Origin of the sequence: Mycolicibacter acidiphilus, assembly GCF_018455725.1 — a bacterium.
Classification (GTDB): Bacteria; Actinomycetota; Actinomycetes; order Mycobacteriales; family Mycobacteriaceae; genus Mycobacterium; species Mycobacterium acidiphilum.
On record NZ_JAHCLR010000004.1, the window covers coordinates 56,689 to 172,031 of the forward strand.

Sequence of the window (115,343 nt, forward strand, 5' to 3'; positions counted from 1 at the left end):
CGGAGTCGCGTCGAGCGGATTGCTCGCCGTCGCACCGGCGCACGCCGACCCGCTCAACCCGCGCGACCCCGACTACTGCGGCAACAGCGCGGACATCCTCTTCTGTACCGAGCGCCGGTCCACTTACCCCAATGCCGGGGAGTCCGCGTTCCTCACCGACATCCGCGGGTTCTTCCCGCCCAGCAGCGAAGCGCCGCGGCTGGCCGCCGGCCGGGCGATCTGTCTGGAGTTGCCGTCACACCCGACCAGCCTGATCGTCCAGCAGACCGCCGTCTATCTGCAGATCCCGAATCCGACGGCGGACCGGGTGGTGGATGCCGCACGATCCAACATCTGCCCGCGGGTCCAGCCGCAGAGCTGAACGAAGAAGCCAGCGGCGGCCGATGACGACGCGCGAATTGGTGTACGAGGCTTGGCGATCCGGCCCGGCCGCGGAGGTGCCGAGGGGGCAACCGCTGCGATACCCGACGGGCGACGGCGTCGCGCATGCGGTGGCCGGAGGCTGCTGGCTGCGGCTGAGTCTGGTCCAGACCGACGGGTCGGCCGGCGGGGTCACCGAACTCGGGGTGGCGACCCCGATCGAACGGCACCCCGACGCCGCCGATGACGCCGTCGACGCTGTCCGGGTCTGGCCGCGCGGAACCACGCCCGACGATGACGCCCGGACCGTGCTGGCCTGGCTGCGCGGCAACACGCTCGCGGAGCGACTGGGTGTTGACACCGACCTGTTGATGCACCTCTTCATCGAGGCCGCAGTGAACTGTGGCGCGGATGAGTGCAGTTGCCACGGCGAGTATCTGGCGACGCTGGCCCCGACGGCCCAGGGAGCCGGCACCGCGGCGACGTCCCGCTGGAGTCTGTCGATGCGACTGCCCGCGGCATCGGTGGCGGCCGTGCTGGACGGGATCGCCGACGGCGGCCCGCGGTGGCGCTATGCGATCGTTGCCGCCAGCGACCCGGAGTCACCGGCCGGGCGGGTGCGCCGCAGACTGCTCGACGACCTCTATTCCTAGTGCTGGTGCCGGTGCGGTGCGAGCAGCACCGCTTGGCCGGTGGCCGGCGGCTGGGTCAGCCATCGCTGCGTCTCCGCCTGCGCCTGCTCGATGAGTTCGGCGCCGTGCGAGAAGTCGATCGGCGAGATGTGCACGGGGCACAGCGGCGGGACGACGCGCAGATCGACCGTTCCCTCGAACCGGACGATGTCGGCCGCGATCCGCTGATTGATCGCAAGTGTCAACGCGTGCAACGCCATTGCCATGGCCCCCTTGGGGCTGGTCGACAGGTCACAGGCATACCCGGTCGGCAGCACGTAGATGGTGTCGGCGCCGAGACGGACCGCGTGTGACAACGGGGTGTTGTTGACGACGCCGCCGTCCATCAGGTCGCGGCCGTTGATCCGGACCGGTGGCAGCACCGCGGGAATGGCGGCGCTGGCGGCGATCGCATCCACCGCAACGCCGGAGGACAGCAGCACGTCGTGCCCGGACAGCACGTCGGTCGCGACCACGTGCAGGGGGATCGGGGCGTCCTCGAGGCGGGTGAACTCCAGGTGCTTTGCGAGCAGGTGCCGCAGGTTGGTGTTGGGGACCAGGCTCGGCAGTTGCCCCAGAAATCCGAGCAGACCCGCGATCGGCCGGGTGGGGAACACGTCGTGGCGGGACAGCGAACGCCACACGTCGGCTAGCCCGGCGACCCCGGCCGGGTCCGGCCGGGAGGCGAGCCACCCGCCGTTGACCGCACCCACCGACGTGCCGACGATGAGATCGGGTGCGATGCCGGCGTCGGCCAGCGCCAGCAGCATCCCGGTCTGGATGGATCCGAGGCTGGCGCCGCCGGAGAGTACGAATGCGGTCGTCATGGCAACCCCCAAAACGTCACTGCCACCCTACGCGAATCACCCTGGTGTTCCGGGCGGATCCGCCGTAGCGTCGGTCGGGTGAGTGTGACCAGAGCCCGCATGGAGATCGACCGCGCGGCACAGGCCGCCTACATCGACTTCGGGGTGGACGCCAGGGGAGTCGGTGCAGCGGTGGAGGTTTCGCCGACGGTCACTGTGGACCTCGATCCGGCCGGGGTAGCGGTGGGTGTCGAGCTGCTGTCGCTGGCGCCGGATGCCGCAGCGTTGTCGGGGCTGCTGGCCACCGGACGGTTCCGCGACGAGGACGCGCGGCTCATCGAGGCCAACCTGCCGGCGATCCTGGCGTTCCTGTCGGACGGCGCCGCCCACCCGGCCGCCGCCGGCGTGGACTGCTTCTATTTGGCCGCCTGACCCGGACGCCGCGGGTGACCGACGACGACCGCGCTCACTGGGACGAGAGATACGTCGGCCGCGGCGCACCCGAACCGGACGCGGTGGCCCCGGCCACGGTGTTCTTGCCGCACGTGCGGGCGTTCCCGACTGCCGGGTCGGCGGTCGACATCGCCTGCGGGCCCGGGACCGCCGCCGTGTGGCTCGCCCGCCGCGGTATGCAGGTCACCGGTTTCGACGTCTCCCCGGTCGCCGTCGCCCAGGCGCGGGAACTCGCCGAACGCAGCGGGGTGGGCGACCGCTGCCGGTTCACGGTCGTCGACCTCGACGACGGCCTGCCCGACGGCCCGCCCGTCGACGTCGTCTACTGCGCCCGGTTCCGGGACACCCGGCTCTACCGGCCCATGGCCGATCGGCTGGCGGCGGGCGGCCTGTTGGCGGTCACCGTGCTCAGCCGGGTCGGCGGGCCGAACGGCTCGTTTCGTGCGGCGCCCGGCGAACTGCGTAGCGCGTTCGCCGACCTGGAGCTGATCGCCGAGGGGGAAGGTGAGGGTGAGGCGTGGCTACTGGGAGTTCGAAAACCAGGCTGAACGCCACCGTGAGCGACGAACGGGTCGAAGTCGACCATTCGATGTGGAAACCAACCTGAGTCGACTCAGGACGGTTCGGGTGGCGATCGGTTGGTTCAGTCCCGCGGTTCGCAAGGCTGCGGACCGGGCTCGGCCGGCGGCTCGTCCGGCAGCGGACCGTCCAGCGGCGGGGCTTCGAACGGCGGCTCGAACGGGGCCTCGAACGGTGCAGGGGCCTCGAACGGCGCCGGCGCTTCGAACGGCGGCTCGAACGGCGCGGCCATCGGCTCGGGCGCGGGCGGCGGGAAGGCGTCGAACGGCGCCTCCTCGGCGGGCGGCCCGGCCTCCATCGGCAGGTACATGTGGTGGGTGAACTGCGGCTGGTAGGCGCCGCCGCCGCCGATCCGCACCCCGCCGGGTTCGCCGCTGGACACCGGAGTGCCGTCGGGCAGCGTGACCGCGGTGTGGCGGCTGTTCCAGCCGACGACGAGCGCACCCGGGGCGGTGCCGTACTGGAAGCCGCGAGCCAGCAGCGCCGACTCCTCGTTGGCGGTGTGGAACCGGTTGCCGAAGGCCGGTCGGCCGGTGGCCACGTTCGACACCCACGAGGCCAGACCCGAGCAATCCGTGCCGGCCGGGGAGTCCCCGCCGGTGATGTACGGCGTGCCCGAAACCTGGTGGATGAGGGCCATCAGAGCTTCAAGACCAAACATGACCCGGCACAGTAACAATGGCGATCTGAGGTCGCCAAAATCTGTGGCGGGCGTCACGCGGCGATATTTTTCCGGCCTATGTTACGAATTGGGGAGAAATCGCAGGTAGGGCTGCTGATTTTCATTCCGATAAACGCGCTCAGCCCCTGATGTGGCCTTGAAGTGCACGTATCGTCCGCCGGCTGCCATTTCTGTCGATTCGGCCATGACGAATTCAGGTGAAATTCACGCCCGCATCGACGGTGTCGAAGGCAGTTCACCGGACCGCTACCGGTGCGGTGAATCCCGGAATGTCACCGGGTGCGGGCCGGTGCTGACCGTCGGCGCTACGCCGATGTGGCCGGGTCGCCACCGCCGCCGTCGACGTCGAACACCCGACCCGATGACGGGGGTATCCGGTGCGGGAAGATTGCGACGCGCAGGTGGAACAACGCCTGTCGCCGACCGGGACGTGAGACGGTAGGAGCCGATGCAGAACCACAGCTACCTGACCTACGAGGAGTTCGGCCGTAGGTTCTTCGAGATCGCGGTCACCGAGGAGCGGGTCGCGGGCGCCCTCGCCGCGATCGCCGGTGACGAGTTCACGATGCCGCCCATGCGACAGGGGCCCGCGAAGATCGCGCTGGTCACTGCGAAGGTCAAGGTGCTCCAGCCGGTCGTCACGCGGCACGCCGGAGACATGCTGACGTTCGCGATCCACATTCCGCTCACCATCGACCTGCTCATCGATCTGCGGCTGGACAAGCAGCGGTTCACGGTGAACGGCGACATCGCCCTGCGCGCCACTGCCCGCGCCGCCGAGCCGCTGCTGCTGGTCATCGACGTGCCGAAGCCACGGCCGTCGGACATCACCGTCGAGGTGTCCTCGAGTTCGCTCCGCGGTGAGCTGCTGCGGATCTTCGCCGGGGTGGACGGCGAGATCCGGCGCTTCATCGCCGCCTATGTCGCCGACGAGATCGACAATCCGCAGTCGCAGCAGGCCCAGGTCATCGACGTCGCGGAACGCCTCGACGCCGCCTGGCAGGGCGTCTAGGCGACGCGGCGGCCGGTCCGGTCGCCGGCTACCAGCCGGGAATCCCCGGAATGGCGGGGATCGCCGGGATCGCCGGGATCGCGGGAACGCCAGGCGGCACCGAAACCCGGGGCACCGCCGGGTGTGCGGGGGCCTGCGACCACTGACTCTGCGGCGGGCTCTCCGGCTGGCCTGTCGCCGGCGCCGGTGTCTCGGGCACCGGGGGAGTCTCAACCGACGTGGGGGCCGGCTCGATGGGTGGGACCGTGAGGGCGGGCGGCGGGACGACCGGCACCATGGTCTGGGTGACCTGGTCTGCGGGCTCCTCGTAAGGCTCTTCGCACTCGTTGCATGCGGTCGCCGTCGCCGCGACGACGACGCCGATCGCCGCCACCGCTCGCACGGACCTTCGGATGCCGCGGTCCCCCATGGGTTTTCTCCCGTCGCTTGAGTCTGCTCGTCACAGGGTACGCGGCCCGTGGACGCCAACGGCGGCTCGCACTACAGGGTCTGGCGGTAACCGAAGTACTCGTGGTCCTCGTTGTACCCGCCGTATCCGCTGCCGACTTCGCTGAAGTGCCGCACGAACTCGATGCCGCCGAGCCACTTCACCATCTTGAAGCCGTGCTGCAGTTCGTTGCGCAGCCGCAGCGGTGCCCCGTGGCCGTAACTCAGCGGTTCGTCGTTCATCTTGTAGGCCAGCATCGTCAGGTGGTGGTCCATCTGCTGCATGTCATGGCAGTCGTAGTACAGCCCGCCGTCCGAGCCGGGGGCCATCGAGTAGAACACCGCCCATTTCGCCTCGGGCAGTGGTTTGACGATGTCGAGGATCGTCTTCATCGAGACCCCGCCCCACTTGGCCACCCCGGACCAGCCCTGGATGCAGAAGTGCTGGGTGATCTGCTCGTGGTACGGCAGTGCCTTCAGCTCATCGAGGGAGAAGTCCACCGGATTCTCGACCAGCCCGTAGACGTGCAGCCGCCAGTCGACGAAGTCGCCGGAGAACAGCTCCTTGTACTCGACGGTCTCCGGGTAGGTGCCGTTGTGCCAGAAGTACGGGGAGATGTGCTTCTCGGTGAAGGCACCCGGCTCGGGGTTGACGAACTCGAACGCGTGCTGCAGCGGCCCGATCAGCGCGTACCCCACCTTCTGGACGACACGCGGATGACGGTAGGTGAACGGCGTGGCCCACACCCACGCCACGGTGGTCACCACCAGCGCCACGCTGAACACCCCGAAGCCGATCAGGCTGCTGTCGTCGCGGGCGGCGAACATGTGGTTGAGGTTGCGCACCGCGTCGGTGGCGAACACCAGCGTGACGTGCACCAGGATGAAGAACAGGAAGTAGACCATCACCAGGAAGTGCAGGGAGCGGGCCAGCTGGATGTTCAGCCGCTTGCTGATGTGGGTGAGTCGCATCGACACCGCCGGGCCCATGCCGAGTCCGGTCAGCAGGGCGGCCGGCGCGGCGATGAACACCGTGAAGAAGTACGCGAGCAGCTGCAGGCTGTTGTAGGCGACCCAGCCGTTGTCGACGGGCCAGTTCAGCGAGAGATACTGCAGCCCCACCGAAACCGCGTTGGGGAAGACGTCCCAACTGGTCGGCACCAGATGGCGCCAGTGCCCGGTGGCGAACAGCAACACGTAGAACACCGCGCCGTTGACCAGCCACAGCACGTCGGTGCCCAGGTGCCACCAGCGGGCCAGCCCGATCGCGTGCCGGACCCCGGGCAGGCCCAGCTGGTCGGGCAGCCCCACCGAATCGGCCTTGGCGGTGTACAACTCGTCATCGGGGGCCGGCGTGGTGATCCGCAGCCAGTCGTGCTCGTTCGGGGTGGCGTTGCGGGTGAAGTACAGCCGCGGATGGTCGGCGAGGATCTGGATGCCGGACCGGATCATGAACGTCATCAGGAACAGGTTGAAGAAGTGCTGCCAGCCGGCCCAGGCCGGAATCCCCGGCCGGCGCTGCGGGTCGGGAACGACGCCGGGGTTGCGGTGGATGAACTCCTGCACCTCGGGGAAGCCCACCAGATATTTGGCGACCGCCACCGCGGCGACGAGACCGACGAACCCGATCGGGATCAGCCACAGCAGGTTGAACCACTTGTCCCGGCCCACCCGGACACGGGGGGCGATGGCCATCTTGGCACGGTCCAGGCCGCCCGCCCAGGTCTCGAAATTGACGACGTCCCCGGCGGTTTTGAGCTCGTCACGGTGGTTCAGCACCGCGACCCGTCCCGACTCGGGGACCGTCGTGTCGAGCTGCTCGCGCTCGTGATCTGCTCTGGCCTCTGCCATGACCCGGTTGCCTCCTGTGGCTGGTGAACGTGCGACCGCCGGGCAACCTTACAACAATAATCGTGTCACGATACGAATTATGAGCATGTGAATCCGTTTATTGTTTCCCGGGTGAATGCTGGGAACACCGCCGTGCTGCCGGCGGGGTTCAGCGCGTAGGGCAGATCAGTTGCGGCGCATCAGGATTCGAGGATGCGCAGGGTGAAGTCGTGGGCGCCGCTCTCCGGGGTGAACGCCGGTGCGTGCAGATCATCGACCACATCCGCCGCCGAGTAGTGCCGCATGTTTGCCAGCGCCGACTCGATCTGGTCTGCGGGCACGCCCTGGCGGCGCAGTTCTTCGCGGGCGATCTCCTCGGCGCCGGCCCGGTCGTCGGCGATCCGGGAAAGGACATACCCGTTGCCGGCGTGTGCCGCATCGGAACAGTTGGCTTGAAGTTCGACCGTGAACATGAAAAACCCTCCGGTACGCAGCCTTGATGGTGTCGAGCGTAACGCCAATCAGGCTGTGCCGGAGGGTTCTTCGTGAGATTGTCAGATGGTCTGGTGGCGCCCGAAGAACTTGTGGTCCTCGCTGTAACCGCCGCGACCGCTGCCGATCTCCTTGTAGGTGGCGATGAACTCGATGCCCTTGATCCACTTCACCAGCTTGTAGCCGTGCTGCAGTTCGTTGCGCAGCCGCAGCGGGCGACCGTGCATGTAGGGGAGCGGCTCATCGTTCATGTTGTAAGCCAGCATCGACATGTGGTGCCACATCTGGTCGACCGGGTGGCAGTTGTAGTAGATGCCGCCGGTGGCGCCCAGACCCATCGAGTAGAACGCGGCCCACTTCGCCTCGGGCAGCGGCTTGACGATCTCCATGATCGTCGACATCGACACCCCGCCCCACTTGGCGACACCCGACCAGGCCTGCACGCAGAAGTGCTGGGTGATCTGGTCGTGGTAGGGCAGCGCCTTGAGGTCTTCCAGCGAGAACTCCATCGGGTTCTCGACCAGGCCGTACACCTTCAGACGCCAGTCCTTGAAGTCGTTGGCCTCGAACTCCTTGTACTCCACGGTCTCCGGCAGCCGGCCGTTGCGCCAGTGGAACGGCGAGATGTCGGCCTCGGTGAACGTGCCCGGCTCCGGGTTGAGCTTCTCCAGCGAACGCTGGAACGGGCCGATCAGGAAGTAGCCGATCTTGGCCACGACTTCCGGGTACTTGATCGTCAGCGGCGTGGCTGCGATCCAGGCGGCGATGCAGACCACGGCCGCCGCGGAGAACACCCAGAACCCGGTGGCGCTGTGGCAGCTCGCCGGTGCGCCGACATCACAGCCGCGAGCGGCGAACATGTGGTTGAGGTTGTCGAACGCGTCCGTGGCGAACACCATCGTGACGTGGACGAGGATGAACACCAGGAAGTAGCAGAGCACCAGGAAGTGCAGTGAACGCGCGATCTGGATGTTCAGCCGCATGTGCTTGCTGATCATGCCGAGTCGCTGCGACAGCGCCGGGGACATGCCCATCGCGGTGATCAGCGCGGCCGGTGCGGCGATGAAGACGGTGACGAAGTAGGAGATCAACTGCAGTGCGTTGTAGTTCGTCCAGGTGTGGTCGTCCGGCCAGTTCAGCGATGCGTACTGGATGGCGACCGACGCGGCCTGCGGGAGGATGTCCCAGCTGGTCGGCACGATCCGGCGCCACTGCCCGGTGGTGAACAGCAGCACGTAGAACACTGCGCCGTTGAGCAGCCACAGCACACCCAGGCCCATGTGCCACCAGCGGGCGAGACCGATCGAGTGGCGGAAGCCGGGCAGACCGAACTGCGGGGGCAACGCCACGGTGTCGGCGTTCGCGGTCCAGTACGGGTCGTCGGGAACCGGCGGCCCGACCCGCAGCCACTCGTCCTTGCCGGGGGTGGAGTTGCGGCTGAAGTACAACCGCGGGTGGTCGCAGAGGATCTGGATGCCCGCTCGGATGATGAAGATCATCATGAACAGGTTGAAGAAGTGGGTCCAGCCGGCCCAGGCGGGCATACCGCCCTCGACCTCGGACGACGGGCTGCTGCCCGGGTACTGCGTGATGAAGTCCTCGACACCCGGCATGTTCCGGATGCCCTTGCCGGCCGCGACCATTGCCAGCAGGCCGACGAAGCCGATCGGGATCAGCCACAGCAGGTTGAACCACTTGTCCTTGCCGACCCGCAGGTGCGGTGCGACCGCCCGCCGGGTCAGATCGAAACCGCCGCCGTAGGTCTCGACGTCGATGGAGTCGTCGTGGTTCTTGTGAATCTCGGTGCGGTACCCCTGCTCCAACGCCATCTCGACGTCTACGAGATTCGCGGAGTAATTGACCCGATGGGTAGTCTCGTCTGCTGCCGGCGAGGTGCTGGGTCCCTTCGGGTCGAGGTGTCCGTCCGCGCCGTGTCCGTCGATCGTCGTCACTCCGTGACCCTACATGAGAAAAGGGGAAGACCAGCGGGTTGTCGCGCGATGCACAGCGTTCTGACAGGAAGCTCGGTGGTTGCCGGTGAGGCTCCTGAGGTGGGCCGCCGGAGGCCCGCCCCGGTGGCGTTCAAACGCCGGAGAGCGACTTCCAGGGCCTCCCGGCGTGGGCTTTCGATCGGCCGGATTTTTTCGCCGGCCGGGGGAGGTTTTCCGGCTCCCGCCACGCCCGGACGCTCATGGGAATCTTCAAATTCACCGACCGTTCACCTAAACGAACATAATCCATGGTTGAAACGGTGCGACGGAATTCGCGACCGCCACCGGATTGCAATCTCCAGGACAAGCGTACGTAGCTGGACACGGCTAGCATGCGCAGTGACGAACACGCGATCAGACGGGGATAGATGACGACGAAAAGCGCACCGGAGCTGCGCGGCAGCCGGATTGTGCGAGCGGTAGGGGCGGAGGGCGGCCGTGGCTGACGAACACCGCGGGCCCGGTTACGGCCTGGGACTGTCGACGCGCACCCAGATGACCGGCTACCAGTTCCTGGCACGGCGCACCGCAATGGCGTTGACGCGCTGGCAGGTTCGGATGGAGGTCGAACCCGGCCGGCGCCAGGCGCTGGCGCTGGTCGCATCCGTGTCGGCGGCGCTGGTGGTCTGTCTCGGCGCGCTGCTGTGGTCGTTTCTGAGCCCGTCCGGGCAGCTGAATGAATCGCCGATTATCGCCGATCGCGACTCCGGCTCGCTCTACGTGCGGGTGGGCGACACCATATATCCGGCGCTGAATTTGGCGTCCGCCAGGCTGATCGCCGGGCGGCCCGATAATCCGCACAAAGTCCGGGCCAGCCAGATCGCCGAGCAACCGCACGGCCCGCTGGTCGGCATCCCCGGAGCGCCGTCGGAGATTCTGCCCTCCACCCCGGGCACGTCGTCGTGGTTGATCTGCGACACCGTCGCCAACGTCCAGGGGGTGGGGGCGCCGTCGCCGGTGACGGTGACCGTGATCGACGGAACCCCGGACCTGAACTCCCGCCGCCGCGTGCTCGACGGCGCGGACGCCGTGGTGCTGCGCTACGACGACTCGTCCTGGGTGGTCCGCCAGGGTCGGCGGTCGCGGATCGATGCGACCGACCGCGCGGTGCTGCTGCCGCTCGGGCTCAGCCCGGAGCAGGTCGACCACGCCCGGCCGATGAGCCGCGCGCTGTTCGACGCCCTGCCGGTCGGCCCGGAACTGGCGGTGCCGTTCGTGCCGGACGCCGGTGCCCCGCCCGCCTTCCCGAACGCCCCCGGGCCGGTCGGGACCGTGTTCACCACCCCGCAGCTGGCCGGACCGCAGCAGTACTCGGTGGTGCTGATGAACGGCGTGCAGACCGTGTCGCCGGTGGTGGCCCGGATCCTGCAGAACGCCGGTGCCACCGCGGGCGGTTCCCCGGCGGTGGTCGCGCCGGCGGACCTGGCGAAGATGCCGGTGGTGACCGGGCTCGACCTGTCGGCGTACCCGGACGGTCCGCTGAAAGTCGTTGACATCAAGGAGAACCCGTCGACGTGCTGGTGGTGGGAGCGCTCCGCGGGCGACAGCCGGGCGCGGGTCCAGGTGGTGTCCGGTCCCACCATCCCGGTCTCCCAGAAGCAGATGAGCCGGGTGGTGACGCTGGTCAAGGCCGACAAGACCAGCCTGCAGGCCGATCGCGTGTACTTCGGCGCCAACGCCGGCAACTTCGTCGCGATGACCGGCAACGACCCGGACGCCACGACGCGGGAATCGCTGTGGTGGCTGTCCGCGTCCGGTGTGCGCTTCGGCGTGCCCGGCGATGACGAGCGAAAGGCGCTGGGCCTCACCGTCGAACCGGCACTCGCACCGGCAGTGGCGTTGCAGCTGCTGGCGCCGGGTCCGACCCTGTCGCGACAGGACGCGCTGGTCCGTCACGACACCCTGCCTACCGATATGAACCCTGCGGAACTGGTGGTGCCGAAGTGAAGCGTGGATTTGCCCGGCCGACGCCGGAACGTCCGCCGGTGGTCAAGCCGGAGAACATCGTGTTGCCGACGCCGCTGAGCGTCCCGCCCCCGGAGGGCAAGCCCTGGTGGCTGGTGGTGGTCGGCGTCCTGGTGGTCGGCCTGCTGGTCGGCATGGTCGCGATGACGGTCGCCAACGGCTCCCGGATGTTCCTGGGCGCCGGCTCGATCTTCCCGATCTTCATGATCGGCGGCGTCGCGATGATGATGTTCGGCGGCCGGTTCGGCGGTGGCGCCCAACAACTCAGCCGGCCGAAGCTGGACGCGATGCGCGCGCAGTTCATGCTGATGCTGGACCGGCTGCGCGAGTCCGCGGCCGAGTCGGCCGACAGCATGGACGCGAACTACCGGTGGTTCCACCCGGCGCCGATGACGCTGAGCGCGGCGATCGGCTCGCCGCGGATGTGGGAGCGCCAGCCCAACGGCAAGGACCTCAACTTCGGTCTGGCCCGGATCGGCGTCGGCATGACCCGGCCCGAGGTGACCTGGGGCGAACCGCAGAACATGCCCACCGACATCGAACTGGAACCGGTGACCGGCAAGGCACTGCAGGAGTTCGGCCGCTACCAGAGCGTGGTCTACAACCTGCCGAAGATGATCTCGCTGCTGGTCGAGCCGTGGTACTCGCTGGTCGGCGACCGCGAGCGGGTGCTCGGCCTGATGCGCGCGATCATCTGTCAGTTGGCGTTCTCGCACGGACCCGACCACCTGCGGATGATCGTCGTCACCTCCGACGTGGACAAGTGGGACTGGGTGAAGTGGTTGCCGCACGTCGGCGACCCGCGCCGCCAGGACGCGGCCGGCAACGCCCGCATGGTGTACGGCTCGGTCCGTGACTTCGCCACCGAGCACGCTGAATTGTTCTCCGGGCGTGGATCTTTCATGCCGCGGCACGCCAGTTCGTCGGCGGAGACGCCGACGCCGCACCACCTCATCGTCGTCGACGCCATCGACCCGCAGTGGGAGTACGTCAACACCACCGAGGGCGTCGACGGGGTGACCTTCTTCGACCTGACCGGTGCCACCGAGTGGACGAGCGTCGCGCAGCGGGTGCTGCGCTTCGACGACAAGGGCATCATCAACGCGCTGCCGCGTGACCGCGACACCTGGATGGTGATCGACGACAACGAGTGGTTCTTCGCGCTGGCCGATCAGGTGAGCGCCGACGACGCCGAACGGTTCGCGCAGCGGATGGCGCACTGGCGGCTGGCCGAGGCCTACGAGGAGATCGGTCAGCGGGTCACCCACCAGATCGGTGCGCGAGACATCCTGTCCTACTACGGGATCGACGACGCCGGGCGGATCGACTTCAACCAGCTGTGGGCGGGCCGGCGGGCCGAGGGCAGCCGAGCCCGGCTGCGGATCCCGTTCGGGAACCGCTCTGACAACGGCGAGTTGCTGTTCCTGGACATGAAGTCCCTCGACGAGGGCGGTGACGGTCCGCACGGCGTCATGTCCGGAACCACCGGTTCGGGCAAGTCGACGCTGGTGCGCACCGTGATCGAGTCACTGCTGCTGGGGCATGCGCCCGAAGACCTGCAGTTCGTGCTCGCAGACCTCAAGGGTGGCTCGGCCGTCAAGCCGTTCGTCGGCGTGCCGCACGTCTCCCGTATCATCACCGACCTGGAAGACGACCAGGCTCTGATGGAGCGCTTCCTCGAGGCGATGTGGGGCGAGATCGCCCGGCGCAAGACCATGTGCGACAGCGCCGGCGTCGACGGCGCCAAGGAGTACAACGAGATCCGGTCGCGCATGATGGCGCGCGGCGACGACAGCCTGCCGCCGCTGCCGATGCTCGTCGTGGTGATCGACGAGTTCTACGAGTGGTTCCGGATCATGCCGACCGCCGTGGAGGTGCTCGACTCGATCGGCCGGCAGGGCCGCGCCTACTGGGTGCACCTGATGATGGCGTCGCAGACCATCGAGAGCCGGGCCGAGAAGCTCATGGAGAACATGGGTTACCGGCTGGTGCTGAAGGCGCAGACCGCCGGCGCCGCGCAGGCCGCCGGTGTGCCGAACGCGGTGAACCTGCCCGCCAAGGCCGGGTTGGGCTACTTCCGCAAGAGCGGCGAGGACGTCATCCGGTTCCAGGCCGAGTTCCTGTGGCGCGACTACCACCGCGGCGGATCGTTCGACGACGACCACCTGCCGCTGGCGCACTCCATCGACTACATCCGGCCGCAGCTGTTCACCACCGCGTTCACGCCGCTGGAGGTGACCGTCGCCGGCACCGAGATCGAGGCGGCCGAGGAGACCCCGGCGATCAGCGTCAAGCCCGCCGAACCGGTCGAGGAGGTCGAGGAGGACGTGATCCGGGTGCCGAAGGTCGGCACCGTGATCATCGATCAGCTGCGGCAGATCGACTTCGAGCCGTACCGGCTGTGGCAGCCGCCGCTGGACGTCCCGACGCCCATCGACGCGCTCGTGGACCGTTTCCTGGGCCATCCGTGGCAGCAGGACTACGGCACCCGGCGCGACCTGGTGTTCCCGATCGGCGTCATCGACCGGCCGTTCAAGCACGACCAGCCGCCGTGGACGGTGGACACCTCCGGCCCCGGCGCCAACGTGCTGATCCTGGGCGCCGGCGGTTCCGGGAAGACGACGGCGCTGCAGACGCTGATCTGCTCCGCGGCACTGACCCACACCCCGGAGCAGGTGCAGTTCTACTGCCTGGCCTACAGCGGCACCGCGCTGACCACGGTGGCCGGGCTGCCGCATGTCGGCAGCGTCTGCGGGCCGACCGACCCCGACGGGGTGCGCCGGACGGTGGCCGAGCTGCTGGCGCTGGTGCGAACCCGCAAGCGCAGCTTCCTCGAACACGATGTGGCGTCGATGGACGTGTTCCGCCGGCGCAAGTTCGAGGGTGCGCCCGGGCAGGTGCCCAACGACGGCTTCGGCGACGTCTACCTGGTGATCGACAACTACCGGGCGCTGTCGGAGGACAACGAGGTGCTGGTTGAGCAGGTCAACCAGATCATCAACCAGGGCCCCTCGTTCGGCGTGCACGTCGTCGTCACCGCTGACCGGGAGTCCGAGCTGCGGCCGCCGGTGCGCAGCGGTTTCGGCTCCCGGGTCGAACTGCGGCTGGCCGCGGTGGAGGACGCCAAGCTGGTGCGGTCCCGGTTCGCCAAGGACGTCCCGGTCAAGCCGGGCCGCGGCATGGTCGCGGTCAACTACGTCCGATTGGACAGCGACCCGCAGTCCGGTCTGCACACGCTGATCGCGCGTCCTGCGCTGGCCGACACCGCGGTTCGGGTGTTCGAGTCCGACAGTGTGGCCGCCGCGGTCAGTCAGATCGCGGTGGGCCGGGTGCGGCCGGTGCGCCGGCTGCCCGCCCGGTTCGGCCTCGACGAGGTCCGGGCCGTCGCGGCGCAGGACCACCGCGAGGGGGTGGGCGCGGGCGGTATCGCCTGGGCCATCTCGGAGCTGGATCTGCAGCCGGTCTACCTCAACTTCGCCGAGAACGGGCACCTGATGGTGACCGGGCGGCGCGAGTGCGGGCGGACCACGACCCTGGCCACCATCATGAGCGAGATCGAGCGGCTCTACGCACCCGGCGTCGGCAGTTCGGAGGCCGTCGGTCCGGACGGCCGCCGCACCGCCCAGGTCTGGCTGATCGACCCGCGTCGGCAGTTGCTGACCACCCTGGGGTCGGATTACGTGGAGAAGTTCGCCTACAACTTGGACGGCGCCGTTGCGCTGGTCAACGAGTTGGCGACCACGCTGACCAACCGGGAACCACCGCCGGGCCTGTCGGCGGAGGAGTTGCTGTCGCGGACGTGGTGGACCGGGCCGGAGATCTTCTTGATCATCGACGACATCCAGCAGTTCCCGCCCGGCTTCGACTCGCCGTTCCAGCGGGCCGCGCCCTGGGTGACCCGCTCGGCGGACGTCGGGCTGCACGTCATCGCCACCCGCACCTTCGGTGGCTGGTCGTCGGCCGGCAGCGATCCGCTGCTGCGGGCGCTGCACCAGGCCAACGCCCCGCTGCTGGTGATGGACGCCGACCCGGACGAGGGCTTCATCCGCGGCAAGATGAAGGGCGGCCCGCTGCCGCGTGGCCGCGGTCTGCTGATGGCCGAGGACACCGGGGTGTTCGTGCAGGTCGCCGCGACCGAACTGCGCCGGGCGAACACGCACGAGCGCGCGGCCACCCCCGCAGGCTGATCCGACGGGCCGGCAACCGCTGTGGCGCTGACGACAGTGCCGCAGCGGTTGCCGGCCCGCTCACGTCCGCGGCGCCGACGGCGTTCGCCGCGACCGGATTATTAGTCGGAAGCGGGGCTGTGGCCGCCGCGCGCGGACCGTTTCCACGCCGTTCGCGCCGAGAACGACAGCGCTGTGTTTCACCAGTTCGGCCCGGGTTTTGTGGCCTGCGCCACGCTCTCGGGGTTACTCGACCGTTACCCCAGATGAACACTTGCTGACCCAAGGTGAACAGTAGGCATCGAAGGCCGATTCGGCCGGTTTCAGCCTCTACGCTCGGTCACGAAGCGATTGCTGACTGCGATCCGAGGAGGAAACCCAGATGTCGTTCGTCAACGCGCAGCCGGAGGCACTGTCCGCCGCTGCCGGCAACCTGGCCGGTATCGGCTCGGCGCTGAACGCGCAGAACGCATCCGCGGCCGCCCCCACGACGGGTGTGGTCCCGGCTGCAGCCGACGAGGTCTCGGCGCTGACCGCCGCCCAGTTCGCGGCCCACGCCGCGATGTACCAGCAGGTCAGCGCGCAGGCCGCGGCGATCCACGAGATGTTCGTGGCGACGCTGAACAGCAGCGCCACCTCCTACGCCGCCACCGAGGCCGCCAACGCGGCCTCGGCCGGCTGAGCGGGTCGAGCAGGCGGCGATGACGGCAATGGCGGCCATGGGGTTCGGGGCGCTGCCCCCGGAGATCAACTCCACGCTGATGTACACCGGCGCGGGCTCGGGCCCGCTGCTGGCCGCGGCATCGGCCTGGGACGGGCTGGGCTCCGAGCTGCACGCGGTCGCGTCCGGCTACCACTCGGTGATCGCCGGCCTGACCAGCGAGGGCTGGCTGGGCCCGGCGTCGGCGGCGATGGCCGCGGCCGCCACCCCCTACGCCGCCTGGATGAACAGCACCGCCCTGCAGGTCGAGCAGACCGCCAATCAGATGCGCGCCGCGGTCGCCGCCTACGAGGCGGCTCACGCCGCCACCGTGCCGCCGCCGGTGGTGGCCGCCAACCGCGCTGAGCTGGTCACCCTGGTCGCCACCAACGTGCTCGGCCAGAACACACCGAAGATCGCCGCGAACTGGGCCGAGTACTACGAGATGTGGGCGCAGGACGCCACCGCGATGCACGGCTACGCCGGGTCGGCCTCCGCCGCTACCCCGCTGAGCCCGTTCAGCCGGCCGCCGCAGACCACCAACCCGGCCGGTGCGTTCGGCCAGGCCGCGGCGACCGGCGAGTCGGGTCTCGGCTCGGCCGCCACCCACGCACAGTCGCTCGCAGCCTCCGCGCAGTCGCTCGCCGCGCCGGCGTCCAACAGCTCGAACGTGCTGACCGACCTGGGTTCGCTGGCCGGTGTCGCCAGCCCCAAGGACGCGCTGAGCTACGCCACGATGCTGCCGCAGAACGGCAGCTACATCTTCTCGCTGGTGAACGCCTTCGCCGGCCTGGCGCGGGCGTTCAGCGGCGGTGCCAGCGCGGCCGCCGGCTCGGCCGGTGCGCTGGGCAGCGCGGCCAGTGCGGGCGCCGCCGGCCTGGGCGGCTTCGGCAGCCTGGCCTCCTCGGTCACCGCCGGGCTGGGCCAGTCCGGCCTGGTCGGTGCGCTGTCGGTGCCGCAGGCCTGGGCGGCCGCCAGCCCCGCCACCGCCACCCTGGCCTCCTCGTTCAGCAGCGGCCTGAGCTCCGCGCTGGGCACCTCCGGGGTCGGCGCCAACGCCGGCGGCCTGCTGAACGGCATGCCGATGCTGGCCAACGCCGCCGCTCGCAGCGCCGCCGACAACAGCCCGATGGTGCTGCCCCGCTTCGACGTGCGGCCCAGCGTCATCCCGATCTCACCGGCCGCAGGCTGACCCACCACGACGACAACACCGACTTCGAACCGAGGAGAGTTTCATGGCACGTTTTATGACTGATCCGGACGCGATGCGTTCGATGGCGGGGCGTTTCGACGTGCACGCGCAGACCGTTGAGGACGAGGCGCGTCGGATGTGGGCGTCGTCGACGAACATCTCCGGTTCGGGCTGGGGTGGTCTGGCGGAGAAGACGTCCTACGACACGATGGGTCAGATGCAGACGGCGTTTCGCAACATCGTCAACATGCTGCACGGCGTGCGGGACGGCCTGATCCGCGACGCGAACCACTACGAGCAGCAGGAAGCTGCCTCGCAGCAGATCCTGTCGAGCTAAGGGAGAACACTCGAATGAGCATCAATTACCAGTTCGGTGATGTTGACGCCCACGGTGCGCTGATTCGTGCCCAGGCCGCTTCGCTGGAGGCGGAGCACCAGGCGATCGTGCATGACGTGCTCGCCGCCGGGGATTTCTGGGGCGGCGCCGGTTCGGTGGCGTGCCAGGAGTGCGTGACCCAGTTGGGTCGCAACTTCGCGGTGATCTACGAGCAGGCGAACTCGCACGGTCAGAAGGTGCAGTCGGCCGGCAACAACATGGCCAACACCGACTCGGCCGTCGGCTCCAGCTGGGCCTGACCGACAAAATTGCAGCGCGGCAGCACACCGTTTCGTCGGTGTGCTGCCGCGTGTTGCACTTCGGAGGGTATTGACGAGCGTTCCGGCGTCGGTGCGTGTTCCAATAGCGGGGTACATCGACAGACCGGTAGAGGCAGAGGAGGGGAGTGATGGACCCGAGCACCCGCACCGACATCACCGTCAACGTCGAGGGTTTCTGGATGTTGCAGGCACTACTGGACATTCGCCACGTCGCACCCGAGTTGCGTTGCAGGCCTTACGTTTCCACTGATTCCAACGACTGGTTGTCCGAACATCCCGGCATGGCCGTGATGCGCGAGCAGGGCATCGTCGTCGAGGACGAGGTCAACGAGGTCGTGGCGGCCCGGATGCGGGTGCTGGCCGCACCCGACCTCGAGGTGGTCGCACTGCTGTCGCTGGGCAAACTGCGGTACGGCGTCGTCGACGACGAGAACCAGGAACCCGGCACCCGCGACATCCCGGACAACGAGTTCCGGGTGCTGCTGGCCCGCCGCGGCGAGCACTGGGTGTCGGCCGTCCGGGTCGGCACCGACATCACCGTCGACGACGTCTCGGTGACCGACGCCGCCTCGATCGCCGCGCTGGTGATCGACGGACTGGAGTCCATCCACCACGCGGACCCCGCGCAGATCACCGCGGTCAACGTGCCGATGGAGGAGATGCTCGAGGCGACCCAGAGCTGGCAGGACTCCGGCTTCAACATCTTCACCGGGGGAGACCTGCGGCGGATGGGCATCAGCGCCGCCACCGTGGCGGCACTGGGGCAGGCGCTGTCCGAACCGGCCGCCGAGGCCGCGGTGTATGCGCGTCAGTACCGCGACGACGCCAAGGGGCCGAGCGCATCGGTGCTGTCGATCAAAGACGGCTCCGGCGGCCGGATCGCGCTGTATCAGCAGGCGCGCACCGCCGGCTCCGGTGAAGCGTGGCTTGCGATCTGCCCGGCGACGCCGCAACTGGTTCAGGTGGGTGTGAAGACCGTTCTGGACACCCTGCCCTACGGTGCCTGGAAAACGCATCGTCGTGTTTGACCGGCGGTGAAAGCCGTGCGGCACACCGAAATATATGCGCAGAAAGCGCAGGTCGTGCGCGTGGTCGCCAATGCCTTTAGAATCGGAAAGACGTTGAAATGACAAATTGCAAGGCGGCACATATGGGTTCGGTATTCATCGACCGGTTGGGGCGACGGTGACCGCGGCGATCGAGTCGGCGCAGGCGGGCGGTGAGGTCGCACTGTCGGCGCCGCGCGCGGTGGTGGTCGGGATCATGGCCGGTGACGGCGTGCAGATCGGCACCCTGCTGGACGCCGACGCCCCGGTGTCGGTGATGCTCGACCCGCTGCTGAAGGTGATCAACGGACGGCTGGCCGAACTGGACGAGCCGACCCTGCAGGCCGAGGGTCGCGGGCGCTGGGTGCTCTGCCTGGTGGACGGCACCGCACTGCGGGCGGGCCAGTCGCTGACCGAGCAGGACGTCTTCGACGGCGACCGGTTGTGGCTGCGTTTCATCGAGGACCGGGAGCGCCGGTCGCCGGTCATCGAACACATCTCGACCGCCGTCTCGGTGAACCTGGCCAAGCGGTTCGCCCCGGTCGATGCGCAGACCGCGGTGCGGGTCGGCGTGACCACCCTGTCCACCGGCGTGGTGCTCTCGGCCGGCCTGCTGGCGGCCTGGCGCTACCGCAACGACACCTGGCTGGCCGCCGGGGCCGCTGCGCTGCTGGCCGTGCTGGTGCTGATCGCGGCGGCGCTGATCCTGCTGCAGGCGCGCGGGGCGGCGGACCGTCGGGTCGGCGACATCCTGCTGTCCAGCGGGCTGGTGCCGCTGGTGGTGGCGGCCGCGGCCGCGGTGCCGGGCCCGGTGGGGGCGGCGCACGCCGCCCTGGGCTTCGGCGTGGCCGGCATCGCCGCGCTGGCGATCATCCGGCTGACCGGACGGCAACTGGCCGCCTACACCGCGCTGGCCACGGTGAGCCTGGCCGTCACGTTCGCCGGGGTGCTGCGGATGCTGTTCATGACCGGCGCGGTGACGCTGATGACGTGCGTCTATCTGGCCTGCGTGCTCGCCTACCAGGGCGCCCCGTCGCTGTCCCGGTGGCTGGCAGGTCTGCGCCTGCCGGTGTTCCCGTCGGCGACGAGTCGCTGGGTGTTCGAGGCGCGCCCGGACCTGCCGACGACGGTGGTCAGTGCCCCGGGTGCGGCACCGGTGCTCGAAGGTCCCGAATCGGTGCGCGAGGTGGTGCTGCGCGCCGAGCGGGCCCGGTCGTTCCTGACCGGGTTGCTGGCCGGCCTGGGTGTGCTGGTGGTGGTCTGCATGACCGGCTTGTGCGACCCGCACTCGGATCGCTGGTGGCTGCCGGTGCTGCTGGCCGGGCTGACCGCGGGCTTCCTGGTGCTGCGTGGCCGTTCGTTCCGGGACCGCTGGCAGGCGATCACCGTCACCCTGAGCGGCCTGGTGATCGTCGCGACGGTATCGGTGCGCTACGTCGTGCAACTGTGGACCCCGGGCGTGCTGATGACGAGCGTCGCCGTCCTGGTGCTGGTCCCGATGTTCGGCCTGCTGTCCGCAGTGATCGTGCCGAACACCATTTACAGCCCGCTGTTCCGAAAGTTCATCGAGTGGATCGAGTACCTCTGCCTGATGCCGTTGTTCCCGCTGGCACTGTGGCTGATGAACACCTATGAAGCGATTCGGTATCGCTAGCGGGTCGCGCGGGCTGCAGCGCACCGCCGCGGTCGGCGCCGTGGCGGTGATGGTGGCCTGCGGTTCGCTGGCCGGCATGCCGGCGGCGGGCGCCGTCGAACGTCCGACGATCGATCCCGCCGCGGTTCCGCCGGACGGCACCCCGGGGCCCCCGCAGACGATGCGGCAGACGTCGTACTGCACCGAGGTGGGGGTGTTCCCGGGCACCGACTGGCGGGTGCAGCCCAAGTACATGGACATGCTGAACCTGCCGGAGGCCTGGAAGTTCGGCCGCGGCGGCGGGGTGACCGTCGCGGTCATCGACACCGGCGTGACACCGCACCCGCGGCTGCTGAACCTGGTCGGCGGCGGTGACTACGTGATGGCCGGCGGCGACGGCCTGTCGGACTGCGACGCGCACGGAACGCTCGTCGCCTCGATGATCGCGGCCGCGCCCGACAACGGCGTGCCGCTGCCGCCGCCGCGCCAGACCCGCCGGCCGCCGTCGGTTCCGACCAACGAGCCGCCGCCGCCGATGCCGACGCCGCAGACCACGATCATCGTGCAACCGCCGACGATCGTCATGCCGCCGCCGGGCGCGGAGAACGAACCTGCGCCCGGGGGTGCTCCGCCGCAGGGGCCGGCCCCGGGACCGGCGCCTGGGCCTGCACCCGGCCCTGCGCCCGGCCCCGCCGGCCCGGCGTCCAACCACGACCGCGGTGCGGTGCGGACGCCGAACCACCGCGGTGGCGCCCGGGTGCTGCCGGTCGACCACCGCCCGCCCACCACGCCGCCGCGGCAGGAGGGCGGACCGGACGCGTTCAGCGGGATCGCCCCCGACGTCCAGCTGATCTCGATCCGGGCGAGCAGCCAGGCGTTCGGCCCCAAGGAGCCGTTCAACCAGGGCGACGACCCGCAGCTGCGGGAGAAGGTCGACGCCGTGCACACGCTGGCGCGGGCGATCGTGCACGCCGCGGACATGGGCGCACAGGTCATCAACATCTCCCAGGCCGTGTGCATCAACGCGCGGACCCCGATCGACCAGGCCGACCTCGGCGCGGCCGTCCGCTACGCCGCCGTCGACAAGAACGTGATCATCGTCACCGCCGCCGGTGACACCATGGCCCGCGACTGCAAGCAGAACCCGGTGTACAACGCGATGCGCCCGGACGACCCGCGCGACTGGAACGGCGTCAACACGATCGTGACACCGGGCTGGTACGACGACTACGTGCTGACGGTCGGAGCGGTCGACTCGGCGGGCGCCCCGCTGTCCAAGCTCAGCGTGACCGGCCCCTGGGTGTCGATCGCCGCGCCCGGCACGGACATCGAGGGACTGTCGCCGCGCGACGACGGGTTGATGAACGCCGTTGACGGGCCGGAGAACTCGCTGCTGCCCCCGCTGGGCACCAGCTTCTCCACGGCGATCGTCTCCGGGGTGGCGGCCCTGGTCCGGGCCAAGTACCCCGAGCTGACGTCGCATCAGATCATCAACCGGCTGATCCGGACGGCCCGCGCCCCGGCCCGGGGGGTGGACAACGCGGTCGGGTACGGGATCGTCGACCCGGTCGCCGCGCTGACCTGGGACGTCCCCGATGTGGCGCCGGAACCGCCGGAACGGCTGTCGGCGCCGCTGCAGGTGCCGCCGATACCGCCGGACCGTGACATGACACCGGCCTGGGTGGCCGGTGCCGGACTGCTCGCCGCGCTCGCCGCGGCCGGAGTGGCACTGGGAGTGGCCGCATTGCGACGATCGTTGAGGAACCGATGAAAGCGCAGCATGCCCTGGGGCTCAGCCTGTCCTGGACCCGGATCACCGTGGTCTTCCTGATCGACATCGCGATCCTGGTGCTGGCCGGACGCTGGCCGGGCGATGCCCCCGCCGCGCAGTACGCCTGGTGGTCCGGTGTCGGGGTGGCGGCGCTGATCACGATCATCGCGCTGGTCACCTACCGGCGGGTGCCGCTGAGCACGATGTGCGCCGCCTGGGTGGCCGATCAGTTCGCCGATCCGGAGACCGCGCTGGACCAGGGCCGGACACTGGCACTCGACCATCACCGGCGCTATGGGCATGAGCCGGTCGGCATCCGGGAGTACCGGGGCCGACTGGTGACGATGATCGCCGTCGGCGGGCGACAGCTGGCCGGGGGCGGCCGGCATTCCCGCGGATCCGTCGAGCCGGTGACCTTCCCGGTCGAACTGGTCGCCGCCGGGCTGCGGCAGTTCGACGTGCGGCTGGAAAGCATCGACATCGTCACGGTCGGCACCCGCGAGAACCCAGTCGAGGACGAGGTGGTCCCGGACTCCGACGACGAGATGTCGTTCCCGGACCATCGCACGACCTGGCTGATACTGCGGATGAATCCGCTGGACAACGTCAACGCGGTGGCGACCCGCGACTCACTGGCCGCCACCCTGGTGGCCGCCACCGAGCGACTGGCCGAGGAACTGGACGGCCGCACCGTCAGCGCGCGGGTCGTCGGCGCCGACCACTTCGCCGACGTCGATGAGGCCGTGCTCGCCGGCCTGGAGCCGGGGCAGTTGCGGCACCGGCTGTTCCAGCGGCGGCTGCGCTACGTCAGCAGCTTCTGGGTGACCCCGCGTGACATCAACGAGGAGAACCTGGAACACCTGTGGTACCCGCAGACCGATGCGACCGTGGTGACGGTACGGCTGACCCCCAAGGGCGGCCGGACCACCGAGGTCGCGGTGGTGGTGCGCTATCACAGTGCCGCCCGGCTCAGCAAGAACGTGCGGTCCGCGCTGAACAGGTTCGTCGGCCGACGGCAGCTTGACGCGGTCTGCGCGAGCCTCCCCGCGCCCAGCGTGCGACCGGGGCTGACGACGCTGCCGGGGCGGGAACTGCGCGGTGACGAACACCTGCCGGTCTCGCTCGATCCGGTCGACGAGTACGCCGCCGCTCGCACGGGGACGCGGAGTTGACCGGCGCCGCCACCGACGCACGCAATGCGATGGTCGCCGGCATGCTGGCGTCGGGAATCTCGGTCAACGGGCTGCAGCCCAGCCACAACCCGCAGGTCGCACTGCAGATGTTCACCACCGCGACCACCATCGATCCGGGAATGTGCGACGCCTGGCTGGCCCGGATCCTGGCGGGGGACCAGGGGATCGAGGTGCTGGCGAACGCCTGGGCCACGGTTCGGACGTTCGGCTGGGAGACCCGGCGGATGGGGCTCACCGACGCCGAATTCCACCCGGAGGTCTCCGACGGGCTGTTCCTACGGCTGCTGGTGACCAGCGTCGAATCGCTGGCCGCGGCCTACGCCGCCGTGCTCGCCGAGGCCAAGCGCTACGAGGAGGCCGCGAAACTGCTCGACGGCGTCGACCCGCGCAACCCGTTCGAGGTGGAGCTGATCAACTACGTCCGGGGTCTGCTGTACTTCCGGACCGGGCGCTGGCCGGACGTGCTGAAGCAGTTCCCGGCGGCCGCCCCGTGGCGCCAGCCGGAACTGAAGGCGGCCGCGTCGGCGATGGCCACCACCGCACTGGCCTCGCTCGGGGTGTTCGAGGAAGCGGTGCGGCGCGCCCAGGAGGCCATCGAAGGCGACCGGGTGCCGGGTGCGACGAACGTTGCGCTCTACACGCAGGGCATGTGCCTGCGCCACCTCGGCCGCGAAGACGAGGCCACCGAGTTGCTCCGCCGGGTGTATTCGCGGGACGCGAAGTTCGCGCCCGCCCGGCAGGCGCTGGACAACCCCGACTACCGGCTGATCCTCACCGATCCCGAGACGATCGAGGCGCGCACCGACCCCTGGGACCCTGACAGCGCACCCACCCGTGAACAGGCCGAGGCCGACCGGCACGCCGAGGAGGCGGCGCGGTATCTGGCCGAAGGCGATGCCGAGTTGGCCGCGATGCTCGGCATGGAGCAGGCTAAACGCGAGATCAAGCTGATCAAGGCCACCACCAAGGTGAACCTGGCCCGGGCCAAGATGGGGCTGCCGGTGCCGGTGACATCGCGGCACACGCTGCTGCTCGGCCCGCCCGGCACCGGCAAGACCTCGGTGGCGCGGGCGTTCACCAAGCAGCTCTGCGGGCTGACCGTGCTGCGCAAGCCGCTGGTGGTGGAGACCAACCGGTCCAAGCTGCTCGGCCGGTTCATGGCCGACGCCGAGAAGAACACCGAGGAGCTGCTGGAGGGGGCACTCGGCGGTGCGGTCTTCTTCGACGAGATGCACACCCTGCATGAGCGCGGTTACAGCCAGGGCGACGCCTACGGCAACGCGATCATCAACACGCTGCTGCTGTACATGGAGAACCACCGCGACGAGCTGGTGGTGTTCGGCGCCGGCTACGCCAACGCGATGGACAAGATGCTGGAGGTCAACCAGGGTCTGCGGCGGCGGTTCTCGACCGTGATCGAGTTCTACAGTTACACCCCGCCGGAGTTGGTGGAGCTGACCAAGATGATGGGCGCCGAGAACGAGGATGTGGTCTCCGACGAGGCCGCCTCGGCGTTGCTGCCGTCGTATCAGAAGTTCTACGCCGACGAGTCCTACTCCGAGGACGGCGATCTGATCCGCGGCATCGACACGCTGGGTAACGCCGGGTTCGTGCGCAACGTGGTGGAGAAGGCGCGGGATCACCGCAGTTTCCGGCTCGACGACTCCGACCTCGACGCGGTTCTGTCCGGGGACGTCACCGACTTCAGCGACGAATGGCTGCGCAAATTCAAGGAATTGACCCGCGAAGACCTGGCCGAAGGGCTCAGTGCGGCGGTGGCGGAGAAGAAGCCCGGCTGATCGGCCGCTGATATGAATCCGCTGTGTCTACCCCGTCAGGTGGGCCTGTCGGGTTGACGCTCACCGGAGCCGGTGCCACCATGGCGCAGGTAAGGAAGTCAAGGATGGTGCCCCTGTGGCACCTTGGCTTCTGCATCGGGCCGCGGTTCGCCGCGATCACGGCGAGGAGGTGACGACGAGATTTGAATCCCAGCGATAGTCCGTATCCGACGTACGCACGACCGGTGACGAATCCGTTCCGATCCGATCACCTCGACGTCGGTCACTGAATCCCTTTGCGTCTAATCCGCCGCGGCGCAGGCTTTGTCTTGTTACCGTTGGCCTTCCGGACGTACACGGTTTCCGTCGACTGATCAGTGGCCGACTCAGTTCAGATGATGGAGGGTCCATGACTTTTGTAACGACACAACCGGAGGCGTTGACCGCCGCCGCCGGCAATCTGTCCGCGATCGGCACCGCACTGAGTGCCCAGAACGCGGCTGCGGCCGCGCCGACGACCGGGGTGGTTCCCGCTGCCGCGGACGAGGTTTCGGCGCTGACCGCCGCGCAGTTCTCGGCGCACGCCCAGATGTATCAGTCGATCAGCGCGCAGGCCGAAGCGATTCACCAGATGTTCGTCGCCACGCTGAACGGGAGCGCCAATTCATATGCGGCGACCGAAGCGGCCAACGCCGCGTCGGCCGGATAGCCGAATCAGCCCGCACCGCAATAGATTTTCGAACCGAGGAGAGTTTCATGGCACGTTTTATGACTGATCCGGACGCGATGCGTTCGATGGCGGGGCGTTTCGATGTGCACGCGCAGACCGTTGAGGATGAGGCGCGTCGGATGTGGGCGTCGTCGACGAACATCTCCGGTTCGGGCTGGGGTGGTCTGGCGGAGAAGACGTCCTACGACACGATGGGTCAGATGCAGACGGCGTTTCGCAACATCGTGAACATGCTGCACGGGGTGCGGGACGGCCTGATCCGCGACGCGAACCACTACGAGCAGCAGGAAGCTGCCTCGCAGCAGATCCTGTCGAGCTAAGGGAGGACACTCGAATGAGCATCAATTACCAGTTCGGTGATGTTGACGCGCACGGTGCGCTGATTCGTGCCCAGGCGGCCTCCCTGGAGGCGGAGCACCAGGCGATCGTGCACGGCGTGCTCGCCGCCGGGGATTTCTGGGGCGGCGCCGGTTCGGTGGCGTGCCAGGAGTTCGTGACCCAGTTGGGTCGCAACTTCGCGCTGATCTACGAGCAGGCGAACTCGCACGGTCAGAAGGTGCAGTCGGCCGGCAACAACATGGCCAACACCGACTCGGCCGTCGGCTCCAGCTGGGCCTGACCCAACCGACAGGATGACTGTGCCGGGTCGTCTGACCGGGACGGTCGGGCATCTTCGCGCGATCCCCCGGAGGTGATGGGCATCGACTTCGGCGCGCTGTCTCCGGAGATCAACTCCGGGAGAATGTATTCCGGCCCCGGTTCGGGGCCGCTGCTGGCGGCGGCAGCAGCCTGGGATGGCCTGGCCGCCGAGTTGAGCTCCACCGTCGCGGTGTACGACTCCGAAGTCGGCGGGCTGGCCGGTGATGCCTGGTCGGGCCTGGCCGCAGCCGCGATGACGGCGGCGGTCGAACCGTACGTGAGCTGGATGAGTCGGACCGCGGCCCAGGCGGCGCAGACCGCGGTCCAGGCGCGGGCCGCCGCGGCGGCGCACGACGCGGCGTTCAGCGCGATGGTGCCTCCCGGTGTGATCGCCGCCAACCGCAGTCTGCTGATGTCGCTGATCGCGACGAACATCCTGGGACAGAACGCGGCGGCGATCGCGGCGACCGAGGTGCACTACGCGGAGATGTGGGCGCAGGACGCCGGAGCCATGTACGGTTACGCGGGAGCCTCGGCGGGGGCCACCGCGCTGGCCCCGTTCGCCGCAGCGCCGACCACCACCAACCCGGCTGCCAGCACCGCCCAGGCTGCGGCGGCGGGCGGGGCGCAGGCGCAGGCCGGGCTGACCCAGGCGGTCACCATGGTGCCGCACCTGCTGCAGAGCCTGGCGGTCTCGGGATCGGCGCAGGCGAATCTTCCGGTGCTGGACTTCCTGGCCGGCCCGCTGTCACCGGTCTCACTGTTCGGCATCGGCGGCATCCCCTACCTGCTGGCGATCCAGTGCGTGCTGCTGCCGATGAACGGGTCGAATGTGGTGGCCTCGGTGGTCCGGGCGCAGGGACCGAAACCCTGGCTGCACGAGCCGGCGCCGAGCACGGCGGACCTGCGGGCCGGCCTGCAGCTGACCAGGGCGTCGGGCCCGGTGACACCGGCCGTGTCGGGTGGGCTGGGCAACGCCGGTTCGATCGGACGGCTGTCCGTGCCGCCGGGCTGGCTCGCTCAGACCACGACCGCCAAGACGGTGGCCGCGGTGTTCCCGGAGGCGGGTCCCGGCGCCGTCGCGGCGATCGCGGGGGAGACCGAGAGCGGGATGCTCGGTGACCTGGCGATGGGCAGCATGGCCGGCCGGGCGCTCGGTGCGACGGGGGGCGCCGCGTCACAGTTCGCCGCCGGGCCGACGGGCTCGCTGGCGGGCAGCAGGCCGGACGGTTCCGGCAAGCCCGCCAAGCCGTCCAAGGCCACGATCATCGTGATCCCGCCGTCGGCGCAGGGTTGAGGGCTCCAGTCATGGATTTCGGGGCGCAGTCACCGGAGGTGAACTCCGGACGGATCTATGCCGGGCCCGGATCGGCGTCACTGCGGACCGCGGCGGCGGGCTGGACCCGGCTCGCCACCGAACTGGGTTCGGCGGCCGCCGGCTACCAGGCGGTGATCGCCGAACTGGGCCAGACGTGGCTCGGGCCGGCAGCCGAGGCGATGACGGCAGCGGCGGCGCCCTACGCGGCCTGGCTCCGCACGACCGCGGTGCAGGTCGAGCAGACCGCGACCCAGGCGGAGACCGCCGCCGACGTCTTCGAGCAGGCCTTCGCGGCGATGGTGCCGCCGACGGTGATCGCCGCCAACCGCAGTGAACTCGCGGCGCTGATCGCGGCCGATGCGTTCGGCCAGAACGCGGCGGCGATCGCCGCGCTCGAAGCGGAATACGGCCAGATGTGGGTGCAGGACGCCACGGTGATGTACGGGTACGCGGGTCAGTCGGCGGCCGCCGCGGCGGTGCCGCCGTTCACCGCGCCGCCGACGGTCGCCGATCCGTCAGGCCAAGCCGGCCAGGCCGCTGCAACGGCCCAATCCGCCACCGGCACAGCGCATTCGCAGCTGTCGCAGCTGATGGGATCGGTGCCGCAGACCCTGCACGGACTCTCCTCGAACAGCGGGTCCGCGGCCGCGCCCCCCGACGTGTCCGCCCCGGTGCAGAGCACCGAACCGCCGTCGGCCTCGCAGGCCGCCTCCTATATCGAGATGATCTCCCGGTCCATCCTGCCGGCCAACGACACCAACATCAGCACCCTCTACGGGATGGGGCAGTACTCGCGGAACCTCAACACCGACCTGGACATCGCGGCGGCCACCGACGGCAAGTTCGGGTTCGGGTCCGGGAACCCGGCTCCGCCGCCGGCGCCGCTGCCGAGCGTTCGGCCGGCGGTGGCGGCGAGTGTCGGGGACACCGCGACCGTCGGGAAACTCAGCGTTCCGTCGGCGTGGACGGCCGCTGCGCCCGAGGTCGCCATGACCGCCGCGGCACTGCCCGCCACCGCACCCGGCGCGGCGCCGATAGCGGGTCCGGCCGGACTCGGCGCGGATGCGGCGGCGGCCGGGATCGCCGGCCGCGCACTGGCGGCCGGGGCGGCCGGCGCGGCGCGACACCGGCCGGGTGCGGATGCCCGCCGCCTGGAACGGATCGCCGGTGAGCTCACCGGCACCCGGGCGGTGCAGCGCTGGCACACCGACTCCGGTGGGCGTCGAGGTCTGCTCGGGGAACTGTCCCGACGGCCGGGCGTGCACGAGGTGCATTTCGACTCCGAGGACCCCGACCCTCAGCCGCAGCAGGGTTAGGCGGCGCCGCGATGGATTTCTCAGCGCTGTCACCGGAGGTGAACTCGGGCCGCATGTACGCCGGTCCCGGGTCGGGTCCGATGCTGGCCGCTGCGACGGCGTGGGGGCGGTTGGCGACCGAATTGACCACGGCCGCGGGGGCTTACGGGTCGGTGCTGTCCGGGCTCACCGACGAGGGCTGGCTCGGTCCGGCCGCTGACGCGATGGCTGCGGCAGCGGCCCCGTTCACGACGTGGCTGCATGCCACCGCGGAATCCGCGGCGCACGCCGCGAGCGGAGCCACCGCCGCGGCCGCCGCCTTCGAAGCAGCGCACGCCGCGGTGGTGCCACCGGCGGTGGTGGCGGCGAACCGGGCCGAACTGGCCGCGCTGATCGCCGGAAACGTCCTGGGACAGAACACCGCGGCGATCGCGGCCGTCGAGACGCAGTACGCGCTGATGTGGGTGCAGGACGCCGCGGCGATGTACGGCTACGCGCTGCATTCGGCGGTGGCTTCCCGGGTTTCGCCGTTCACCCAGCCGCCGGCCACCACCAGCCCGTCCGCGTCGGCGGCCCAGGCGAGCGCCGTCGGCGCGGCGACCGCGAGCAGCGGCCACGCCGAACTGACGCAGTTGATGAGCGCGCTGCCGCACGCGCTGCAGGGGCTTGCCGGTTCGGCGGCGGCCGCGGCGCCGGTGCAGGCCGCCGATCCGATCTCGCTGTCGCAGGCCGTCTCCTATGTGGGCCTGGTGGCACGGAGCATCGTTCCGTTCAACGACGCGATCAAGAGCATCCTCTACGGGTTCGTGCAGTACGCCCGAAATCTCAACACCGACCTGGATGTGGCCGCGGCCACCGGCGGACGGTACGGATTCGGCTCCGGCACCCTCGCACCGCCGCCGCTGGAACCGGTCGTGGCGCCCGCCACCCCGGTGGTGACGGCCGGCGCCGGCGGGGCGGGCTCGGTCGGCCGGGTCAGCGTGCCGCCGGGCTGGGCGGGCGCCGCCCCGGAGGTGGCGATGACGGCGACCTCGATTCCGATCACCGGGCTGACGGCCGCGCCGGCGGCAGCCGCGGCGCAGATCCCCGCCGGGATCTACAGCGACCTGGCGGCGGCCGGCCTTGCGGGACGGGCGATTACCGGGGCCGCTCCGCGCGGCCGGCCGGCGGCGGCGATGAACGGCCACGCGCAGACCCGGCTGGAACGACTGGTCACCGAGCTTGCGGGCACCCACGAGGTGCAGCACTGGCACGTCGACTCGAGCCGCCTCGACAGCCTGCTCGAAGAACTCGCCGAACAACCGGGAGTCCATGCCGTGCACGTGAATCCGGACGGTCAGGACCACAGCGGCATCGATGTCGAGAACACCGATGCACCGGATCCTCAGCGAGGCTGACTGAGGCATCGGATGGCGACCCGCCGCACCGGATTGACCCCGGCAACCGCCTGATGCACTATTGTGGGGCAAGCACCTCGTTAGGTGAGGCTTCCATGCGGATATAGGCCACTGACCCCGAACGTCGAAAGACGCCCCGGGTCAGGACAGCTCTTCCCGGCTTAAGGGTTGAGCCCAAGTGGCTTCCGGGGTAACCGGATACGCCGTGTGGTGCCGAAGCTCTGACGAGAGGGGTGCTCCGTCCGACAGTCGTCGGGCGACCTCACCTCGCTGTGCAACCGTGACGGCACCCCCGCGTGCCCAGGCCGAGAGGAGGTGAGAGCGACATTGAGTCCGAGTGATAGTTCCCATCCGAGATCGATGGTCGTTTCCCTCCATTGTGATCTCGGCACCGCTTTCACCATCTGATATTCGCCCCGGCGCTGAACGTGCCGACAGGCGTGCGCTCGTTTCGGCGGCCACGTCTGGCTTCGGCATGCTTTGAAAACGTCTGACCCTCAGGCGTTTTCAGATGCGTTGACCGGCAGTCGATCGCTGAAGCGCGCCCCGATGCCGGGGGCGCCGCCGATCGGTCGGCGAGTCGTGGTGACCCCATCGTTTCTCCGGTGTGGACGTCGTGCGTCCAAATCCGGGTTCCGCCTGTCCGCACCGTCCGCACAAAGCAAGCTTTGTCACCACCAATCAAGGAGTAGCGCAATGGATTTCGGAGCATTCCCCCCCGAGGTCAACTCGGCTCGCATCTACGCCGGGCCGGGCTCGGCTCCGATGCTGGCCGCCGCGGCGGCCTGGGACAAGATGGCCGCCGAACTCGGTGCCGCCGAAGCCGGCTACCAGTCGGTGATCGACGGCCTGGTCGGTGAGGGCTGGATGGGTCCGGCGTCGACCGCCATGGCGGCCGCCGCGGCGCCCTACGTGACATGGATGGGCACCACCGCCGCACGTGCCGAACAGACTGCGGCGCAGGCAAAGGCGGCGGCCGCGGCGTACGAGGCCGCCCGGGCGATGTCGGTGACGCCGCCGGTGATCACCGCCAACCGGTCCCAGCTGGCGCTGCTGGTCGCCACCAACATCCTGGGGCAGAACGGCGCGGCGATCGCCGCCAACGAAGCCCACTACGGGCAGATGTGGGCGCAGGACGCGGCGGCCATGTACGGCTACGCGGCGGCCTCGGCCGCGGCGTCGAAGGTCACGCCGTTCAGTGCGCCGCGGGAGATCGCCAACCCGAATGCCCAGGCCAACCAGGACGCCGCCGTCAACCAGGCGGCCGGGTCGGCGGCCACCTCGAACGCCCAATCGACGCTGTCGCAGGCCATTACGACGACTCCGCAGACGTTGCAGAATCTTGCTCAGCCGCTGCAGAGCTCGTCGGCGGGGACGCCCACTCTGCCGAATTTCCTGAACCCGGACGACATCATGCCCGGCGATTTCATGAACACCTTCTCCAACCTCATGAGCAGCTCGTTCAGCCCGATGGGTATGGCCGGTATCACCCAGGCCGGCGCGGACATCGCCGTCATCCGCGGTGCCGCCCTGGCCGCCGCCGACCCGCTCGGCCTGGGCGCGATCGACCCGCTGACCATGCTGATGCCGGGCCTGGGCTCCGGGCTGGGCGGCGGGATGGGCGCCATGCACGGGCTGGGCGCTGGGCTCGGCGGGATGAGTGCGGCCTCGGCCGCCGTCGGCCAGGCCAGCTCGGTCGGCGCGCTGTCGGTGCCGACGAGCTGGGCGGCCGCCGTACCGGCCACCGCAGCCCCGGGCACCTCGATCGCGGCCACCGGCTGGACGGTCGCCGCACACGCCCCGGAGGCGGGCGCCGCGGGCATGCCGGGGGTGCCGATGGCCGGTGCGGGCAACGGGCGCAACTACGGATTCGCCGCCCCGCGCTACGGTTTCAAGCCCACCGTGATGGCGCGGCCGGTGGCCGCCGGGTAGGTGTGAAAGGGTTGGCCCATGCAGACGCTGAGCGTCGCGGAGTTCACGCTCCGGCTGGCCGTCGGGCTGGGGTGCGGTGCACTGATCGGGCTGGAGCGCCAGTGGCGGGCGCGGATGGCCGGACTGCGCACCAACGCGCTGGTCGCCGCCGGTGCGACCCTGTTCGTGCTGTACTCGGTCGCCGCTGAGGACACCAGCGCGACCCGGGTGGCGTCGTACGTGGTGTCCGGGGTGGGGTTCCTCGGCGGCGGGGTGATCCTGCGGGAGGGCTTCAACGTCCGCGGCCTGAACACCGCCGCCACCCTGTGGTGTTCGGCGGCGGTCGGCGTGCTGGCCGCCGCCGGGCATCTGCTGTTCGCGCTGATCGCGACCGGGACGATCGTCGGCACCCACCTGCTCGGCCGGCCGCTGGGCCGGCTCATCGACCGGGACCACCACGCCGAGGAGGACGAGGGGCAGTCGCCCTATCGGGTGCAGGTGCTCTGCCGGCCCAAAGCCGAGACCTATGCGCGGGCGCACATCGTGCAGCACACCGCCAGCCACGACCTGGTGCTGCGCGGCATCCACACCGACCGGACCGCCGACGAGAACGTCATGCTGACCGCATTCCTGCTGGTGGACCGGCACGCGCCGGACCGACTGGAGCGGTTGGTCGCCGAGCTGTCCCTGCAGCCCGGTGTGTACGCGGTGCACTGGCATTCCGACGACCAGCTCAGCCCGCCGCTGCCGGCGGTGGACGAGGATCAGTAGCCCAGGTCCGGCTGATCCTGCAGCAGCGGGGCGGCCGCCGCCAGCAGCGCGGCCCGGTCGCCGTCGCGCGGCGGATAGATCCGGTGGGTGTTGATCTCCCGCTTGACGGCCTTGGCCGCCGCCCCCTGCGCGGCCACCGCGCGGTCCCAACCCTGCGTGTACACCGCACCCGCCGGACCGAGGTCGAGAACCGTGACGTACCAGGGGATCCGCAGCGGCAGCATCGGCTCGCCCAGCAGGTCCGAGATCACGTTGTAGCCGGCGAAGCGGCCCATCGGCCGACTGTGCTGACACGACATCACCGACAGGTGCTCGTCATCCATCGTCGCCGCCGCGACGTCGCCGGCGGCGAACACCCCGGTCACCCCGACGACCCGCAGGTAGTCGTCGACGGCGACCCGGCCGAATCGGTCACGGGCGACCGGCAGGTCATCGGTCAGGGTGCTGGCCCGCATCCCCGTGCACCAGACGACGGTCGCGGCGGCCAGCGTCTCGCCGGAGGACAGGGTCACCCGGTCCGCGTCGACCCCGGTCACCCGCACCCCGGTTCGGGTCTCGACGCCGTTGTCCGACAACGCCTCTTCGATCACCGGCCGCGCTGAGTCACCCATGTCGGAGCCGATCCTGGTGTGATCGACCAGCACCACCCGGGGTGCGGCGCCGGAGCCGAACAGCGCGGTGAGCCGCCCGGGAAGTTCGCAGGCGGTCTCGATCCCGGTCAAGCCGGCCCCGACTACCACCACTGTGGCCGCGCCCGGCGATGGGTGGCGGGCCAGGTCGCGCAGGTGGGCGTCGAGTGCGACCGCGCCGTCGAAGGTGTCGACGTCGAACCCGGGCGCATCCGGCCGGGCCGCCCGGCTGCCGGCGGCCAGCACCAACCGGTCGTAGCGGTGCACGGTGCCGTCCGCGGTGGTGACGGTGCGCGCCCCGGCGTCGATCCCGGTGACCGTCGCGGTGACGTGCGCGACGCCCGCCGGTGTGAGCAGATCATCCAGCGGTATCCGGCAGTCCCGCAGATCCGGTTCGTAGTTGCGCACCCGGATGTCGTGAAACGGCTTGTCGCTGAGCACGGTCACGTTGACCTCGCCGGGCGTGACGCACAGTTCGTCGAGCCGGCGCGCAGCCCCCAGGGCGGCCCACAGCCCGGCGAACCCGGACCCGATCACGATGACGTTCGGCATGGGCCCAGTCAACACCGTCGACCCGGTGCGTCCGTCGGGCCCGGACCCTAAGCTGATGCGGTGGACGGGGTCGCTGGGTTCTGGTCGGTGCTGCCACCGCCGATGCGCGACCCGGTGCTGTTCGCGATCCCGTTCTTTCTGCTGCTGCTGACGTTGGAGTGGACGGCGGCCCGCAAACTCGACCAACTCGAACCGGGCTCCTACCGGGCGGCCGATGCGTGGGCGAGCATCTCGATGGGCTTGGTGTCGGTGGCCACCACCGCCGGCTGGAAGTTCCTCGCCCTGCTCGGCTACGCGGCCTGCTATGCCTACCTGGCGCCGTGGCACCTGCCGGCCTCGCGCTGGTACACCTGGGTGATCGCGATCCTCGGGGTGGACCTGCTCTATTACTGCTACCACCGCATCGCCCACCGGGTCCGGCTGATCTGGGCGACGCATCAGGCGCACCACTCCAGCCGGTACTTCAACTTCGCCACCGCCCTGCGGCAGAAGTGGAACAACAGCGGCGAGATCCTGATGTGGACTCCGCTGCCGCTGTTGGGGATTCCGCCGTGGATGGTGTTCGCTGCGTTCTCGGTGAACCTGATCTACCAGTTCTGGGTGCACACCGAGCGGGTCGACCGACTGCCGCGGGTGTTCGAGTTCATCCTCAACACGCCGTCGCATCACCGGGTGCACCACGGCATGGACGCCGAGTACCTGGACCGCAACTACGGCGGGATCCTGATCATCTGGGACCGGCTGTTCGGCACGTACGCCCCGGAGTTGTTCCGGCCGCACTACGGGCTGACCAAGCAGGTGGACACCTTCAACATCTGGACGCTGCAGATCCACGAATACCGGTCGATGATCGCCGACGTGCGGGCCGCGACCCGCTGGCGGGACCGGCTCGGTTTCGTGTTCGGCCCGCCCGGCTGGCAGCCCCGCGCGACGGGATCGGCCGACATTTTTTAAGCCGTGAGCCAAAGGGGAGCGTTCGCGGGGACGGTCGCCTAGGCTGACGGGCGTCGCGTGCGAGCGACAGCGTCGCGCCGTGTCCGGCGGGCGTTCCGATGAGAAGGGAACAACGTGGCACAGAGCCTGGGAGACACCCTCACCGCTGGCAAGAAGCTCGTCAAGGGTGAGTCGCTGACCTCGAACAACGGGGCCTACACCCTGACCCTGCAGGACGACGGCAACCTCGTCCTGGCGTCGCAGGGCAAGGCCGTCTGGGCGTCGGGCACCAACGGCAACGACGTGGTGCGCGCCGAAGTTCAGGCCGACGGGAACTTCGTCATCTACACCGCAGACAAGCCGATCTGGCACACCGACACCAAGGGCAAGAAGGACGCCAAGCTGGTGCTGCAGGACGACCGCAACCTGGTCCTGTACGCCGCGGACGGCGCCGCCTGGTCCACCAAGACCGAGACCGACGCGCCGCCGCCGGAGGCCCCCAAGGCCGAGGAGGCCCCGGTCGCTGAGGAGGCTCCGGCCGCCCCGGCAGCGCAGAAGTACACCGTGGTCGCCGGCGACACCCTGTTCGCGATCGCCGAGCGGTTCTACGGCGACGGCAACAAGTACCCGCAGATCGCCGAGGCCAGCGGTATCGCCAACCCCGACCTGATCCACCCCGGTCAGGAGCTGACGATCCCCTGATCGTCGTCGCCCGTCCACGCAGCGGCCCGGACCCACAGGTCCGGGCCGCTGTGCTACGCCGGTAACGTGTCTCACAGTCACGGACGGCCGGCGCTCGACCGGCCCCGACGATCGGAGTCGACAGTGCGGGGGCTCGCTGTGCAGGCGTTGACGACGACGGTCGCCGCGGCCGTGCTGACCGTGGGTGCGCCCGCGGTCCCGGCTCTCGCGGATCCGGTCCTGGTGTACCCGGGTATGGAGATCCATCAGGACGTGCACGTGTGCACGCTCGGCTACGTCGACCCGGTGCTGCGGGTGGCGTTCACCGCGGGCCACTGCCGGGGGAGCGGCCCGGTCACCAACGCAGTCGGCGACGTCATCGGCGCGATGGCGACGTTCCGCGACAACACGCCCAACGGCACCACCGTCAACACCGACCAGGTGATCGCCGACTACGAGGCGATCGCGCTCAGCGCCGACGTCGTGACCAACGACGTGCTGCCGGGCGGGTTGCGCCTGCAGGCCACCCCGAATGTGACCGTCGAACCGGGCGAGCCGGTCTGCCATTTCGGCATCGTCACCGGGGAGACCTGCGGCACCGTCGACCGGGTCAACAACGGCTGGTTCACCATGTCCAACGGCGTGCGCAGTCAGCAGGGTGATTCCGGCGGCCCGGTGTATGTGGTCCGCGGTCCCGGCTCGGCTCAGGTCGTCGGACTGTTCAACAGCGTCTGGGGCGATTACCCGGCCGCCGTGTCCTGGTCGGCGCTGTCGGCGCAGGTCCGGGAAGACGTCGGGGTGCCCGCGCCGCGACCATGACCCCGCCGACCCGAACGCCGGTCCAGATCGCCTGGGTCACCGATGATCTGGCTGCCACCGAAACCGTCCTCAGCGCGCTGCTCGGCGCCCGGAAATGGGTTCGCCTGCCCGGTGTGCACTTCGGCCCGGACACCTGCGAGTACCGCGGCGAACCGGCGGATTTCACCGCCGACATCTCACTGAGCTACGCCGGCGACACCCAGTTGGAGCTGATCGCCCCGGTCGAAGGCGAGAGCATCTACACCGAATTCCTGGCCGCCGGCGGGCCGGGCCTGCACCACGTCTGCGTGGAGACCGACGACCTCGACGCCACGCTGGCCGACGCGGTCGCCGGCGGCGCTGAGGTGGTGCAGTGCGGTGTGCTGTCCGGCATGCGGTTCGGCTACGTGTCGGCCGTGCAGGCCGGCGTGCCGTTCATCGAATTCGCCTGTGTCGGTTCGCAGATCCGGGATTTCTTCGACTACGTCAAACGGGAGCAGCAGTGAGCATCGAAACACCGGCAGTGGTCAGCGCCGAGCAGGTGACGGACTGGTCGGACGACGTCGACGTGCTGGTGGTCGGCTTCGGGATCGGCGGCGGGTGCGCCGCGGTCAGCGCGGCGGCCGCCGGGGCGAAAGTGCTGGTGCTCGAGCGGGCGGCCGAGGCGGGCGGCACCACCGCGATGGCCGGTGGACACTTCTACCTCGGCGGGGGCACCGCCGTGCAGCAGGCGACCGGGCACCCGGACTCGGCCGACGAGATGTACAAGTACCTGGTCGCGGTCTCCCGGGAGCCCGAGCACGACAAGATCCGCGCGTACTGCGACGGCAGTGTCGAGCACTTCAACTGGTTGGAGGACTTGGGTTTTCAGTTCGAGCGCAGCTACTACCCGGAGAAAGCGGTGATCCAGCCCAACACCGAGGGTCTGATGTACACCGGCAACGAGAAGGTGTGGCCGTTCAAGGAGCAGGCCGTCCCGGCGCCGCGCGGCCACAAGGTGCCGGTGCCCGGGGACACCCAGGGCGCCAAGATGGTGATCGACCTGCTGCTCAAGCGGGCCGTGAGTCTCGGCGTCGAGGTCCGCTACGAAACCGGGGCGAGCGAACTGATCGCCGACGCGTCGGGCCGGATCACCGGTGTCACCTGGAAGCGGTTCACCGAATCCGGTGCGATCAAAGCGAAGTCGGTGGTGATCGCCGCCGGCGGATTCGTGATGAACCCCGACATGGTGTCGCAGTACACGCCGAAACTCGCCGAGAAGCCGTTCGTGCTGGGCAACACCTACGACGACGGGCTGGGTATCCGGCTGGGGATGTCGGCCGGCGGCGCCACCAAGCACATGGATCAGGTGTTCATCACCGCGCCGGTGTACCCGCCGTCGATCCTGCTCACCGGGATCATCGTCAACAAGCACGGTGACCGGTTCGTCGCCGAGGACTCCTATCATTCGCGCACATCGGGATTCGTGATGGATCAGCCGGACAGCGCGGCGTACCTGATCGTCGACGAGGAGCATCTGCGCAAACCCCGGGTGCCGCTGGTGCCGTTGATCGACGGCTGGGAGTCGGTGCCGGAGATGGAAGCGGCGCTGGGCATTCCGGCGGGCAGGCTGGTGGCGACCCTGGAACGCTACAACGCGAACGCCGCCCGCGGCGAGGACCCGGACTTCCACAAGCAGCCGGAATTCCTTGCGCCGCAGGACAAGGGTCCGTGGGGGGCGTTCGACCTGACGCTGGGCAAGGCGATGTACGCCGGGTTCACCCTCGGCGGGCTGGCCACCTCGGTGGACGGCGAGGTGCTGCGGGCCGACGGCAGCGTGGTCGAAGGGCTGTACGCGGCGGGGGCCTGCGCGGCCAACATCGCCCAGGACGGCAAGGGTTACGCCAGCGGGACGCAGCTGGGCGAGGGGTCGTTCTTCGGCCGCCGCGCCGGGGCCCACGCCGCCCGCCGGTAGGCCTTCATCCCGCGCGGGCGTGCACACTTCACCGGCGAAACCCCAGGTGGGGGTGGAGAACTCTGCACGGTGGTGGGGAAAGTGGGTAGCGGTCAGACCGAAGCGGGTTCCGGCTCCACCGAACTGAGCTCCCAACGGCCCTGGCCGAGCAGGTCGAGCACCTGGTTGTGGTGCTGCTTGACGGTGTGCCGGTGGCTGACGCTGACCACGATGGTCCCCGGCAACTCGGCGCGCAGCAGCTGATACAGCGTCAGCTCCAGTCCTTCGTCGAGAGCGGAGGTGGATTCGTCGAGGAAGACCGCCTTGGGCTGGGTCAGCAGGATGCGAGCGAACGCCACCCGCTGCTGTTCGCCGGGGGAGAGCACCCGAGCCCAGTCGTCGACGACGTCGAGCTGATCGATCAGGTGCGGCAGCGCCACCTTGACCAGCACGTCGAGGAACGCGGCATCCGAGATCTCCTCGGCGGCAAGGGGGTAGGCGATCACCGTGCGCAGATCACCGAGTGGGAGATAGGGCAGCTGCGAGATGAACATCGTCGCGTTGTCGGCGTCGGGCCGGCGTAAGGTCCCGGATGCGAAGGGCCACAGCTGGGCGAGGCTGCGCAGCAGCGTCGTCTTGCCGCAGCCCGACGGCCCGGCGATCATCACCGCGTCGCCGATCGCCAGCTGCATGTCCAAGGCGTCGATCAACACATCGCCCGCGGGGGTGCGCACCTCGACGCCCTCGATCCCGACAGTGCCGTCCGGGCTCGGCTTGACCAGCAGTTCGGGGAGGTCGCGAGCCTCCTTGTTGGCCTCGACCAGTCCGTGCAGACGGATGATCGCGGCGCGGTAGCCGGCGAAGTCGTCGTACACGTTGCGGAAGAACGACAACCCGCCCTGGATCTGGCCGAATGCCGTGGCGGTCTGGGTGACGTCGCCGAGTTCGATCTGCCCGTCGAACAGTCGCGGAGCCTGCACCACCCACGGCAGCGGGACGATGATCTGGCTCACCGACAGGTTCCAGCCGGCGATTCCGATGGTCCGGTTCACGAACTTCAGATAGTTCTCGACGATCGCGTCAAACCGCCGCCGGAGTTGCAAGCGCTCGGCGACTTCGCCGCGGTAGAACGCGACCGACTCGGCGGCATCTCGTATCCGAACCAGTGCGTAACGGAATGCGGCGTTGGTCTGTTCATTGCGGAAACTCAGCTGGATCAGCGGACGGCCGATCCAGAACGCGACGACGGTGGCCACCAGCACGTAGCCGATGACGATCCAGAACATCGCGCGCGGGATCGAGAGGCCCAGCACGGTCAGGGTGCCGGACAGGTTCCACAGGATCGCGGCGAACGACACCACCGACACCACCGACTCGACGGCCGCGAAGATCAGGATGCTGCCGGTGCCGTTGGCCGGGGCGTTCGGGGCGGCGCCGTTGCCGGCGGTGAAGATGTCGATGTCCTGCTGGATGCGCTGATCGGGGTTGTCGATCGCGCCCTCGACCGCATCCCCGTCGGCGCCGGTGGGTGACACGTCGAGTTTCGCGTGCACGAAGTGCGCCCGGTAGTAGGCCCGATCACCCAGCCAGTCGCCGGTGAGGCGATCGGTGAGCCAGATTCGCCAGTCCACCATGAAGTGCTGGGCCAGGTAGATGTCGCCCATCACCCGGGCCACATGTAGCGCTGCCATCAGGCTGAAGATCCCGATCGCCATCCAGAATCCGTGCACGCCGGACTGCTTCACCGCTTCGTTGCCGGACGCTGCCCCCTTGGCGGCGATCTGCACCGCGGTGAACATGTCGTTGCTCTGGTAACTGAACAGCACGTTGAGCCGCACCGCGGTGATCACCGACAGCAGCAGCACCCCGAGCATCGCCCAGGCTTTGATGCTGGACCGGCCGGTGAAGTAGGCACCGGAGATCTCCCAGAACTGGCGCGCCCACGGCGTCGTCACCCGCAGCACCGCCAGCACTGCGATGACGCAGACGGCGCTGATCGCCCAGGCCATCGCGATCCACACCAGCGATTCGCTCAGTGCATGACCCCAGTCGATGGACGGCTTGAACAGCTTCGGGTCCACGGCGACGTCTCCTCACAACCCCGGACAGCCCGGTCGGCGTCCGATCGAAATCCCGTGCGCAACCTACCCCAGCGGCCCTGGACGGTGCCTGATGAGGACCGGCACGGCGGGGGCGGTGCCGACAGCCGGCGGGCGTCGATCACCGCGTACCGTTGTTGCGTGGCTAACACCTCGAAAACCGCCTCGAAAAGCGCCTCGAAAGCCGCCGACGCCAAGTCGGGCCGGCTGAGCGGCCGGTTCTGGAAACTGCTGGGCGCCAGCACCGAGAAGAACCAGAGCCGCTCGATGGCGGAGGTGACCGCCGCCGAGAAATACACCGCCAAAGCCGCCGGCCTCGACGCCGAGCAGCTGACCAAGGCCGCCAAACTGCTCGACCTCAAGGCGCTGGCCGACGCCGGCGACATCCCGCAGTTCCTGGCGATCGCCCGCGAAGCCGCCGACCGCAGCATCGAGATGCGGCCGTTCGACGTGCAGTTGCAGGGCGCGCTGCGGATGCTCGCCGGTGACGTCGTGGAGATGGCCACCGGTGAGGGCAAGACGCTGTCCGGTGCGATCGCCGCGGCCGGCTACGCCCTCGGTGGCCGGCACGTGCACGTCGTCACGATCAACGACTACCTGGCCCGCCGCGACGCCGAGTGGATGGGCCCGCTGCTCAAGGCGCTGGGCCTGACCGTCGGCTGGATCACCGAGGACTCCACCGCCGCCGACCGGCGCGCCGCCTACCAGTGCGACGTCACCTACGCCTCGGTCAACGAGATCGGGTTCGACGTGCTGCGCGACCAGCTGGTCACCGACGTCGCCGACCTGGTGTCGCCGAACCCGGACGTCGCGCTGATCGACGAGGCCGACTCGGTGCTGGTCGACGAGGCGCTGGTGCCGCTGGTGCTGGCCGGCACCACCCACCGGGAGACGCCGCGACTGGAGATCGTCGACCTGATCGGACGGCTGGAACCGGGGGAGGACTACGACTCCGACGAGGACCGGCGCAACATCCACCTCACCGAGGCCGGCGCCCGCAAGGTCGAGAAAGCGCTCGGCGGCATCGACCTGTACTCCGAGGAGAACGTCACCACCACGCTGACCGAGGTCAACGTCGCCCTGCACGCGCACGTGCTGCTGCAGCGCGACGTGCACTACATCGTCCGCGACGGCAAGGTGCAGCTGATCAACGCCTCCCGCGGCCGGATCGCCACCCTGCAGCGCTGGCCGGACGGCCTGCAGGCCGCCGTCGAGGCCAAGGAGGGCATCGAGACCACCGAGACCGGCGAGGTGCTCGACACCATCACCGTGCAGGCTCTGGTCAACCGGTACCCGACCGTCTGCGGCATGACCGGCACGGCGCTGGCCGCCGGTGAGCAGCTGCGCCAGTTCTACAAACTGGGCGTCTCCCCGATCCCGTCGAACATGCCGAACATCCGCGAGGACGAGGCCGACCGGGTCTACATCACCGCCGCGGCCAAGAGCGACGCGATCGTCGAGCACATCGTCGAGGTGCACGCCACCGGGCAGCCGGTGCTGGTCGGCACCCACGACGTCGCCGAATCCGAGGAACTGGCCGAGCGGCTGCTCAAGCGCAAGGTGCCGGCCGCGGTGCTCAACGCCAAGAACGACGCCGACGAGGCGAAGGTGATCGCCGAGGCCGGCAAGCTCGGCGCGGTCACCGTCTCCACCCAGATGGCCGGCCGCGGCACCGACATCCGGCTCGGCGGTTCGTCGGAGAACCAAGCGGCCGACCATGACAAGGTGGTCGAACTGGGCGGGCTGCACGTGATCGGCACCGGGCGCCAGCACACCGAGCGGCTGGACAACCAGTTGCGCGGCCGGGCCGGCCGGCAGGGCGACCCCGGGTCGACGGTGTTCTTCTCCAGCTGGGAGGACGAGGTCGCGCTGACCAACCTCGAACCGGGCAAGCTGCCGATGGAGACCGACGGAGACGGCCGGATCGTCAGCTCGAAGGCGTCGTCGCTGCTCGACCACGCCCAGCGGATCGCCGAGGGCAAGCTGCTCGACATCCACGCCAACACCTGGCGGTACAACCAGCTGATCGCCCAGCAGCGGGCCATCATCGTCGAACGCCGCAACACCCTGCTGTCGACGCCGGCCGCGGCTGAGGAAATCGCCGAACTGGCGCCGGAGCGCTACAAGGAGCTGCGGGCGAAATTCGGTGACGACGCCGACGCGAAGCTGGAGAAGATCTGCCGGCAGATCATGCTCTACCACCTGGACCGTGGCTGGGCCGACCACCTGGCGTTCCTGGCCGACATCCGGGAGAGCATCCACCTGCGGGCGCTGGGCCGGCAGAACCCGCTCGACGAGTTCCACCGGATGGCGCTGGACGCGTTCGCCTCACTGGCCGCCGACGCCATCGAGGCGTCGCAGCAGACGTTCGAGACCTCCGAGGAGATCGAGGCCGAACCCGGGGTCGACCTGTCGAAACTGGCCCGGCCGACCTCGACGTGGACCTACATGGTCCGGGACAACCCGCTCAACGACGACACCCTGGATGCGCTGAGCCTGCCCGGCATTTTCCGCTAGGGTTCCCGGCATGGCTGCCGGTTCCGGATCCGACGCGATCCCCGACCGGGTTCTGACGGTGCCGAACGCGATCAGCGCGGCCCGGCTCGTGCTGATCGCGATCTTCCTGTTCCAGCTGCTGGTGCTGCGCGCCGACGGCTGGGCGGTGGCGACCCTGATGCTCAGCGGCGCCTCGGATTGGGCCGACGGCAAACTCGCCCGGGTGCTGGGTCAGTCGTCACGGCTGGGTGCGCTGCTCGACCCGGCGATCGACCGGATCTACATGGCGGCGGTACCGATCGCGTTCGGGCTGCGCGACCTGGTGCCGTGGTGGATCGTCGCCGCGGTGCTGGGCCGCGACGCGCTGCTGGCCGTCACCCTGCCGGTGCTGCGCGGGCGCGGTCTGACCGCACTGCCGGTCACCTACATCGGCAAGGCCGGGACCTTCGCGCTGATGTCGGCGTTCCCGCTGATCCTGCTCGGCGGATTCGATGCGCAGTGGAGTCGCGTGGTGCTGGCGTTCGGGTGGGCGTTCCTGATCTGGGGCCTGGGCATGTACCTGTGGGCGCTCGTCCTGTATCTGGCGCAGGTGACGCTGGTGGTCCGCCGGCTGCCCAAGGTCGCCAGGGACGCAGCCGGAGTGGCGGATGGCTGAACCGTTCTTCGCGCTCAGCGGCTTCGACGCCCAGGCCAGCCGCAACGCCCACGAGGCGGGCCGGCCACAGGTGTTCGCGGTGCCCTCACTACTGCGGTCCCTGCTCACCGACCACCTCGACCCGGGTTACGCCGCCGCGGCGGAGCGCACCCGCAACGGCGCCGGGTCGGGGCGCGCGGCCACCTGGGCGTGGGAGGCGCTGGCGGCGCTGCTGGTGGCCGCGGTGTTCGCCGTCGCGGTCGCCCAGGCGAGGTCGATGGCGCCGGGGGTGCGCACCGCGCAGCAGGTGCTGGCCGGCAACGTGCGGGCGGCCGGGGCCGCGACCGACGCACTGGTCGAGCAGCGCAACACACTGTCGGCACGCGTCGACGAACTGCGGCGGCAGCGCCTCACCGACGACGCCGCAGGACAGCGGCTGCTGGCCGGGCTGGACGCGCTGAGCCTGGCGGCGGCCAGCGGCGCGGTGACCGGGCCGGGGCTGCGGATCACCGTCACCGAGCCCGGCGTCGGCCGGAACCTGTCGGATGCGTCCAAGCAGCGGGTCTCCGGCAGTCAGCAGATCATCCTGGACCGCGACCTGCAGCTCGTCGTCAACTCGCTGTGGGCCGCCGGTGCGGAGGCGATCGCGATCGGCGACGTCCGGATCGGACCGAATGTGACGATCCGGCAGGCCGGCGGTGCGATCCTGGCCGACAACAACCCGCTCAGCAGCCCCTACACGATCCGCGCGATCGGCCCCCCGACCGAACTCCGGGACGGCTTCGGTCGCAGTCTCGGCCTGGAGCGGCTACGGCTGCTGGAGATCTCCTACGGGGTGGTGGTGCACGTCGACACCGACACCGGACCCCACGACCTGACCCTGCCCGCAGGCGCGACGCGTGCCGTCAGGTTCGCAGAACCGATGGAGGAGTAGATGATCGGTATCGCCGCACTGATCGCCGGCATCGCACTGGGGTTGTTCTTCCACCCCAGCGTGCCGGAGGAGGTTCAGCCATACCTGCCGATCGCCGTGGTGGCCGCCCTGGACGCGGTGTTCGGGGGACTGCGGGCCTACCTGGAGCGGATCTTCGACGCGAAGGTGTTCGTCGTGTCGTTCGTGTTCAACGTCCTGGTGGCCGCACTCATCGTCTACGTGGGCGACCAGTTGGGGGTCGGCACCCAGTTGTCCACCGCGATCATCGTCGTGCTGGGCATCCGCATCTTCGGCAATGCCGCCGCACTGCGTCGACGACTGTTCGGGGCCTGATCTCCGATGACCGACGACACCGCATCGCACGGCCGGCACGAGATGCCCGAGCCGCAGCGTCGCCGCCGGTTCGGTGCGCTGCGGTCCGGCCGGCCGGTGTTCGGCGTCCTCGCGATACTGCTGTGTCTGCTGCTGGGCGCGGCGATCGTGACCCAGGTCCGGCAGAACGAGTCCGGCGACGCACTGGACACCGCCCGGCCCGCCGATCTGCTGGTGCTGCTGGACTCACTGCGGCAGCGCGAAGCCGCCCTGCACACCGAGGTCGCCGAACTGCAGCAGACGTTGACCGCACTGCAGCAATCCGGTACCAGCGACGCCGCCGCCATCGAGGACGCGCAGGCGCGCCTGAGTGCGCTGGCGATCATGATCGGCACCGTGGGGGCGGTCGGGCCCGGGGTGACCGTCACCGTCGACGATCCGGGCCGCGGAGTGACGGCGGCGACCATGCTCGACGTCATCAACGAACTGCGGGCGGCCGGGGCCGAGGCGATGGCGGTCCGCGACGCCGGTCAGGCCGTGCGGGTCGGGGTGGACACCTGGGTGGTCGGCGGCCCCGGCGCACTAGACTTCGACGGCACCACGTTGGCCCCGCCGTATTCCGTTCTGGCGATTGGGGATCCGCCTACCCTGGCCGCGGCGATGAACATCCCGGGCGGCGCAGTGGACAGCGTCCGGCGGCTCGGGGGGACGATGACCGTGCAGCAGGCGGAGCACATGGCGGTCACCGTGTTGCGGCAACCGAAACCCCGCCAATACGCTCAGCCCGTCAAATGAACACCACTGAGGAAGAAAGGGCACGGTGAACGCTGTGAGCGACGTCCCGTCCGACCTGCACTACACCAGCGAACACGAATGGGTCCGGCGCACCGGCGAGAACACCGTGCGGGTGGGGATCACCGATTTCGCCCAGGCGGCGCTCGGCGACGTGGTGTTCGTCCAGCTGCCCGGGGTCGACACCGCGGTGACCGCGGGCGAGACCTTCGGCGAGGTGGAGTCGACCAAGTCGGTGTCCGATCTGTACGCGCCGATCTCGGCACGCGTCGTCGCGGTCAACGCCGATCTGGACGCCACGCCGCAACTGGTCAACTCCGACCCGTACGGCGCCGGCTGGCTGCTCGACCTCCAGGTGGAGAACACCGAGGTGGCGGCGTTGGATGAGCGGCTTGCGGCGCTGTTGACCGCCGAGGCATACCGCTCGACCGTGGCCGAATGACGATTGTTAACCTGCCTGCCGGGATCAGCCGGCGGATCGGAGACCGGATCCCGCCGTGCGGGGGACATTTCCGGCCGCTGCGCGGTACGGTCGACACATCGCCGGTGCGGTCGGTGGCAGGAATGCGCGGCGGAATTGACCGGATAATGCGAGAGCGTCCAGTAAGGAGCAATGGGTGACGGAGAAGGATAGCGGCCAGGGCAGTGAAGAGGTCACCGTGGAAACCACCTCGGTGTTCCGGGCTGACTTCTTGAACGAACTCGACGCGCCCGCCCAGACCGGCGGTGAGAGCCTGGCCTCCGGTGTGGAGGGGCTGCCTGCCGGGTCGGCGCTGCTGGTCGTCAAACGGGGTCCGAACGCCGGATCGCGGTTCCTGCTCGACCAGCCGGTCACCGCGGCCGGGCGTCACCCCGACAGTGACATCTTCCTCGACGACGTCACGGTCAGCCGCCGGCACGCCGAGTTCCGGTTGGAGGGCAACGAGTTTCAGGTCGTCGACGTCGGCAGCCTCAACGGCACCTACGTCAACCGCGAGCCGGTCGACTCGGCGGTGCTGGTCAACGGTGATGAGGTCCAGGTCGGGAAGTTCCGGCTGGTCTTCCTGACCGGGCCGAAGGCCGGCGAGAATGAGGCCGGGCCGGGCAGCTAGTGACCGCGCCTGACAGCCCCGAACTCTCCGGGATGTCGATCGGAGCGGTTCTGGACCTGCTCCGACCGGATTTCCCGGACGTCACGATCTCCAAGATCCGTTTCCTGGAGGCAGAGGGGCTGGTGACGCCGCAGCGTGCGTCATCCGGGTATCGGCGATTCAGCGCGTACGACTGCGCCCGGCTGCGATTCATCCTGACCGCGCAGCGGGATCAGTACCTGCCGCTGAAGGTGATCAAGGCGCGACTGGACGCCGAGGAGGGCGGAGCGCTGCCGGCGGCGGAGTCGCCCTACCCGGCGCCTCGGCTGGTCGCGGCGGTCGACGCCCACGATGGGGCCGACGGGTACCGGGACGCCGTGCCGCCGGCGCCCAAGCGGGTCCGGTTGAGCCGGGAGGACCTGCTGGAGCGGTCCGGGGTGAGCGACCAACTGGTGGTGGCGCTGCTCAAGGCCGGGGTGATCGTCAGCGGTGCGGGTGGGTTCTTCGACGAGCAGTCCGTGGTGATCGCGCAGTGCGCGCAGGCGCTGTCCGAATACGGCGTGGAGCCGCGGCATCTGCGCGCCTTCCGGTCCGCCGCGGACCGGCAGTCCGACCTGATCGCGCAGATCGCCGGCCCACTGGTCAAAGGCGGCAAGACCGGTGCCCGCGACCGCGCCGACGATCTGGCGCGCGAGGTCGCGGCGCTGGCGATCACGCTGCACACATCTTTGCTGAAGTCGGCGGTGCACGACGTTCTGCACGGCTGAGGACTAGACTTCGTTCGGCGGCTTGTTGCGGTTATCCGACCGTGGTTCGCAGCGAGTCCGGTTCGGGCACAGGCATATGCGGAGGGCTGGCTGGAGATGGGTGAAGTACGCGTGGTCGGGATTCGCGTCGAGCAGCCGCAGAACCAGCCGGTGCTGTTGCTGCGGGAAGCCGAGGGCGACCGGTACCTGCCGATCTGGATCGGGCAGGCCGAGGCCGCGGCCATCGCACTGGAGCAGCAGGGGGTCGAACCGGCCCGGCCGCTGACCCACGACCTGATCCGCGACCTGATCGCGGCACTGGGCCACTCCCTCAAAGAGGTTCGGATCGTGGACCTGCAGGAGGGCACCTTCTTCGCGGATCTGATCTTCGACCGCGACATCACCGTCTCGGCGCGGCCGTCGGATTCGGTGGCGATCGCCCTGCGGGTGGGTGTGCCGATCTACGTCGAGGAGTCGGTGCTGGCCGAGGCGGGCCTGCTGATCCCCGACGAGGGCGACGACGAGGGCTCGGGGACCGTCCGGGAGGACGAGGTGGAGAAGTTCAAGGAGTTCCTCGATAGCGTGTCGCCGGACGATTTCAAAGCAACCTGACCCGGCGCGGCGGACTCAGCACCGTCACAGTCGCGTTTCATCTGTACGCGCTCTTCACGACACGCCAAACAGAACACGCCGGGCCGAAAACGCGGCCACCATACTTGAGCCACGACTTGACGGGGACAACAGAACGACAGCGCGTTCAGCGGCGTATGCTCACCACAACTCGGGCAAGAGCAAACGCGGTCACCGGCCAGCCAGTGGCATCGAGCGCGATCGGCGAGAGGAAGCAGCGTGGGCGAGCAACCGGGGCAGGAGCAACTGGACTTCACCGGGCAGTCCGAACCGACGGGTGCCGACGGCCCGGCGGAACGGCCGGCGGGTGGCGTGCCGGTGCAGGCGGGGCTGTTCCCCGACGATTCGGTCCCCGACGAACTGGTCGGCTACCGCGGGCCCAGCGCCTGTCAGATCGCCGGCATCACCTACCGCCAACTGGACTACTGGGCCCGCACCTCGCTGGTGGTGCCCTCGATCCGCGGCGCCGCCGGATCCGGCAGCCAGCGGCTGTACTCGTTCAAAGACATCCTGGTGCTCAAGATCGTCAAGCGACTGCTCGACACCGGCATCTCACTGCACAACATCCGGATCGCGGTCGACCACCTGCGTGAGCGCGGGGTCCGCGACCTGGCGAACATCACGCTGTTCTCCGACGGCACCACCGTCTACGAATGCACCTCCGCCGAAGAGGTGGTCGACCTGCTGCAGGGCGGGCAGGGCGTGTTCGGGATCGCCGTCTCCGGTGCGATGCGGGAACTGACCGGGGCGATCGCCGAATTCCCGGGCGAGCGCGCCGACGGCGGCGAGTCGATCAGTGCGCCGGAGGACGAACTGGCCAGCCGGCGCAAGTACCGCGACCGCAAGACGGGCTGACCGTGCACAGTTGTCCGGCCCCACCTGGGGCAACGGCGGTCAACTGTGCACGCTCGCGGTGGGGGTGACCACCCGGTAAGCTGGCGGGGCATCGCATTCGCTGCGGGAGAGTTCCGCGTCAACCAGGCGCGGACGCCGAAGGAGCAAGACCTCTCCGCCAACCTCTCAGGCCCCCGGACCGCGCGAGACAATGGTGCCTCTGGAAAGTGGTGTGTACGAACGCACCCGCCGATGGGGAAAGGCCGGGCCGCCCGGCTGAAACTCTCAGGTGCCCGGCCCGGGTGAGGACAGAGGGGGAGGGCGACCGCATCGACCGTTGCCCGGCCTACCCGCAGGAGTCCCGCCATGACCGAATTCCGCTTTGTCGACCGGCACATCGGCCCGGACGCTGACGCGATCGCCACGATGCTCGCGGTGATCGGGGTGGACTCCCTCGACGACCTGGGGGCCAAGGCGGTGCCCGCCAGCATCCTCGACGCGCTGACCGACACCGGCGTGGCGCCGGGCCTGGACGGCCTGCCGGCCGCCGCCAGCGAAGCCGAGGCGCTGGCCGAACTGCGGGCACTGGCCGACACCAGCACCGTGGCGACCTCGATGATCGGTCAGGGCTACTACGACACGCTGACCCCGCCGGTGCTGCTGCGCAACATCCTGCAGAACCCCGCCTGGTACACCGCCTACACCCCGTACCAGCCGGAGATCAGCCAGGGCCGGCTGGAGGCGCTGCTGAACTTCCAGACCATGATCGCCGACCTGACCGGGCTGGACCTGGCCAACGCGTCGATGCTCGACGAGGGCACCGCCGCCGCCGAGGCGATGACGCTGATGCACCGGGCGGTGCGCGGGAACTCCAACCGGCTGGTGGTGGACGCCGACCTCTTCACCCAGACCGCGGCGGTGCTGGCCACCCGGGCCGAACCGCTGGGCATCGAGATCGTCACCGCCGATCTGCGCGACGGGCTGCCCGACGGTGAGTTCTTCGGCGTGATCGTTCAGCTGCCCGGCGCCAGTGGCCGGGTTACCGACTGGTCGGCGCTGATCGACGCCGCCCACGAGCGCGGCGCGCTGGTCGCGGTCGGAGCGGACCTGCTGGCCTGCACACTGGTCACCCCGCCCGGGGAGATCGGCGCCGACGCGGCGTTCGGCAGCGCCCAGCGGTTCGGCGTTCCGATGGGCTTCGGCGGCCCGCACGCCGGCTACCTGGCGGTGCACACCAAGCATGCCCGTCAGCTGCCGGGCCGGCTGGTCGGGGTCTCGAAGGATGCAGACGACGCCGACGCCTATCGGCTGGCGCTGCAGACCCGCGAACAGCACATCCGCCGGGACAAGGCGACGTCGAACATCTGCACGGCGCAGGTGCTGCTGGCGGTGATGGCGGCGATGTACGCCAGCTACCACGGCGCCGACGGGCTGACCGCGATCGCCCGGCGGGTGCACGGCCACGCCGAGAGCATCGCCGCGGCCCTCGGTGACGCCCTGGTCCACGACACGTACTTCGACACCGTGCTGGCCCGCGTCCCGGGCCGCGCCGATGAGATCGTCGCCGCCGCGAAGGCGTCGGGCATCAACCTGTGGCGGGTGGACGCCGACCACGTCTCGGTCGCCTGCGACGAGGCCACCACCGACGCGCACGTCGACGCCGTGCTGGCCGCGTTCGGGGTGACGCCGGCTGATTCGTCCGGGAGCGACATCGCGACCCGCACTTCGGAATTCCTCACCCACCCGGCGTTCACGGCGTCCCGGACCGAGACGGCGATGATGCGCTACCTGCGCGCGCTGTCCGACAAGGACATCGCGCTGGACCGCAGCATGATCCCGCTGGGCTCCTGCACGATGAAGCTCAACGCCGCCGCCGAGATGGAGCCGATCACCTGGCCGGAGTTCTCCCGCCAGCACCCGTTCGCCCCGGTCGGCGACGCCGCCGGACTGCGGGCGCTGATCGCCCAGCTGGAGGGCTGGCTGGTCGGGATCACCGGCTACGACGCGGTGTCGCTGCAGCCCAACGCCGGCTCACAGGGCGAGTACGCCGGCCTGCTGGCGATCCACGCCTACCACGCCAGCCAGGGACAGTCGCACCGCGACATCTGCCTGATCCCGTCCAGCGCGCACGGCACCAACGCGGCATCGGCCGCGCTGGCCGGCATGCGGGTGGTGGTGATCGGCTGCCGCGACAACGGCGACGTCGACCTCGACGACCTGCGGGCGAAGATCGCCGAGCACGCCGAGGTGCTGTCCACGCTGATGATCACCTACCCGTCCACCCACGGGGTCTACGAGCACGACGTCGCCGAGATCTGCGCCGCCGTCCACGACGCGGGCGGGCAGGTCTACGTCGACGGCGCCAACCTCAACGCGCTGGTCGGGCTGGCCCGCCCGGGACGCTTCGGCGGGGACGTCAGCCACCTGAACCTGCACAAGACGTTCTGCATCCCGCACGGCGGCGGCGGGCCCGGCGTCGGCCCGGTGGCGGCGCGCGCGCACCTGGCGCCGTTCCTGCCCGGCCACCCGCTGGCTCCCGAGCTGCCGGCCGGCCCGCCGGTGTCGGCCGCGCCGTACGGGTCGGCGTCGATCCTGCCGATCACCTGGGCCTACATCCGGATGATGGGGCCGGACGGCCTGCGGGCCGCGTCGCTGACCGCGATCGCCTCGGCGAACTACATCGCCCGGCGCCTCGACCCGTACTTCCCGGTGCTCTACACCGGCGAGAACGGCATGGTCGCCCACGAATGCATCCTGGATCTGCGCGGCATCACCAAGGCGACCGGGGTGACCGTCGACGACGTCGCCAAGCGCCTCACCGACTACGGGTTCCACGCCCCGACGATGAGCTTCCCGGTAGCCGGCACCCTGATGGTGGAACCCACCGAGAGCGAGAGCCTGGCCGAGGTGGATGCGTTCTGCGCGGCGATGATCGCGATCCGCGGTGAGATCGACCGGGTTGCGAGTGGGGAGTGGAGCGTCGAGGACAACCCGCTGCGCGGAGCCCCGCACACCGCCGAGTGCCTGGTGGTCGACAAGTGGGAGCACCCCTACACCCGAGAGCAGGCCGCCTACCCGCTCGGGCGCGACTTCCGGCCGAAGGTGTGGCCGCCGGTGCGCCGGATCGACGGCGCGTACGGGGACCGCAACCTGGTGTGCTCCTGCCCGCCGGTGCAGGCGTTCGCCTAAGCGGTCGACCGCAGACGGCGACGGCCGGTGCCCCGCGGTGGGGCACCGGCCGTCGCCGCGGTGATCACAGCGAGGAGAACAGGCTGTTCATCCCCTCCAGCATCTCCTGATCGAAGGTGGTGAACTGGGCCGCCATGTTCTGGAACAGGTCGGAGGCGCCCAGGCCCATCGCGTTGGCCCACTTGTCCATGTCCATGCCGGCCAGCGTGATCACGTCGCACAGGCTGGTGTTGTCGGGGCCGACGGTGCCGGGCATCTCGGTCTCCAGGCTGACCACGGTCTGGAACCATCCTTCGGCCCAGGTGCCGTAGTCCTGCCCCAAGGTGCCCAGGTTCTGCATGGCGGTACTGAGGTCGCCGCCGTACTGGGCCACCCAGTCGGAGTAGATGCTGTTCAGCGCGTTCATCTCGCTGCCCATCTCCGTGCTCGCGGTGTTGAAGAAGTTCTCGGTGGAGGTGTTGAGGTCGGCGGCGGCCTGCGACAGCCAGGCCAGGTCCGTGGCGTCGCCGGGGGTCGCCGCGACCCCTTCGGCGGCGGTCAGGTTGATCGCCGAGATGCGTAGCGGCGCCGGCGCGTTGTGCGAGGGGTTCGCGATGACCAGGCCCGCTCCCGCGACCACCACGACGGCCAACAGGTGGTGCCCGAGTGCGCGCGATCCGATCATTGTTTCTCCCCCAGAGTCAGTGGTCACTGCCGACAGGGGAAACCTACACCTAAATGAAAGCTTTACGGAAGTGAATATTGAGCCGAATTTAGTCGGGTTATCCGTATGTGCCGCAACGGAAGTGGCGTGTGATTCGGCTGTGATGGGCGATGTGCGAGCGAGGTGGCGTGCGGGTGGCCGTGACGTGATCGACGCCGGTCCCCGGCTGGCACATCACCTGAGGGTTGAAAAATTCGGAAATAAGACCGCACGGCCCGTGTCCGAGGGTTACTCTCAGCTTGCGTGAGATGCACATCACATTCTGACTTCAGGGAGGGATCATGCGGCAAACACTTCAGCCCTACATCACCACCGGCATCGCCGTCACCGGCGCCGTGCTGGTCGCCGTCACCCCGATCAGCCTGCCGCCGACCGCCGCCGGGCAGCTGCCCGCAGCCCAATCGGCAGCGGTGCGGCTGACCGACGCGTGGTCGGACCTGTTCACCCACACCACCGCAAACCTGACCAACATCAGCGACAACGCCGACATGACCGCGATCACGAAGGTGTTCGGCGAGCTCTTCACCAACCCGCTCGGCGTGTTCAAGGCGCTCACCGACATCACCCCGACCGTCAGCACCGACCTCACGCCGCTGCCCGCAACCGTCACGGTGCAACTGCCGCCGGCGCTGGAACTGCTGATCGCCAACCTCGGGTCACAGGTGGTCACCGCGAACGCGCTGCACAGCGTGCTCGGCGACCTCGGCAACCCGGCCACCGCCGGCACCGCGTTGCTGGAGGGGCCGGCGACCGTTATGGACGCCTACCTCAACGGCGCGCAGAACGTCAGCCTGCTCGGCGGCATCATCAACGTCCCGGTGCTCAACGGGATCCTCGCGCCGGAGTCGAACCTCACCGTCGATCTCAACCTGACCAAGCTGCTCGACCTGCTCGGGCTGAACAACCTGACGAACCTGAACCTGAGCGGACTGCTGGATCAACTCAACCTGGGGAACATCACGCTGGGCAGCCTGCTCAGCGACCTGGGGATCAGCGGCGACGGGCTGGGTGACCTGCTGAAGGCTGGCACCGGCATCACCAGCCTCGGTGGGCTGCTGAACCTGCTCGGCCTCGACAATCTCGGGTCCGGAAACGCGATCACCCTGGGTCTGACCAACATCCTGCACGGCTTGGGCCTCGACACGAACGTCGACCTGAACAACCTGCCGCTCAGCAGCGTGCTGAGCGCGTTCGGCATCGATCCGAGCAAGCTGCTGTCCCCGGCCAGCCTGCTGGGACTGGTGGGGCTGGACCCGTCGAATACGGTGTCGCCGACCATGCTCAACAGCCTGCTCGGCTCACTGGGGCTCGACCCAACCGGCGGTGTGTCAGGCGGGGTGGTGAACAGTCTGTTGAGCTCGCTGGGACTGGACCCGACGAGCGCGATCTCGACGAGTACGGTGACCAACCTGCTGACCTCCCTGGGCCTGGATTCCAACAGCACGCTGACGCCGAGCGTGATCAACAGCCTGCTGGGCGCGCTGGGTCTCGACCCCAGTACGGCGCTGTCGACGTCGGTGCTCAACGGGTTGCTCACTTCGCTGGGGCTGGACCCGACGAACACGGTGTCGGCCGACTCGCTGCTCAGCCTGCTCGGACTGGGGACAGGTGACGCGCTACCCGGCGGCGGCAGCGTGGTCAGCTTGTTGACCTCGGCTTTGGAAGGCGTACTCAAGGCCTTCGGTGTACCGCTGAACGCCGTGGTGACGACTGCGCTCAATACCCTTGTCGCCGCCGTCAGCACCCTGCTGCCCAGCACCGCGCCGAGCATCGGCGGCCTACTGGACGGCCTGTTCAACGCACTGGGTATCACCCCGCACAATCTGGGGCTCGGCAACCTGCTCGGTGACCTCGGACTCAACACGAACGGACTGACGATCGGCAGCCTGCTGAATGATCTCGGACTCTCCGGTACCGGCACGACGATCGGTGACCTGCTCGGGCATCTGGGACTGAACGGCAGTGGTTTGACCGTCGGCGATCTACTCAACGACCTGGGCTCGACGCCCGGCGGATTGACCATCGGCGGACTGCTCGGTGACCTCGGTCTGAACGGCAACAGCCTGACGGTCGGCGGTCTGCTGGGTGACCTGGGCTTGTCCGGTAAGGACCTGTCTCTGGGCGGTCTGCTCGGTGATCTGGGCATCGCTCCGGGCCAGAACCTGAGCGTCGGGGGGGTGCTGGAGGCACTGGGCTTCGCGCCGTCGACCGGTGATCTGACGCTGGGTGGCCTGCTCAACGATCTGGGCAACCCGTTCGGCAGCCTGGGCATCACCGGCCTGCTGAACGGGCTGAACCTGGGTGATCTCGTCAACGATCTGGGCCTGTCGAAGCTGCCGCTGGACCTGTCCGGCCTGGTCGGGGATCTCAGCAACCTGAACCTGGGCGACCTGCTCAAGGACCTGCTGCCGAACCTCGACCTGGCGCACGTCAGCGTCGGCTCGTTCGGCGGTGCGCTCACGGAGTTGGTGGACACCGTCCCGCAGCAGATCGTCAACGCGCTGAGTTGATTCCGCTCAGCTCAGCAGCGTGGTCAGCGCCGAAGCCAGGTCGGGGGAGTTGGCACTCGTCAGGTTCTGGTAGGCGCCGCCGGACAACTGCGCCACCGACTGCCAGGTGGCCCGGTCCGGGTCACTGCCGAAGTCGATGACGTTGACGGCGATCGGGCGCTGCGGGTCGAACGCGCCGCGGATGTAATCCTGCAGTCCCGGGCCGTCCAGGGTGCGGTCGGTGTGCGGGCCGGCGGTGATCACCAGGATCGAATTGTTCTGGCCCTCACGGTATTCGGCCAGTGCCTGGGTGTAGAGCATGCGCAGGGTGGTGAACGACACCGCACCGCCGGACACCGAGCTCAGGTCGTCCAACTTGCCGGTCAGCGTCTTGGAGCGGGGCTCGCCGTTGACCTGGTCGTCCAGCGGGCCGGACGACACCACACTGCGGCCCTCGGTGCCGTCGAACGTCCACAGGCCGACCGCGGACGTCGGCGGCAGCGCCGCGATCCGATGGTCCAGAGCGGCGATCACATGCGCCAGCCGGCTCTTGCCGCCCTCGGTGGTGGTCATGGACTGGTCGAGCATGATCGTCACGGCCGAACTGCCGCCCAGCGTGGTCAGCGCATTGGCCAGCGTCGCCCGCACGGCGTCATCACCGACCGCCAGCGTCGACGACACTGGCGGGAAGCCGGTGACGTCACTGTTCGGCGGCTTGACGCCCTCCACCCGGAACCCGGCCTTGGCCAGCTCGGCCAGCTGGTCGGGCTTGCGAGCGAACCGGGCGAATTCGCTGGCGGCGCTGACCTGCTCCTGCGACAGCCAGGAACCGGCGAGCAGCACGGTCGGATAGTCGGCGACCGGAACCGGCCCCGGCGGCAGCCAGGAGCCCAGGGCGCCGGCCGGGTCGGACAGCGACTCGCCCCGGGTGAACAGCTGCTGCTCGGTGGTGACCACCGCGTGCACCGGGTTCTCCGCCGGATTGCCCGTTCGCAGCAGCACGTTCAGTGCCTCGGCCAGCGAACTGTCCACCAGTTTCGGCTGCGCGCCGGCGAGCTTGTGCACGGCGCCGGCGCCGTCGGTGACGGGTGCGCCCTTCGGTGCGGACGCCGCCGCCACCGCCTCACCGGCCAGGAACGCCGCGTCGCCGTTGCCGTCGATCGGCAGCGCCAGGCGCAACGGCCCCCAGCCGGGCAGGCCCAGCGGGCCGAGCGCGTCGGGGTCGGTCTGCAGGTCCGGCAGCGTCCCCCAATTCTGCTTCTGCAGAGCCGTTTTGAGCTCCGGTCGGATCGCCAGCAGGACCGGGGAGGTGACCAGCGACCGGCTGTCGCTGACAGTCTCCTGACCGGCGACGGACTGCAGGCGGGCCACCGAGATCGAACTGCCGGGGATCCACAGCGCCGGCCGCTCACCGAGTTGCGCGGGCCAGTCGCCGATGAAACCGCCGACGACCGCATCGGAGTCGACGGGTTTGACCTGCACCGACACGCAGCGATCGCCCACCGGCTTGGCGGACTTGTTGAACCGCTCGGCCAGTCCCTGCACGTGATCGGAGATCGACGGGTCGGCGACGACGGCGACGGTCAAGCCACCTTCGGCGCAGTTGCCCGCGGCGTCGGCGGACCGGTGCGACAGCGAATGGCCGAAGAAGCGCCACAGGATCACGGTCCCGACCACGGCGATCACCGTGACCAGCGCGGCGATCACCCCGACGCTGACACCGCGCCGGCCGTCGACGCTGCGGTGCCGGCGCCACAGGTTCAGGTCGCGGTGGTCGCCGCGGGGTTCATCCGGCTGCTCCGCATCGGTGTCGAACCCACCGATCGCACCGAACGGGCCGGTGCGATACCGCGATTCGTCGTTGTCGTGCCCACTGCGACGGATGTACTGGGCGGGATCGGCGGCCCAGCGACCGCTGTCGGTGCGGTCACGCGGCCTGCGGTCACCCGGCCCGCGGTCGGCGTACCCGTCGTCGGCCCCCTGGTCGAGGTAGCCGTCGTCGCCGTAGTCATCGTCGGCATACCCGCCGTCGGCGTAGCCGTCCCGGCCGTCGTAGCCATCGCCGTCGAACCGCTCGTCGGCGTAGTCGTCGTGCTCGAAACGGCCGGGGTAGCCGCCATCCCGGTAGCCGTGCTGGTCGGCGTAGCCATCGTCGAAGCGGCCCGAAGTCGGCTCCGGGCCGGCGTCGAACGACTCGTCGTCGTCCGGACCGGGAAAGCTGTGCCTACCCAAGAGTGCGTCCTCTCCGCTTGGTCAGCTGTCCGGCTACGGCGATCTTGAAACGACGATCTTCGAACCAATCGGAGTCTAGAGGCCGGCCCGGGCCTTGAACTCACGACGACGCCGGTGCAGGATCGGCTCGGTGTAACCGTTGGGCTGCGTCGTCCCGGACAGGATCAGCTCCTGCGCCGCGGCGAACGCGATGCTGCCGTCGAAATCCGGTGCCATCGGCAGGTATTCGGCGTCGTCGGCGTTCTGCCGGTCGACCACCGGGGCCATCCGCTCCAGGCTGGACCGCACATCGTCCTCGGTGATCACACCGTGCCGCAACCAGTTTGCCAGCAGCTGGCTCGAGATGCGCAGCGTCGCACGGTCTTCCATCAGCGCGATGTCGTGGATGTCGGGCACCTTCGAGCAGCCGACGCCCTGGTCCACCCAGCGCACCACGTAGCCCAGAATCGACTGGCAGTTGTTGTCGACCTCTTCGCGGATCTCGTCCGATGCCCAGGCCAGGCCCTCCGACAGCGGGATGGTCAGCAGCTGGTCGAGTGACGCGCGCTTCTTACCGGCCAGTTCGGACTGCACCGCGAACACATCGACCAGGTGGTAGTGCATCGCGTGCAGGGTCGCCGCGGTGGGCGAGGGCACCCAGGCGGTGCTCGCGCCGGCGCGCGGCTGGCCGATCTTCTGGGTGACCATGTCGGCCATCAGATCGGTCATCGCCCACATGCCCTTGCCGATCTGCGCGTGCCCGGTCAGCCCGGTCGCCAGTCCGACGTCGACGTTGTTGTCCTCGTAGGCCAGAATCCACGGCTGGCTCTTCATGGTGCCCTTGCGCACCATCGGCCCGGCCTCCATCGAGGTGTGGATCTCGTCGCCGGTGCGGTCCAGGAAGCCGGTGTTGATGAACACCACCCGGTCGGATGCGGCCTTGATGCACGCCTTGAGGTTGACGGTGGTGCGGCGCTCCTCGTCCATGATGCCGACCTTGAGGGTGGCCGCCGGCAGACCCAGCACCTCCTCGACCCGACCGAACAGCTCCGCGGTGAACGCCACCTCGTCGGGGCCGTGCATCTTGGGCTTGACGATGTAGATCGACCCGGTGCGGCTGTTGAGCAGCGGCCCGTTGCCGTCGCCGCCATTGAGGCCGTGCATGCCGATCAGCCCGGTGAACAGCGCGTCCTGAATGCCCTCGGGCACCTCGGTACCGTCGGCGAAGACAATGGCGTCGTTGGTCATCAGGTGACCGACGTTGCGGACGAACATCAGGCTGCGGCCGGGCAGCACGACGGTGCCCGCACCGTCGGGGGAGGTGAACTCGCGGTCCGCGTGCAGCGTCCGGGTGAAGCTCTTGCCGCCCTTGCTGACCTCCTCGGCGAGGTCGCCGCGGTTCAGGCCCAGCCAGTTGCGGTAACCCAGCACCTTGTCGTCGGCGTCGACGGCGGTCACCGAGTCCTCGAAGTCCATGATCGTGGTGACCGCCGACTCCAGCACCACGTCCTTGATCCCGGCGGCGTCGGTCGCGCCGATCGGCGACTCCGGGTCGATCAGGATCTCGGCGTGCAGCCCGTGGTGCACCAGCAGCACCGACGCCGGCGACTCGGCGGCACCGGTGTAGCCGACGAACTCCGCAGGCGACGCGACCGAGGTCTCCAGCCCGTCGGCCAGAGTGATGACCAGTGCACCGTCGCGCACCGCGAAACCGGTGACCTCGGTCCAGGAACCGTTGGCCAGCGGCAGTCCGTCGTCGAGGAACTTGCGGGCGTAAGCGATCACCTTGTCGCCGCGGATCTTGTTGTACCCGGAACCCTTTTCGGCGCCGTCCTCTTCGGAGATGACGTCGGTGCCGTACAGCGCGTCGTACAGCGACCCCCACCGGGCGTTGGCGGCGTTGAGCGCGAACCGGGCGTTGAGCACCGGGACGACCAGCTGCGGACCGGCCTGCCGGGCGATCTCGTCGTCGACGTTGGCGGTGGTGACTGCGAAGTCGGCCGGTTCGGGCTGCAGATAGCCGATCTCGGTGAGGAACTCGCGGTAGGCCTCGGCGTCCAGTGGCGCGATCACCCGCTGGCGGTGCCACCGGTCGATCTGCGCCTGCAGGTCGTCACGGCGGTCGAGCAGGTCCCGGTTCTTCGGCGCCAGGTCGGTGACGACCTTGTCCACGCCCGCCCAGAAGCTGTCCGGGTCGACGCCGGTGCCCGGCAATGCCTCGTCGGTCACGAAGTCGTACAGGACCTGAGCGACCTCAAGATTGCCTATTGACACGCGGTTAGTCATCTGTTCCTCCCTCACTGGCAGTGCACCACCTTACCGGCTGAGCGCGGCGTTCCCCGCACGCAACAGTCCCCAACAGCAGGTCACACCGCTCCAGCAATGCTGCCCGCAGCGGAGCGGCGCGGTCGGCGATGACACTCTGGCACCGCACATATTCTGCGCGCCCGGTGGGCGATTCGATGGCGATCGGCGCATAACCGTACCCGGTCAAGTCGTACGGGCTGGCCCGCATGTCCACCTCACGGGCCGCGGCGGCCAACTCCAGGCAGTCCAGCAGCAGGTCGGAGTCGATCAGCGGGCTCAGCTTCAGGCACCACTTGAACAGATCCATGTTGGCGTGCAGGCAGCCGGGCTGCTCCGACGCGACCTGTGTCTCCCGATGCAGCGCGGTCGCATTGCGGGGCGCCGCTGCCGTGGTGAAGAACCGGAACGCATCGAAATGTGTGCAGCGTAACGGGGTTGCCTCCACCACACCGTCGATCTCGGCGCCGCTCAGCCGCAGCGGAACGTGACTGTGCCGGGCGGTGTCACTGCGGTAGACCATCGCCCACTCGTGCAGTCCGAAACAGTTCAGCTGCGCCGGCCGGCCGGCGGTCGCCCGCAGCAGTCCCGCCACGAACTTCACCGTGCCCAGCCGGGTTTTCAGGAAGGCCTCGTCGACCCCGACCCGCCCGTCGGCGACCGTGTACCCGCGACGGTCGCCGTACTCGCGCACCGCCGCGGCGCCGGCGAGCGCCACGCCGAACCCGGGATGCCAGCAGCGCAACTGTCCCGGGCGCAGGCCGTAGTAGCTGAACAGGAACTCCGGCACCGGGTCCCCGGCGGTGATCCGCGTCAGGTGCGGTTCCAGGAAGGCGTCCAGCCGCTGCCGGTAGGCCGCGGACCGGGCCTGCCAGCCGCTCAGCTCAGACACGCTGGGCACCGTCGCGCACCGTGCCCACCACGTCCTCCACCAGGTCCTCCAGGGCGACCAGCGCCACCACCCGGCCATCGGCGACCGCCAGCGCCAGATGGCTGTCGCTGCGCCGCAGCCGGGGCAGCGCGTCGGCCAGCGCCATCGCCGCCGGGATGCGCGGCAGCGGGCGCACCGCGGCGACGTCGACGACCGCATCCGGCCCGGCGCCGCTCTCGCTGAGCGGCAGGACGTCCTTGATGTGCAGGTAGCCGACGAACTCGGCGCCGTCGACCACCGGGAACCGTGAGTAGCCGGTCGCGTCGAGCGCCGCCTCGACCGCACCGAGGGTGGGGCCGAGCCCGGGGGCGGCGGCCGGAACCGCGCTGATGTCGCCGACGGGCACGGCGACGTCGGCCACCGTGCGGGTGCGGATCTGCAGGGTGCGGGTCAGCCGGGTGTACTCCTCGACGTCCAGCAGCCCCGCCGAGACCGATTCGGCGATCATCTCGCTCAATTCCACCGTCGAGACGGTGACCTCCAGTTCGTCCTTGGGCTGCACCCGCAGGGCGCGCACGATGACGTGCGTGCACCAGTTGTAGAACGCGATGAACGGCCGGGCGGCCGCCATGTAGACCAGGTACGGGGGGATCAGCAGCATCGCCGCGGTCTCCGGGCCGGCCAGCGTGATGTTCTTGGGCACCATCTCGCCGAACAGCACATGCAGGGTGACCACCACGGCCAGGGCGACGACGAACGCCGCCGTGTGCAGCAGCGGGTCGGGGACACCCAGCCAGGAGAACGGGTCCTGCAGCAGGTCGGCCACCGCCGGCTCCCCGATCCGGCCGAGCAGGATCGAGCAGACCGTGACCCCGAGCTGAAAGCCGGCCAGCATCAGCGGCAACTGCTCACCGGCCCGGATCACGGTCACCGCGCTGCGCCGGCCCTCCTCGGCCAGCGCCTCCAGCCGGTCGCGACGGGCGGAGATCAGCGAGAACTCCGCGCCGACGAAGAACCCGTTCCCGGCGATCAGCAGCACCGTCAGCACCACGTCGAGCAGATCAGTCATCGCCGGCCTCGACCCGGGTCAGGGACAGCTGATCGATACGACGGCCGTCCATCCGGACCACCCGGGCGCGCCAGCGCGGCGGCTGCGCGGACAGCTCATCGGGCTCGAACGCGGTGAGGTCGACGGTCTCACCGGCCACCGGGATGTGCCCTAGGTGCTGCAGCACCAGCCCGCCGATCGTCTCGTAACCGCCTGCCGGCGCCCGGTAGCCGGTGGCGGCGGCCACCTCGTCGATCCGCAGCAGGCCGGAGACCTGCCAGCCGACGCCGTCGGCCACCACGTCGGGGGTCGCGTCGTCGTGTTCGTCGCGGACATCACCGACGATCTCCTCGATCAGATCCTCCATTGTGAGCATCCCGGCGGTGCCGCCGTACTCGTCGACGACCAGCGCGGCCTGCAGCGGGCCGGAGCGCAGCTGCGCCATCACCGCGTCACCGTCCAGGGTGGACGGCACCAGGGCGGCCGGCCGGGCGATGGCGGTGACCGGGGTGTCGGCCCGGACTGCGGCCGGCACCCCGAAAACCTGCTTGACGTGCACGATCCCGACGGTCGCGTCGAGGTCGCCGTCGATCACCGGGAAGCGGGAGAAACCGGTGTCGATCGCGGTGGCGGCCAGGTCGGCGACGGTGGCGCCGGCCTGCAGGGTGACGATCTTCGACCGCGGGGTCATCAGCTCCGCGGCGGTCAGCGCGCCGAACCGCAGCGAGCCGCCGACCAGCGCCGCGGTGGTCGGGTCCAGGGCGCCGCTGCGCGCCGAGTTGCGCACCAGGGAGGCCAGTTCCCGCGGTGACCGCGCCGAGGCCAGCCGGTCGGTGGGCTCGATGCCCAGCCGGATCAGAATGCGGTTCGCGGCGCCGTTGGTCAGCCGGATCGCGTAGGCGAACATCCGGGAGAACAGCAGCTGCGGCCCGGCGACGGCGCGGGCGATCGGCAGCGGGCGGGCCACGGCCAGGTTCTTCGGCACCAGTTCGCCGAAGACCATTGACAGGGAGGTCGCCATCGCCAGCGCCAGGAACAGGGCGACGCCGTTCGCGGTGCCCTCGGTCAGGCCCAGGGCGCTCAGCGCCGGACGCAGCCACCGGGCCAGCACCGGTTCGGCCAGGTAGCCGGTCGCCAGGGTGGTGATGGAAATGCCCAGCTGCGCGCCGGACAGCTGAAACGACAGGGTGTTGTGGGCGCGCTGGATGTAGACGTCCCGGCGGGCGCCGCGGCGCGCGTTGGCCTCCACGACGCTGCGCTCCAGGGTGGTCAGGGAGAACTCGGCCGCGACGAAGACCGCGGTGCCCAGGGTGAGCACCGCGAACGCCAGCAGGCTGAGGACGGTGACGGCCATGTTCATTGCGGTCTCGCCGGTCTCGTCGATCTCACCAGCCGAACGGCAGCGGGTGGCCCTCGGCGAAACCAGCCGCCGACTGCACCCCGATCACCGCCCGCTCATGCAGTTCGGTCAGGGTGGCCGCGCCGACGTAGGTGCAGGTGCTGCGGACCCCGGAGGTGATGTGGTCCAGCAGGTCCTCGACCCCGCCGCGATCCGGGTGCAACTCCATCCGGGACGTCGAGATGCCCTCCTCGAACAGTGACTTGCGCAGCCGGTCGAACGCGCCGTCGCCCGCGGTGCGTGCGGCCACCGCCCGCTTGGAGGCCATTCCGTAGCTCTCCTTGTACGGCTTGTCGTCGCGGTCGTGCATCAGGTCGCCGGGGGATTCGTAGGTGCCGGCGAACCAGGAGCCGATCATCACGTTCGACGCCCCGGCCACCAGTGCCAGCGCCACGTCGCGGGGGTGGCGCACCCCGCCGTCGGCCCACACCTGGGCGCCGAGTTCACGGGCTGTCGCCGCACACTCCAGTACCGCGGAGAACTGCGGGCGGCCCACGCCGGTCATCATCCGGGTGGTGCACATCGCGCCGGGGCCCACACCGACCTTGACGATGTTCGCCCCGGCCCCGATCAGGTCCCGGGTGCCGTCCGCGGAGACCACGTTGCCGGCGACCAGTGGCACCCCGTGACCGTCGGACGCCACCGCCCGGATCGCCTCCAGCGCCTTGACCTGGTGGCCGTGCGCGGTGTCGATGACCAGCACGTCGACGCCGGCCGCCACCAGCGCCGCCGCCCGGGCCGTCACCTCACCGGTGATCCCGACCGCGGCGCCGATCCGCAACCGGCCGGCGCCGTCGACGGCGGGGCGGTAGATGCCGGCCCGGATCGTCCCGGTGCGGGTCAGCACGCCGGCCAGGGTGCCGTCGGCGGCGGTCAGCACCGCGATGTCGATCGGGGCGTGCTCCAGCAGGTCGAACACCCGGCGCGGGTCGGTGCCGACCGGGGCGGTCACCAGATCCGGCAGCATGACGTTGCGGACCCGGGTGAACCGGTCCACCCCGTCGCAGCACGCCTTCGTCACCAGGCCCACCGGGCGGCCGTCCGCGGTCACCACCGCAGCCCCGTGCGCCCGCTTGGGGATCAGGGCCAGCGCATCGGAGACCGAATCCTCCGGCGACAGCAGCACCGGGGTGTCGGCGATCAGGTCACGGCTTTTGACGAACTCCACCGTCCGGCGCACCGCCTCGATCGGCAGGTCCTGGGGCAGCACCACCAGGCCGCCGCGCCGGGCCACCGTCTCGGCCATCCGCCGGCCCGCCACCGCGGTCATGTTCGCCACCACCACCGGGATGGTGGTGCCGGAGCCGTCGCGGGTGGACAGGTCGACGTCCAGGCGGGAGTCGACGTCGGACCGGTTCGGGACGATGAAGACATCGTCATAGGTCAGGTCGTACGCGGGGCGCTGCCCATCGAGGAATCTCATCGTCTAGGGCATTATCGCCTACGTGGCGATTTCGGTGCGGTTCCCGCTCCACAGCGTGTGGAATTTGCCCGGCGCGTCGACCCGGCCGTAGGTGTGCGCGCCGAAGTAGTCCCGCTGCCCCTGGATCAGCGCCGCCGGCAGCCGCTCGGCGCGCAGCCCGTCGTAGTAGGCCAGCGCCGAGGAGAAGCCGGGGGTGGCGATCCCCAGGGCGACCGCGGTGGTCACCACCCGGCGCCAGCTGTCGATCGCCGACTCCACCGCCGTGCGGAAGTAGGGGGCGGCCAGCAGCGTCGGCAGTTGCGGCTCGGCGTCGAACGCCTCCTTGATCCGGTTGAGGAATTTGGCCCGGATGATGCAGCCGCCGCGCCAGATCGTCGCCAGGTCGCCGGGGCTGACGTCCCAGCCGTATTCGGCGCTGCCGGCCTGGATCTGGTTGAAGCCCTGGGCGTAGGCGACGATCTTCGAGGCGTACAGCGCCTGGCGGACGTCCTCGGTGAACGTGGCGACGTCGGTGGGCCGCGCGCCGAGGGTGCCCGACGCCAGCCCGGCGCCGGCGCGCCGCTGCGGCACCGAGCCCGACAGCGCCCGGGCGAACACCGCCTCGGCGATGCCGGTCACCGGCACCCCCAGGTCCAGGGCGGACTTCACCGTCCAGCGGCCGGTGCCCTTCTGCCCGGCCTCGTCGACGATGACGTCCACCAGCGGCTTGCCGGTCTTGGCGTCCACCTGACGCAGCACCTCGGCGGTGATCTCCACCAGGTAGCTGTCCAGATCCCCGGCGTTCCAGTCGGTGAACACGTCGGCGATGTCGGCCGCCGACAGCCCCAGCGCGTCGCGCAGCAGCTGGTAGGCCTCGCCGATCAGCTGCATGTCGGAGTACTCGATGCCGTTGTGCACCATCTTGACGAAGTGCCCGGAGCCGTCCGGGCCGATGTGCGTGCAGCACGGCACCCCGTCGACGTGCGCGGAGATCTCCTCCAGCAGCGGCCCCAGCGCCACATAGGACGCGGCCGGTCCGCCGGGCATGATCGCCGGCCCGTTCAGCGCGCCCTCCTCACCACCGGAGATGCCGGCGCCGACGAAGTGCAGGCCCCGGTCGGCCATCTCCTTCTCCCGCCGGATGGTGTCGGTGTACAGCGCATTGCCGCCGTCGATGATGATGTCGCCGGGCTCCATCGCATCGGCCAGGTCGTTGATGACTGCGTCGGTGGCGGCGCCGGCCTGCACCATGATCAGCACCCGCCGCGGCTTCTCCAGCGCGGCAAGGAATTCCGGGATCGATTCGGTGCGCACGAAGTTCCCGTCGGAACCGTGCTCGGCGAGCAGGGCGTCGGTCTTGGCGATCGACCGGTTGTGCAGCGCGACGGTGTAGCCGTGCCGGGCGAAGTTACGCGCGATGTTGGATCCCATGACGGCCAGACCGGTCACCCCGATCTGGGCGGTGCCGACAAGTTCCGACGCACTCATACATTCGCCTTTCGGTGGGTGATCGGGGAACCCCGGCTACCGGGCGATCAGTCTGTGCAGTTCGGTCAGCCACGGTACCGCCAGCGCGATCGTCGGAACGGCCAGCACCCCGGCGGCGGTCGTGTACGCCAGTGCGGCCAGCGTCCGGCTGTTCCCCGGGCCGGACAGCCGGCGCACCCGCAGCACCGTGGTGGGACCACCGGCGGCCAAGGCGCCCGCCGGCGCGGCGGTCGACGCACACGTCACCAGGGCGCGGGCCAGGGGAGGGGCGCCGGCCACCCGCACGGCGGCGTCGTCGGCCAGCAGTTCGACCAGCAGGCGGACCGCGTCCAGCGCGCTGGCGCTGCGCACGAACCGGGGGAATGCGGTGTGCACCGCGGTGAACGCCTCCAGCACCAGGTCGTGGCGGGCGCGCAGGTGGGCGCGCTCATGGCTGAGCACCGCGGTCAATTCGGCGTCGCTCAGCGCGGTCAGTGTCCCGGCGCTGAGCACCACCCGACTGCGCACCCCGGGCAGGCAGTAGGCCAGCGGCTGCAGCACCTCCAGGATGCGCAGCCCGGCGGTGCGGCCGACGGCGGTGTCGCGCTCGATGCTGAGCAGGTCGACCAGCATGCGGTGCCGGGCCCGGCGGGCCCGGGTGCTGATCGCCCCGCGCACCGTCGTCACCGCCAGCCGGACACCGACCAGCACGGTCAGCATGAACACGGTGACGTAGAGCAGCCACAGTGGTAGGCCGAGGCGGTTGATGTCGCCGAGCAGCGTCGCCGTCGGCCGACCGTCCGGGCCGGGCATCAGCAGACGGCTGGCGATCGCGATACCGGCGCTGAACGCCGACAGCACTGCGGCGATCGCGACGGCCTGCCACAGCACCAGTGCGGCGCGGGGTGCGTGCAGCGGCCAGTGCGCGCGCGCCAGCAACCCGGGGACCGGGCCGACCAGCAGCAGCGCGACGACGGTGAAGGCCAGCGCGGACACGCTGTCAGTCTCCCTTAGCGAGCGGTCCGACCGCCAGCGGGGACCTCGATCCGATGTTTGGACTCCAGTTCGTCGAGGGCCCGGCGCAGGGCGTCGGCTTCGTCGATCCCGACGCGCTCGACGAAGTGCACCAGTGCGGCCTGCCGGTCACCGGAGTCCGCGGCCTGATCCAGTGCCTCCACCATCAGCCCGGCGACCAGTTCGTCGCGGCCCCGCATCGGGGCGTAGCGGTGCGCCCGGTCGTCGCGGATCTGCGCGACCAGGTTCTTCTTCGCCAGCCGCTGCAGCACGGTCATCACCGTCGTGTACGCCAGATCGCGGTGCATCGCCAGTGCCTCGTGGACCTGGCGCACGGTCTGCGACTCGGGCACGGACCACAGGTGGTCCATCACCGCCCGCTCCAGATCCCCCAAACGCGTCAGCTTCGCCATGTCCTATTCATTCCTCTGGGCAACGTCAGCCAGCCTACCCGTGGTTACTACCGGCCGTCGTACCAGATGCTGTGCGTCTGCTGCCGCGGGCCCGCTCGACAGCCACCGAAACCGTCAGTACCTGCGCGAATACCCGCTGCCCGGCGGTGGTGACGTCGACGGCCCGGCTGCCGGGGCGCCGCCGCACCCAGCCCGCGGTCTCGGCGCGAGCCAGCACCGCGGCACCGAGCGCCCCCGCCAGGTGCGGGCGGTGTTCGGTCCAGTCGACACAGCAGCGCAGCAGCGGCCGGGCCGACGCCGGCCGGTCGGCCAGCGCGCCCAGATCCACCCCGAGTTCGGCGAACACCGGGTCGGCCTGCGGCCCCAGCCGGCAGGTGCCGTCGACGACGAGGGCACCGCGGCGGAGCAGACCGTCGAAGACCGCGACGCCGAGCGCGCCGGCCAGGTGGTCGTAGCAGGTGCGGGCGGCGCACAGTTCCGGGCTGGGCATGACTCCAGTGTGCGTCGGCGGTCGCCGGCGGTGTAAACACAAGGCATGGCCCCCACCGACGGCATCATGCCGGGCTACCGCTCACCCTTCGACGACGAGATCGGCCTGACCTTCACCGAACTGAGCCCCGACGGCGGCCGCGCGCGGCTGGAACTGCAGCCCAAACTGTGGCAGCCGACCGGGATCGTGCACGGTGGGGTGTACTGCTCGATCGTCGAAAGCGTCGCGAGTGTCTCCGCCTACACCTGGCTGAGCGCCAACGGCGGCGGAAACGTGGTGGGCGTCAACAACAACACCGACTTCCTGCGCGCCGTGTCCGCCGGCACCGTGTCCGCGACGTCCACGCCGATCCACCGCGGTCGCCGCCAGCAACTGTGGCTGGTGACGATCACCGACGACGACGAGCGGCTGATCGCCCGCGGTCAGGTGCGGTTGCAGAACCTCGAACCGGTGGATGGGGCTTAGGCTCGCCACCCCCCCGGGCGCGTCGGCCTAGCTGACCGCGCGTTCGGCGGCGCCGCGCTGCGCCTCGGCCGCCAGCACCTCGAGCTGCTCCAGCCGGGTTCGGGCGAACGCCTGCTGCTCGGTGATCGTGAGCTGGCCGCGACGGTTGCTCAGGAACGTCACGTTCCAGGACAGCAGTGTGCTCAGCTTGCTCCGGAAGCCGACCAGGTAGATCAGGTGCAGCAGCAGCCAGGCCAGCCAGGCGAAGAAACCGCTGAACTCGATCGGGCCGATCTTGGTGACCGCGGAGAGCCGCGACACGGTGGCCATCGAACCCTTGTCCAGGTACTGGAACGGCTCCCGGTCCACCGGGTCGGCGCCGCCGAGTTCGGCCTTGATCGCGTTGGCGACGTGCTTGGCGCCCTGAATGGCACCCTGCGCCATGCCGGGCACGCCGTCGACCGCGGCCATGTCGCCGATGACGAAGACGTTCGGGTGGCCCGGCACCGACAGGTCCGGCTGCACCTTGACCCGGCCGGCGCGGTCGAGCTCCACCTCGGACTGCTCCGCGAGGTCCCGGCCCAGTGGGCTGGCCGCGACACCGGCGGACCACACCTTGCACTGCGATTCGATCCGCCGCGTGGTGCCGTCGTGATCCTTGACGGTCAGCCCGTTGCGGTCGACGTCGGTGACCATCGCCCCGAGCTGGATCTCCACGCCCATCTTCTGCAGCCGTTCGGCGGCTTTGCGGCCGAGCTTCTCGCCCATCGGCGGCAGCACCGCCGGGGCGGCGTCGAGCAGGATGACCCGCGCCTTGGTGGTGTCGATGTTCCGGAATGCGCCGTTGAGCGTGTAATTGGCCAATTCGGCGATCTGCCCGGCCATTTCGACGCCGGTCGGACCCGCGCCGACGACGGTGAAGGTCAGTAGTTTCTCGCGGCGCTCGGCGTCGCGGGAGCGCTCCGCCTGCTCGAACGCGCTCAGGATGCGGCCGCGCAGTTCCAGGGCGTCGTCGATGGTCTTCATGCCCGGCGCGAACTCGGCGAACTGGTCGTTGCCGAAGTAGGACTGGCCGGCGCCGGCCGCGACGATCAGCGTGTCGTACGGGGTGTCGTAGGTGTGGCCGAGCACCTCCGAGGTGACGAACTTGCCGGCCAGATCGATCCGGGTCACGTCGCCGAGCAGCACCTGAGCGTTCTTCTGCTTGCGCAGCACCACCCGGGTGGAGGGCGCGATCTCACCCTCGGAGAGGATCCCGGTCGCCACTTGGTACAGCAGCGGCTGGAACAGGTGGTGGGTGGTGCGGGCGATCATCTTGACGTCGACGTCGGCCCGCTTGAGCTTCTTCGCCGCGGTCAGTCCACCGAACCCGGATCCGATGATGACGACCTGGTGACGACGGCTGGTCGGCGCGGTGGAATCAGGCTGAGCATTCATGGAATTCGTATCGCTCCTCGACGGCGGCTGCGTTCACCAATACGCTAGTCGACCCGGTTAGGCGCCGCCGAATTCGGCGCTTGTGGGATTAACCACTTGTGATGACCGCAGTCCTCGAATTAGCCGAACTGAGCCAGTGCGCCGTGACTGACGTGCAGGGTCTGACCGGTGATGTGCCGAGCGGCCGGCGTGGTGAGGAACAGGGCCAGCCGGGCGAACTCCGCGGCCACCGTCGGCGGGGTACTGGTCAGCCCGTCGTAACCCGGCGTCGAGCCGGCGCCCGAGGCGACCGCGTTGACGGTGATCCCGCGGGTGCCGAACAGGCCGGCCTGGCCGGCGGTCCAATTCGACAGGGCCGCCTTGACGGCCGCGTCGGCGCTGCCGTCGCGCGGGTTCTCCGGCACCACCGACACGATCGACCCACCCGAGCGCAGGTGGTCGCCGATGGTCTGCACGGTCAGCACCGCCGACAGCACGGTCGCGTCCAGGGCGCTGCGCCACGCCGTGGCGTGGTCGGCCAGCGTGTAGGTGCGCGGGTCGCCGCCCTGCCAGCGGGGTGCCGGGACGTTGACGATGGTGTCGAGATGGTGGGGGAACAACCCGCGGGCGGCGAGCAGGCTCTCCGGGTCGGTGTTGTCGCAGACGACGGCGTTCGCGTCGAGTTCCTTGGCGACGACCTCCAGGTCGGGGCCCCGCATGCCCGCGAGTGTGACCTTGTGGCCGGCGTTGCTGAAACCTTCGGCAACCACGCGACCCAGCTCGGTGTCACCACCGGTGACCAGCACGTCCATCGGTTAGACCTCCTCGTATCGGCAGATATGTTACTGGACAGTAGGCCCGGATGGTCAATCGGCGGAGCGCGACACCGACACGATCCGGCCACGGTTGCCGCCACCGCGCAGCGTGGACTCCGTTTCGCTAGGGTGCGAGCCATGTGGCGAGCCCGGATTCTGACCGTCGTGCTGTCCGGACTGCTGGCGGCGAGTCTGCCCGGGTGCGCCGGACCGCACCGGCAGCCGGCGTCGATCACGGTGTTCGCCGCCGCCTCGCTGCGGTCGACGTTCACCGAGATCGCCGAGCGGTTCCAGGCCGCACACCCGGGCGCGACGGTCGAGTTCAACTTCGGCGGCTCCTCCGACCTGGCCACCCAGCTCATCGAGGGCGCCGACGCCGACGTCTTCGCCTCGGCCAACACCGCGCAGATGGACAAAGTCGTCCAGGCTCGCGGGCTGATCAGCCGGGAGGTGCCGTTCGCGACCAACACGCTGGTGATCGTCACCGCGCCAGGCAACCCGCACCGGGTGGCGTCGTTCGCCGACCTGGCCCGGCCCGGGCTGGCGGTCGTGGTCTGCCAGCGGCCGGTGCCGTGCGGCGCGGCGACCGGCAAGGTCGAGGCCGCCACCGGAGTCGACGTCCACGCGGTCAGCGAGGAACCGGACGTCACCGACGTGCTCAACAAGGTCACCACCGGGCAGGCCGACGCCGGCGTCGTCTACCGCACCGACGCGATCGGCGCCGGCGGCAAGGTGGAGACCGTGGAATTCCCGGAGGCCGCGCAGGCCGTCAACACCTATCCGATCGGCCGGCCCAAAGACAGCGCGCACGCCGACCTGGCCGGTGAGTTCGTCGACCTGGTGACCGGCGAACAGGGGCGGCAGATCCTCACCGCCGCCGGCTTCGGTAAGCCCTGAGCGGTGGCGTTCCACCGGCCCACCGAACTGCCGCGCTGGGTGTACGTGCCGGCGGCGGTCGGTGCTGCGTTCGTCATCCTGCCGCTGGTGGGGATCGCCGTCCGTGTCGACTGGCCGCATTTCTGGGCGCTGATCAGCAGCCCGTCGGCGACGACAGCGCTGACGCTGAGCCTGAAGACCGCCGCGGCGAGCACGCTGCTCTGCCTGCTGCTGGGGGTGCCGATGGCGCTGGTGCTGGCCCGCAGCCGGGCCCGGGCGGTGCGCCTGCTGCGGCCGCTGGTGCTGTTGCCGCTGGTGCTGCCGCCGGTGGTGGGCGGCATCGCCCTGCTGTACGCGTTCGGCCGGCTGGGCCTGCTGGGCCGCTACCTGGACGCCGCCGGCATCCACATCGCGTTCACCACCACCGCCGTGGTGCTGGCCCAGACCTTCGTCTCGCTGCCGTTCCTGGTGATCGCGCTGGAGGGCGCGGCCCGCACCGCCGGCGCGGACTACGAGGTGGTGGCGGCGACGCTCGGCGCCGGCCGTAACACGGTGTGGTGGCGGGTGACGCTGCCGCTGCTGACACCGGGCCTGATCTCCGGGGCGGTGCTGGCGTTCGCCCGGTCGCTGGGGGAGTTCGGGGCGACCCTGACCTTCGCCGGCTCCCGCGAAGGCGTCACCCGCACGTTGCCGCTGGCCATCTACCTGGAGCGGGTCACCGACGCCGACGCCGCGGCCGCGATGTCGCTGCTGCTGGTGGCGGTGGCCGCGGTGGTGGTCCTCGGGCTGGGCAGCCGCCGGCTGGCGGGAATCGGGTGAACCCGGTGACGGCCGGGCTGCAGGTGCGGGCGGTGGTGGCCGGCCGCGGCCTGGACGTGCGGTTCGACGTCGCACCCGGTGAGGTGCTGGCGATCCTGGGGCCCAACGGCGCCGGGAAGTCGACGCTGCTGCACGTGCTGGCCGGTCTGCTCGCGCCGGACGAGGGCCGGGTAGCGGTCGGCGCACGGGTGCTGACCGACACCGCGACCGGGGTGCACGTCGGCACCGAGGACCGGCGGATCGGGCTGCTGCTGCAGGATCCGCTGCTGTTCCCGCACCTGAGCGTGGCCGGCAACGTCGCATTCGGGCCGCACAGCCGGCACCGCGGTGCGTCGCGGTCCGCCGCCCGGGCGGCCGCCCGGCGCTGGCTGCGGGCGGTCGACGCCGAGGATCTGGCCGAGCGGCGACCGCGCCGGCTCTCCGGCGGGCAGGCGCAGCGCGTCGCGATCGCCCGCGCGCTGGCCGCCGAACCCGAGGTGCTGCTGCTCGACGAGCCGCTGTCCGGGCTCGACGTGGGGGCGGCGGCCGCGGTGCGCGCCGTGCTGCGCAGTGTGGTCGCCGGGACCGATCGGATGACGGTGCTGGTCACCCACGATCTGCTCGACGTGTTCGCGCTCGCCGACCGGGTGCTGGTGCTCGACGGGGGCCGGGTCGCCGAGATCGGTGCCACCGCCGAGGTGCTGGCGGCGCCGCGCAGCCGATTCGGTGCCCGGATCGCCGGGCTGAACCTGGTCAGCGGCGTGCTGGATGCCGACGGCACGCTGCACACCTGGTGGGGGCAGTGCTGGCACGGGGTCGCCGACGACGAACTCGCCGCGGGCCGGCCGGCCGTCGCGGTCTGCACTCCGCACGCGGTGGCGGTGTACCGGCAGCCGCCGGAACACGGCAGCCCGCGGAACCTGTTCGAGGTGACGGTGGCCGAACTCGATGCGCGCGGCGCCGCGATCCAGGTGCGGGCCGTCGAGCAGCCGGACGGGACGCCCGGCCTGGCCGCCGACATCACCGCCGACGCCGCCGCCGAGCTGAAACTGGCGCCCGGGGACAGCGTCTGGTTCGGGGTGAAGGCGCAGGAGGTGACGCTGCGGGCGTCGGCCGCGCCGCGTGCCGCGGACGACGGCTGAGCCCGACACGCCCTGCGGCGGTTGGCGAGTCCTGCTTGCGTAGCGGTGTCAACCCGGTAGGTTTTCCTGCCATGAGGCAGGTGGACTCGACTTTGACCGCACATCGGGGGATGCGGACGCTGGCGGCGGCGGTCGCCGGTGTTCTGGCACTCGGCGTGGCAGCACCGGCGGACGCGGATCCGGTGCCGCCCCCGCCGCCGGCGCCGCCCGTCACCGCGGACGCGCCGCCCGCGGACCCGAACGCGCCGGCGCCGCCGCCGGCGGACCCGAATGCGCCGCAGCAGCCGGCGGCCGAGCCGGCCGGACCCGAGCTGGGGCGGGTCGACGACCCGGCGGGTGGATTCAGCTACGTGCTGCCCGGCGGCTGGGTGCAGTCCGACACCAGTCACCTCGAGTACGGCTCGTCGCTGCTGAGCAAGAAGACCGGCGAACCGATGCTGCCCGGCCAACCGGCCCCGGTCGCCAACGACACCCGGATCATCCTCGGCAAGCTCGACCAGCGGCTGTACGCCAACAGTGAGACCGACGACGCCAAGGCCGCCGCCCGCCTCGGGTCGGACATGGGCGAGTTCTTCATGCCCTACCCCGGTACGCGCGCCGGGCAGGAGACGACCCCGCTGGCCGGTGGCGGTCTGACCGGCAGCGCCTCGTACTACGAGGTGAAGTTCACCGACCCGAACAAGCCGGTCGGCCAGATCTGGAGCGGTGTGATCGGCGTGCCGCCGGCCACCGGTACCGGGCCGCAGACCGATCGGTGGTTCGTGGTGTGGCTGGGCACCGCCAACAACCCGGTGGACCGGGGTGCGGCCAAGGTGCTGGCCGAGTCGATCCGGCCGCTGGCCCCGGCCGCGCCGGCCCCGGTGGCCCCGCTCGCGCCGGGGATCGTGTTCCCGGGGCTGCCGGCGCCGCCCGCCCCGCCGCCACCGCCCGCCCCGCCGGCACCGCCGGCACCGCCCGTCCCGCCCGCATAGTCCCCGGACGGTGACGGTGACGTTCGCGGCCACCGAGCCGCTGGCCGTCGCGCTCGCCACCCCGACCGCGGTGAGCTGGCTGGCGTACCTGGTGATCGGCGGTGTCGCCGGCTGGCTGGCGAACCGGATCATGGGCGGCGACTCCGGCATCCTGCTCAACGTCGGCATCGGCGTGATCGGCGGCTTCGTCGGCGGCATGCTGCTCGGCTGGCTCGGCGTCGACGTCGAGCACGGCCGCAAATGGTTCACGTTCTTCGTCTCGCTGGGCGGCGCGATCCTGCTGCTGGGGATCGTCGGCCTCGTTCGCCGCAGATAGTGCCGCCGAGCGGGTGCGCACCCCGGGGTCAGCGCGCACCATGGATGGCATGGCCGTGCCGTACTGGGTGCCGGACGCCACGATGAGCGCCTGGCGGGTGCATCGCCCCGGACCGATGCGTGACGGGCCGCTGCGCCGGGTCAGCACCGCGGTGCCGCAGCCGCAACCGTCCGAACTGCTGGTCGCCGTGCACGCCTGCGGGGTGTGCCGCACCGACCTGCACGTCACCGAAGGCGACCTGCCGGTGCACCGCAGCGAGGTCACCCCCGGCCACGAGGTGGTCGGTGAGGTGGTCGAAGTCGGCGCAGACGCCGGCACCGAGTTCGCGGTGGGCGACCGGGTCGGGATCGCCTGGTTGCGGCAGACCTGCGGATCCTGCCGGTACTGCCGCCGCGGCGACGAGAACCTCTGCCCGAATTCCCGGTACACCGGCTGGGACGACGACGGCGGTTACGCCGAGTTCGCCACCGTGCCGGCCGCGTTCGCCCATCATCTGCCGGTCGGCTACAGCGACAGCGAACTGGCGCCGCTGCTGTGCGCCGGCATCATCGGATACCGGTCGCTGCGCTGCGCCGACCTGCCGGCGGGTGGCCGGCTCGGGCTGTATGGATTCGGCGGCAGCGCGCACATCACCGCGCAGGTCGCGATCGCGCAGGGCGCGGAGGTGCACGTGATGACCCGTGACCCGCGGGCCCGGGAACTGGCACTGGATCTGGGCGCGGCGTCGGTGCAGGGCGCAGCCGATCCGCCGCCGGTGCCGCTGGACTCGGCGATCCTGTTCGCCCCGGTCGGTGAACTGGTGCCACCGGCGTGCGAGGCGCTGGATCGGGGCGGCACGCTGGCGATCGCCGGCATCCACCTCACCGACATCCCGGTCCTGAACTACCAGCGGCACCTGTTCCAGGAGCGCCGGATCCGGTCGGTCACGTCGAACACCCGCGCCGATGCCCGGGCGTTTCTGGACTTCGCCGGCCGGCACCACATCAACGTCACCACACCGGAGTACTCGCTGGGCGAAGCCGACCGCGCCCTGGCCGATCTGGCGGCCGGCCGGATCGCCGGCGCGGCGGTGCTGCTGGTGTGAGCCCGGATCTATGCGGCGGTCCCAGTTTCGGCTCTCCTCCGTCGAGCCTCGCTGAACCGCGGGGTCTATTCGGCGGTCCCAGCTTCGGCTCTCCTCCGTCGAGCCTCGCTGAACCGCCGGGTCTATGCGGCGGTCCCAGCTTCGGCTCTCCTGCGTCGAGCCTCGCTGAACCGCCTGATCAGGCCCCCAGGTGCCAGACCAGGGCCGCGGCCAGCGCGCCCACCCCGTTCAGTGACCAATGCAGTGCGATCGGGGCGATCAGGCTGCCGCTGCGCCGACGCAGCCAGCTGAACACGAAACCGGCCGCCCCGGTGGCGAGCACGGCCAGCAGCACACCGATGAGCATGCCGGGCACACCGCCGCCGAACAGCCGGGTGAAACCGACGTTGCTGCCGGTCAACCCCAGCGATGTCGCGACATGCCACAGGCCGAACAGCAGGGACCCGGCCGCGGCGACGCCCCGGAACCCCCAGGCGCGGTGCAGCGCGCCGTGCAGGGCGCCCCGAAACGCCAGTTCCTCGGGGATCACCGTCTGCAGCGGGATGATCAGCATCGACGCGACCAGGGCGCCGGAGACGGTTGCGTAGTGGTTGTTGAGGAACATCGGCCGGGTCCAGGGCAGCGCCGCGCCGATCGCGATCACCGCCACCACGGCCAGCACCGCCGCCGCCGCGTAACCCACCCCCGCCTTCCAGTGCGCCCGGCCCAGACCGAGTTCGGCCCAGGTCAAACCGTTGCAGCGGACCAGCGCCACCAGGCCGACGGCCGCGAGCGGGACCGTGATGATGCTCGCCCGGGGCGTGGTGAAGTGCGCGATCAGGTTGGCCAGCGCCAGCACCACCACGACGACGGCGACGTCGGTGTAGACACGGAAATGGTTCAGCGCGGACAGCTGCGGCACGAGGGAGTCGGGCAGCCCGGCCGCCGCGCACTCGGAAGCAGGCATCGACCGCGCAGTCTACCCGCGCGGGCTACGGCGTGCTCGGTGTCGAGGTGCGGGGCGCGCTGACCGGGGAGCACAGCACCCGCGCCGGGGTGCCGGCCGCAGTGCTCTCGCTGATCACCTTGCCGTCCACCGAGATCCGGCAGGTCAGCGAACCGGGCCCCTGCGCGCTCAGCGAATAGGGGATGGCGTGCTCCTGGCTGGCGCCGTAGCCGCTGATCTGCACCGACCAGGGCAGTGTGACGTTGGTGGCGTGCTGCTGCCCGTAGTTGGTCTGGTAGGTGACGTAGGTCGCGACCCCGGCGCCGGACAGGTCGTACCGGATGGCGATCCGGTGCGGCGGGTAGGGTTCGGCGCCGGCGACCGGGACGACCGTGACGGCTGCCGCCGCGACCACGGTGCCCAGCAGCAGCGCCCTGCGGGATGACGGTTGACCGGTCATGGGCGTCACTGTATCCCGGCACCGTCACCGGCCGTGCTGGTTCGGCCCGCTGCCGTCGCGGGTCCAGCCGGCGATCGCCGGATCGTCCTCGCCGTGCTCCCGGGTGTAGCGCCGGGCGGCCAGCCGGGCGTCGACCATCCGCTGACGCAGTCCAGCGCAGCGCTCACCCAGGCTCGGCACCCGGTCGACGACGTCGATCACCAGGTGGAACCGGTCGAGGTCGTTGAGCATCACCATGTCGAACGGTGTCGTGGTGGTGCCCCGCTCGCGATAGCCGCGCACATGTATCTGGGCGTGATTGGTCCGGCGGTAGGTCAACCGGTGGATCAGCCACGGGTAGCCGTGGTAGGCGAACAGCACCGGCCGGTCCCGGGTGAACAGCGAGTCGAACTCCCGGTCGGACAGACCGTGCGGATGTTCGGTGTCCGGTTGCAGTCGCATGATGTCGACGACGTTGACCACCCGCACCGCCAGGTCGGGCAGCTCCCGGCGCAGGATGTCGGCGGCGGCCAGCGTCTCGCTGGTGGGGATGTCCCCGGCGCAGGCCAGCACCACGTCCGGTTCGCCGGTGGCGGTGCCCGCCCAGTCCCAGACGCCCAGGCCGCGGGTGCAGTGCGCGACGGCCTCGGCCATCGTCAGATATGCCAGCGCGGGCTGCTTGCCGGCGACGATCACGTTGACGTAGTCGCGGCTGCGCAGGCAGTGGTCGGCCACCGACAGCAGCGTGTTGCCGTCCGGCGGGAAATACACCCGCACCACCTCGGGCCGCTTGTTGGCCACCAGATCCACGAACCCGGGATCCTGGTGCGACGCCCCGTTGTGGTCCTGCCGCCAGACGTGGGAGGTGAGCAGGTAGTTCAGCGAGGCGATCGGTCGCCGCCACGGCAGTTCCCGGCTCACCGCAAGCCATTTCGCGTGCTGGTTGAACATCGAGTCGACGATGTGCACGAACGCCTCGTAGCAGTTGAACAGCCCGTGCCGGCCGGTCAGCAGATAACCCTCCAGCCAGCCCTGGCAGAGATGCTCGGAGAGCACCTCGAGCACCCGCCCGTCGGCGGCCAGGTGGTCGTCGGCGGGTTCGACGTCGGACAGCCACACCCGGTCGGTCGACTCGAACACCGCGCCCAGCCGGTTGGACGCGGTCTCATCGGGACCCATCAGCCGGAACCGGTCGCCGTTGCGGGTGATCACATCCCGCAGGAACTCGCCGAGCACCCGCGTCGCCTGGTGGAACTCGGTGGCGGGCCGCGTCACCGGCACCGCGTAGTCGCGGAAGTCCGGCAGGTCCAGCTCACGCAGCAGCAGGCCGCCGTTGGCGTGCGGGTTGGCGCTCATCCGGCGTTCGCCGCGTGGCGCCAGGGCGGCCAGTTCCGGTCGCAGCCGCCCGGCCGCGTCGAACAACTCGTCCGGGCGGTAGCTGCGCAGCCAGTCGGCCAGTTGCGCCCGATGCGCGGGGTTGTCGCGGGTCGCGGCCAGCGGCACCTGGTGCGCCCGCCAGGTGCCTTCCACCTGCACACCGTCGACCACCCGCGGCCCCGTCCACCCCTTGGGGGTGCGCAGCAGGATCATCGGCCACACCGGCCGTTCCGGTGTCGCGGTCTTCGCACCGTCGCGCGCGGACCGCTGGATGGCGGCGATGTCGTCGAACGCGTCGTCGAGCGCGGCCGCCAGCTGCCGGTGCACATCGGCGGGGTCGTCGCCGGCGACGGTGATCGGCCGGTACCCGTAGCCGCGCATCAGCGATTCCAGTTCCGAGTGCGGGATCCGCGCCAGCACAGTCGGATTGGCGATCTTGTAACCGTTGAGGTGCAGGACCGGAAGTACTGCGCCGTCCACGGCCGGGTTCAGGAACTTGTTCGAGTGCCAGCTGGCGGCCAGCGGCCCGGTTTCGGCCTCGCCGTCGCCGACGACGCAGGCCACCACCAGATCCGGGTTGTCGAACGCCGCACCATAGGCGTGCACCAGTGCGTAGCCGAGCTCGCCGCCCTCGTGGATCGACCCGGGCGTCTCGGCGGCGACGTGACTGGGAATCCCGCCGGGAAACGAGAACTGCCGGAACAGCTTCCGCAGGCCCTCGGTGTTCTGCCCGATGCCGGTGTACACCTCGCTGTAGGTGCCCTCCAGGTAGGCGTTGGCCACCAGCGCGGGGCCGCCGTGCCCGGGGCCGGTGACGTAGATGATGTCGGCGTCTCGATCCCGGATGATCCGATTCAGGTGCGCGTAGAGCAGGTTCAGTCCGGGCGTGGTGCCCCAGTGCCCGAGCAGCCGCGGCTTGACGTGCTCCGGGGCCAGCGGCTCGGCGAGCAGCGGGTTGTCCAGCAGATAGATCTGACCGACCGACAGGTAGTTGGCGGCACGCCAGTACGCGTCGATCAGGGCGAGTTCGTCGTCCTGCGGTTCCCGTCGCGCCACCGGTGCGCTCATCCTGACGATTCTCCGTGTCGAACCCGCGCCCGGACAAGGGTTAATTACCCTGGCGGTGTGCTGCTGGAATCGGTGCGCGTCCTGGATCTCGCCGGTGCGGAAGCCGACGCCGTCACCCGGCTGCTCGCCGACCTGGGCGCCGACGTGCTCAAGGTGGAGCCGCCCGGCGGCAGCCCGGCCCGCCGCCAACGGCCCGCCCTGGCCGGCGCGAGCATCGGGTTCGCCCTGCACAACGCGAACAAGCGCAGCATCGTGCTGGACCCCGCGGACGACGCCGACCGGAGCCGGCTGGTCGACCTGGCCGGTGCCGCCGACATCGTGGTGGACAGCGGCCGGCCGGGCCGCGCCGCCGACTACGGGACGTCCTGCGCGGCGCTGGCCGACCGGTTCGGTCAGCTGGTGACGATGTCGGTCACCGATTTCGGCATGACCGGCCCGCGGGCGGCGTGGCGGGCCACCGACGCGGTGCTCTACGGACTGTCGGGTGCGCTGTCGCGGTCCGGGCCGGCCACCGGGGTTCCGGTGCTGCCGCCGGACGGGATCGCGTCGGCGACCGCCGCGGTGCAGGCCGTCTGGGCGGTGCTGGTCGCCTACCACCACCGACTGCGCTGCGGCTCCGGCGATTACATCGACTTCGCCCGGTTCGACGCCGTGGCGATGGTGCTCGACCCGGTGTTCGGCGCGCAGGGCCAGGTCGCGGCGGCCCGTCGCGGACCGACCCGGTGGCGGGGACGGCCGCGGAACCAGGACGCCTACCCGATCTACCCGTGCCGGGACGGCTACGTCCGGCTCTGCGTGATGGCGCCGCGGCAGTGGCGCGGCCTGCGCCGCTGGCTGGGTGAGCCGCCGGCGTTCCAGGACGACAAATACGACGTGATCGGGGAGCGGTTCGCGGTCTGGCCGCAGCTCAGCGTGCTGATCGGGGAGTTGTTCGCCCGGCACACCAGGGCCGAACTGGTGACGGCCGGGCAGGCCCACGGGGTGCCGATCGCCGAGGTGCTCGCGCCGGCGCAGGCGCTGCGCGGTGAGCACTTCGCGGCGGCCGGCGCGGTCGCCGAGGTCGACCTGACGCCGCAGGTGCGGGCGACGGCGCCGCTGGGCTACTACGTGGTCGACGGTGTTCGGGCGGGGTTTCGCACGCCCGCACCGGCCGCTGGTGACGCCGGGTCGTGGCGCTCGGATCCTGCTGCGGCGCCGGCCGTTTCGGCGGCGGTCGACGCCCGCCCGTTCGAGGGCCTGCGGATCGTCGACCTGGGTGTGATCGTGGCCGGCGGCGAGGCCACCCGGCTCTTCGCCGACCTCGGCGCCGAGGTCATCAAGGTGGAGAGCGCGGACTACCCGGACGGGCTGCGGCAAGCGCGGCCCGGTGCGGCGATGAGCGAATCGTTCGCCTGGACGCACCGCAACAGTCTGGGGTTCGGGCTGGATCTGCGCAGCGCGGCCGGTAGGGCGGTGTTCGAACGGCTGGTCGGTGCGGCCGACGCGGTCTTCGCCAACTTCAAACCGGGAGTGCTTGCCGCTCTTGGCTTTCCCTACGAGGCGCTGCACGACGTCAACCCGCGGCTGGTGCTGGCCGAGAGCAGTGCGTTCGGCGCGGTCGGGCCGTGGAGTCACCGGATGGGCTACGGACCGCTGGTCCGGGCGAGCACCGGGGTCACCGCGCTGTGGACTGCGCCGGAGACCGACCGGGCCGGCGGCCGGCACCCGTTCTACGACGCGACGACCGTCTTCCCCGACCACGTGGTCGCCCGGGTGACGGCGATCGGCGCGCTGGCCGCACTGATCCACAGTCGGCGGACCGGCGCCGGATCGCATGTGCAGGTGTCGCAGGCCGAGGCCGCCGTCAACCAGCTCGACACCCGATACGTGGCGGCGGCCGCCGGTGCGGCCGTCGAGGACGACACCGCCCTGCACCTGCTCTGCCCGTGCGCCGGGGATGACGAATGGTGCGTCGTCTCCGTCCGCGACGACGACGACTGGCGTTGCGTCGCAGCGTTGTTCGGCCGCCCGGAGCTCGTCGACGATGCGCGGTTCGCCACCGGTGCGGCCCGCTGCGCCCACCGGGCTGCGGTGGGGGCGGTGCTCGCGGAGTTCACCGGCACCCGCCCGCCCGGCCGGGTCGCCGAACTGCTGCAGGTCGCCGGGGTGCCGGCCGCGCCGATGAACCGGCCACCGGACATCGCCGAGGACCCGCAACTGGTGCACCGCAAGGTGTTCGCCGCGATGACCCACCCGCTGATCGAGCACCCGCTGCCCGCCGAGACGGGGCCGGCTCCGTTCCGTACGATCGCGCCCGCAGCGTGTCGGCCGGCGCCGCTGCCCGGCCAGGACACCCGGGCGATCTGCCGCGGTGTGCTCGCGATGGATGCGGACGAGACCGAGCGGTTGATCGCCGACGGCGTGCTGTTTGCGCATGAGTCCGGTGGTTAATGTTGCGCGCATGCCCGTAGATCCCAGAACGCCGGTGCTAATCGGCTACGGCCAGCTCAACCACCACGGCACCGGTGACGACCACCTCGAGCCGGTGGACCTGATGGCCGCCGCGGCCCGACGCGCCGCCGACGAGCGGGTGCTCGCCGCCGTCGATGTCATCCGGGTCGTCAACCTGTTCTCGGTGTTCTACCGGAATCCGGGGTTGCTGGTGGCGGACCGGATCGGTGCCCGCGAACCGGCCAGCGGCTACAGCAGCGTCGGCGGGAACGTGCCGCAGACCCTGGTCAACCAGGCCTGCCTGGACATCGCGGCGGGGCGGGCCGACGTCGTTCTGCTGACCGGTGCGGAGATGTGGCGGACCCGAACCCGGCTGCGGGCGGCGGGGGAGCGGCTGGCGTTCACCGCCCAGGACGAGTCGGTGCCGCCGGCCGAGCCGATCGGCGCGGACGTGCCGATGGTGGGCCCGGCCGAGGCGCGCGTCGGCCTGGACCGGCCGTCCTATGTCTATCCGCTGTTCGAGCAGGCGCTGCGGATCAGTGCCGGTGACGGGGTCGACGAGCATCGCCGCCGGATCGGCGCGCTGTGGGAGCGGTTCAGCGCGGTCGCGGTCGACAACCCGCACGCCTGGATCCGGGAGCCGGTCGACGCGACGCAGATCTGGCAGGAGAGCCCGTCGAACCGGATGATCAGCTGGCCCTACACCAAGCTGCTGAACTCCAACAACATGGTTGACCAGGCGGCGGCGCTGGTGCTGACGTCGACCGGCCGGGCGACCGAACTGGGTGTGCCGGCGGAGCGTTGGATCTACCCGCAGGCCGGCACCGACGCCCACGACAGCTACGCGGTCGCCGAGCGCGCCGAACTGGACCGCTCACCGGCCATCCGGATCGCCGGGGCGCGTGCCCTGGAACTGGCCGGTGTCGGCGTCGACGACCTGGACTACGTCGACCTGTACTCGTGCTTCCCGTCGGCGGTGCAGGTGGCCGCGGCCGAACTCGGCCTGCGCGTTGACGATCCGGGCCGGCCGCTGACGATCACCGGTGGGCTGACGTTCGCCGGCGGGCCGTGGAACAACTACGTCATGCACTCCATCGCCACCCTGGCCGAGTTGCTGACCGCCAACCCGGGGCGGCGCGGGCTGATTACCGCCAACGGCGGCTTCCTGACCAAGCACAGCTTCGGGGTGTACGGCACCGAGCCGCCGCCGAACGGATTCCGATGGGAAGACGTTCAATCCGAGGTGGACCGGCAGCCGACCCGGCCGGCGCTTGAGCAGTGGGCCGGGCGCGGGACCGTGGAGTCCTGGACCACCGCGTTCGACCGGTCCGGGCAGCCGGAGAAGGCGTTCCTGGCGGTGCGCACCCCGGACGGGGCCCGCACCTGGGCGCAGATCACCGACGGGGAGCAGGTGCGGCGAACCGTGCACGAGGACGTCGCCGATGGTGCCGTCGACGTGCGCGAGGACGGCACCGCAGCGCTGGTCTAGCGTCGGGCCCGCGGGAAATCTCGCACTGCGGCAACCGATAACGCAATCGGCGGTATGGTGGGCGAATCGACTGTGAAAGAGAGTGCCGCCCATGCCGATCGACGCCGCAGCCCGCAAACTGACCGACACGGTGGAGGGGGCGAGCGTCCTCGACAAACCCGCGAAATTCGTGGTCGGCAAGCTCGGCCGACTGACCAAGGCGGGCAAGTTCAAGGATCTGATCAGCGGCAGTCCGATGGGGCATCCGGTGCACCCACCGCTGACCGAACTGGTCATCGGGTCGTTCATGTCCACCACCGCGTTGGACGTGCTGGCACCCAACGTCGGTGCCAAGGCGGCCAACCGGCTGACCGCGGTCGGTATGGCGGCGTTCCTGCCGGCTGCGCTCAGCGGCGCCAGCGACTGGGTCGACACCGAATACGGCGACGAGAAGTCCCGCCGGATCGGTCTGGTGCATGCCACGGTGAATGTGGTCGCGCTGGCACTGTACGGCGCGGCGCTGCGCGCCCGGCGGCGCGGTAACCGCGCGCAGGCGACGCTGCTCTCGCTGAGCGGCGCCGGGGTGCTCAGTTCGGCCGGTTACCTCGGTGGGCACATGACGTTCGTGCGTGGGGTCGGAGTCAACCAGACCGCCTTCGAGTCCGGTGGGCCGACGGACTGGACGCCGGTGCTGCCCGCGGCCGACCTGGCGGAGGGCAAGGTGCACGGTGGCGACGCGGGCGGCACGCCGGTGCTGCTGGGCCGGGTGGGCGGTCAGGTCTACGCGATCCACGACACCTGCACCCACCGCGGTTGTCCGATCAGCGCCGGCAGTGACCCCCTCGACGGCCACACCGTGACCTGCTTCTGCCACGGCTCGAAGTTCGACATCCGCGACGGCGGCCTGCTGCAGGGTCCGGCGATCATCGGCCAGCCGACCTTCCAGTGCCGGGAGGCGGACGGGCAGATCGAGGTGCGCAAGCCCGGCTAGCGGCAACTGCACGGCAATCCACCTGAAAACACCTAAGTTCCGATTTATTCAAGTTTCGTCTGGAATCGCGGTCGGCGTTCGGTTATCTTGATCCGAAGTTGACGACGACGCCGTCGCAGTGCTGCCCTTCGGTGGCGGCTGGCCACGGCGCCCGGCACCGGACGAAGGGACAGCTGGTGGGCCATTCGCACCCGCACCGATCGAGCAGTCGGCTGTCGGCCGCCGACGACAGGTGGCTGTCGAAGCTGACCGATCCGCGCTGGTACTGGGTGCTGGCACCGGCGGCGCTGGTGACGTTCGTGATCGGCTGCTGGGGGTATCTGTCCTACGAGGAGGGCGGGCACTCGCTGACCGACGCGGTCTACGGCAGCGTCAAACTGTTCTTCCTGCACGCGGCGCCGCAACCGGAGAGTCACGTCGGCATCGCGCTGAACATCGCCCGTTTCGTCGGTCCGGTGATCGCCGGCTGGGCGGCGCTGATCGCACTGGTGTCGCTGTTCTGGGACCGGGTGCAGCAGCTACTGATTCCCCTCAAACGCGGCCACGTCGTGGTCTGCGGGCTCGGCTACGTCGGCCTGGAATTCGTCCGCCAGTTGCATGACGCGGGCTACCGCGCGGTCGTGGTCGAGGCCGACGAGAACAATCCGCACATCGCAATGTGCCGGGGCTGGGGGTACCCGGTCATCGTCGGTGACGCCCAGCTCGCGTCGACGCTCGACGCCGCGGGGGTCCGCAAGGCGGCCCGGTTGCTGGCGGTCACCCCGGACAGCGTGGTCAACACCGAGATCGTCGCCCGGGGGCGGGCGCAGGCCGGCCGCGGGTCCGAGCGGCCGGTGCTGCGCTGCCTGGCCCGCGTCGACGATCCGGGGCTGTGCCTGCTGCTGCGGATCGCCGAGGCCAACCACGGCGACGACGACTCGTCGCTGGACTTCTTCAGCACCGATGAGATCGGGGCGCGGCTGCTGTTCGAACACCACCCGGCCGACTTCAGCGGCGCGCCGCACATCGTGGTGGCGCATCCGGATTCACTGGGCGCCGGACTGATCTTCCACGCCGCGCGCAAGTGGCACGACGAACGCACCGACGACTCGATCCGGTTGCTGGTCACCGTGATCGACGACCGGCCCGACGAGCGGGTGGCTGCACTGCTGGACCGGTATCCGACCGTCCAGCAGGTGTGCGATTTCCGCTGCTACCGGGCGACCGTGCGTGACCTGGACCGGCTGGCAGCCGAGCGGGCCGACCTGCCGGCGATCTCGCAGATCTATGTGACCGCCGACCGCGACGAGCGCACCGTAGCGACCGCGCTGGCCGTACGCCAGGTGCTCAGCGCCCACACCCCGCTGGTCGCCGCGGTGTCGCGCGCGTACGCGGTCGGTGATCTGCTGGCGGACAAGCGGACCCCCGGTTCGATGACCGTGGACGTGTTCCGGACGCTGCAGGAGACCTGCACCGTCGAACTCATCGAAGGCGGCTCATTCGAAGCGGTGGCCCAGGAGATCTACCGCCGGTACCGGTTGATGCAGTCCGCTGCGGATCTGTCCGCTCCGCCCTGGTCGGGGCTGGACGAGGCCGGCCGGGTGGCCAGCCGCGCGCAGGCGCGTCATGTCGGCGTCAAACTGCGCAGTGTCGGCTGCGAGATCGCACCGTTACGCGACTGGTGCGCAAAGGAATTCACCTTCGATCCGGATGAGCTGCACAGTCTGACGGTGATGGAGCACGACCGGTGGTGGCGGGAGAAGGAAGCCGCCGGGTGGACACTCGGACCCAAGGACGACAAGCGCAAGACGCACCCGGACCTGGTGCCGTGGGAGCAACTGCCCGACGACGTCGCCGACTGGGATCGCCAGTTCGTGGTGGCCATCCCCGAGATGCTCGCCGCGGTCGGTTTGCAGATCGTCGACGTGCGGGGGACGTCGCGGCGCACCACGGCCGTCGGCAGCTGAATTCCCCGACCCCGCAAGCCTGGAGACCCCGATGCTGTTCGTCAGTTACGCCAGCCACGACCGGCCACGGCTCGACAACCTGCTGCACGCCCTGCGAGACGCCGGCCACCGGGTGTGGCTGGACGAGGAACTCGGCGGCGGTGACGCCTGGTGGCACGCGATCCTGGCGAACATCCGCGCGTGCGAGGTCTTCGTCGTCGCGCTGTCCAACAACTCGCTGATGTCCAAGCCCTGCCAGGCCGAGTTGCGTTATGCGCGTGCGCTGCGCCGCCCGATCCTGCCAGTGCAGATCGGTCCGGTCGACAGTGTCCGGGTGACACCGCTGGCCGCCACCCAGATCCTCGACTACCGCAATCCGTCACCGGCGGCCGACAGCCGACTCGCCGCGGCGCTGCGCCATCAGCAGGTCCGGGCGGATCCGTTGCCCGCACCGCTGCCCGCCGAGCCGGAGGTGCCGTTCGCGTATCTGATGCGGTTAGCCGACACCCTGGCCGGTGCCGAACTCAGCCACGGCGATCAGGCGGCACTGGTGTCCGAACTGCGGGCCCGGCTCGACGAGGACCGCAGTGACCCGTCCGCCCGCAGCGACATCATCCGGCTGATGTATCTGCTGCGTGACCGTTCCGACGTCACCTGGCGCACCCGCACCGATGTCGACACACTGCTCGCCGCCAACGAACCGGGCCTCGACCCACCGCCGGACGGGCCGCTCACCGTACCGTTCACCGGCCCGCAACCGGTCGTCGTGGCGTCGCCCCGGCCACCCGAGCAGGCTCCGGCGACAGACGGCCCCGCCGTCCGGCGGACGCGTCGGCTGCCGGTCAAGTGGCTGGTCGGCGCGACCGCTGTCGTCACGGTGGCCGGCACGGTCGTCGGCGCCGGTGTGCTGCACCACCCGGATCCGGGTCGGTCCCGGGTGGCACTGGTCAGCGACGCCGAGATCAACGCGACGATGGGCACCACCGGCATGCAGACCGTGCAGGGCGGGGTCGACGACGTGAAGCAGAACCGGCTGGTGGACGTCTCGCCACCGGACTGCGCGGCCTCGCTGTATCCGGGTCTGGACCGCACCTACGCCGACAGCGGGGCCGGCGGGGTCACCTGGGGGGTGCTGGAGAGGCCGGGCGGCCTGCAGCGCGCCGGCGTCGACGGCAACCCGTTCGTCGACCAGGACACCGCGGCGTTCAGCCCGGGCACCGATCAGGCCGGCGCGTTCGTCCGGAAGTCAGCGGAGACGTGGACGCGCTGCGCCGGGAAGACGGTGGCGGTGGCCTACCCGGACCACAACGTGTACCGGTGGACGGTCGGTGACGTCACCGGCGCCGCACCGGAGATCACCCAGACCTACGCGCTGGCGGACGATCCCGGCTACACGTGTCAGCGGGTGCTGAGCGCGGTGGCGGAATTCGTCGTCGACGTCAAGGCCTGCTCGACTCATGCCACCGGTGAGGCGGTCCGTATCGCGGACAAGATCGCGGCCGATCTGACCGGCACCAGTACGTTCTGAGGCCCGGCCCGTCAAGCCCGCGGGGTCAGTCGCTGCAACTGGGTGACGTGCTGCGGCGTCAGTTCCGCCAGGTCGCGGACCCCGAGCAGCCGCATCGTCCGCTCGATCTGACCGGTGAGGATCTCGATCACCCGCCGCACGCCCGCCTCGCCGCCGGCCATCAGCCCGTACAGGTAGGCCCGCCCGATCAGCGTGCACCGGGCGCCCAGGGCGATCGCTGCGACGATGTCCGCGCCCGACATGATGCCGGTGTCCAGCAGGATCTCGGTGTCGCCGCCGAGTTCGCGGGCGACCGTCGGCAGCAGGTGGAACGGCACCGGGGCGCGGTCAAGTTGCCGCCCGCCGTGATTGCTCAGCACGATTCCGTCGGCGCCGAGGTCGACCACCGCGCGGGCGTCGTCGAGGGTCTGGATGCCCTTGACGACGAACTTGCCCGGCCAGTGCTCCTTGACCCAGGCCAGGTCGTCGAAGGTGAGGCTGGGGTCGAACATGGTGTCCATGTACTGCGCCACGGTGCCGGGCAGTCGGTCCAGCGAGGCGAATGCCAGCGGTTCGGTGGTGAACAGGTTGAACCACCACGCCGGCCGCGGGATGGTGTCGAGCACGGTGCGCAGCGTCAGCGCCGGCGGGATCGCCATCCCGTTACGGGCGTCGCGCAGCCTGGCCCCGCCGACCGGGCAGTCCACCGTGGCCAGCACGGTGTCGAAACCGGCGGCCGCGGCGCGCTCCAGCAGCGCCATCGACTTCTCCCGATCCCGCCACATGTACAGCTGAAACCACTTGCGGCCGTTCGGCGCCGCCGCGGCGACGTCCTCGATGGCGGCGGTGCCCAGGGTGGACAGCGAGAACGGGATCCCGGCGGCTGCGGCGGCGCGCACCCCGGCGAGCTCACCCTCGGTCTGCATCAACCGGGTGAAGCCGGTCGGCGCGATCGCGAACGGCCACGCGACACGGCCGCCGAGCACCTCGCGGCCGGTGTCGACGGTGCTCACGTCGCGCAGGATCGCCGGGTGGAATTCGATGTCTTGGAAGGCCTGTCGCGCCCGGGCGATCGAGATCTCGTCCTCGGCCGCCCCGTCGGTGTAGTCGAACGCCGCCCTCGGGGTGCGCCGCCGGGCGATCCGGCGCAGATCCTCGACGGTCAGCGCCGTCTCCAGTCGGCGCGCGGTGGCATTCAACCGCGGTGCGCGGAAGCGGATCAGTGGGGTGATCTCGCTGATGCGGGGAATCCGTCGTCTCATCGTGATTCCTTCCGGTCTGCTCAGCCAACTGTGCCACGGTGGCGTCATGCCCGGCAGTGCGGACCCCTTCGACCTGCAGCGCTTCGTCGACGCCCAGGATCGCGTCTATGGCAGCGTCACCGCTGAACTGCGCGCCGGATGCAAACGCACGCACTGGATCTGGTTCATCTTCCCGCAGTTGACCGGGCTGGGCAGCAGCGTGATGGCCGTGGCGTACGGCATCTCGTCGCTGGGGGAGGCCCGGGCGTACCTGGCCCACGATCTGCTCGGGCCGCGCCTGCGCGAGTGCACGGGTCTGGTCAACGGGATCACCGGCCGGTCGATCGCGGAGATCTTCGGTCCGCCCGACGACCTCAAGGTGCGCTCGTCGATGACGCTGTTCGCGCACTCCACCGCCGACAACGGTGACTTCCGGGCGCTGCTGGACCGTTACTGCGCCGGCGAGGAGGATCAGGCGACGTTGGACCTGCTGGCCCGCCGCGGCTGACCTCAACTGCGATAGCGGGCCTGGTACAGGGCCTTCAACTCGTCGGCGAATTCCGGGATCGGGCCGTCGGCCACGGCCTTCGGTGCGACGACGGTGATCGGCAGCGGTGCCACCGGCGGTGCCGGTGCTCCCACCTCGGCCAGCCATCCGTGCAGTTGCGCGGCCGAGGTGGCGTAGACGATCCGGCCGAGGCCGACCCAGGCGTGGGCGGCCGCGCACATCGCGCAGTGCTCGCACGAGGTGTACACGGTCGCCCGGATCCGCCGTACCGGAGCCAGATTCGTTGCGGCCCACCGGGCGATGGCGAACTCCGGATGCCGGGTGGCGTCGCCGCCGCCGGTGCGATTGCGGTCCTCGTAGAGCACCCGGCCGTCGCCGTCGACCAGCACCGAGCCGAACGGCGCGTCCCCGGCCTCGAGTGCCTCCCCGGCGAGTTGGACGCAGCGGCTCAGATGGGTGAGGTCGGCAGCGCTGAGTGCCACAGCCCCGGAGTCTACGGCGTTGGCACCAGCGCCGCGGTGGTGATCGCCTGCGCCACCCCCGCGACGATCGCGGCGACCTTCAGCGCCTCCAGGATCGCCTCCCGGCCGACGCCGGCCTCCCGGACCACGGCCTCATGCGAGGCGACGCAGTCCGAGCAGCCGTTGATCGCCGAGACCGCGAAGCTCCACAGCTCGAAGTCGGCCTTGTCCACCCCGGGGTTGCCGATGATGTTCATCCGCAGCCCCGGGCGCAGGTCGTCGTAGGCGCCGCCGAGGAAGTGCCGACCCCGGTAGAACACGTTGTTCATGCCCATGATCGCCGCCGCCCCCAGCGCGGCCTGATAGGCCTCCGCGGACAGGGTGTCCGCGGCCTCGGCGGCGATCTCGGTCAGCACCGTGGTGTTGCGGGTTGCCGCCGCCGACGCCAGCAGGGTGCCCCACAGTTGCTGCTCGCCCAGCGCGGTGGTCCGGGCGATCGAGCCGAGGTTGAGTTTGAGGTCCTTGGCGTACTCCGGGATCGCGGCCTTGAGGTTCTCGATGGTCATCGGGCCTAGACCGCTTCCTTGAGCAGCTCGCCGGCGTTCAGCGTCGGGTCGCCCTTGCGCCAGTTGCAGGCGCACAGTTCGTCGGACTGCAGTGCGTCGAGCACCCGCAGCACCTCGTCGACGTTGCGGCCCACCGAGCCCGCGGTCACCGAGACGAACTGGATCTCGTTGTTCGGGTCGACGATGAACGTGGCCCGGTCGGCGACGCCGTCGGCGTTGAGCACCCCGGTCGCCTCGGCCAGTTCGCGCTTGATGTCGGAGAGCATCGGGAACGGCAGGGTCTTGAGATCCTCGTGCTGAGCCCGCCAGTTGAAGTGCACGAACTCGCTGTCGATGGACGCACCGAGCACCTGGGTGTCGCGGTCGGCGAACTCCTCGTTGAGCTTGCCGAACGCCGCGATCTCGGTGGGGCAGACGAACGTGAAGTCCTTCGGCCAGAAGAACACCACCCGCCACTTGCCCGGGTGGTCGTCGCTGCTGACCGTGGTGAAGTAGTCGTCGGGCTGCTGCGCGTCGACCTTCGACAGGTCGCCGGCGACGAGCGCGGTGAGTCGGTATGCCGGGAACTGGTCGCCGATGGTCAGCAGTGCCATGTCACTCCTTGAGAGATTTCGGTGTCGGTGTCCTCCATGGTGCCCGATCAAGATCGTTAGGTAAAGGTGATACTTCCCACTATATTAATAAGCATGGGCGATAGAAGTTATCAACCGACGCTGGCCGGTCTGCGGGCGTTCGTGGCGATCGGCGAGAAACACCACTTCAGCCTGGCCGCAACGGGTCTCGGCGTCAGCCAGTCGACGCTGTCACAGGCCCTGTCGGCGCTGGAGGCCGGTCTGGGTGTGCAGTTGATCGAACGGTCCACCCGGCGGGTGTTCCTGACGGCCGAAGGGCAGCAGTTGCTCGGGCACGCCCAGGCCGTGCTCGACGCGGCGGCCCGGTTCTCCGCTGCGGCCGCCGGCGTCTCCGACCCGCTGCAGGGCACGATGCGGCTCGGTCTGATCCCGACGGTCGCGCCGTACGTGCTGCCCGCCGTGCTGGCCGGGCTCGCCGACCGACTGCCGGAGTTGACGCTGCGGGTCATCGAGGATCAGACCGAGCGGCTGCTGGCCGGCCTGCGCGAGGGCGCCGTGGACGCGGCACTGCTGGCGCTGCCCACCGACGCCGGCGGCGTGACCGAGATCGGGATCTACGACGAGGATTTCGTGCTCGCGCTGCCGCCCGGCCACCCGCTGACCGGAGCTCGCCGGGTGCCGCCGACCGCCCTGGCGGATCTGCCGCTGCTGCTGCTCGACGAAGGACACTGCCTGCGCGACCAGGCCCTGGACATCTGCCGCAACGCGGGGGTGCGCGCCGAGTTGGCCACCACCCGGGCGGCGTCGCTGGCGACCGCCGTGCAGTGCGTGACCGGTGGCCTGGGGGTGACGCTGATCCCGGAGACCGCGGTCGAGGTGGAGAGCGAACGGAGCCGACTCGGCCTGGCGCACTTCGCCGCACCCTGCCCGAGCCGCCGGATCGGACTGGTGTTCCGCACCAGCAGCGGCCGCGACGAACCCTATCGGCGACTTGCCGGGATCATCGGAGAGTTGGTCCGCGCCGACCGGGAGGTCCGGCTGGTCACCGGTTGAGCCGACGTCAGATCAGCCCGGCGATCAGCCCGCCCAGGTGGTAGGTGACGGCGACCGCGACGGCCCCCAGCGCCAATTGCCGCCCCGCCGCCCGCCACGCCGACTTCCCGGTGAACCGGGCGGCCAGCGCCCCGGCGATCCCCAATCCGACTGCGGCACAGGCAAGCCCGGCCCACAGGCAGTCGCGGCCCAGCAGGTAGGGGAGCAGCGGCAGGACCGCGCCGATCGCGAACATCACGAACGAGGAGAGCGCGGCCACCCGCGGCGACGGCTTCTCCCGGGGGTCGATACCGGTCTCCAGCATCATGTGCAGATTGACCGCGCTGTCCTCGTCCCGGTGTACCTCCTCGGAGGCGCGCTGCGCGGTCGGCTCCGACACGCCGATCTGCATCAGCATCGCCACCAACTGGGTCCGCTCGACGTCCGGACGGTCCCGCAGCGACCGGCGCTCGACCTCCACCTCGGCGTCGATCTGCTCATTGGCCGTCGTCACCGAGGTGTACTCACCCAGCGCCATCGAGCACGCGCCGGCCAGCAGGCCCGCGATGCCGCTGACGGCGACGGTGTCCGCGCTGGCGCTGGCGGCCACCCCGGCGATCAGCGCGGTGTTGCTGACCATGCCGTCCATCGCACCGAACGTCGCCGCCCGCAGCCAGCCGCCGCTGATGTCGGTGTGGATGCGCTCCGGTTCCGTCATGCCGATATCTAAGCAAGCGGTGTCGGGGTGTCGGCGGCGCGCACGGTCACCGACTCCACGGCGATGATCGCCTGCACGGTCCGCCGGCAGCGCGCGCAATCGCGGCCCGCTCCGCAGGCGGCGGCGACCTGATTGGAGGTGCGGGCGCCTTCGGCCACGACGGCCTGCACGGTCTGACTGGTGATTCCGTTGCACAGGCAGACGTACACGGTGTCGCCCTACTGCGCCTCGTCGAACGCCGCGATGTGCGCCAGCTTTCCGATGAACGGGCTGGGATACACCCCGACGCCAGCCGTCGGCATCCATTCGGCGGCGGCGTCGGGCCGGTCGATCCAGTGCTGCGCGTCGGCCAGGCTGTCGAGTTCGAGCAGCGTCATGACTTCGCGTTCGTCGTCGAATGCGTTGTAGACCCAGAGCTTTCGCACCCCGGCGGTGCGGAACCGGTCGAGTCTGCTGTGCACGTTGTCCATCAGATCGGAGACGTCGTCGACCGAGGACACCACGCCGACGATGACCCCGGTCGGGGATCGGTCCGCGCCGCGCGGCACCATGTCGATCTTCTCCAGCACCTCGCCGGCGAAGATCGCCGGGACGTCGTTGACGCCGGCCAGGTCGAACCATTCGAACAGTGCGGGGGAGCGCAGCAACTCCTTGACCGAAACGGAATTGCGGATGCCCAGTGTCACCAGCACCCGCCCCGGCTCGTGGATCGACTCGTAGAACACCGCGTGGTGGGCCCCGATGGCGGTGAGCGGGGAACGCCCGCCGACGATCAACGACCACATCCGCTCGGCGTCGGCGACGCGGTAGTCGGTGGCCAGGACCAGCGAATGAAGGATGCGCTGCCGTGGCACCCCCGGGTTGTCCGGCGTGCCGGACTTCTCGAATCCTGCCGGTCTCATGGCAGCGGAGTTTAGTCCGGGCGCGCTCGTTCCGATGCCTTTTGTGCCCTGTTTACCTGGTCTTATGGCGAGCGGATCGGGCCGGCCCGGAGGTGTCGGACGCGGTGGTCCGGCACCGGCCGGGGTGCGCCGGAACGTTGGCATACGCTGGCGTCGTGCTGCTGCAGATCGACGACGACAGCCGGGTGCGGACGCTGACCCTGAACCGGCCGGAGGCGCTCAACGCCTTCAACGAGGCGCTCTACGACGCGACCGCCGAGGCGCTGCTGGCCGCCGCCGAAGACCCGCAGGTGACCGTGGTGCTGCTCACCGGCGCCGGGCGTGCCTTCAGCGCCGGAACCGATCTCACCGAGATGCAGGCCCGGATCACCGACCCGGCGTTCGCTCCGGGAAAGCACGGCTTCACCGGTTTGATCGACGCACTGGCCCGGTTCCCCAAACCGCTGATCTGCGCTGTCAACGGGGTGGGCCTCGGCATCGGGACGACCATCCTCGGCTACGCCGACCTGGCTTTCATGTCATCCACCGCCCGGCTGAAGTGCCCGTTCACCAGCCTCGGGGTCGCACCGGAGGCCGCGTCGTCGTACCTGCTGCCGCAACTGATCGGGCGGCAGAACGCCGCCTGGTTGCTGCTGTCCTCGGAATGGGTGGACGCCGACGAGGCGCTGCGGATGGGGTTGGTCTTCAAAGTCTGCGAACCGGACGCGCTGCTGGGTGAGGCCCGGCGACACGCCGAAGTGCTTGCCGCACGCCCTGTTTCAAGTCTGATGGCGGTCAAGCAGGCCATGATCGAACCGATCCGGGGTGAGATCGCCGCGGCCGGGGCGCGGGAGAACGCCCTGTTCGCCGAGTTGCTGGGTGCTCAGGCCAACGCCGATGCGCTGGCCGAGTTCACCGAGCGCCGGGGTCGCTGATCAACTCGCCTTGACCGCGGTGACCTGCAGCACCAGATGCTGCAGGGATTGGTCGAGCGGACCCGACGGTGCCGAGGCGAGCGCGTCGGCGATGATGCCCCGCACCGTGCAGCGGCAGCGGCCGCAGTCGCCGCCGGCACCGCACATCGCGGCGACCTCCTTCGAGGTCGACGCCCCAGCGGCAACCGCGTCGGACACCATCTGATTGGTGGCCCCGACACACAAACACACGTACACGGCCTACTCCTACCGAATCACTTCAGTACTGCGGTTCCACGACACTCGGCCGAACAACTTTCGTATTAGTGGAGTCTAACCTAAGTTAGGATGTACTGACAGAGGCTCCGGGTGTGACGAACACCGCTGACGGTCGAGGCGACGCGACGTGCGCCGTCGTCAAATGCTGTGCGCGCATCGCGTCGTGGACTAGATTGAAATATGTGTGGTGGGACACACCGCCACCCAGTTCCTGTATCGCAGTCCGCCGTGTACGACCTTGACCAACCGAGGAGCGATCATGCAGGGTGATCCCGATGTTCTGCGCCTGCTCAACGAGCAGCTGACCAGCGAACTCACCGCCATCAACCAGTACTTCCTGCACTCGAAGATGCAGGCGAACTGGGGTTTCACCGAACTGGCGTCGCACACCCGCGAGGAATCCTTCGAGGAGATGCGGCACGCCGAAGTGATCACCGACCGGATCCTGCTGCTCAACGGACTCCCGAACTATCAGCGGATCGGGTCGCTGCGGATCGGTCAGACGCTGCGCGAGCAGTTCGAAAGCGACCTCGCCATCGAGGTCGACGTGCTCAACCGGCTCAAGCCCGGCATCGTCATGTGCCGGGAGAAGCAGGACAGCACCACCGCGAAACTGCTGGAGACCATCCTGGTCGACGAGGAATCGCACATCGACTACCTGCAGACCCAGCTGGAGTTGATGGACAAGCTCGGCGAGGCCCTCTACCTGGCGCAGTGCGTCGCCCGCCCGCCGGCGTGACCGGCGTCGGCGCCGGCGGCCGGCGCTGATGCGCACAGCGCGATGGGCGCTGGCGGCCACCGGCGCGGCGGTTGCGGCGGCCGCGGCGGGACGCATCGCCACCGTGCGGCGATCCCGGCGCGGCAGCCCGTCGCCGTTCACCCCGGATTGGACCCCGGGGCCGGCGAGCTACGGGGTCGGCGTCCGGCGCAACGTCGCGGTGCCGATGCCCGACGGCGTCACACTGCGCGCCGACATCCATTACCCGACCGTGCCGTCGACCGGGCTGCCCGCCGACGGGCCGTTCCCGGTGCTGCTGTCGATGACGCCGTACGGCAAGCTGGCCCCGCCGCCGGCCGCCCAGATCGGCGGCGGTCCCACCCCGTACCTGATCAAACGCGGCTACATCGAGGTGATGGTCGACGTCCGCGGCACCGGGGCGTCCGGCGGCTCATTCGAGATGTTCGGGCCCGACCAGGCCTCCGACGGGGTGGAACTGGTCCGGTGGGCGTCGACGCTGCCGAACGCCAGCGGCCGAGTCGGCATGTTCGGCATCTCCTACCTGGCGATCAACCAGCTGTTCACCGCCGCCGCGGTCGGTGCGGACTCGCCGCTGAAGGCGATCTTCCCGGTGATGGCCGCCAACGACTTCTACCGGGACGCCGCCGCGATGGGCGGCGCACCGCATCTGCCGACCGTGCAGGGCTACGGCGCGCTGTACACGATGCTCAACGTGATCAATCCGACGCTGGAATTCCTCACGCCGGGCGATCATCCGCGGCCCCGCGCCGGCGGGATCGCCGCGGTCCGACAGCGCGGCCGGGACCAGCGCGACTACTTCGGTCCGCTGGTCTCCGACGCGCGCAGCGGCGGCGACACCGCCTACGACGGCCCGTTCTGGGATGCTCTGCGGCCGGAGTTGGTGCTGGGCGACATCGCCGCCAACGGGGTCGCGGTGTTCCTGGTGGGCGGCTGGCACGACGCCTTCCAGCGCGGCGCTCCGCTGAACTACGTGGCGCTGCAGAACGCCTGCGCCGGACTGCCTCTCGACGCCCCGATGCCGGCGGGAGAACCGCTGTCGGACCGGATCCGGCTGCTGATGGGGCCGTGGTATCACGTCTCCGACTTCGGCGGCCTGAACATGCAGCAGGTGCAGCTGCGCTGGTTCGACCGCTGGCTCAAGGACGCGTCGACCGCGGCGATGTCGGGTCCGCCGTTCACCTTCCAGGCCATCGGCAGTGACCGCTGGTTCCACACCGGCAGGTACCCGCTGGCCGCGGCGGCACCCACCCGGCTCTACCTCGGTGAGTCGGGGCGGCTGACGTCCGAACCCGCCGCACGGCAGAGTCTGGCGACGCTGCCCTACCGGGCCCGCGGGCCGGTGTCGGGCCGCAGCATGGAGCAGTGGACGCTGGGCATGAACAGCTTCATCGCCGGACAGGTCGGCCGTCCGACCCGCTACGACCAGGACAACACCCGGCTGCAGCGCGGATCTGCGCTGTCCTACAGCACCGAGCGGTTCACGTCACCCACGCTGGTGGCCGGGCCAATCACGCTGAGCCTGCAGGCGATCGCGAACACCACCGAGACGCTCTGGGTGGCACACCTCGACGACGTCAGCCCGGAGGGCGTCAGCCGTCCGTTGACGCAGGGAGCGCTGCTCGGCTCGCATCGGGCACTGGACCCGGACCGCACCTGGTACCTGCCGGACGGGACGGTGCTGCGGCCCCACCACATCAGCACCCGGGCCGCGGCGCAGCCCGTCGTACCGGGGGAGTTGACCCGCTACGACATCGAGGTCTTCCCGACGGCCGCGGTGATCGGTCCCGGCCACCGGCTGCGGCTGACGGTGACCACCTACGACTTCCCGCACCTGGTGCCGCCCGCGCCGGCCCGGCAGGCGCTGGCCGGGGGCAGCTATCACGTGCAGCAGGGGGGAGCGGAACCGTCGTTCCTGGTCATCCCGCTGGCCGACCCGGACGCCTTGGACTAGTCGGGGCCTAACCGGATTCGGCCACCGCCCGGATGCGCTCCAGGGTGCGCCGCATGTCGCGGATGTTGCTGCGCTGCCGCAGGAAACCGCCGAACAGCCAGTAGTAGACGGTGGTGAGCACCGAGTCGGCCAGCCGGAACGACTCGGTCACGTCGGTGCCTCCCGCTCCGTCAGCGGCCGGCTGCAGCCGGTAGTGCCAATGGTTCGCCGCCCGGTCGCCGATCAGCACCACGAAGCCGAACTCCCGGCCCGGGTCGCACTCGGTGACCCGGCACGTCGTCCAATACACCGGGCCGATCCCGTTGCGGCGCACATGCCCGCGGAACAGCGCCCCCACCGCCGGTCCGTCGGCGCCGTCGAGCCATTCGGCTTCGAAGGTCTCCGGTGAGTACCGCCCGATGTTGCGGACGTCCGCGATCAGCTCCCAGATCCGCTGTGCCGGAGCCGCCATGTGGACCGTCGCCGAACCCTGCATGGATTCGATCCAAGCACGCGCCGCCGGTGCGCGCCGAAAAAAACTGCGCCCCACCCGAGATCGGGTGGGGCGCAGTGCTGCCGTCGCAGGAGAGGATCAGCCCTCGCCGCCGCCGCCGGCGCTGGCACCCAGGTGGCTCTGCAGGTCAGGCTTCATCGCCTGCAGCTGCTGACCCCAGTACTCCCAGGAGTGCGTGCCGTAGTCCGGGAAGTTGAACACCGCGTTGTGGCCACCGGCCGCGATGTAGAGCTCCTGGAACTTCTTGTTCTGGCCGATCATGAAGTTGCCCTCGAGGAACGTGGCGGGGATGTTGTCGCCGCCCAGCTCGTTCGGGTGGCCGTTGCCGCAGTACACCCAGAGCCGGGTGTTGTTGGCGACCAGCTTGTCGACGTTGACGGTCGGGTCGTTGCGCTGCCATGCCGGGTCACTGTCCGGACCCCACATGTCTTCCTTCTTGTAGCCGCCGGCGTCACCCATCGCCAGGCCGATCCAGCTCTGCCCGGCGGAGGGGTTGATGTAGCCCGACAGCGAACCCGCGTAGGTGAACATGTTCGGGTGGTAGATCGCCAGGGTCAGCGCCGACGAACCGGCCATCGACAGGCCGACCGCCGCGTTGCTGCTGCGGCTCACGCCGTACTCCGAGGCGAGGAACGCCGGCAGCTCGCTGGTGATGAAGGTTTCCCACTTGTAGGTCGAGCAGCCCGCCTTGCCGCAGGCCGGCTTGTACCAGTCGCTGTAGAAGCTGGACTGGCCGCCGACGGGCATGACGACCGAGATGCCGGACTGGTAGTACCACTCGAACGCCGGCGTGTTGATGTCCCAGCCGTTGTAGTCGTCCTGGGCGCGCATGCCGTCGAGCAGGTACAGGCCGGGGGAGCCGGAGCCGCCGCTCTGGAACTGGACCTTGATGTCGCGGCCCATACCGGCCGACGGCACCTCGAGGTACTCGACCGGCAGGCCGGGACGCGAGAATGCCGATGCGGTAGCCTCACTGCCGGTCATGCCGATCAGGCCCGGGAGTGCTGCAGCCGCGACTGCGCCGACCGCCAGCCGGCGTGCCCAACCACGCATCCTCTTGGTCACGTCTGTCATACTTGCCCCTTGTCGTGTCATGCGGAACGCTCCGGAAATGTTCCAAAGGTAGTCAATGCATCGGTCATGACGCAAAAACGTCGTCCATATGTGTGGCGGCTATCACATGCCGTCTCGTGCCGTAGTGGCCGTTCCTGGTGAGTCTGTGGCCGTCTCGGGTATCGGACTCCCGCAAGAGCATACCCGAAGTTTTGTCGGCACCGGGCTAGGCGGCGCCGCGGAACCCGCGTAGGCTCGCCTCCGGTAAGTCGACACGACCATACTCTCCCGAACTGCCCCGGTCCGCTCCGGTTCCCGCTACCGCCCCGATGATGTGGTGGCGACGACGGCGTGAAGCGGAAGAATCGCAGGTCAGGATGATTGGGGAACGCGATCTTGGATACGGTGCTGGGGCTGTCGTTGACATCGACGACGATCGGCTGGGCCCTGGTCGACGGGCGGGCCGATGCCGCGGTGTCCGGCGACGAGTTCGCCGTATCGGGTAGCGGTGGCGCGTCGGATGCGCTCAGTGTCTCCGCGGTGACGACCGCGGCGATCGGCGTGGTCGCACGGGTGCAGATGATGCTCGCGGCGCGCGGGGAGCGGTTGCACGGAATCGGCGTCACCTGGAGCAGTGGCGCGGCGGCCGCGGCGGCACTGCTGCTGGAGTCGCTGGCCGACGGCGCTGTCGAGAATGTGGCGCCGGTGCGGTTCAGCCAGGCGGTCGAATCGCTGGCGGAGACCGTCGACCCGGTCGCCGGGGCGACGGGCGCCGCGGTCTGCGTCCTCGAATCGGCGTCGGCGACGCTGGTGGTGTTCGGCTCGGACAATGAGGTGACGATCGCCGAGGCGGCGATCGGCGGGCTCGGCGACGTGTCGAGCTGGCTGGCCGGCCTGCTGGGGCGGGGCGGCCCGCGCCCGGAGGTGCTGGTGCTGGCCGGTTCGGATCGGCGCGGCCTGGACAAGCTCGGCCGGCGACTGGAGAGCCAGTTCTCGATACCGGTTTTCGTGCAGGCCGGGGCGCAGTCGGCGCTGGCCCGGGGCGCGGCGCTGGCGCTGGCCCCGCACGCGGCGTCGTTCGGTGTGCCGTGGGGTGCGCCGCCGCCGCTCGACGCTTCCCCGGCGTCGTCGATGTCGCTGTCCTATGCGGGTGCGCTGATGATGCTGACCGGTGGCGCAGCGACGTTCGTGGTGTCGCTGTCGGCGGCCCTGAGCATGCAGCTCGGACCCACGAAGGTCGAACCGCAACCCGCGCATGTGTCGGTGGTGCGGATGGCTTCGCCCGCCGCGCCGGCGCCGGTGAAGGCCCCGCCGCCGGCCGACGCGCCGCCGCCGCCGGCCGACGCGCCACCGCCAGCGGAGGCGCCGCCGCCGGTTGAGGCAGCGCCCGCCGCCGACCTGCCCGACTCGCCGACGGAGGCCGGGACGCTGTGGGAGCCCCCCGTCCAGAACCCGCAGCCGGTCATCGGGCCGCCACCGGGCGGCAAGCCCTCGTTGCTGGATCGGGTCAAGCAGCACGTTCCGCGGCTGCCCGGGCACTGAGCGGGCAGCCGCGCGGTTACCGCGGGGCAGGTTCCTTCGGGCGGTCGACGCACAGCGACACCGTCACCTCGTCGGCGACCCACATCGACCCCATCAGCATCGAGTAGGGCTTGACGGCGTGATCGGAGTGCCGCACCACGGCGTCGCAGCGCACCCGCCAGGCGTCGCCGAGATCCTGCACCCGCACGTCGACCGTCTGCGGGTGGGTGCGGCCGTGCAGATCCAGGATGCCGCTCAATCGGTGATGGTCCCCGGCTTCGTCGACGGATTCGACTGTGTCGCACGTGAACTCGATCCGCGGATGACGGGATCCGGCCAGGCAGTTCAGCGCGTTCACCCGGATCAACGCCTTCTCCGGCCCGGACAGCGGCGTCAATCCGCCCTCACCGCGCAGCACCGTGAACGAGTCCACGTCGGCGCTGAGCCGCACCGCGGCCGGCCGGCCGTCCGCCCAGGACACCGTCGCCTGCCAGGAGGTCAGGGCGATCGTCAGCCGGTGGCCCATCCGGGCGGCCCGGCCGGCGACGCCGGTGCCGAGCAGCAGGTCGCCGTCGGAGGTATCGAAGTTCCAGTTGGGCTCTGCCACCAGCGCGACTCTAGCGGCCCGGACCGCACGGCTTTCGCCGGATTCAAGCCGACCGCGCGAGCGCACCGGTTAGGCTTCGACCCGGGGCCGGTCTCGCGGTCCGGACCGAGAGGACCCGAGGGCGAAGAATGATTCGTGAACTAGTGGCCACCGCGTTCGCTGCCGGCGCCATGGGTGCCGCCGTCGTCGTGGCACCGGCGGCCGGGGCGTATCCGGGCGACGTGCCGGGGATGGCGGAAGGTCAGCGGCAGGGCGACGCCTGCTACAGCTGGGAGCGCTTCATCTACGGCCACGGCCCGAACGGTCAGGCGCTGGCCTGCCACTTCATCGCCAACCAGTGGCCGCCGAAGGACACCGGGTTCTGGCAGATCTCCTACCCGCTGTACGGGGTGCAGGATATCGGTTCGCCGTGCCCGGGACCGCAGTCGTCGGCGCAGTCGAACGACGGCCTGCCGCTGCTGTGCCTGGGGGCGCGGGGCTGGCAGCCCGGCATCTACACCGGCGGCATCGGATCGTACTTCCCGCCGGGGATCGCCCAGGTCGGCTGAGCGCCGACCGGAACGGTCAGATCGGCATCCGGTAGCCGAAGAACTCGTAGTCCTCGTGGGCTCCGCCGTACCCGAGTCCGAGGTGCTCGAAGCTCTCCACGAACTCGATCCCCTCGATCCACTTGACCTGTTTGAAGCCGATCTCGCGTTCGTTGCGCAACCGCAGCGGCGCACCGTGGGTCACGTTCAGCGGTTCGTCGTTCATCTCGTAGGCCAGCAGACACGTCGGCGCGTTCATGTGCGCGATCGGATGGCAGTCGTAGTACCGGCCCTCCTCGGGGTCGGCCCCGGCGTCGGCCATCGAGTAGAACACCACCCAGCGCGCCGACGGCAGCGGTCGGACCAGATCGAGGATGTCCGACATTCGAACGCCACCCCACTTGGCCACCCCCGACCAACCTTGGATGCAGTAGTGCTGGGTGATCTGATCGTGTTTCGGCATTGCCAGGATGTCCTTGTAGGACAAGGTGATCGGATTCTCCACCAGACCTTGGATGCGCAGCGACCAGTCCGCCCAGCCGCCGGCCCGCAACTGTTCGTAGCGCTCCGACGTCGGAACCCGCCCGTTCGGCCAGAAGTACGGTGAGATGTCGTCCTCGGAGTAGGTGGCCTTGGGCTGCGCCCATTCCATGAACCACTTGATCCAGCCGACCGTCCACCGGCCGACGATCTGCACCACCCGCGGGTAGCGGATCGTCAGCGGCGACGCGATCAGCCACAGCACGCCGATGACCGCCATCACCGCGGCGTACACCGCCAGCGCCCAGTAGGAGTGGGTGTTGGTCCCGAGCACGATGTGGTTCAGGTTCCCGACGAAGCCGGTGATGAACACCATCGTGGTGTGCACGGCGATGAAGAACACCATCCACAGCAGCACGGTGAAGTGGACGGTGCGGGCGACCTGCCGGTTGAAGACCCCGGCGCCGAAGCCGAACCGGGCCGCGATCGCCGGCGCCTGCAGCAGTCCGGTGATGAACGCCAGCGGTGCGAACACGAACACCGTGGCGAAGTAGCAGATGATCTGCATGCCGTTGTAGTTGGTGAAACCCTCGTTGGCCCCGAAGTCCAGTGACGCGTACTGGACGGCGGTGGACAGCGCGTTCGGGAACACGTCCCAGGACTGCGGCACCAGGCGGCGCCACTGCCCGGACGCGAACAGCAGCACATAGAAGACCAGTCCGTTGACCAGCCACAGCAGGTCGAAACTGAAATGCCACCACCGGGCCAGCCCGATCGAATGCCGAAAGCCGGGAATCCCGAACCACTTCGGCAGGGCCACCGAGTCGTCCTTGGCCGTCCACACCCGCGCGGCATCGGACTGGTCGAGTCGGTCGGCCGGGATCGGGTCGCGCATCCGCAACCACGCGGTTCCGGGCTGGCAGCCGGAATTCAGGTACAGCCGCGGATGATCGGACAGGATCTGAATCCCGGCCCGCATCAAGAACATCATGAACACGATGTTGAACAGGTGCTGCCAGCGCAGCCAGGCCGGAAATCCCGAGGTGACGGCCGGTGCGTAGCTTGCCGAGGTGCCCGGATAGGTGTCGATGAACGTCTTCATCCAGTCGTACTGCCGCAACTGCTGGGCCAGCGCTACCGCGAACACCACCGTGACCAGGCCGATCGGGATCAGCCACAGCGTGCTGTACCAGCGTCGGCCGATCCGCACGTCCGGCACGCGCGCCCTGGTCTGCGGTATGCCGCCCGCCCAGGTGTCGACGTCGATGTGGTGATCGAGCACCCGCAGCCGTTCGCCGTGTCCGAGCAGCGATGCCAGTGGCGAACCCGCACCCGTGTCGTCGTCACGTGATTGATCGTCAGTCGCCATCCGCGCCCCCTGAGGTTTGGCCCTGAACTTTCGCGCCGACGCTACGACCCGTCACTGGCATACCGCTGTGTATCCGCACGGCCCGTCCGGCGGCCCGAATCCGCTGCGCGCACCGGCGACGGACACCGGCGCGGCACAGCGTGCGCAGGTCGCGGTCGACGGTCGTGTGTCGCAACGTGGTTGACACCGTTCCGGTTAGCCCCGGGTGGTTGCGCCGGTGGAATCCCGCTCCGGCGAATCGACCGCACCGCATCGTGGCGGCACCGTAGGATTTGCTGTGAAGTCGGGCCTTGCCGCGATCTGGCCGGTTGAGTGGTCAGGGCCGGTGGCGCCGGTGTTTGTCGACTCCGAGCGCCAGTTTCAGGGTGTAGCGTGACCGCCCCAAGGGGCGAGCCGGCCCTGAATGTATCTGGGGAGGTGCGCATTTGACCGACGGCGATGGCCGTACCGCGGATCAATTGGTGATCTTCGGCATCACCGGGGATCTGGCCCGCAAGATGACGTTCCGGGCGCTGTACCGCCTGGAACGCCGCGCTCTGCTGAACTGCCCGATCCTGGGGGTGGCCAGCGACGACATCACCGTCGAGGCGCTGATCGAGCGGGCCCGCGACGCGATCGGCGAACACGAGCAGATCGACGCGGCGGTGTTCGACCGCCTCGCCGGCCGGCTGTCCTACCTGCACGGCGACGTCACCGACGCGGCGCTGTACCGGGCACTCGCCGAGCAGATCGGCACCGACCGTTCCACCCTGTTCTACCTGGAGATGCCCCCGTCGCTGTTCGCGCCCATCGTGGAGAACCTGGGTCAGGCGGGTCTGCTGACCCGGTCCCGGGTGGCCATCGAGAAGCCGTTCGGCTACGACCTCGCCTCGGCCCGCGAACTCAACGGCCGACTGCGGGCGGTACTCGACGAGGACCAGATCCTGCGGGTCGATCACTTCCTGGGCAAGCAGCCCGTGCTGGAACTGGAGTATCTGCGGTTCGCGAACACGACGCTGGCCGAACTGTGGGATCGGCGCAGCATCGCCGAAATCCACATCACGATGGCCGAGAACTTCGGGGTCGAGGACCGCGGGAAGTTCTACGACGCGGTGGGAGCCCTGCGCGACGTGGTGCAGAACCACCTGCTGCAGGTGCTGGCGCTGGTCGCGATGGAACCGCCGGTCGGCCCCGGCGCCGACGACCTCAACGACAAGAAGGCCGAGGTGTTCCGGGCGATGTCCGCCCTGGATCCGAAGCACTACGTGCGCGGCCAGTACCGGGGATACGCCGACGTCGCCGGGGTCGCCGCCGGTTCGCAGACCGAGACGTTCGTCGCGATGCGGATGGAGATCGAGAACTGGCGCTGGGCCGGGGTGCCGATCTTCCTGCGCGCCGGCAAGGCGCTGCCCGAGCGGGTGACCGAGGTCCGACTGTTCACCCACCGCGTTCCGGCGCTGGGGTTCATGCCGCAGCGGGAACACGCCGACCGCAACCAGATCGTGCTGCGCATCGACCCCGATCCGGGGATGCGGCTGCAACTGGTGGCGCAGGGCGGCGACTCCTGGCAGAACGTCCATCTGGACTCCTCGTTCGCGCAGGATCTGGGGGAGCCGGTGCTGCCCTACGAGAACCTGCTGCACGCCGGGCTGATCGGTGACCGCCAGTTGTTCGCCCGGGAGGACGCCATCGAGGAGACGTGGCGGATCGTCCAACCGCTGCTGGACACCCCGGGCGAGGTGCACCCGTACGAACCCGGATCGTGGGGACCGGCGGCCGTGGAAGAGTTGGTGCGCGGCCGGCGGAGTTGGCAGCAGCCGTGGCTGCCGGACCGGGCATGAGTAATCGACGATGAAGGAGTGGATATGCAACTGGGGATGATCGGCCTGGGCCGGATGGGCGCCAACCTCGTTCGGCGGCTGACCAACGACGGGCACGAATGCGTGGTGTACGACCACAGCCCCGACGCCGTCACGGCGATGGCCGGTGAGGCGAACACCACCGGGGTGTCCTCGCTGGCGGAGATGGCCGAGAAGCTGGCCGGGCCGCGAGTGGTGTGGGTGATGGTGCCGGCCGGCAAGATCACCACCGGTGTCATCGAGGAACTGGCCGCGACGCTGTCCAAAGGGGACATCGTGATCGACGGCGGCAACTCCTACTACCGCGACGACATCGCACACGCGAAGCTGCTGGCCGAGAAGGGAATCCACCTGCTGGACTGCGGCACCAGCGGCGGGGTGTGGGGCAGGGAGCGCGGCTACTGCCTGATGATCGGCGGCGACGACGCTGCCTTCGCGCACGCCGAGCCGATCTTCGCCACCATCGCGCCGGGGGTGGACAGCGCGCCGCGGACCGAGGGGCGCGACGGCGCCGTCGCGCAGCCCGAGCAGGGCTATCTGCACTGCGGGCCGTCCGGGGCCGGGCACTTCGTCAAGATGGTGCACAACGGGATCGAGTACGGGATGATGGCCTCGCTCGCCGAGGGCCTGAACATCCTGCGGCACGCCAACATCGGCAAGCAGGACCAGACCGGTGACGCCGAGACCGCACCACTGACCTACCCGGAGTTCTACCAGTACGACCTCGACATCGCCGACGTCGCCGAGGTGTGGCGACGCGGCAGTGTGATCGGCTCCTGGTTGCTGGACCTGACCGCACTCGCCCTGCACAAGTCGCCGGATCTCGCCGAGTTCGCCGGCCGGGTCTCCGATTCCGGCGAGGGGCGGTGGACGTCGATCGCCGCGATCGACGAGGGAGTGCCGGCGCCGGTGCTGACAACCGCCCTGCAATCGCGGTTCGCCTCACGCGATCTCGACGACTTCGCCAACAAGGCGCTGTCGGCGATGCGCAAGCAGTTCGGCGGGCACGACGAGAAAAAGGGCTGACCGACCCTGAGCCGCCCCGGGCGGCCGGACCGGCGCTCGCCGGATTCCGGCCGCCCGCGGTCGTGACGTGCCACTATGGGGAGTGCCGCAACGGCGGCAGCAACCCAGTCGAGCGGTGTGCCGATGACCGGTGTAGACCAAGCGACAGACGACACGACGGACAATCCGACCCGGCGGGCGATCGCGCTGATCGCACTGCTGCTGCTGGCCGGTGTGGCGCTCCGCGGCTATCTGCCCGCCGCGCATCCGCGCCCGCCGCGGTCGGAACCGCAGGGCCCGATGACGGTGTTCCTCCCCGCCGCACTGCTGGCGATCTGCCTGGTGATCCTCACCGTCGCGATCATCAACCGGGCACGCGATCCCCGCACAACTGCCGGGAGTTTCAGTGCTCTCGCCGCGGGCGGCGGCGCCCGCACCGGCCGGCCGAGATGGCGGGTGCTGCTGATCGGAGCGGTGGTCGTGACGGGGTGGCTGGCACTGACGCTCTGGGTGTCGATGCACGTTGCGGCGCAGCATCGGGTGCCACTGCCGGCGCCGGGACCCACCGGCGGCCCGCAAGTGGTCCCGCCGGGTGCGAACGCGCCGCCCACTACCGGCGACCACCGCCAATCGGGGCCGCAGCACGACGACGCCGTGCTCGGTTACCTGGTGACCGGTGGTCTCGCCCTGCTCGCGCTGATCATCGCGGGGGTGGCCACCGCCCGCACCGGACGCCCGCAACCGCCGGGTGTCGTCGCCGCCGATGACCCGGTCGCCGGCGTGCGGCCCGGCGAAAGCCTGGCCCGCGCAGCCGAACTCGGACTGGCGGAGATCATCGACCCGAATCGTGAACCGCGCGAAGCGATCATCGCCTGCTACGCGGTGATGGAACGCCAACTCGGCCACGACCCCGACGTGGCGCCCCGGGAATTCGACACGCCCACCGAAGTGCTGACCCGGGCCGTCGACCACCATGCGCTCCCGGCGGAGAACGCCGCCCGGCTGGTGCGACTGTTCACCGAGGCCCGGTTCAGCCCGCACCTGATGACCGAGGCGCAGCGCGCGGAGGCGGTCCGCATCCTGCGCCTGGTGCTCGACGAACTCACGGCTACAGCATGAGAACGCTGACGGTCGAGGGCATCCTGCTGCTGCTGGGGATGGAGGCGCTGGTGCTGACGCTGTACCCGCACCGGTTCGTTCCGTGGGTCGCCGGTGGCGTGACCGCACTGCTGCTGCTCGGCCTGCTGCGGATGCTGGCGGCCCGCGACCCGACACCGCCGGCCGACGAGCTTCCCGACGACGCCGGGGATCTGTTGCGGCGCTGGATATCCAGCACCGAAGCCAAGGTCCGTCGTGCCGAGTCGACGCGAACCGACTGGGACCGACACTGGCGGCCGGTGCTGGCCGGTCGGTTCGAGGCGGCCACCGGTCAGCGCCGGGTGAAGAATCCGGCAGCGTACGAGGCCACCGGGCGGATGCTGATGGGCGACACGCTGTGGCCGTGGGTCGATGCCGGCAATGTCGCGGACTCCGGCGGTGATGAGCCCGGGCCCGGCCGGGGTGTGCTGACGGAGATCCTGCACCGGATGGAGCAGCAGTGAGCACCGGGACGGCCGATTCGGCGGCCGCCACCGGCGTGCACTGCACGGCGATCCTCGACGAGATCGAACGCGTGGTGGTGGGCAAACGGGATGTGCTGACGCTGATCCTGACCACCATCCTGGCCGGCGGCCATGTGCTGATCGAAGACCTGCCGGGCCTGGGTAAGACCCTGATCGCCCGATCCTTCGCCGCCGCACTGGGATTGGACTTCACCCGGGTGCAGTTCACCCCGGACCTGCTCCCCGCCGACCTGCTCGGCGCGACCATCTACGACATGCAGTCCGGGCGGTTCGAGTTCCGCCGCGGCCCGATCTTCACCAATCTGCTGCTGGCCGACGAGATCAACCGGACACCGCCGAAAACGCAGGCGGCCCTGCTGGAGGCGATGGCCGAAGGGCAGGTGAGCATCGACGGGCAGACGCACCTGCTGCCGTCGCCGTTCATCGTGCTGGCCACCGACAATCCGATCGAGTACGAGGGCACCTACCCGTTGCCGGAGGCGCAGCTGGACCGGTTCGCGGTGCGGCTTCAGGTGGGCTACCTGTCGGAGCGCGGTGAGGCCGCGATGCTGCGCCGCAGGCTCGACCGCGGCTCAGCGCAACCGGTCGTGCACCGGGTGGTGAGCGTCGATGAACTGGTGGCGATGCGGGAGTCGGTGGAGCAGGTCAGTGTGCACGACGACGTGCTGCGCTACGTGGTGTCGCTGGCCGCGGCGACCCGGCATCACCCGCAGGTCGCGGTCGGTGCCAGCCCGCGCTCCGAACTGGATCTGATCCAACTGGGCCGGGCGCGGGCGCTGCTGCTCGGGCGGGACTACGTGATACCCGAGGACGTCAAAGCGCTGGCCACATCGGCTATCGCACATCGGATCACGCTGCGACCGGAGATGTGGGTGCGGCGCATCCAGGGCTCCGACGTGGTCGACGAACTGCTGCGGCGGTTACCGGTGCCCAGAACCGGACCGGGGACGCCGGCGCCGGCATGACCGCCGATGCGGACGGCTCCGACACCGTCGTCGAAATACGTTGGCGCACTTCGGCGCTGACCCGGGCCGCCGCCGCCGGGGCGGCCGCGGCCCTGGCGGTGGCGGTGATCGGGTCGCGCTGGCAGTTGATCGTGTTCGCGGCGCCGCTGCTCGGTGTGCTCTGCTCGATCGGGTGGCAGTCACCGGCGCCGACGCTGCGGCTGCGCGGATGGCCGGCCTCGCAGCGCTGTTTCGAATCGGAGTCGGTGCGACTGACCTGCAGCGCGGCCATCTCCGACGCCGATTCGCCGGTGGCCCTGCACCTGTCGGCGGACCCGCCGATGCAACTGGCGGTCAGCGGGGAACCCGGTGAGCGCACGGTCACCGCCACTTCAGAACGCTGGGGCCGGTATCCGGTCCGGGCCACCGTCGGCCTCGCCGCACGCGGCGGGCTGCTGTCCGGCACCGCCACCGCCGACGTCGCGGAGATCGTCGTATTCCCGCTGGCGCCAACGCAATCCACCCCGGTACCGCGCAGCGAGCTGCTGGACCGGGTCGGCACCCACCTGACCCGGCACACCGGCAGGGGAGTGGAGTACGCCGACATCCGCGCCTACGTGCCCGGTGATCCGCTGCGCGCGGTGAACTGGCCGGTCAGTGCGCGTCGCGGCGTCCTGCACGTCACCCAGCGGCTGACCGACCGGGCCGCCGACGTGGTGGTGCTGATCGATGCCTACCCGCAGGCCCGCGGGCCGGCCACGGTGGCAGCCGACCGCGCCGTGTACGGCGCGGCGCAGGTGGTGCAGACGGCGTTGCGCAACGGCGATCGCGCCGGCATCGTCACGCTCGGTGGCACCCGGCCCCGCTGGCTCGGCGCCGACATCGGGCAGCGGCAGTTCTACCGGATCCTGGACACCGTGCTGGCGGCCGGGGACCGCTTCGAGGCCACGGCGGGCACGCTCGCGCCGCGCCCGGCGGTGCCGGCGGGCGCGCTGGTCATCGCGTTCTCCACGCTGATCGACACCGAGTTCGGCCTGGCCCTGACCGACCTGCGTAACCGCGGGCACGTGGTGCTGGTAGTCGACGTGCTGCCGGACTCGCCGTTCGAAGGCGACCTCGACCCGCTGGTGGCGCGGATGTGGGCGTTGCAGCGCAGCGCCCTGTACCGGGACATGGCGACGCTCGGCGTCGACGTCGCGGCGTGGCCCGTCGAACACCCGCTGGAGCAGTCGATGCGCCTGGTCACCGACCGGCGCCGGCCGCGATCGGCCATCCGGTGAAACCGCAGGTGCTCTCCGCCGGCTGCGGGCTGGCGATGGTCGCCGCGGCGTCCGGCGGGGCGTCGGGGCCGGCGGCGCTCAGCGCGCTGCTGGCCGCCGGTGCGGTGCTGGCCGGCTGGCGGCTGCGGTCGCTGGCGACGCTCGCCGTGCTGCTGACGGCGATAACCCTCGCCCTGGCCGACCCGCCGGCGGTGTCGGCGGCGGTGGCGGGACTGGCGGCGGTGGCGTACCTGCTGCTGCGCCACGGCGCCGTCGTGACCGCCCCGACCGTCATCGCCGCACTGGGTTTCGGTGTCGTCGGTCTGGTGGCGACCGGCGTGCCGCTACGGGTGCCGTGGCTGCCGCTGGCCGCGGCACCCGCAGTGTTCGGCTGCTACCTGCTGGCGGTGCGCCCGTTCCTGTCGGTTCCGGACGGGCGACACTGACGGATCAGACCGATGCGGCGGCGTTGGCCTCTTCGAGGCGGCCGGTCGCGGCCAGGTACTCCTGCACCCAGCGCTCGATCACCGCCGCGGTCTTCTCCACCTTGGTGAACTGTCCGACGACCTGCCCGACCGGGTTGAACGCCACGTCGACGGTCTCGTTGGGGTAGCGGTGGGTGGCCTTCACCGCCATCCCCGACACCATGTACTGCAGCGGCATCCCCAGCGGCTCCGGGTTGCCCTCGGCGGCCCAGGCGTCGGTCCAGTCGTTGCGCAGCATCCGGCACGGCTTGCCGGTGAACGACCGGCTGCGCACGGTGTCGCGGCTGGATGCCTTGATGTAGGCCTCCTGCTGCTTGGGGGTGTTGTTGGCCTCCTCGACCATCAGCCACTGCGAGCCGGTCCAAGCACCCTGGCAGCCCAGCGCCAGCGCCGCAGCGATCTGCTCGCCGCTGCCGATCCCGCCGGCGGCCAGCACCGGGCGCGGCGCGACGGCCTTGACCGCCTGCGGCCACAGCACGATCGAGGCGATCTCGCCGCAGTGGCCGCCGCCCTCACCGCCCTGGGCGATGATGATGTCGACGTCGGCCTCGGCGTGCTTGATCGCCTGCGACGGCGAACCGCACAGCGCGGCGACCTTCACCCCCTTGGAGTGGATGTGTTTGATCATGTCGGCCGGCGGGGTGCCCAGCGCGTTGGCGATCAGCTTCATCTTCGGGTGCCGCAGCGCCACCTCCACCTGCGGCGTGGCGGTCGCCTCGGTCCAGCCGATCAGCTGCAGGCTGTCCTTGGCGCTGTCCTCGACCGGTACCCCGTGGTCGGCGAGGATCTTGCGGGCGAAGTCCAGGTGCTGCTGCGGGACCAGTTTCTTGAGGCTCTCGGCCAGCTCTTCGGCGGACTGGCCGGAGTTCTGGCCCTCGTATTTGTTCGGGATCACGATGTCGACGCCGTACGGGTGGTCGCCGATGTTCTCGTCGATCCAGTTCAGTTCGATCTCCAGCTGCTCGGGGGTGAAGCCCACCGCGCCGAGCACCCCGAAACCGCCGGCCTTGCTGACTGCGACGACCACGTCACGGCAGTGGGTGAATGCGAAGATCGGAAACTCGATACCGAGCTCGTCGCAGATTGCGGTGTGCATGACCTGCTCCTTTTAGGGTTGAAGACGAATTGAAACCTGTTCTAGGTTAGTACCAGATGCTGTGACGCGCGTCATCAGTGGGTGCTGATGGCCCGCAGCAGTGCGACCCCGAAGCCGGCGGTCTGACGCAGCGACCGGCGGGTTCCGCGGGCCGGATCGCTCACCTGCAGCACCGGCCAGCCGTGCCGGGCGGCCAGTGCCGCCAGCCGGGGGCGGGGATTGACCGGGCGCGGCCGGCCGACCAGCGACATCAGCGCCGCGTCCTCGTCCCCGTCGGCGTAGAAGAAGCTGCGCTCCAGGTCGATCCCGCGGGTGGCGCAGAGATCCTGCACGGCGGCCGCCTTCTGTGCGCCCCACACCACCGGTTTGACGATGTCGCCGGTGAGCACGCCCGCCTCGTCGAGTTCGAAGCGGTTGCACACCACCTGCGGGATGCCCAGGTGCCGGGCGACCGGCTCGGCGTGGATGGTCAGCGCCGACGAGCTGAGCACCACGGTGTGGCCGCGCTCTTGGTGGGCCCGGACGATCTCGCGCATGTGCGGGTACACCCGCTCGGTGATGTGCTGGTCGAACAGTCGCTCGCCCACGTCGTTGAGTTCGTCGATCGACTCGCCGCGCAGGTAGCCCGCCGCCCGCACCAGCAGCCGCTCGAACTGCATCCGGCCGAGTCGGTAGCGCACGGCCGCCTCGGCGACGCCGAGCACCTCGCCGCGCCGGGCCTGCCGGCGGCGGATCCGGTCACCGGCGTGGGCGGTCGCGGTGAACCCGGCGACCAGCGTGCCGTCGAGGTCGAAGAACGCCCCGATGCGGCTGTCGCGGCCGGTGCTGGCCACCTCGGCGAGCCGATCGCACGGCGATGCTGTCGCGATCATCGCCGTCGATGCTACGTGCGCGACGCGGGAGGGGCCGCTGCGCTCGGGAAATGCCGGTGACGTCGCAGCTGATAGCGTGTCGGGACGACGCGACCGGATGACCGCAGTGCAGGTACCGGTGGATAGGAGACCGGCCCGATGAGCACCGACACCGCCGTGAAACGGCAAGCGCTGGCCGAGCAGGCGGCGCAGTTCGGCTGGCAGCGCACGCAGCGCGAGCGGGTCGACGTCTACAACCGGGGCGTCTATCAGGTTCAGGCGATCTGGCGCGACGACGACACCGTCAACGGCGGGTCGCACTACGAGGACACCATCCTGCTCACCTTCACCAGGGAGTACGACAAGATCCGGGGCTGGCTGGCCAAGTAGGCCCGGCCGCGGCGGTAACCGTGGCGACTCTGGTTCGCAACGGTTCCGCATACCGCCCCACGTGTCACACGCGCAACATCTGTCACATCGTTAGCTTCATTCCCGACCTTCTAGTCATAGGAATTGGGGAGAAGCAATGTCACGCATCAAGAGTTTTCTGACCGCCACCGCCGGTGTCGCCGCGGGCCTGTTCCTGGGCGCGCTCGGCGCGTCCGCGGCCGCGCACGCCGACACGGCGCCGATCGCGCCGGGGCTGCCCGGGGTGTTCGAGCAGGTGGTCGCTTCCTCGGCCACGATCCCGCAGCAGCTGCTGCAGTCCACCAGCTCGGCCCTGACCGGTTCCGCGCTGAACCCGGCCGCGCCGGCCACCCAGGGACCGCTGGCCACCGTCACCCTGAACACGCCCCAGACGACGAGCGCGCTCGGCTCCGGCACCCCGGCCAGCGGCCTGTCCGGCTTGCCCGGCAGCCTGGGCTCGATGCTGCCGTTCCCGCTGCCGAACTTCGGTGGCGCGGCCCCGGCGGCGGCGCCGACGATGGTGTCGCCGGTCGCGGCCCTGCCCGGCTCGCTGCTGGCACCGGTTGCGATGTCGCCCGTCGCGATGGACCCGGTGTCCATGGTGGCGATTCCCGGTCTGCCGTGACGCTGAGTGCGTAATCTCGGACCGGTGAGCACACGCGCAGGAATCGTGGTCACCGGTACCGAGGTACTCACCGGGCGCGTCGCCGACCGCAACGGCCCCTGGCTCGCCGATCGGCTCCTCGAACTCGGGATCGAGTTGGCGCACATCAGTATCTGCGGCGACCGCCCCGACGACATCGAGGCGGCGCTGCGGTTCCTGGCCGGTGAGGGCGTCGATCTGATCATCACCAGCGGCGGCCTGGGGCCGACGGCCGACGACCTGACCGTGGCGACCGTCGCGCACTTCTGCGAACGGGAGCTGGTGCTGGACACCGCGCTGGAGGCCCGGATCGCGGAGATCCTCAACCGGCTGATGGCGCGGTTGCGGTCCGGCGAGGCACCCGTCGGGGCGGTCGACTTCGACACGGTGCTCGCGGCCAACCGCAAGCAGGCGCTGATACCCGCCGGTGCGACGGTGCTCGACCCGGTGGGCACCGCACCCGGGGTGGTGGTCGCCGGCACGCCGACGGTCGTGGTGCTGCCGGGTCCGCCGCGCGAGCTGCAACCCATGTGGCACAAGGCCGTCGAGACCGACGCGGTCCGGGCGGCGATCGCCGGGCGCACCAGCTACCGGCAGCGGTACGTCCGGATGTTCGGGCTGCCGGAGTCGGCGCTGGCCGACACGCTGCGCCGGGCCGAGCCGCAGGTGGACGGTTTCGAGCGGCTCGAGATCACCACCTGCCTGCGCCGCGGCGAGGTGGAGATCGTCA

107 protein-coding genes, 1 pseudogene and 3 riboswitches (2 of these 111 only partly in view) are annotated in these 115,343 nt (G+C 70.0%); of the genes and pseudogenes, 70 read left to right on the forward strand and 38 right to left on the reverse strand.

Annotation, left to right across the window (positions count from 1 at the left end; genetic code table 11):
* Positions 1-361, forward strand: the 3' portion of a protein-coding gene (locus KIH27_RS03465; RefSeq protein WP_250149507.1) for a hypothetical protein. The gene continues 8 nt to the left of window position 1, outside the view; 361 of the gene's 369 nt are visible here — the last part of the coding sequence; the start codon falls outside the window, past its left edge; the stop codon is at positions 359-361.
* Between the two features lie 22 nt (positions 362-383).
* A complete protein-coding gene (locus KIH27_RS03470) occupies positions 384-1,013 on the forward strand; it encodes a hypothetical protein (RefSeq protein WP_214091533.1) in 630 nt (209 codons plus the stop codon).
* Here KIH27_RS03470 and KIH27_RS03475 read toward each other — a convergent pair.
* The gene (locus KIH27_RS03475) at positions 1,010-1,858 is read right to left on the reverse strand and encodes a patatin-like phospholipase family protein (RefSeq protein WP_214091534.1); all 849 of its coding nucleotides are present in this window, start codon (positions 1,856-1,858) and stop codon (positions 1,010-1,012) included. The genes KIH27_RS03470 and KIH27_RS03475 overlap by 4 nt on opposite strands.
* Positions 1,859-1,936: 78 nt before the next feature.
* On the opposite strand from KIH27_RS03475, the gene KIH27_RS03480 reads away from it, so the two are divergent.
* Both KIH27_RS03480 and KIH27_RS03485 read left to right on the forward strand, forming a co-directional pair.
* On the forward strand, positions 1,937-2,269 hold the full coding sequence (locus KIH27_RS03480; protein ID WP_214091535.1) for a DUF2283 domain-containing protein: 333 nt from the start codon (positions 1,937-1,939) through the stop codon (positions 2,267-2,269).
* A gap of 14 nt (positions 2,270-2,283) precedes the next feature.
* A complete protein-coding gene (locus KIH27_RS03485) occupies positions 2,284-2,838 on the forward strand; it encodes a class I SAM-dependent methyltransferase (protein WP_214091536.1) in 555 nt (184 codons plus the stop codon).
* Between the two features lie 95 nt (positions 2,839-2,933).
* Here the strand turns inward: KIH27_RS03485 and KIH27_RS23165 are convergent, their stop codons facing one another.
* Positions 2,934-3,530 carry a peptidoglycan endopeptidase gene (locus KIH27_RS23165; protein WP_214091537.1) on the reverse strand — a complete coding sequence of 199 codons (597 nt, stop codon included), beginning with the start codon at positions 3,528-3,530 and terminating at the stop codon, positions 2,934-2,936.
* A gap of 469 nt (positions 3,531-3,999) precedes the next feature.
* Here KIH27_RS23165 and KIH27_RS03495 point away from each other — a divergent pair, with 469 nt between their 5' ends.
* Positions 4,000-4,563, forward strand: a complete 564-nt coding sequence (locus KIH27_RS03495; RefSeq protein ID WP_214091538.1) for a hypothetical protein — start codon at positions 4,000-4,002, stop codon at positions 4,561-4,563.
* Between the two features lie 28 nt (positions 4,564-4,591).
* On the opposite strand, the gene KIH27_RS03500 is transcribed toward KIH27_RS03495, so the two are convergent.
* From KIH27_RS03500 to KIH27_RS03515, 4 genes are all read right to left on the reverse strand, one after another.
* Positions 4,592-4,936 carry a hypothetical protein gene (locus KIH27_RS03500; protein WP_214091539.1) on the reverse strand — a complete coding sequence of 115 codons (345 nt, stop codon included), beginning with the start codon at positions 4,934-4,936 and terminating at the stop codon, positions 4,592-4,594.
* Between the two features lie 107 nt (positions 4,937-5,043).
* Positions 5,044-6,840, reverse strand: coding sequence for a molybdopterin-dependent oxidoreductase (locus KIH27_RS03505; protein ID WP_214091540.1), 1,797 nt, complete (start codon positions 6,838-6,840; stop codon positions 5,044-5,046).
* Between the two features lie 179 nt (positions 6,841-7,019).
* Positions 7,020-7,292, reverse strand: coding sequence for a hypothetical protein (locus KIH27_RS03510; RefSeq protein ID WP_214091541.1), 273 nt, complete (start codon positions 7,290-7,292; stop codon positions 7,020-7,022).
* An 81-nt stretch (positions 7,293-7,373) separates the two neighbouring features.
* Entirely contained in the window at positions 7,374-9,140 is a 1,767-nt protein-coding gene (locus tag KIH27_RS03515; protein WP_214091645.1) for a molybdopterin-dependent oxidoreductase, read from the reverse strand.
* 600 nt (positions 9,141-9,740) lie between these two features.
* On the opposite strand from KIH27_RS03515, the gene eccB reads away from it, so the two are divergent.
* The 19 genes from eccB (at position 9,741) to KIH27_RS03610 (ending at position 33,464) form a co-directional block, all read left to right on the forward strand.
* Entirely contained in the window at positions 9,741-11,249 is a 1,509-nt protein-coding gene (gene eccB / locus KIH27_RS03520) for a type VII secretion protein EccB (protein WP_214091542.1), read from the forward strand.
* Complete coding sequence (gene eccCa, locus KIH27_RS03525; protein ID WP_214091543.1) at positions 11,246-15,454, forward strand: type VII secretion protein EccCa; 4,209 nt, start codon at positions 11,246-11,248, stop codon at positions 15,452-15,454. Before eccB ends, eccCa begins: the two co-directional genes overlap by 4 nt.
* A 361-nt stretch (positions 15,455-15,815) precedes the next feature.
* Positions 15,816-16,115 carry a PE family protein gene (locus KIH27_RS03530; protein WP_214091544.1) on the forward strand — a complete coding sequence of 100 codons (300 nt, stop codon included), beginning with the start codon at positions 15,816-15,818 and terminating at the stop codon, positions 16,113-16,115.
* A 19-nt stretch (positions 16,116-16,134) separates the two neighbouring features.
* On the forward strand, positions 16,135-17,325 hold the full coding sequence (locus tag KIH27_RS03535) for a PPE family protein (protein ID WP_250149508.1): 1,191 nt from the start codon (positions 16,135-16,137) through the stop codon (positions 17,323-17,325).
* Positions 17,326-17,368: 43 nt separating this feature from the next.
* Positions 17,369-17,662, forward strand: coding sequence for a WXG100 family type VII secretion target (locus KIH27_RS03540; protein WP_214091020.1), 294 nt, complete (start codon positions 17,369-17,371; stop codon positions 17,660-17,662).
* A gap of 14 nt (positions 17,663-17,676) precedes the next feature.
* Positions 17,677-17,961 carry a WXG100 family type VII secretion target gene (locus KIH27_RS03545; protein WP_214091545.1) on the forward strand — a complete coding sequence of 95 codons (285 nt, stop codon included), beginning with the start codon at positions 17,677-17,679 and terminating at the stop codon, positions 17,959-17,961.
* Between the two features lie 149 nt (positions 17,962-18,110).
* Positions 18,111-19,010: an ESX secretion-associated protein EspG gene (locus KIH27_RS03550; RefSeq protein WP_214091546.1), complete on the forward strand. Its 900-nt coding sequence runs from the start codon at positions 18,111-18,113 to the stop codon at positions 19,008-19,010.
* 157 nt (positions 19,011-19,167) lie between these two features.
* The gene (gene eccD, locus KIH27_RS03555; RefSeq protein ID WP_214091547.1) at positions 19,168-20,682 is read left to right on the forward strand and encodes a type VII secretion integral membrane protein EccD; all 1,515 of its coding nucleotides are present in this window, start codon (positions 19,168-19,170) and stop codon (positions 20,680-20,682) included.
* Entirely contained in the window at positions 20,660-22,432 is a 1,773-nt protein-coding gene (locus KIH27_RS03560) for a S8 family serine peptidase (RefSeq protein WP_214091548.1), read from the forward strand. Before eccD ends, KIH27_RS03560 begins: the two co-directional genes overlap by 23 nt.
* Positions 22,429-23,604, forward strand: a complete 1,176-nt coding sequence (gene eccE, locus KIH27_RS03565; RefSeq protein WP_214091549.1) for a type VII secretion protein EccE — start codon at positions 22,429-22,431, stop codon at positions 23,602-23,604. The genes KIH27_RS03560 and eccE overlap by 4 nt, the downstream gene beginning before the upstream one ends.
* 29 nt (positions 23,605-23,633) lie before the next feature.
* Positions 23,634-25,424: a type VII secretion AAA-ATPase EccA gene (gene eccA / locus KIH27_RS03570; protein ID WP_214091647.1), complete on the forward strand. Its 1,791-nt coding sequence runs from the start codon at positions 23,634-23,636 to the stop codon at positions 25,422-25,424.
* A 388-nt stretch (positions 25,425-25,812) separates the two neighbouring features.
* A complete protein-coding gene (locus KIH27_RS03575) occupies positions 25,813-26,112 on the forward strand; it encodes a PE family protein (protein WP_214091550.1) in 300 nt (99 codons plus the stop codon).
* 47 nt (positions 26,113-26,159) lie between these two features.
* Complete coding sequence (locus KIH27_RS03580) at positions 26,160-26,453, forward strand: WXG100 family type VII secretion target (protein WP_214091020.1); 294 nt, start codon at positions 26,160-26,162, stop codon at positions 26,451-26,453.
* Positions 26,454-26,467: 14 nt separating this feature from the next.
* Entirely contained in the window at positions 26,468-26,752 is a 285-nt protein-coding gene (locus KIH27_RS03585; RefSeq protein ID WP_214091551.1) for a WXG100 family type VII secretion target, read from the forward strand.
* 81 nt (positions 26,753-26,833) lie between these two features.
* Positions 26,834-28,069: a PPE family protein gene (locus tag KIH27_RS22930; protein ID WP_214091648.1), complete on the forward strand. Its 1,236-nt coding sequence runs from the start codon at positions 26,834-26,836 to the stop codon at positions 28,067-28,069.
* Positions 28,070-28,080: 11 nt separating this feature from the next.
* Positions 28,081-29,406, forward strand: a complete 1,326-nt coding sequence (locus KIH27_RS03595; protein ID WP_214091552.1) for a PPE family protein — start codon at positions 28,081-28,083, stop codon at positions 29,404-29,406.
* Between the two features lie 11 nt (positions 29,407-29,417).
* Positions 29,418-30,782: a PPE family protein gene (locus tag KIH27_RS03600; RefSeq protein WP_214091553.1), complete on the forward strand. Its 1,365-nt coding sequence runs from the start codon at positions 29,418-29,420 to the stop codon at positions 30,780-30,782.
* 69 nt (positions 30,783-30,851) lie between these two features.
* Positions 30,852-31,022: riboswitch (M-box (ykoK) riboswitch) on the forward strand.
* A gap of 456 nt (positions 31,023-31,478) precedes the next feature.
* Positions 31,479-32,714: a PPE family protein gene (locus KIH27_RS03605; protein ID WP_214091554.1), complete on the forward strand. Its 1,236-nt coding sequence runs from the start codon at positions 31,479-31,481 to the stop codon at positions 32,712-32,714.
* An 18-nt stretch (positions 32,715-32,732) separates the two neighbouring features.
* Positions 32,733-33,464 (forward strand): MgtC/SapB family protein, encoded by a 732-nt coding sequence (locus tag KIH27_RS03610; RefSeq protein ID WP_214091555.1) that lies wholly within the window; start codon positions 32,733-32,735, stop codon positions 33,462-33,464.
* Here KIH27_RS03610 and KIH27_RS03615 read toward each other — a convergent pair.
* Complete coding sequence (locus KIH27_RS03615; RefSeq protein ID WP_214091556.1) at positions 33,458-34,645, reverse strand: NAD(P)/FAD-dependent oxidoreductase; 1,188 nt, start codon at positions 34,643-34,645, stop codon at positions 33,458-33,460. The genes KIH27_RS03610 and KIH27_RS03615 overlap by 7 nt on opposite strands.
* A gap of 60 nt (positions 34,646-34,705) precedes the next feature.
* Here KIH27_RS03615 and KIH27_RS03620 point away from each other — a divergent pair, with 60 nt between their 5' ends.
* From KIH27_RS03620 to KIH27_RS03640, 5 genes are all read left to right on the forward strand, one after another.
* On the forward strand, positions 34,706-35,599 hold the full coding sequence (locus tag KIH27_RS03620) for a sterol desaturase family protein (RefSeq protein ID WP_214091557.1): 894 nt from the start codon (positions 34,706-34,708) through the stop codon (positions 35,597-35,599).
* Positions 35,600-35,725: 126 nt separating this feature from the next.
* Positions 35,726-36,280, forward strand: a complete 555-nt coding sequence (locus tag KIH27_RS03625; RefSeq protein WP_214091649.1) for a LysM peptidoglycan-binding domain-containing protein — start codon at positions 35,726-35,728, stop codon at positions 36,278-36,280.
* Positions 36,281-36,403: 123 nt separating this feature from the next.
* Positions 36,404-37,078, forward strand: coding sequence for an Rv1815 family serine proteinase (locus tag KIH27_RS03630; protein WP_372451292.1), 675 nt, complete (start codon positions 36,404-36,406; stop codon positions 37,076-37,078).
* Positions 37,075-37,563 carry a VOC family protein gene (locus KIH27_RS03635; protein ID WP_214091558.1) on the forward strand — a complete coding sequence of 163 codons (489 nt, stop codon included), beginning with the start codon at positions 37,075-37,077 and terminating at the stop codon, positions 37,561-37,563. The genes KIH27_RS03630 and KIH27_RS03635 overlap by 4 nt, the downstream gene beginning before the upstream one ends.
* Entirely contained in the window at positions 37,560-39,011 is a 1,452-nt protein-coding gene (locus KIH27_RS03640; protein ID WP_214091559.1) for an FAD-binding protein, read from the forward strand. The genes KIH27_RS03635 and KIH27_RS03640 overlap by 4 nt, the downstream gene beginning before the upstream one ends.
* 92 nt (positions 39,012-39,103) lie before the next feature.
* Here KIH27_RS03640 and KIH27_RS03645 read toward each other — a convergent pair whose 3' ends face one another.
* Positions 39,104-41,071: an ABC transporter ATP-binding protein/permease gene (locus KIH27_RS03645; RefSeq protein WP_214091560.1), complete on the reverse strand. Its 1,968-nt coding sequence runs from the start codon at positions 41,069-41,071 to the stop codon at positions 39,104-39,106.
* Between the two features lie 159 nt (positions 41,072-41,230).
* On the opposite strand from KIH27_RS03645, the gene secA2 reads away from it, so the two are divergent.
* From secA2 to gcvP, 11 genes are all read left to right on the forward strand, one after another.
* Entirely contained in the window at positions 41,231-43,606 is a 2,376-nt protein-coding gene (gene secA2 / locus KIH27_RS03650) for an accessory Sec system translocase SecA2 (protein ID WP_214091561.1), read from the forward strand.
* A gap of 10 nt (positions 43,607-43,616) precedes the next feature.
* Positions 43,617-44,240 carry a CDP-alcohol phosphatidyltransferase family protein gene (locus tag KIH27_RS03655; RefSeq protein WP_214091562.1) on the forward strand — a complete coding sequence of 208 codons (624 nt, stop codon included), beginning with the start codon at positions 43,617-43,619 and terminating at the stop codon, positions 44,238-44,240.
* A complete protein-coding gene (locus KIH27_RS03660; protein WP_214091563.1) occupies positions 44,233-45,153 on the forward strand; it encodes a DUF881 domain-containing protein in 921 nt (306 codons plus the stop codon). The genes KIH27_RS03655 and KIH27_RS03660 overlap by 8 nt, the downstream gene beginning before the upstream one ends.
* Positions 45,154-45,486, forward strand: coding sequence for a small basic family protein (locus KIH27_RS03665; RefSeq protein ID WP_214091564.1), 333 nt, complete (start codon positions 45,154-45,156; stop codon positions 45,484-45,486).
* Positions 45,487-45,492: 6 nt separating this feature from the next.
* On the forward strand, positions 45,493-46,260 hold the full coding sequence (locus tag KIH27_RS03670) for a DUF881 domain-containing protein (RefSeq protein ID WP_214091565.1): 768 nt from the start codon (positions 45,493-45,495) through the stop codon (positions 46,258-46,260).
* A 34-nt stretch (positions 46,261-46,294) separates the two neighbouring features.
* Complete coding sequence (gcvH, locus tag KIH27_RS03675; protein WP_214091566.1) at positions 46,295-46,699, forward strand: glycine cleavage system protein GcvH; 405 nt, start codon at positions 46,295-46,297, stop codon at positions 46,697-46,699.
* 175 nt (positions 46,700-46,874) lie between these two features.
* Positions 46,875-47,348: a glycogen accumulation regulator GarA gene (garA, locus tag KIH27_RS03680; RefSeq protein WP_214091567.1), complete on the forward strand. Its 474-nt coding sequence runs from the start codon at positions 46,875-46,877 to the stop codon at positions 47,346-47,348.
* Positions 47,348-48,094 carry a transcriptional regulator FtsR gene (gene ftsR, locus KIH27_RS03685; RefSeq protein ID WP_214091568.1) on the forward strand — a complete coding sequence of 249 codons (747 nt, stop codon included), beginning with the start codon at positions 47,348-47,350 and terminating at the stop codon, positions 48,092-48,094. Before garA ends, ftsR begins: the two co-directional genes overlap by 1 nt.
* Positions 48,095-48,190: 96 nt before the next feature.
* On the forward strand, positions 48,191-48,685 hold the full coding sequence (locus tag KIH27_RS03690) for a bifunctional nuclease family protein (RefSeq protein WP_214091569.1): 495 nt from the start codon (positions 48,191-48,193) through the stop codon (positions 48,683-48,685).
* Positions 48,686-48,922: 237 nt separating this feature from the next.
* Complete coding sequence (locus KIH27_RS03695) at positions 48,923-49,558, forward strand: MerR family transcriptional regulator (RefSeq protein WP_214091570.1); 636 nt, start codon at positions 48,923-48,925, stop codon at positions 49,556-49,558.
* 93 nt (positions 49,559-49,651) lie between these two features.
* Positions 49,652-49,748, forward strand: a riboswitch (glycine riboswitch).
* 1 nt (position 49,749) lies between these two features.
* A riboswitch (glycine riboswitch) is annotated at positions 49,750-49,859 on the forward strand.
* A 44-nt stretch (positions 49,860-49,903) separates the two neighbouring features.
* Entirely contained in the window at positions 49,904-52,726 is a 2,823-nt protein-coding gene (gene gcvP, locus KIH27_RS03700; protein WP_214091571.1) for an aminomethyl-transferring glycine dehydrogenase, read from the forward strand.
* A gap of 64 nt (positions 52,727-52,790) precedes the next feature.
* Here the strand turns inward: gcvP and KIH27_RS03705 are convergent, their stop codons facing one another.
* Positions 52,791-53,390, reverse strand: coding sequence for a hypothetical protein (locus KIH27_RS03705; RefSeq protein WP_214091572.1), 600 nt, complete (start codon positions 53,388-53,390; stop codon positions 52,791-52,793).
* A 320-nt stretch (positions 53,391-53,710) separates the two neighbouring features.
* Between KIH27_RS03705 and KIH27_RS03710 the strand changes: the two genes are divergently transcribed.
* Positions 53,711-55,939, forward strand: coding sequence for a hypothetical protein (locus KIH27_RS03710; protein ID WP_214091573.1), 2,229 nt, complete (start codon positions 53,711-53,713; stop codon positions 55,937-55,939).
* 6 nt (positions 55,940-55,945) lie between these two features.
* Here the strand turns inward: KIH27_RS03710 and KIH27_RS03715 are convergent, their stop codons facing one another.
* From KIH27_RS03715 to KIH27_RS03760, 10 genes are all read right to left on the reverse strand, one after another.
* Positions 55,946-58,150: a substrate-binding domain-containing protein gene (locus KIH27_RS03715; protein WP_214091574.1), complete on the reverse strand. Its 2,205-nt coding sequence runs from the start codon at positions 58,148-58,150 to the stop codon at positions 55,946-55,948.
* A gap of 75 nt (positions 58,151-58,225) precedes the next feature.
* Positions 58,226-60,415: a malate synthase G gene (locus KIH27_RS03720; protein WP_214091575.1), complete on the reverse strand. Its 2,190-nt coding sequence runs from the start codon at positions 60,413-60,415 to the stop codon at positions 58,226-58,228.
* Positions 60,408-61,334, reverse strand: a complete 927-nt coding sequence (locus KIH27_RS03725; RefSeq protein ID WP_372451293.1) for a 3-methyladenine DNA glycosylase — start codon at positions 61,332-61,334, stop codon at positions 60,408-60,410. Before KIH27_RS03725 ends, KIH27_RS03720 begins: the two co-directional genes overlap by 8 nt.
* Entirely contained in the window at positions 61,318-62,373 is a 1,056-nt protein-coding gene (locus KIH27_RS03730) for a hemolysin family protein (RefSeq protein WP_214091576.1), read from the reverse strand. The genes KIH27_RS03725 and KIH27_RS03730 overlap by 17 nt, the downstream gene beginning before the upstream one ends.
* Complete coding sequence (locus KIH27_RS03735) at positions 62,366-63,712, reverse strand: hemolysin family protein (protein ID WP_214091577.1); 1,347 nt, start codon at positions 63,710-63,712, stop codon at positions 62,366-62,368. Before KIH27_RS03735 ends, KIH27_RS03730 begins: the two co-directional genes overlap by 8 nt.
* 25 nt (positions 63,713-63,737) lie before the next feature.
* Positions 63,738-65,174: a GuaB1 family IMP dehydrogenase-related protein gene (locus KIH27_RS03740; protein WP_214091578.1), complete on the reverse strand. Its 1,437-nt coding sequence runs from the start codon at positions 65,172-65,174 to the stop codon at positions 63,738-63,740.
* An 18-nt stretch (positions 65,175-65,192) separates the two neighbouring features.
* Positions 65,193-66,641 (reverse strand): NADP-dependent phosphogluconate dehydrogenase, encoded by a 1,449-nt coding sequence (gene gnd / locus KIH27_RS03745; protein ID WP_214091579.1) that lies wholly within the window; start codon positions 66,639-66,641, stop codon positions 65,193-65,195.
* A 36-nt stretch (positions 66,642-66,677) separates the two neighbouring features.
* Positions 66,678-67,616, reverse strand: a complete 939-nt coding sequence (locus KIH27_RS03750; protein WP_214091580.1) for a M56 family metallopeptidase — start codon at positions 67,614-67,616, stop codon at positions 66,678-66,680.
* A gap of 14 nt (positions 67,617-67,630) precedes the next feature.
* The gene (locus tag KIH27_RS03755) at positions 67,631-68,047 is read right to left on the reverse strand and encodes a BlaI/MecI/CopY family transcriptional regulator (protein WP_214091581.1); all 417 of its coding nucleotides are present in this window, start codon (positions 68,045-68,047) and stop codon (positions 67,631-67,633) included.
* A 34-nt stretch (positions 68,048-68,081) separates the two neighbouring features.
* Positions 68,082-68,537 (reverse strand): hypothetical protein, encoded by a 456-nt coding sequence (locus KIH27_RS03760; RefSeq protein ID WP_214091582.1) that lies wholly within the window; start codon positions 68,535-68,537, stop codon positions 68,082-68,084.
* Between the two features lie 45 nt (positions 68,538-68,582).
* On the opposite strand from KIH27_RS03760, the gene KIH27_RS03765 reads away from it, so the two are divergent.
* The gene (locus tag KIH27_RS03765) at positions 68,583-69,002 is read left to right on the forward strand and encodes a PaaI family thioesterase (RefSeq protein WP_214091583.1); all 420 of its coding nucleotides are present in this window, start codon (positions 68,583-68,585) and stop codon (positions 69,000-69,002) included.
* Between the two features lie 27 nt (positions 69,003-69,029).
* Here KIH27_RS03765 and KIH27_RS03770 read toward each other — a convergent pair whose 3' ends face one another.
* Both KIH27_RS03770 and KIH27_RS03775 read right to left on the reverse strand, forming a co-directional pair.
* Positions 69,030-70,418 carry an NAD(P)/FAD-dependent oxidoreductase gene (locus KIH27_RS03770; protein ID WP_214091584.1) on the reverse strand — a complete coding sequence of 463 codons (1,389 nt, stop codon included), beginning with the start codon at positions 70,416-70,418 and terminating at the stop codon, positions 69,030-69,032.
* Positions 70,419-70,537: 119 nt separating this feature from the next.
* On the reverse strand, positions 70,538-71,209 hold the full coding sequence (locus tag KIH27_RS03775; protein ID WP_214091585.1) for an SDR family oxidoreductase: 672 nt from the start codon (positions 71,207-71,209) through the stop codon (positions 70,538-70,540).
* 141 nt (positions 71,210-71,350) lie between these two features.
* Between KIH27_RS03775 and modA the strand changes: the two genes are divergently transcribed.
* The 6 genes from modA (at position 71,351) to KIH27_RS03805 (ending at position 76,399) form a co-directional block, all read left to right on the forward strand.
* Positions 71,351-72,109, forward strand: coding sequence for a molybdate ABC transporter substrate-binding protein (gene modA / locus KIH27_RS03780; RefSeq protein ID WP_214091586.1), 759 nt, complete (start codon positions 71,351-71,353; stop codon positions 72,107-72,109).
* A gap of 3 nt (positions 72,110-72,112) precedes the next feature.
* Entirely contained in the window at positions 72,113-72,907 is a 795-nt protein-coding gene (locus tag KIH27_RS03785; protein ID WP_214091587.1) for an ABC transporter permease, read from the forward strand.
* 5 nt (positions 72,908-72,912) lie between these two features.
* Positions 72,913-74,028 (forward strand): sulfate/molybdate ABC transporter ATP-binding protein, encoded by a 1,116-nt coding sequence (locus KIH27_RS03790; protein WP_214091651.1) that lies wholly within the window; start codon positions 72,913-72,915, stop codon positions 74,026-74,028.
* Between the two features lie 71 nt (positions 74,029-74,099).
* Positions 74,100-74,999: an alanine and proline-rich secreted protein Apa gene (locus KIH27_RS03795; RefSeq protein ID WP_214091588.1), complete on the forward strand. Its 900-nt coding sequence runs from the start codon at positions 74,100-74,102 to the stop codon at positions 74,997-74,999.
* A gap of 16 nt (positions 75,000-75,015) precedes the next feature.
* Positions 75,016-75,315, forward strand: coding sequence for a GlsB/YeaQ/YmgE family stress response membrane protein (locus tag KIH27_RS03800; RefSeq protein ID WP_372451298.1), 300 nt, complete (start codon positions 75,016-75,018; stop codon positions 75,313-75,315).
* 49 nt (positions 75,316-75,364) lie between these two features.
* Positions 75,365-76,399, forward strand: a complete 1,035-nt coding sequence (locus KIH27_RS03805; protein WP_214091590.1) for a zinc-binding alcohol dehydrogenase family protein — start codon at positions 75,365-75,367, stop codon at positions 76,397-76,399.
* A gap of 178 nt (positions 76,400-76,577) precedes the next feature.
* Here KIH27_RS03805 and KIH27_RS03810 read toward each other — a convergent pair whose 3' ends face one another.
* Genes KIH27_RS03810 through KIH27_RS03820 form a run of 3 tightly spaced genes read right to left on the reverse strand, consistent with a single transcriptional unit; the run spans position 76,578 to position 80,208 of the window.
* Positions 76,578-77,345 (reverse strand): CPBP family intramembrane glutamic endopeptidase, encoded by a 768-nt coding sequence (locus tag KIH27_RS03810; protein ID WP_214091591.1) that lies wholly within the window; start codon positions 77,343-77,345, stop codon positions 76,578-76,580.
* A gap of 25 nt (positions 77,346-77,370) precedes the next feature.
* A complete protein-coding gene (locus tag KIH27_RS03815) occupies positions 77,371-77,784 on the reverse strand; it encodes an MmpS family transport accessory protein (protein ID WP_214091592.1) in 414 nt (137 codons plus the stop codon).
* Positions 77,785-77,808: 24 nt separating this feature from the next.
* A complete protein-coding gene (locus KIH27_RS03820; protein ID WP_214091593.1) occupies positions 77,809-80,208 on the reverse strand; it encodes a phosphoketolase family protein in 2,400 nt (799 codons plus the stop codon).
* Between the two features lie 57 nt (positions 80,209-80,265).
* On the opposite strand from KIH27_RS03820, the gene KIH27_RS03825 reads away from it, so the two are divergent.
* The 5 genes from KIH27_RS03825 to KIH27_RS03845 all read left to right on the forward strand — a co-directional run bounded on the left by KIH27_RS03825 (position 80,266) and on the right by KIH27_RS03845 (position 88,550).
* Entirely contained in the window at positions 80,266-82,638 is a 2,373-nt protein-coding gene (locus KIH27_RS03825) for a CaiB/BaiF CoA transferase family protein (protein WP_214091594.1), read from the forward strand.
* A gap of 10 nt (positions 82,639-82,648) precedes the next feature.
* Positions 82,649-84,127: an acetyl-CoA acetyltransferase gene (locus tag KIH27_RS03830; protein WP_214091595.1), complete on the forward strand. Its 1,479-nt coding sequence runs from the start codon at positions 82,649-82,651 to the stop codon at positions 84,125-84,127.
* A gap of 91 nt (positions 84,128-84,218) precedes the next feature.
* Positions 84,219-85,097, forward strand: coding sequence for a Rieske (2Fe-2S) protein (locus tag KIH27_RS03835; RefSeq protein WP_214091596.1), 879 nt, complete (start codon positions 84,219-84,221; stop codon positions 85,095-85,097).
* A 176-nt stretch (positions 85,098-85,273) separates the two neighbouring features.
* Positions 85,274-87,043, forward strand: coding sequence for an NAD-binding protein (locus KIH27_RS03840; RefSeq protein WP_307856775.1), 1,770 nt, complete (start codon positions 85,274-85,276; stop codon positions 87,041-87,043).
* 31 nt (positions 87,044-87,074) lie between these two features.
* Positions 87,075-88,550, forward strand: coding sequence for a sensor domain-containing protein (locus tag KIH27_RS03845; RefSeq protein WP_214091597.1), 1,476 nt, complete (start codon positions 87,075-87,077; stop codon positions 88,548-88,550).
* A gap of 11 nt (positions 88,551-88,561) precedes the next feature.
* Here KIH27_RS03845 and KIH27_RS03850 read toward each other — a convergent pair whose 3' ends face one another.
* The gene (locus KIH27_RS03850) at positions 88,562-89,791 is read right to left on the reverse strand and encodes an alpha-hydroxy acid oxidase (protein ID WP_284144677.1); all 1,230 of its coding nucleotides are present in this window, start codon (positions 89,789-89,791) and stop codon (positions 88,562-88,564) included.
* Positions 89,792-89,837: 46 nt separating this feature from the next.
* On the opposite strand from KIH27_RS03850, the gene KIH27_RS03855 reads away from it, so the two are divergent.
* On the forward strand, positions 89,838-90,278 hold the full coding sequence (locus KIH27_RS03855) for a DUF1810 domain-containing protein (RefSeq protein ID WP_214091598.1): 441 nt from the start codon (positions 89,838-89,840) through the stop codon (positions 90,276-90,278).
* A gap of 2 nt (positions 90,279-90,280) precedes the next feature.
* On the opposite strand, the gene KIH27_RS03860 is transcribed toward KIH27_RS03855, so the two are convergent.
* Genes KIH27_RS03860 through KIH27_RS03870 form a run of 3 tightly spaced genes read right to left on the reverse strand, consistent with a single transcriptional unit; the run spans position 90,281 to position 91,898 of the window.
* Positions 90,281-90,760, reverse strand: coding sequence for a deaminase (locus KIH27_RS03860; RefSeq protein WP_214091599.1), 480 nt, complete (start codon positions 90,758-90,760; stop codon positions 90,281-90,283).
* An 11-nt stretch (positions 90,761-90,771) separates the two neighbouring features.
* Positions 90,772-91,305, reverse strand: coding sequence for an alkylhydroperoxidase, AhpD family (ahpD, locus tag KIH27_RS03865; protein ID WP_214091600.1), 534 nt, complete (start codon positions 91,303-91,305; stop codon positions 90,772-90,774).
* Positions 91,306-91,310: 5 nt separating this feature from the next.
* Complete coding sequence (locus KIH27_RS03870) at positions 91,311-91,898, reverse strand: peroxiredoxin (protein WP_214091601.1); 588 nt, start codon at positions 91,896-91,898, stop codon at positions 91,311-91,313.
* A gap of 93 nt (positions 91,899-91,991) precedes the next feature.
* Between KIH27_RS03870 and KIH27_RS03875 the strand changes: the two genes are divergently transcribed.
* Positions 91,992-92,930, forward strand: coding sequence for a hydrogen peroxide-inducible genes activator (locus tag KIH27_RS03875; RefSeq protein ID WP_214091602.1), 939 nt, complete (start codon positions 91,992-91,994; stop codon positions 92,928-92,930).
* A 7-nt stretch (positions 92,931-92,937) separates the two neighbouring features.
* Here KIH27_RS03875 and KIH27_RS03880 read toward each other — a convergent pair whose 3' ends face one another.
* The 3 genes from KIH27_RS03880 to KIH27_RS03890 are packed head-to-tail and all read right to left on the reverse strand — an operon-like array spanning position 92,938 to position 94,529.
* Positions 92,938-93,627, reverse strand: coding sequence for a VIT1/CCC1 transporter family protein (locus KIH27_RS03880; RefSeq protein WP_214091603.1), 690 nt, complete (start codon positions 93,625-93,627; stop codon positions 92,938-92,940).
* An 8-nt stretch (positions 93,628-93,635) separates the two neighbouring features.
* The gene (locus KIH27_RS03885) at positions 93,636-93,836 is read right to left on the reverse strand and encodes a (2Fe-2S)-binding protein (protein WP_214091604.1); all 201 of its coding nucleotides are present in this window, start codon (positions 93,834-93,836) and stop codon (positions 93,636-93,638) included.
* A gap of 9 nt (positions 93,837-93,845) precedes the next feature.
* On the reverse strand, positions 93,846-94,529 hold the full coding sequence (locus KIH27_RS03890) for a fatty-acid--CoA ligase (RefSeq protein WP_250149510.1): 684 nt from the start codon (positions 94,527-94,529) through the stop codon (positions 93,846-93,848).
* Positions 94,530-94,684: 155 nt separating this feature from the next.
* Between KIH27_RS03890 and KIH27_RS03895 the strand changes: the two genes are divergently transcribed.
* Entirely contained in the window at positions 94,685-95,443 is a 759-nt protein-coding gene (locus KIH27_RS03895) for an enoyl-CoA hydratase/isomerase family protein (protein ID WP_214091605.1), read from the forward strand.
* On the opposite strand, the gene KIH27_RS03900 is transcribed toward KIH27_RS03895, so the two are convergent.
* Positions 95,444-95,680: a (2Fe-2S)-binding protein gene (locus KIH27_RS03900; RefSeq protein WP_214091606.1), complete on the reverse strand. Its 237-nt coding sequence runs from the start codon at positions 95,678-95,680 to the stop codon at positions 95,444-95,446. It lies immediately after the preceding gene.
* A 280-nt stretch (positions 95,681-95,960) separates the two neighbouring features.
* On the opposite strand from KIH27_RS03900, the gene bfr reads away from it, so the two are divergent.
* Positions 95,961-96,440, forward strand: a complete 480-nt coding sequence (bfr, locus tag KIH27_RS03905; protein WP_214091607.1) for a bacterioferritin — start codon at positions 95,961-95,963, stop codon at positions 96,438-96,440.
* 205 nt (positions 96,441-96,645) lie between these two features.
* Complete coding sequence (locus tag KIH27_RS03910; protein ID WP_250149548.1) at positions 96,646-98,412, forward strand: CocE/NonD family hydrolase; 1,767 nt, start codon at positions 96,646-96,648, stop codon at positions 98,410-98,412.
* 7 nt (positions 98,413-98,419) lie between these two features.
* Here the strand turns inward: KIH27_RS03910 and KIH27_RS03915 are convergent.
* Positions 98,420-98,948: pseudogene (locus tag KIH27_RS03915) on the reverse strand (SRPBCC family protein).
* A gap of 35 nt (positions 98,949-98,983) precedes the next feature.
* Complete coding sequence (locus tag KIH27_RS03920) at positions 98,984-99,979, reverse strand: esterase family protein (protein WP_214091610.1); 996 nt, start codon at positions 99,977-99,979, stop codon at positions 98,984-98,986.
* Between the two features lie 384 nt (positions 99,980-100,363).
* Between KIH27_RS03920 and KIH27_RS03925 the strand changes: the two genes are divergently transcribed.
* Entirely contained in the window at positions 100,364-101,500 is a 1,137-nt protein-coding gene (locus KIH27_RS03925) for a DUF7159 family protein (protein ID WP_443677223.1), read from the forward strand.
* A 16-nt stretch (positions 101,501-101,516) separates the two neighbouring features.
* On the opposite strand, the gene KIH27_RS03930 is transcribed toward KIH27_RS03925, so the two are convergent.
* Complete coding sequence (locus KIH27_RS03930) at positions 101,517-102,086, reverse strand: YceI family protein (RefSeq protein WP_214091612.1); 570 nt, start codon at positions 102,084-102,086, stop codon at positions 101,517-101,519.
* Positions 102,087-102,214: 128 nt separating this feature from the next.
* On the opposite strand from KIH27_RS03930, the gene KIH27_RS03935 reads away from it, so the two are divergent.
* Positions 102,215-102,634: a hypothetical protein gene (locus KIH27_RS03935; RefSeq protein ID WP_214091613.1), complete on the forward strand. Its 420-nt coding sequence runs from the start codon at positions 102,215-102,217 to the stop codon at positions 102,632-102,634.
* A 16-nt stretch (positions 102,635-102,650) separates the two neighbouring features.
* Here the strand turns inward: KIH27_RS03935 and KIH27_RS03940 are convergent, their stop codons facing one another.
* A complete protein-coding gene (locus tag KIH27_RS03940; RefSeq protein ID WP_214091614.1) occupies positions 102,651-104,462 on the reverse strand; it encodes a molybdopterin-dependent oxidoreductase in 1,812 nt (603 codons plus the stop codon).
* A gap of 425 nt (positions 104,463-104,887) precedes the next feature.
* Here KIH27_RS03940 and KIH27_RS03945 point away from each other — a divergent pair, with 425 nt between their 5' ends.
* From KIH27_RS03945 to KIH27_RS03975, 7 genes are all read left to right on the forward strand, one after another.
* The gene (locus KIH27_RS03945; RefSeq protein ID WP_214091615.1) at positions 104,888-106,282 is read left to right on the forward strand and encodes a glucose-6-phosphate dehydrogenase; all 1,395 of its coding nucleotides are present in this window, start codon (positions 104,888-104,890) and stop codon (positions 106,280-106,282) included.
* Between the two features lie 24 nt (positions 106,283-106,306).
* Positions 106,307-107,326, forward strand: coding sequence for a phosphogluconate dehydrogenase (NAD(+)-dependent, decarboxylating) (gnd, locus tag KIH27_RS03950; RefSeq protein WP_214091616.1), 1,020 nt, complete (start codon positions 106,307-106,309; stop codon positions 107,324-107,326).
* A gap of 123 nt (positions 107,327-107,449) precedes the next feature.
* Entirely contained in the window at positions 107,450-108,424 is a 975-nt protein-coding gene (locus KIH27_RS03955; protein WP_214091617.1) for a DUF4129 domain-containing protein, read from the forward strand.
* Positions 108,421-108,906 (forward strand): hypothetical protein, encoded by a 486-nt coding sequence (locus KIH27_RS03960; protein ID WP_214091618.1) that lies wholly within the window; start codon positions 108,421-108,423, stop codon positions 108,904-108,906. The genes KIH27_RS03955 and KIH27_RS03960 overlap by 4 nt, the downstream gene beginning before the upstream one ends.
* On the forward strand, positions 108,903-109,892 hold the full coding sequence (locus KIH27_RS03965) for an AAA family ATPase (protein WP_372451294.1): 990 nt from the start codon (positions 108,903-108,905) through the stop codon (positions 109,890-109,892). The genes KIH27_RS03960 and KIH27_RS03965 overlap by 4 nt, the downstream gene beginning before the upstream one ends.
* Positions 109,889-111,151: a DUF58 domain-containing protein gene (locus KIH27_RS03970; RefSeq protein WP_214091619.1), complete on the forward strand. Its 1,263-nt coding sequence runs from the start codon at positions 109,889-109,891 to the stop codon at positions 111,149-111,151. The genes KIH27_RS03965 and KIH27_RS03970 overlap by 4 nt, the downstream gene beginning before the upstream one ends.
* Entirely contained in the window at positions 111,148-111,576 is a 429-nt protein-coding gene (locus KIH27_RS03975) for a hypothetical protein (protein ID WP_307856776.1), read from the forward strand. The genes KIH27_RS03970 and KIH27_RS03975 overlap by 4 nt, the downstream gene beginning before the upstream one ends.
* 4 nt (positions 111,577-111,580) lie before the next feature.
* Here the strand turns inward: KIH27_RS03975 and KIH27_RS03980 are convergent, their stop codons facing one another.
* On the reverse strand, positions 111,581-112,711 hold the full coding sequence (locus KIH27_RS03980; protein ID WP_214091620.1) for a nitronate monooxygenase: 1,131 nt from the start codon (positions 112,709-112,711) through the stop codon (positions 111,581-111,583).
* A gap of 74 nt (positions 112,712-112,785) precedes the next feature.
* Positions 112,786-113,583 carry an HAD family hydrolase gene (locus tag KIH27_RS03985; RefSeq protein ID WP_214091621.1) on the reverse strand — a complete coding sequence of 266 codons (798 nt, stop codon included), beginning with the start codon at positions 113,581-113,583 and terminating at the stop codon, positions 112,786-112,788.
* Positions 113,584-113,721: 138 nt separating this feature from the next.
* On the opposite strand from KIH27_RS03985, the gene KIH27_RS03990 reads away from it, so the two are divergent.
* The 3 genes from KIH27_RS03990 to KIH27_RS04000 all read left to right on the forward strand — a co-directional run.
* Entirely contained in the window at positions 113,722-113,952 is a 231-nt protein-coding gene (locus tag KIH27_RS03990; RefSeq protein WP_214091622.1) for a hypothetical protein, read from the forward strand.
* A 136-nt stretch (positions 113,953-114,088) separates the two neighbouring features.
* Entirely contained in the window at positions 114,089-114,595 is a 507-nt protein-coding gene (locus KIH27_RS03995) for a hypothetical protein (RefSeq protein WP_214091623.1), read from the forward strand.
* A gap of 24 nt (positions 114,596-114,619) precedes the next feature.
* Positions 114,620-115,343, forward strand: partial view of a competence/damage-inducible protein A gene (locus KIH27_RS04000; RefSeq protein ID WP_214091624.1) — the 5' portion only. 563 nt of this gene lie beyond the right edge of the window; the window shows 724 of its 1,287 coding nt (coding positions 1-724); it begins with the start codon at positions 114,620-114,622; its stop codon lies off the right edge, out of view.

Bases quoted from the DNA above. Each gene is read 5' to 3' on its own strand.
- KIH27_RS03760 (WP_214091582.1), bottom strand. From the start codon at position 68,537: ATGCCCAGCCCGGAACTGTGCGCCGCCCGCACCTGCTACGACCACCTG.
- KIH27_RS03655 (WP_214091562.1), top strand. From the start codon at position 43,617: ATGGCTGCCGGTTCCGGATCCGACGCGATCCCCGACCGGGTTCTGACG.
- KIH27_RS03960 (WP_214091618.1), top strand. From the start codon at position 108,421: ATGAGAACGCTGACGGTCGAGGGCATCCTGCTGCTGCTGGGGATGGAG.
- KIH27_RS03985 (WP_214091621.1), bottom strand. From the start codon at position 113,583: ATGATCGCGACAGCATCGCCGTGCGATCGGCTCGCCGAGGTGGCCAGC.
- KIH27_RS03920 (WP_214091610.1), bottom strand. From the start codon at position 99,979: ATGACAGACGTGACCAAGAGGATGCGTGGTTGGGCACGCCGGCTGGCG.
- KIH27_RS03935 (WP_214091613.1), top strand. From the start codon at position 102,215: ATGATTCGTGAACTAGTGGCCACCGCGTTCGCTGCCGGCGCCATGGGT.
- KIH27_RS03660 (WP_214091563.1), top strand. From the start codon at position 44,233: ATGGCTGAACCGTTCTTCGCGCTCAGCGGCTTCGACGCCCAGGCCAGC.
- KIH27_RS03795 (WP_214091588.1), top strand. From the start codon at position 74,100: ATGAGGCAGGTGGACTCGACTTTGACCGCACATCGGGGGATGCGGACG.
- KIH27_RS03940 (WP_214091614.1), bottom strand. From the start codon at position 104,462: ATGGCGACTGACGATCAATCACGTGACGACGACACGGGTGCGGGTTCG.
- KIH27_RS03830 (WP_214091595.1), top strand. From the start codon at position 82,649: ATGCCCGTAGATCCCAGAACGCCGGTGCTAATCGGCTACGGCCAGCTC.
- eccE (WP_214091549.1), top strand. From the start codon at position 22,429: ATGAAAGCGCAGCATGCCCTGGGGCTCAGCCTGTCCTGGACCCGGATC.
- KIH27_RS03875 (WP_214091602.1), top strand. From the start codon at position 91,992: ATGGGCGATAGAAGTTATCAACCGACGCTGGCCGGTCTGCGGGCGTTC.
- KIH27_RS03690 (WP_214091569.1), top strand. From the start codon at position 48,191: ATGGGTGAAGTACGCGTGGTCGGGATTCGCGTCGAGCAGCCGCAGAAC.
- gnd (WP_214091579.1), bottom strand. From the start codon at position 66,641: ATGAGTGCGTCGGAACTTGTCGGCACCGCCCAGATCGGGGTGACCGGT.
- bfr (WP_214091607.1), top strand. From the start codon at position 95,961: ATGCAGGGTGATCCCGATGTTCTGCGCCTGCTCAACGAGCAGCTGACC.
- KIH27_RS03970 (WP_214091619.1), top strand. From the start codon at position 109,889: ATGACCGCCGATGCGGACGGCTCCGACACCGTCGTCGAAATACGTTGG.
- KIH27_RS03600 (WP_214091553.1), top strand. From the start codon at position 29,418: ATGGATTTCTCAGCGCTGTCACCGGAGGTGAACTCGGGCCGCATGTAC.
- KIH27_RS03890 (WP_250149510.1), bottom strand. From the start codon at position 94,529: ATGAGACCGGCAGGATTCGAGAAGTCCGGCACGCCGGACAACCCGGGG.
- modA (WP_214091586.1), top strand. From the start codon at position 71,351: ATGTGGCGAGCCCGGATTCTGACCGTCGTGCTGTCCGGACTGCTGGCG.
- KIH27_RS03870 (WP_214091601.1), bottom strand. From the start codon at position 91,898: ATGGCACTGCTGACCATCGGCGACCAGTTCCCGGCATACCGACTCACC.
- KIH27_RS03990 (WP_214091622.1), top strand. From the start codon at position 113,722: ATGAGCACCGACACCGCCGTGAAACGGCAAGCGCTGGCCGAGCAGGCG.
- KIH27_RS03635 (WP_214091558.1), top strand. From the start codon at position 37,075: ATGACCCCGCCGACCCGAACGCCGGTCCAGATCGCCTGGGTCACCGAT.
- KIH27_RS03850 (WP_284144677.1), bottom strand. From the start codon at position 89,791: ATGAGACGACGGATTCCCCGCATCAGCGAGATCACCCCACTGATCCGC.
- KIH27_RS03995 (WP_214091623.1), top strand. From the start codon at position 114,089: ATGTCACGCATCAAGAGTTTTCTGACCGCCACCGCCGGTGTCGCCGCG.
- KIH27_RS03530 (WP_214091544.1), top strand. From the start codon at position 15,816: ATGTCGTTCGTCAACGCGCAGCCGGAGGCACTGTCCGCCGCTGCCGGC.
- KIH27_RS03955 (WP_214091617.1), top strand. From the start codon at position 107,450: ATGACCGGTGTAGACCAAGCGACAGACGACACGACGGACAATCCGACC.
- KIH27_RS03980 (WP_214091620.1), bottom strand. From the start codon at position 112,711: ATGCACACCGCAATCTGCGACGAGCTCGGTATCGAGTTTCCGATCTTC.
- KIH27_RS03575 (WP_214091550.1), top strand. From the start codon at position 25,813: ATGACTTTTGTAACGACACAACCGGAGGCGTTGACCGCCGCCGCCGGC.
- KIH27_RS03755 (WP_214091581.1), bottom strand. From the start codon at position 68,047: ATGGCGAAGCTGACGCGTTTGGGGGATCTGGAGCGGGCGGTGATGGAC.
- KIH27_RS03805 (WP_214091590.1), top strand. From the start codon at position 75,365: ATGGCCGTGCCGTACTGGGTGCCGGACGCCACGATGAGCGCCTGGCGG.
- KIH27_RS03710 (WP_214091573.1), top strand. From the start codon at position 53,711: ATGCGGCAAACACTTCAGCCCTACATCACCACCGGCATCGCCGTCACC.
- KIH27_RS03705 (WP_214091572.1), bottom strand. From the start codon at position 53,390: ATGATCGGATCGCGCGCACTCGGGCACCACCTGTTGGCCGTCGTGGTG.
- KIH27_RS03910 (WP_250149548.1), top strand. From the start codon at position 96,646: ATGCCCGACGGCGTCACACTGCGCGCCGACATCCATTACCCGACCGTG.
- KIH27_RS03775 (WP_214091585.1), bottom strand. From the start codon at position 71,209: ATGGACGTGCTGGTCACCGGTGGTGACACCGAGCTGGGTCGCGTGGTT.
- KIH27_RS03765 (WP_214091583.1), top strand. From the start codon at position 68,583: ATGGCCCCCACCGACGGCATCATGCCGGGCTACCGCTCACCCTTCGAC.
- KIH27_RS03815 (WP_214091592.1), bottom strand. From the start codon at position 77,784: ATGACCGGTCAACCGTCATCCCGCAGGGCGCTGCTGCTGGGCACCGTG.
- KIH27_RS03505 (WP_214091540.1), bottom strand. From the start codon at position 6,840: ATGGCAGAGGCCAGAGCAGATCACGAGCGCGAGCAGCTCGACACGACG.
- KIH27_RS03730 (WP_214091576.1), bottom strand. From the start codon at position 62,373: ATGACTGATCTGCTCGACGTGGTGCTGACGGTGCTGCTGATCGCCGGG.
- KIH27_RS03670 (WP_214091565.1), top strand. From the start codon at position 45,493: ATGACCGACGACACCGCATCGCACGGCCGGCACGAGATGCCCGAGCCG.
- gnd (WP_214091616.1), top strand. From the start codon at position 106,307: ATGCAACTGGGGATGATCGGCCTGGGCCGGATGGGCGCCAACCTCGTT.
- KIH27_RS03820 (WP_214091593.1), bottom strand. From the start codon at position 80,208: ATGAGCGCACCGGTGGCGCGACGGGAACCGCAGGACGACGAACTCGCC.
- KIH27_RS03665 (WP_214091564.1), top strand. From the start codon at position 45,154: ATGATCGGTATCGCCGCACTGATCGCCGGCATCGCACTGGGGTTGTTC.
- KIH27_RS03560 (WP_214091548.1), top strand. From the start codon at position 20,660: ATGAAGCGATTCGGTATCGCTAGCGGGTCGCGCGGGCTGCAGCGCACC.
- KIH27_RS03515 (WP_214091645.1), bottom strand. From the start codon at position 9,140: ATGGCGTTGGAGCAGGGGTACCGCACCGAGATTCACAAGAACCACGAC.
- KIH27_RS03535 (WP_250149508.1), top strand. From the start codon at position 16,135: ATGACGGCAATGGCGGCCATGGGGTTCGGGGCGCTGCCCCCGGAGATC.
- gcvP (WP_214091571.1), top strand. From the start codon at position 49,904: ATGACCGAATTCCGCTTTGTCGACCGGCACATCGGCCCGGACGCTGAC.
- KIH27_RS03810 (WP_214091591.1), bottom strand. From the start codon at position 77,345: ATGCCTGCTTCCGAGTGCGCGGCGGCCGGGCTGCCCGACTCCCTCGTG.
- KIH27_RS03580 (WP_214091020.1), top strand. From the start codon at position 26,160: ATGGCACGTTTTATGACTGATCCGGACGCGATGCGTTCGATGGCGGGG.
- KIH27_RS03595 (WP_214091552.1), top strand. From the start codon at position 28,081: ATGGATTTCGGGGCGCAGTCACCGGAGGTGAACTCCGGACGGATCTAT.
- KIH27_RS03470 (WP_214091533.1), top strand. From the start codon at position 384: ATGACGACGCGCGAATTGGTGTACGAGGCTTGGCGATCCGGCCCGGCC.
- eccA (WP_214091647.1), top strand. From the start codon at position 23,634: ATGGTCGCCGGCATGCTGGCGTCGGGAATCTCGGTCAACGGGCTGCAG.
- KIH27_RS03610 (WP_214091555.1), top strand. From the start codon at position 32,733: ATGCAGACGCTGAGCGTCGCGGAGTTCACGCTCCGGCTGGCCGTCGGG.
- KIH27_RS03735 (WP_214091577.1), bottom strand. From the start codon at position 63,712: ATGAACATGGCCGTCACCGTCCTCAGCCTGCTGGCGTTCGCGGTGCTC.
- KIH27_RS03845 (WP_214091597.1), top strand. From the start codon at position 87,075: ATGCTGTTCGTCAGTTACGCCAGCCACGACCGGCCACGGCTCGACAAC.
- KIH27_RS03880 (WP_214091603.1), bottom strand. From the start codon at position 93,627: ATGACGGAACCGGAGCGCATCCACACCGACATCAGCGGCGGCTGGCTG.
- KIH27_RS03615 (WP_214091556.1), bottom strand. From the start codon at position 34,645: ATGCCGAACGTCATCGTGATCGGGTCCGGGTTCGCCGGGCTGTGGGCC.
- KIH27_RS03550 (WP_214091546.1), top strand. From the start codon at position 18,111: ATGGACCCGAGCACCCGCACCGACATCACCGTCAACGTCGAGGGTTTC.
- KIH27_RS03510 (WP_214091541.1), bottom strand. From the start codon at position 7,292: ATGTTCACGGTCGAACTTCAAGCCAACTGTTCCGATGCGGCACACGCC.
- KIH27_RS03585 (WP_214091551.1), top strand. From the start codon at position 26,468: ATGAGCATCAATTACCAGTTCGGTGATGTTGACGCGCACGGTGCGCTG.
- KIH27_RS03545 (WP_214091545.1), top strand. From the start codon at position 17,677: ATGAGCATCAATTACCAGTTCGGTGATGTTGACGCCCACGGTGCGCTG.
- KIH27_RS03720 (WP_214091575.1), bottom strand. From the start codon at position 60,415: ATGACTAACCGCGTGTCAATAGGCAATCTTGAGGTCGCTCAGGTCCTG.
- KIH27_RS03605 (WP_214091554.1), top strand. From the start codon at position 31,479: ATGGATTTCGGAGCATTCCCCCCCGAGGTCAACTCGGCTCGCATCTAC.
- KIH27_RS03770 (WP_214091584.1), bottom strand. From the start codon at position 70,418: ATGAATGCTCAGCCTGATTCCACCGCGCCGACCAGCCGTCGTCACCAG.
- KIH27_RS23165 (WP_214091537.1), bottom strand. From the start codon at position 3,530: ATGTTTGGTCTTGAAGCTCTGATGGCCCTCATCCACCAGGTTTCGGGC.
- KIH27_RS03540 (WP_214091020.1), top strand. From the start codon at position 17,369: ATGGCACGTTTTATGACTGATCCGGACGCGATGCGTTCGATGGCGGGG.
- ahpD (WP_214091600.1), bottom strand. From the start codon at position 91,305: ATGACCATCGAGAACCTCAAGGCCGCGATCCCGGAGTACGCCAAGGAC.
- KIH27_RS03835 (WP_214091596.1), top strand. From the start codon at position 84,219: ATGCCGATCGACGCCGCAGCCCGCAAACTGACCGACACGGTGGAGGGG.
- KIH27_RS03855 (WP_214091598.1), top strand. From the start codon at position 89,838: ATGCCCGGCAGTGCGGACCCCTTCGACCTGCAGCGCTTCGTCGACGCC.
- KIH27_RS03495 (WP_214091538.1), top strand. From the start codon at position 4,000: ATGCAGAACCACAGCTACCTGACCTACGAGGAGTTCGGCCGTAGGTTC.
- KIH27_RS03740 (WP_214091578.1), bottom strand. From the start codon at position 65,174: ATGAGATTCCTCGATGGGCAGCGCCCCGCGTACGACCTGACCTATGAC.
- KIH27_RS03475 (WP_214091534.1), bottom strand. From the start codon at position 1,858: ATGACGACCGCATTCGTACTCTCCGGCGGCGCCAGCCTCGGATCCATC.